This is a genomic window from Vibrio sp. 1402, assembly GCF_033340275.1.
Genome location: NZ_JAWOWE010000005.1, coordinates 1 through 87,331, shown reverse-complemented (window position 1 = coordinate 87,331; position 87,331 = coordinate 1). Strand labels below are relative to the sequence as shown.

General features: G+C 44.3%; 75 protein-coding genes and 1 pseudogene. 32 read left to right on the top strand and 44 right to left on the bottom strand.

Features of this window, described 5'->3' with window-relative positions; all coding sequences use genetic code 11:
- The 5 genes from R7044_RS11440 to R7044_RS11420 form a co-directional block, all read right to left on the bottom strand.
- Positions 1 to 1,338 (bottom strand): VWA domain-containing protein (locus R7044_RS11440; protein WP_225455586.1); only part of this gene is annotated, 1,338 nt, incomplete at its 3' end.
- Positions 1,331 to 2,335, bottom strand: coding sequence for a vWA domain-containing protein (locus tag R7044_RS11435; RefSeq protein ID WP_050550100.1), 1,005 nt, complete (start codon positions 2,333 to 2,335; stop codon positions 1,331 to 1,333). The genes R7044_RS11440 and R7044_RS11435, both read right to left, overlap by 8 nt.
- Positions 2,328 to 2,804 carry a DUF4381 domain-containing protein gene (locus R7044_RS11430; RefSeq protein WP_047103940.1) on the bottom strand — a complete coding sequence of 159 codons (477 nt, stop codon included), beginning with the start codon at positions 2,802 to 2,804 and terminating at the stop codon, positions 2,328 to 2,330. The genes R7044_RS11435 and R7044_RS11430 overlap by 8 nt, the downstream gene beginning before the upstream one ends.
- 37 nt (positions 2,805 to 2,841) lie before the next feature.
- Positions 2,842 to 3,768 (bottom strand): DUF58 domain-containing protein, encoded by a 927-nt coding sequence (locus R7044_RS11425; RefSeq protein ID WP_025768548.1) that lies wholly within the window; start codon positions 3,766 to 3,768, stop codon positions 2,842 to 2,844.
- Positions 3,769 to 3,781: 13 nt separating this feature from the next.
- On the bottom strand, positions 3,782 to 4,738 hold the full coding sequence (locus R7044_RS11420) for an AAA family ATPase (protein WP_064376401.1): 957 nt from the start codon (positions 4,736 to 4,738) through the stop codon (positions 3,782 to 3,784).
- 310 nt (positions 4,739 to 5,048) lie between these two features.
- On the opposite strand from R7044_RS11420, the gene R7044_RS11415 reads away from it, so the two are divergent.
- The 8 genes from R7044_RS11415 (at position 5,049) to R7044_RS11380 (ending at position 13,949) form a co-directional block, all read left to right on the top strand.
- Entirely contained in the window at positions 5,049 to 6,965 is a 1,917-nt protein-coding gene (locus R7044_RS11415) for a methyl-accepting chemotaxis protein (RefSeq protein ID WP_053303850.1), read from the top strand.
- A 56-nt stretch (positions 6,966 to 7,021) separates the two neighbouring features.
- On the top strand, positions 7,022 to 7,222 hold the full coding sequence (locus R7044_RS11410) for a restriction endonuclease subunit S (RefSeq protein WP_005375165.1): 201 nt from the start codon (positions 7,022 to 7,024) through the stop codon (positions 7,220 to 7,222).
- Between the two features lie 246 nt (positions 7,223 to 7,468).
- Complete coding sequence (locus tag R7044_RS11405) at positions 7,469 to 8,137, top strand: LuxR C-terminal-related transcriptional regulator (RefSeq protein WP_021707603.1); 669 nt, start codon at positions 7,469 to 7,471, stop codon at positions 8,135 to 8,137.
- Positions 8,138 to 8,365: 228 nt separating this feature from the next.
- Entirely contained in the window at positions 8,366 to 9,022 is a 657-nt protein-coding gene (locus R7044_RS11400) for a LuxR C-terminal-related transcriptional regulator (RefSeq protein WP_031777174.1), read from the top strand.
- Positions 9,023 to 9,228: 206 nt separating this feature from the next.
- Positions 9,229 to 9,819 (top strand): calcium-binding protein, encoded by a 591-nt coding sequence (locus tag R7044_RS11395; protein ID WP_005375168.1) that lies wholly within the window; start codon positions 9,229 to 9,231, stop codon positions 9,817 to 9,819.
- Positions 9,820 to 9,971: 152 nt separating this feature from the next.
- On the top strand, positions 9,972 to 11,690 hold the full coding sequence (locus R7044_RS11390) for a type I secretion system permease/ATPase (protein WP_025768544.1): 1,719 nt from the start codon (positions 9,972 to 9,974) through the stop codon (positions 11,688 to 11,690).
- Entirely contained in the window at positions 11,665 to 13,005 is a 1,341-nt protein-coding gene (locus R7044_RS11385; protein ID WP_005383906.1) for an HlyD family type I secretion periplasmic adaptor subunit, read from the top strand. Before R7044_RS11390 ends, R7044_RS11385 begins: the two co-directional genes overlap by 26 nt.
- Before the next feature lie 95 nt (positions 13,006 to 13,100).
- Complete coding sequence (locus tag R7044_RS11380) at positions 13,101 to 13,949, top strand: mechanosensitive ion channel family protein (protein ID WP_005375171.1); 849 nt, start codon at positions 13,101 to 13,103, stop codon at positions 13,947 to 13,949.
- A 95-nt stretch (positions 13,950 to 14,044) separates the two neighbouring features.
- On the opposite strand, the gene fhuB is transcribed toward R7044_RS11380, so the two are convergent.
- From fhuB to R7044_RS11360, 4 genes are read right to left on the bottom strand one after another with little or no spacing between them, the layout of a single operon-like run.
- Positions 14,045 to 16,012: a Fe(3+)-hydroxamate ABC transporter permease FhuB gene (fhuB, locus tag R7044_RS11375; RefSeq protein WP_053307903.1), complete on the bottom strand. Its 1,968-nt coding sequence runs from the start codon at positions 16,010 to 16,012 to the stop codon at positions 14,045 to 14,047.
- Positions 16,009 to 16,938 carry an iron-siderophore ABC transporter substrate-binding protein gene (locus R7044_RS11370; RefSeq protein ID WP_065275453.1) on the bottom strand — a complete coding sequence of 310 codons (930 nt, stop codon included), beginning with the start codon at positions 16,936 to 16,938 and terminating at the stop codon, positions 16,009 to 16,011. The genes fhuB and R7044_RS11370 overlap by 4 nt, the downstream gene beginning before the upstream one ends.
- Positions 16,929 to 17,714, bottom strand: a complete 786-nt coding sequence (locus tag R7044_RS11365) for an ABC transporter ATP-binding protein (protein ID WP_017635311.1) — start codon at positions 17,712 to 17,714, stop codon at positions 16,929 to 16,931. Before R7044_RS11365 ends, R7044_RS11370 begins: the two co-directional genes overlap by 10 nt.
- A gap of 51 nt (positions 17,715 to 17,765) precedes the next feature.
- Positions 17,766 to 19,868 carry a TonB-dependent siderophore receptor gene (locus R7044_RS11360; protein ID WP_132936302.1) on the bottom strand — a complete coding sequence of 701 codons (2,103 nt, stop codon included), beginning with the start codon at positions 19,866 to 19,868 and terminating at the stop codon, positions 17,766 to 17,768.
- A 145-nt stretch (positions 19,869 to 20,013) separates the two neighbouring features.
- Here R7044_RS11360 and R7044_RS11355 point away from each other — a divergent pair, with 145 nt between their 5' ends.
- The 6 genes from R7044_RS11355 to R7044_RS11330 all read left to right on the top strand — a co-directional run bounded on the left by R7044_RS11355 (position 20,014) and on the right by R7044_RS11330 (position 27,179).
- Positions 20,014 to 21,867: an ABC transporter ATP-binding protein gene (locus R7044_RS11355; RefSeq protein ID WP_021035856.1), complete on the top strand. Its 1,854-nt coding sequence runs from the start codon at positions 20,014 to 20,016 to the stop codon at positions 21,865 to 21,867.
- Between the two features lie 237 nt (positions 21,868 to 22,104).
- A complete protein-coding gene (locus R7044_RS11350; RefSeq protein WP_033906863.1) occupies positions 22,105 to 23,139 on the top strand; it encodes a DUF4118 domain-containing protein in 1,035 nt (344 codons plus the stop codon).
- Positions 23,136 to 23,834 (top strand): response regulator transcription factor, encoded by a 699-nt coding sequence (locus R7044_RS11345; protein WP_205391378.1) that lies wholly within the window; start codon positions 23,136 to 23,138, stop codon positions 23,832 to 23,834. Before R7044_RS11350 ends, R7044_RS11345 begins: the two co-directional genes overlap by 4 nt.
- 151 nt (positions 23,835 to 23,985) lie before the next feature.
- Positions 23,986 to 24,639: a potassium channel family protein gene (locus R7044_RS11340; RefSeq protein WP_005375180.1), complete on the top strand. Its 654-nt coding sequence runs from the start codon at positions 23,986 to 23,988 to the stop codon at positions 24,637 to 24,639.
- A 1-nt stretch (position 24,640) separates the two neighbouring features.
- Positions 24,641 to 26,005 (top strand): TrkH family potassium uptake protein, encoded by a 1,365-nt coding sequence (locus R7044_RS11335; RefSeq protein ID WP_225455585.1) that lies wholly within the window; start codon positions 24,641 to 24,643, stop codon positions 26,003 to 26,005.
- Between the two features lie 247 nt (positions 26,006 to 26,252).
- On the top strand, positions 26,253 to 27,179 hold the full coding sequence (locus R7044_RS11330; RefSeq protein WP_053303843.1) for a LysR substrate-binding domain-containing protein: 927 nt from the start codon (positions 26,253 to 26,255) through the stop codon (positions 27,177 to 27,179).
- A gap of 94 nt (positions 27,180 to 27,273) precedes the next feature.
- Here R7044_RS11330 and R7044_RS11325 read toward each other — a convergent pair whose 3' ends face one another.
- On the bottom strand, positions 27,274 to 29,010 hold the full coding sequence (locus R7044_RS11325; protein WP_053303842.1) for a BCCT family transporter: 1,737 nt from the start codon (positions 29,008 to 29,010) through the stop codon (positions 27,274 to 27,276).
- Positions 29,011 to 29,329: 319 nt separating this feature from the next.
- Between R7044_RS11325 and R7044_RS11320 the strand changes: the two genes are divergently transcribed.
- The 6 genes and pseudogenes from R7044_RS11320 (at position 29,330) to R7044_RS11295 (ending at position 35,207) form a co-directional block, all read left to right on the top strand.
- On the top strand, positions 29,330 to 30,517 hold the full coding sequence (locus R7044_RS11320; protein WP_225455584.1) for an aromatic ring-hydroxylating oxygenase subunit alpha: 1,188 nt from the start codon (positions 29,330 to 29,332) through the stop codon (positions 30,515 to 30,517).
- 1 nt (position 30,518) lies between these two features.
- Entirely contained in the window at positions 30,519 to 31,955 is a 1,437-nt protein-coding gene (locus R7044_RS11315; protein WP_170889991.1) for an aldehyde dehydrogenase family protein, read from the top strand.
- Positions 31,956 to 32,097: 142 nt separating this feature from the next.
- Positions 32,098 to 32,259 (top strand): annotated as a pseudogene (locus R7044_RS11310) (rubredoxin); the annotation flags it as partial.
- Positions 32,248 to 33,531 (top strand): NAD(P)/FAD-dependent oxidoreductase, encoded by a 1,284-nt coding sequence (locus tag R7044_RS11305; protein WP_225455618.1) that lies wholly within the window; start codon positions 32,248 to 32,250, stop codon positions 33,529 to 33,531. The pseudogene R7044_RS11310 and the gene R7044_RS11305, both read left to right, overlap by 12 nt.
- 12 nt (positions 33,532 to 33,543) lie before the next feature.
- Positions 33,544 to 34,860, top strand: coding sequence for an NAD(P)/FAD-dependent oxidoreductase (locus R7044_RS11300; RefSeq protein WP_042521596.1), 1,317 nt, complete (start codon positions 33,544 to 33,546; stop codon positions 34,858 to 34,860).
- Complete coding sequence (locus R7044_RS11295; RefSeq protein ID WP_017635301.1) at positions 34,857 to 35,207, top strand: ethanolamine utilization protein EutQ; 351 nt, start codon at positions 34,857 to 34,859, stop codon at positions 35,205 to 35,207. Before R7044_RS11300 ends, R7044_RS11295 begins: the two co-directional genes overlap by 4 nt.
- Positions 35,208 to 35,433: 226 nt before the next feature.
- On the opposite strand, the gene azu is transcribed toward R7044_RS11295, so the two are convergent.
- The 4 genes from azu to norR form a co-directional block, all read right to left on the bottom strand.
- Positions 35,434 to 35,886, bottom strand: a complete 453-nt coding sequence (azu, locus tag R7044_RS11290; protein ID WP_005375211.1) for an azurin — start codon at positions 35,884 to 35,886, stop codon at positions 35,434 to 35,436.
- Between the two features lie 335 nt (positions 35,887 to 36,221).
- Entirely contained in the window at positions 36,222 to 36,872 is a 651-nt protein-coding gene (locus tag R7044_RS11285) for an HAD family hydrolase (protein ID WP_054578640.1), read from the bottom strand.
- Positions 36,873 to 37,128: 256 nt separating this feature from the next.
- Positions 37,129 to 37,647, bottom strand: a complete 519-nt coding sequence (locus tag R7044_RS11280; RefSeq protein ID WP_054578641.1) for a hypothetical protein — start codon at positions 37,645 to 37,647, stop codon at positions 37,129 to 37,131.
- 398 nt (positions 37,648 to 38,045) lie between these two features.
- On the bottom strand, positions 38,046 to 39,578 hold the full coding sequence (gene norR, locus R7044_RS11275; protein ID WP_225455583.1) for a nitric oxide reductase transcriptional regulator NorR: 1,533 nt from the start codon (positions 39,576 to 39,578) through the stop codon (positions 38,046 to 38,048).
- Between the two features lie 190 nt (positions 39,579 to 39,768).
- Here norR and norV point away from each other — a divergent pair, with 190 nt between their 5' ends.
- The 4 genes from norV (at position 39,769) to R7044_RS11255 (ending at position 43,872) form a co-directional block, all read left to right on the top strand.
- On the top strand, positions 39,769 to 41,271 hold the full coding sequence (gene norV, locus R7044_RS11270; protein ID WP_225455582.1) for an anaerobic nitric oxide reductase flavorubredoxin: 1,503 nt from the start codon (positions 39,769 to 39,771) through the stop codon (positions 41,269 to 41,271).
- Between the two features lie 8 nt (positions 41,272 to 41,279).
- Positions 41,280 to 42,428 (top strand): NADH:flavorubredoxin reductase NorW, encoded by a 1,149-nt coding sequence (norW, locus tag R7044_RS11265; protein ID WP_225455581.1) that lies wholly within the window; start codon positions 41,280 to 41,282, stop codon positions 42,426 to 42,428.
- Positions 42,429 to 42,470: 42 nt separating this feature from the next.
- On the top strand, positions 42,471 to 42,809 hold the full coding sequence (locus tag R7044_RS11260) for a DUF1971 domain-containing protein (protein ID WP_213971291.1): 339 nt from the start codon (positions 42,471 to 42,473) through the stop codon (positions 42,807 to 42,809).
- A 184-nt stretch (positions 42,810 to 42,993) separates the two neighbouring features.
- Positions 42,994 to 43,872: an NAD(P)-dependent oxidoreductase gene (locus tag R7044_RS11255; RefSeq protein WP_005375233.1), complete on the top strand. Its 879-nt coding sequence runs from the start codon at positions 42,994 to 42,996 to the stop codon at positions 43,870 to 43,872.
- Between the two features lie 195 nt (positions 43,873 to 44,067).
- Here the strand turns inward: R7044_RS11255 and R7044_RS11250 are convergent, their stop codons facing one another.
- From R7044_RS11250 to malK, 17 genes are all read right to left on the bottom strand, one after another.
- Positions 44,068 to 45,507 carry a catalase gene (locus R7044_RS11250; RefSeq protein WP_033906756.1) on the bottom strand — a complete coding sequence of 480 codons (1,440 nt, stop codon included), beginning with the start codon at positions 45,505 to 45,507 and terminating at the stop codon, positions 44,068 to 44,070.
- Positions 45,508 to 45,797: 290 nt separating this feature from the next.
- Positions 45,798 to 46,415 carry a glutathione S-transferase family protein gene (locus R7044_RS11245; protein WP_213971293.1) on the bottom strand — a complete coding sequence of 206 codons (618 nt, stop codon included), beginning with the start codon at positions 46,413 to 46,415 and terminating at the stop codon, positions 45,798 to 45,800.
- Between the two features lie 14 nt (positions 46,416 to 46,429).
- Positions 46,430 to 47,464 carry an NADP-dependent oxidoreductase gene (locus tag R7044_RS11240; protein ID WP_225455580.1) on the bottom strand — a complete coding sequence of 345 codons (1,035 nt, stop codon included), beginning with the start codon at positions 47,462 to 47,464 and terminating at the stop codon, positions 46,430 to 46,432.
- Between the two features lie 151 nt (positions 47,465 to 47,615).
- Positions 47,616 to 48,215 carry a TetR/AcrR family transcriptional regulator gene (locus R7044_RS11235; protein ID WP_005385858.1) on the bottom strand — a complete coding sequence of 200 codons (600 nt, stop codon included), beginning with the start codon at positions 48,213 to 48,215 and terminating at the stop codon, positions 47,616 to 47,618.
- Between the two features lie 50 nt (positions 48,216 to 48,265).
- The gene (yqfB, locus tag R7044_RS11230; RefSeq protein ID WP_005385855.1) at positions 48,266 to 48,586 is read right to left on the bottom strand and encodes a N(4)-acetylcytidine aminohydrolase; all 321 of its coding nucleotides are present in this window, start codon (positions 48,584 to 48,586) and stop codon (positions 48,266 to 48,268) included.
- A gap of 67 nt (positions 48,587 to 48,653) precedes the next feature.
- A complete protein-coding gene (locus R7044_RS11225) occupies positions 48,654 to 49,049 on the bottom strand; it encodes a VanZ family protein (protein WP_047102581.1) in 396 nt (131 codons plus the stop codon).
- Positions 49,050 to 49,051: 2 nt separating this feature from the next.
- On the bottom strand, positions 49,052 to 50,359 hold the full coding sequence (locus R7044_RS11220; protein WP_021707644.1) for an oligosaccharide flippase family protein: 1,308 nt from the start codon (positions 50,357 to 50,359) through the stop codon (positions 49,052 to 49,054).
- An 8-nt stretch (positions 50,360 to 50,367) separates the two neighbouring features.
- Entirely contained in the window at positions 50,368 to 51,399 is a 1,032-nt protein-coding gene (locus R7044_RS11215; RefSeq protein ID WP_213870336.1) for a glycosyltransferase, read from the bottom strand.
- The gene (locus R7044_RS11210; RefSeq protein WP_017821256.1) at positions 51,396 to 52,229 is read right to left on the bottom strand and encodes a putative capsular polysaccharide synthesis family protein; all 834 of its coding nucleotides are present in this window, start codon (positions 52,227 to 52,229) and stop codon (positions 51,396 to 51,398) included. The genes R7044_RS11215 and R7044_RS11210 overlap by 4 nt, the downstream gene beginning before the upstream one ends.
- Before the next feature lie 15 nt (positions 52,230 to 52,244).
- Positions 52,245 to 53,492, bottom strand: coding sequence for an O-antigen ligase family protein (locus R7044_RS11205; RefSeq protein ID WP_225455579.1), 1,248 nt, complete (start codon positions 53,490 to 53,492; stop codon positions 52,245 to 52,247).
- Positions 53,458 to 54,510, bottom strand: coding sequence for a glycosyltransferase (locus tag R7044_RS11200; RefSeq protein WP_225455578.1), 1,053 nt, complete (start codon positions 54,508 to 54,510; stop codon positions 53,458 to 53,460). The genes R7044_RS11205 and R7044_RS11200 overlap by 35 nt, the downstream gene beginning before the upstream one ends.
- A 2-nt stretch (positions 54,511 to 54,512) precedes the next feature.
- Positions 54,513 to 55,322 carry a putative capsular polysaccharide synthesis family protein gene (locus R7044_RS11195; RefSeq protein WP_005385848.1) on the bottom strand — a complete coding sequence of 270 codons (810 nt, stop codon included), beginning with the start codon at positions 55,320 to 55,322 and terminating at the stop codon, positions 54,513 to 54,515.
- Positions 55,300 to 57,480 (bottom strand): GumC family protein, encoded by a 2,181-nt coding sequence (locus R7044_RS11190; protein WP_225455577.1) that lies wholly within the window; start codon positions 57,478 to 57,480, stop codon positions 55,300 to 55,302. Before R7044_RS11190 ends, R7044_RS11195 begins: the two co-directional genes overlap by 23 nt.
- Before the next feature lie 15 nt (positions 57,481 to 57,495).
- The gene (locus R7044_RS11185; protein WP_005375265.1) at positions 57,496 to 58,029 is read right to left on the bottom strand and encodes a polysaccharide biosynthesis/export family protein; all 534 of its coding nucleotides are present in this window, start codon (positions 58,027 to 58,029) and stop codon (positions 57,496 to 57,498) included.
- 12 nt (positions 58,030 to 58,041) lie between these two features.
- Positions 58,042 to 59,247, bottom strand: a complete 1,206-nt coding sequence (locus R7044_RS11180) for an outer membrane beta-barrel protein (RefSeq protein WP_053307882.1) — start codon at positions 59,245 to 59,247, stop codon at positions 58,042 to 58,044.
- A 10-nt stretch (positions 59,248 to 59,257) separates the two neighbouring features.
- Entirely contained in the window at positions 59,258 to 60,658 is a 1,401-nt protein-coding gene (locus R7044_RS11175) for an undecaprenyl-phosphate glucose phosphotransferase (RefSeq protein WP_033906767.1), read from the bottom strand.
- Between the two features lie 422 nt (positions 60,659 to 61,080).
- Positions 61,081 to 62,199 (bottom strand): maltose/maltodextrin ABC transporter ATP-binding protein MalK, encoded by a 1,119-nt coding sequence (gene malK / locus R7044_RS11170; protein ID WP_005375271.1) that lies wholly within the window; start codon positions 62,197 to 62,199, stop codon positions 61,081 to 61,083.
- Positions 62,200 to 62,871: 672 nt separating this feature from the next.
- Here malK and malE point away from each other — a divergent pair.
- From malE to malG, 3 genes are all read left to right on the top strand, one after another.
- A complete protein-coding gene (gene malE / locus R7044_RS11165; protein ID WP_005375272.1) occupies positions 62,872 to 64,050 on the top strand; it encodes a maltose/maltodextrin ABC transporter substrate-binding protein MalE in 1,179 nt (392 codons plus the stop codon).
- Positions 64,051 to 64,129: 79 nt separating this feature from the next.
- Positions 64,130 to 65,704, top strand: a complete 1,575-nt coding sequence (gene malF, locus R7044_RS11160) for a maltose ABC transporter permease MalF (RefSeq protein ID WP_005375273.1) — start codon at positions 64,130 to 64,132, stop codon at positions 65,702 to 65,704.
- A 12-nt stretch (positions 65,705 to 65,716) separates the two neighbouring features.
- On the top strand, positions 65,717 to 66,607 hold the full coding sequence (gene malG, locus R7044_RS11155) for a maltose ABC transporter permease MalG (protein WP_005375275.1): 891 nt from the start codon (positions 65,717 to 65,719) through the stop codon (positions 66,605 to 66,607).
- A gap of 367 nt (positions 66,608 to 66,974) precedes the next feature.
- On the opposite strand, the gene R7044_RS11150 is transcribed toward malG, so the two are convergent.
- The 3 genes from R7044_RS11150 to R7044_RS11140 all read right to left on the bottom strand — a co-directional run bounded on the left by R7044_RS11150 (position 66,975) and on the right by R7044_RS11140 (position 68,928).
- Complete coding sequence (locus R7044_RS11150) at positions 66,975 to 67,220, bottom strand: hypothetical protein (protein ID WP_005375277.1); 246 nt, start codon at positions 67,218 to 67,220, stop codon at positions 66,975 to 66,977.
- Positions 67,221 to 67,391: 171 nt separating this feature from the next.
- Positions 67,392 to 67,877, bottom strand: a complete 486-nt coding sequence (locus R7044_RS11145) for an acyl-CoA thioesterase (protein WP_005375279.1) — start codon at positions 67,875 to 67,877, stop codon at positions 67,392 to 67,394.
- 145 nt (positions 67,878 to 68,022) lie between these two features.
- On the bottom strand, positions 68,023 to 68,928 hold the full coding sequence (locus R7044_RS11140; protein ID WP_017821248.1) for a DMT family transporter: 906 nt from the start codon (positions 68,926 to 68,928) through the stop codon (positions 68,023 to 68,025).
- 98 nt (positions 68,929 to 69,026) lie between these two features.
- On the opposite strand from R7044_RS11140, the gene R7044_RS11135 reads away from it, so the two are divergent.
- Positions 69,027 to 69,815, top strand: coding sequence for an AraC family transcriptional regulator (locus R7044_RS11135; protein ID WP_005385013.1), 789 nt, complete (start codon positions 69,027 to 69,029; stop codon positions 69,813 to 69,815).
- A gap of 203 nt (positions 69,816 to 70,018) precedes the next feature.
- Here R7044_RS11135 and R7044_RS11130 read toward each other — a convergent pair whose 3' ends face one another.
- The 7 genes from R7044_RS11130 to R7044_RS11100 all read right to left on the bottom strand — a co-directional run bounded on the left by R7044_RS11130 (position 70,019) and on the right by R7044_RS11100 (position 80,449).
- Entirely contained in the window at positions 70,019 to 71,710 is a 1,692-nt protein-coding gene (locus R7044_RS11130) for an ABC transporter ATP-binding protein (protein ID WP_033906768.1), read from the bottom strand.
- On the bottom strand, positions 71,707 to 73,317 hold the full coding sequence (locus tag R7044_RS11125) for an ATP-binding cassette domain-containing protein (RefSeq protein ID WP_005375287.1): 1,611 nt from the start codon (positions 73,315 to 73,317) through the stop codon (positions 71,707 to 71,709). The genes R7044_RS11130 and R7044_RS11125 overlap by 4 nt, the downstream gene beginning before the upstream one ends.
- A gap of 264 nt (positions 73,318 to 73,581) precedes the next feature.
- A complete protein-coding gene (locus R7044_RS11120) occupies positions 73,582 to 75,762 on the bottom strand; it encodes a TonB-dependent receptor (protein WP_225455576.1) in 2,181 nt (726 codons plus the stop codon).
- A gap of 94 nt (positions 75,763 to 75,856) precedes the next feature.
- Positions 75,857 to 76,825, bottom strand: a complete 969-nt coding sequence (locus tag R7044_RS11115) for a siderophore ABC transporter substrate-binding protein (protein WP_033906770.1) — start codon at positions 76,823 to 76,825, stop codon at positions 75,857 to 75,859.
- A gap of 53 nt (positions 76,826 to 76,878) precedes the next feature.
- Positions 76,879 to 77,832, bottom strand: a complete 954-nt coding sequence (locus R7044_RS11110; protein ID WP_033906771.1) for an iron chelate uptake ABC transporter family permease subunit — start codon at positions 77,830 to 77,832, stop codon at positions 76,879 to 76,881.
- Entirely contained in the window at positions 77,829 to 78,773 is a 945-nt protein-coding gene (locus R7044_RS11105) for an ABC transporter permease (RefSeq protein WP_033906772.1), read from the bottom strand. The genes R7044_RS11110 and R7044_RS11105 overlap by 4 nt, the downstream gene beginning before the upstream one ends.
- 755 nt (positions 78,774 to 79,528) lie before the next feature.
- A complete protein-coding gene (locus tag R7044_RS11100) occupies positions 79,529 to 80,449 on the bottom strand; it encodes a M14 family metallocarboxypeptidase (protein ID WP_017821243.1) in 921 nt (306 codons plus the stop codon).
- Positions 80,450 to 80,621: 172 nt separating this feature from the next.
- On the opposite strand from R7044_RS11100, the gene R7044_RS11095 reads away from it, so the two are divergent.
- Complete coding sequence (locus tag R7044_RS11095; RefSeq protein ID WP_017821242.1) at positions 80,622 to 81,527, top strand: DUF808 domain-containing protein; 906 nt, start codon at positions 80,622 to 80,624, stop codon at positions 81,525 to 81,527.
- A gap of 95 nt (positions 81,528 to 81,622) precedes the next feature.
- Here the strand turns inward: R7044_RS11095 and pyrC are convergent, their stop codons facing one another.
- Together pyrC and R7044_RS11085 are read right to left on the bottom strand one after the other, a co-directional pair.
- On the bottom strand, positions 81,623 to 82,651 hold the full coding sequence (gene pyrC, locus R7044_RS11090) for a dihydroorotase (protein WP_017821241.1): 1,029 nt from the start codon (positions 82,649 to 82,651) through the stop codon (positions 81,623 to 81,625).
- 155 nt (positions 82,652 to 82,806) lie between these two features.
- Positions 82,807 to 82,971 (bottom strand): YqaE/Pmp3 family membrane protein, encoded by a 165-nt coding sequence (locus tag R7044_RS11085; protein WP_005375297.1) that lies wholly within the window; start codon positions 82,969 to 82,971, stop codon positions 82,807 to 82,809.
- 267 nt (positions 82,972 to 83,238) lie between these two features.
- On the opposite strand from R7044_RS11085, the gene R7044_RS11080 reads away from it, so the two are divergent.
- Positions 83,239 to 85,056, top strand: a complete 1,818-nt coding sequence (locus tag R7044_RS11080; protein WP_033906774.1) for a hybrid-cluster NAD(P)-dependent oxidoreductase — start codon at positions 83,239 to 83,241, stop codon at positions 85,054 to 85,056.
- A gap of 100 nt (positions 85,057 to 85,156) precedes the next feature.
- Here R7044_RS11080 and nadE read toward each other — a convergent pair whose 3' ends face one another.
- Positions 85,157 to 85,987, bottom strand: coding sequence for an ammonia-dependent NAD(+) synthetase (gene nadE, locus R7044_RS11075; protein WP_005375299.1), 831 nt, complete (start codon positions 85,985 to 85,987; stop codon positions 85,157 to 85,159).
- A gap of 178 nt (positions 85,988 to 86,165) precedes the next feature.
- Between nadE and R7044_RS11070 the strand changes: the two genes are divergently transcribed.
- Positions 86,166 to 86,699: a nicotinate-nicotinamide nucleotide adenylyltransferase gene (locus R7044_RS11070; protein ID WP_005375300.1), complete on the top strand. Its 534-nt coding sequence runs from the start codon at positions 86,166 to 86,168 to the stop codon at positions 86,697 to 86,699.
- A gap of 14 nt (positions 86,700 to 86,713) precedes the next feature.
- Positions 86,714 to 87,196 carry a hypothetical protein gene (locus tag R7044_RS11065; RefSeq protein ID WP_017635276.1) on the top strand — a complete coding sequence of 161 codons (483 nt, stop codon included), beginning with the start codon at positions 86,714 to 86,716 and terminating at the stop codon, positions 87,194 to 87,196.
- Positions 87,197 to 87,331: the final 135 nt, after the last annotated feature.

The window sequence follows — 87,331 nt, the reverse complement described above, 5'->3', positions numbered from 1 at the left end:
CTGTTTTAGCTTTTCTTCTACAACCGATAGGTTTTTCTTCGCGGCTTCAAAGTTAGGCTTTTCCTCTAGCAGCTTTTTATACAAATCAGCCGCATCTTCTAATTGACCATTTTGAGCGAGCGAGTTGGCGAGGTTATAGCGGCCGTTAAGGGAGGCATCATGAGAAAATGCTTCGATAGCGGCTTCGTAGTCACCTTTTTGATAACTGGCGGCTCCTTTCCAGCTTGGGTTTGTAAATAGGTTTTGCGCCTGTTCATACTCACCTTGCTTGTAGAGTTCCGCTCCTTGTTGGTCGGCATTTAAGAACGGATTAGCTTCTGCATGCGGTGTCCACGTTACTGGGACTACAGTCGCAACTACCATCCAAATCAGGCCGCGTCGAAACAGTAAAGCCGCAGGAAGAAGTAACAACGGCAGTAACCAAAAGCCACTGTTGAGACGAGAATCAGTTTTAACTTCTTCGCTTTGGGTCGCAGAAAGCTGGCTACCAATGTTATTGGTAAAGGCCGCGATGTTTTCAACGTCACGGTTGGTGTGTTGAATAGGAACAAATAGGCCACCAGTCTTATTCGCTAGCGTTTGTAGATTTTTCAGATTTGTTTTCGCTACGACGGTTGTGCCTTGTGCCGTTTTTAGCAGAGAGCCGTCGGGCAGCGCGATAGGTGCACCGTTAGGAGTCCCGACGGCAAGAACAGAAATGCGAAACTTTGTACCTTGGACTAAATCTAACGCGCGAGACAGCTCTGACGTATCAAGATCATCCGCTAACACGATGATATCGCCTTGTTGCGTGCCGGCTTGAGAAAACTGGTTGATCGCAAGTTCAATCGCGGCAGGCAGGTTTGCTCCTTGAAAAGGCATCAGCTCTGGTGACAAATTTTCGATAATGCCCGCAAGCGTACTGGAATCAGTTGTCAGTGGACTTAAGTTATAGGCATCGCCAGCGTAAGCAATAAGTCCAGTGGCTCCCTCTTTCCATTTTGGCAGCAAATCGAGCGCCTTATAACGTGTTTGTGCTAGCCGATTGGGTTTGATGTCTGTAGCAAACATAGAGCGAGACATATCAAGCACCAAGATACGGTTTTGGTTTAACTCAAAGCTTGGTCGAGCATTGGACCGCCAGCTTGGCCCCGCTAATGAAATGCAAGTTATTGCCCAAGCTAAACCCCATAGAGTGAAGTAATGCTTAGACTGCGTGTTTTGTCCGAGCATCCGCGATAGGTGAGGGGCAATCAGTGTGGACTTTTGGGCTCTAAATTTGTGATTAAGCAAGAGTGCAATAGGGATCACGATGAGCCCCAAAAGCCAATAAGGATTGAGGAAAATAAACTCAGCCATGTTTTCTCCTTAATAGGAATAACAATACCGATAATACAAATGCAGCGCTTAATGGATATGGAAACCATTCAGACTGTGGGCGCCAAGTTTGTGTGTCGCTAGATACGGGTTCTAGCTGGTTGATGGTGTCATAAATCTTTTCGAGCTCTTCCGTATCTCGCGCTCGAAAATATTGTCCACCTGTCACCTCTGCCACTTTAGTCAGTGTTTGTTCATCTAAGTCGGCTGCGGTGTTGACTTTGCGAGTCATGAAAAACTCTTTCACCATCATTTCACCAGCGCCCACGCCCACGGTGTAAATAGTGGCGTTGTATTTTTTCGCAATTTCCGCTGCTTCTAGCGGCTCGAGCACCCCTGCAGTATTGCTGCCGTCACTAAGCAAAATCATGACTCGTTGGGGAGCATCACTGTCTACAAAGGTTTTTGTGCCTAAACCAATACCATCACCAATGGCGGTTCGTTGACCAACCAAACCGATGACGGTTTGATTAATCTGTTGCATGACGCTTTTTCGGTCTGCAGTGAGTGGTGTTTGCAAATAAGCATGGTCGCCAAACAAAACAACTCCGAGACGGTCACCTTTTCTCTTTGCTACGAAATCAGACAGAACTTTTTTGACTGCTGTGAGGCGATCGATATATTCGCCGTTGAGTTCCATGTCTTCCTGCTGCATCGAACCGGACAGATCGACGACTAACATCAAGTCCCGATATTTGGGTTGGAATTCAACGGGATCACCAAACCAAACTGGACGCGCACAAGCGACGACAAGAAGGCCCCAGATCGCGATTGAAAGTGCTTTTTGCAGCGCTTGCTTAGGCTTGCTGCGATTCTCATTGGTTGGTAAGTACGCCAATTTGATCTCGGCTTGTTGAGATTCTTGTGGCAGGAACTTGTATACCAGCCATGGGATGGGCAACAAAAACAGTGCCCACCACCAGACAAATTCAATGTTTAGCCATTGGGCAAGATCGGTTATGAGTGTTTGCTCAGTCACGGTTATTTGCCTTTTTCTTTGGTGGCAAAGCGTAGGTTATCCAAAAGACACAATCGTCTACCAAGCTTTGATGCTGCCCTTGGGAAGAATTCTGATACAACGCTTCTTGCCACTGATGTTGTTTGTCTACGAATCGACTTTCTTTGGTATGGCTATCGAGAAATTTATACCAAGCGATTCCGGTTAATGGTGCGATCTCTTCACGCGGAAAGTAACTCAATGCTGCCTGGCGCAATATTTCCAGAGCAGAAGAGGGGGTATGAGGCGTGGTAGGTTGAGTTAAAAGTGTTAATGCTGTCTTTTTTGCGCGTAAGTGTTTTTTACGCCATCTCACATAAAGACAAATGCCGAAAACGAAGAGCAAGGTGGCTGCAAGCACCACCCACCATCCCCAAGCGAGCGGAAACCAATCCGGAGCGTTTGGCAAAATCAAAGGTTCAAGGTCTAGGCTTTGGTTGTTTGTTGTCATTATTATTACTGCTTAATAAATACTGCTTGTCAGTTTGTTAGCTTAATTGTGAAATTAAGGGCCAGCCACTTGATAGCGTGTTAAATGGAATTGCTATCGAATGGCACTGCTGCTTAATGGTTTCTTGATGTTGGGTAAAGTGGCTTTCGAGTTCTCTTCGTTGTCCTTTAGAGCCAAAGTTAAACCATTGACTATGCAGCCCATCCGAAGCTTTCACTTGACCTCTAAAGTCTGTTTCGCCTCTTTCTAACGGATCATAAAACTGAACGGCCCTTACGCTATTGTGTTGTTTGAGTCGACGTAGTTGTGCCAGTTCCGTTGGTGTTACGTGGGCAAAGTCACTGAGCATAATCAATTCGCTGCCTTTTGGGGTGAGCGTATGAAGTGTCTCCAATACTTGTGTATAAGGCAGTGTACGAGTGTCGTTGCTTGCAGTACGAGTTACTTGCGCATTATGTATGTCGACTATGGCGTTAAGAATCCGCAGCCCTTGTCTTTGTAAAGAAGAGGGGCGAAATTCAAGACATTGATGTCCGTCATCAATCACTGCGCCGATGCGATCTTTTTTAGCTAGAGTTAGCCAAATTAGAACACTGGCAAAGTGGGCCAATTGAACGGATTTGAGTACATACTTAGATCCAAAATGTAGACTAGAACTTAGATCAAGATAAAGAATGACCGCTTGCTCTTTATCTTCTGCAAACAATTTTGTATGTGCTTTACCGGTCCTAGCGGTGACTCGCCAATCAATGCTGCGAATATCGTCGCCAGGTTGATATTGGCGCACCTCCATAAAATCCATACCTCGCCCTTTTTGGCGACTGGTATGGTTACCACTCATCTGCGACCAGAGACTCTGTGCTGGTGGTAACCAACGTACAGATTGAGTGCGATATTGGAGCAGCTCTTCAAGGGTTAATGTCACCCCATTCGCATGAGGTGGTAATGAATGTGTAGCGGACATATCACTCACCTGTTTATGCACTGCCAACAAGGTTTAGCAGTTTATCGATGACCTGGTTTGCCGTAATGCCTTCCGCTTGAGCGTGGTAACTCAACAATAAACGGTGGCGCAGTACCGGATAAGCCATGGTTTGAACATCTTCCGGAGAGACAAAATCACGACCAGCAAGCCAAGCGTGCGCACGTGCACAGCGATCAAGAGCGATGGTGGCACGCGGACTCACACCCATTGACAACCACTTGTCCAACTCAGTGTCATATTCGTTGGCTTGACGTGTCGCCATAACTAAACGGACGATGTACTGCTCTATCGTTTCCGCCATATGAATATCCAACACTTCTTTACGTGCGGTGAATATATTTTGTTGGCTTAACATTGGGCGTTCAACCTTTGCTTCGCCTTTTGCTTCTCCGCGGTTAATACGCAAGATAGATAGCTCATGCTCCGCATCTGGGTATTCCACTTCTAAATGCAATAAAAAGCGGTCTAGCTGCGCTTCAGGAAGGGGGTAGGTCCCTTCTTGCTCTATCGGGTTTTGAGTTGCCATAACCAAAAACAACTCTGGCAGCGGGTAGGTATGACGACCTGCTGTGACTTGTTTCTCTGCCATTGCTTCAAGCATTGCCGCTTGTACTTTGGCTGGCGCACGGTTTATCTCATCCGCAAGAATAAGCGAGTTGAAGATAGGACCTGATTGGAAAGTGAATTCTCCGGTTTCGGGACGGAAGATATCGGTGCCGGTTAAATCGGCTGGCAGCAAATCAGGGGTGAACTGAATGCGGTGGAAGTCGCCTTCAACACAGTCTGAGAGTGATTTTACTGCACGGGTTTTTGCTAACCCAGGAGGGCCTTCAACTAAAATATGCCCATCCGCAAGAAGCGCAACAAGCAGTTGCTTTACCAGATCTTGCTGTCCGATGATCTGCGACTCTAAGTATTGCTGAAGAGTTTCGAAGTTAGATTTATGCATGCTTTGGACTCTCGGTATCCATGTGATTTTCGTGTTGAGTATTGGTCATTTTCCATGTGAAAAAAGTTCCAACGCTCTATTGCAATTTATCTTTTCAATATTGGGACGCTACAGAGAATTGCAAGTACGTGCTATCTCTGAAAGTGCTTATTTGACAGTGTGTTACATTTATTTTTCATAATATAATGAGAAATGCCTCTAGTTTTGTACATATGAGCCGATAAAGATTCCGTGGTGTGCGTGTCATGAGATATGCACCTGATTCCCCTTGTGGGGCCAATAACAAGTGATTCTTTTAAAAGGTCCGAATATGTTGAAACTTCATTCCTTGAGCATCAAACAGAAGGTTGTACTTGGCATTACGTTTGCTGTTCTAGCATCAACAATCATTGTTGGTGTTATGGCTCAGCGTCATGCGAGAGATGTATTGAGCCATCGTCTTATTGACATCGAGCTACCTGCGATGTTGCAGCAAATCAATACCGAAATTGACCGCGAAGTTGTCGAAATGCAACAAGCGGCAAAACAGCTGGCTACAAACGAATTTATTGTTGAAGCCCTATCTAATACAGACCGTGATCCGTCAGTAGAAGTTCAGTTGGTTCAGCAGCTCAATAACGTTAAATCACAGTATGGTCTTAATGATGCGTCGGTAGCGAATCGTCAAACGGCATATTACTGGAATCAAAACGGATTCTTACGTCAACTTAACCGAACGCAAGATGCTTGGTTCTTTGGATTTACGTCGTCTGGTCAAGAAACGTCCGTGAGTGTGTTCCAAGAGGCAAATGGCGAAGTGAAAATGTTTGCCAATTTCCAAGATCTTAATGGTACATCAATGTCAGGTCTCTCTAAATCTATGGGAGACATGGTTGCTTTGCTCAATGGGTTTAAAATTGAAGATACGGGTTACGTGTTCCTCACTAATGAACAAGGCCAGATTCAAATACACCGCCAACAAGGTAAGAACCAAACTTCTATCACTAAACTATTTGGTAGTGACGCAAGTGCGCTGTTGAACAAAAATAGCTTCAACCTAATTAATGTGGAGTTTGAAGGGCAGGATACTTTTGTTTCTAGTTTGTATGTTCCTTCAATGAACTGGTTTGTTATTGGCGTGGTTCCCGTTGATGAAGTATTCGCAGACCTTAATGCGACAGCTAAAAAAATGCTGTTTACGACCATCATTGTTGCCGTTGTATTCATCCTCATGGGCGTATGGTTGGCAAACAGCATTACGAAACCAATCCGACTGATTGCCGATCGTTTTACCGACCTTGGGCAAGGTGAAGGCGATTTGGCGCAGCGTATTGAAATTAAGGGTAATGATGAAATTGCTCAGCTTTCAAAAGGCTTTAATGGATTTATTGAGAAGATTCATGCCACGATGAAAGAAGTTGCTTTAACCAGTGGCTCATTAAGTCAAGCGGCAGAAAGTGTGTCAACGAAAGCAACATCCACACACGACAACAGCCAAGAGCAGCGTGATCAAACCATTCAAGTAGTTGCAGCTATCAACCAAATGGGTGCGACCATCAGTGAAATTGCATCGAACGCTGCTACCGCTGCTGATACGGCAAATCAGGCTTCAGATAACACTCAAACTGGTCGAGAAGTTGTGATGAAAGCAAAAGAGGTGATCAGCCGCCTAGCCGATGATGTTGAAACAACCAATATTGTTGTTACGCAGTTGGCATCGACAACCAAAGATATTGGCTCGATTCTGGGTGTAATTCGTGACATCTCTGAGCAAACGAATTTACTTGCGCTAAACGCTGCAATTGAAGCTGCTCGTGCTGGTGAGCAGGGACGTGGTTTTGCGGTTGTTGCTGATGAGGTAAGAAACCTAGCTTCACGCACGGCTGATTCTACAGAAGAGATTCAGCGCATGATCAATCAGCTTCAAAGTGACGCACAAGACGCGGTAAATGCTATGGAAGCGGGCAAAGCGGTCACCATAGAAGGGGTTACTTCTACCGATGAAGCAGTCGAGGTATTAATCAGTATTTCTGAACGAATCACCGACATCTCTGATCGTAATACACAAGTTGCAACGGCGACGGAAGAGCAATCCACGGTGGTGCATACCATTAATCAAAATATCGAAGAAATCAACGCGATAAATGAAATGACAACCGCGACAGCAGAAGAGTTGGCGGATGCAAGTCGCGATCTTCAAGCGCTCTCTTCTCGTTTAGACAAGATGGTTGGTAGCTTCAAGTTATAGAGTTGGATAGAATAGGCGAAGTTTAAAAGTTCAATCATTAATTTTAGGTAAGTACTATGAATGACTTCGAAAAAGAACTAGAGCAAATTTCTCAAGAAACCGCTCAGGAGCCAGAAGTAAAACTGCCGTCGCTAGAAGAGCAAAAAGCGATCGTCGCTGAGCTGAAAAAGCTGGAAGCGGAAGGTAAGCTGACGCCAGAAGTGTTAGAACAACACTTTGGTAAGTTTAACCAAAAAAACGCTGTTCCAATCCACTAAGTTAGGTGGTGTTTTGCCTCTAACGTGCGTGATTAAATCACCTGCTCAAACACAAAAAGGGAGTTTATACTCCCTTTTTTAATGTCTGAAAAATGCTAATACCTCTCACATACTTGCCACTTAAAAATTATTGACACTTCAATGAGTTATTAATTAGTACTAGTGATTTTCATACTTGACAATACTACCGCTCTATCTAAATCTATTGCGTATTTCAATAAAAACGACCAAGGGAATGCGATCAGGATGGAGCAGCAAAAAAAAAGAAACGTTATTTTAATCACGGAGGGAAGTCTACAGTCATCTCTGTTGAAAGATGTATTGGAGACCAAACTCGGTATTAGTGTTGCTCTAATCACGCCAGATAATCTGATTCACGGAGTGTTACATGAATCTCTTGCATCAGCCATTATTGTTGATTGCAGCGTGATCACGGATGAAATTTTTCGCCGTTATGCGGAGTTTAAAGCCGCCAAGCAGAAAGACACGCTTGAAATCTTAATTAATTGTGAGCAATCCATATCGACAGAAGATCTCTTTGCTTGGCGTACTTTGGCCGGTATTTTCTATACCTCTGATGATATAAAAACGTTGCAAGTTGGTATTGGTAAGGTGCTTCAAGGAGATATGTGGTTCAGCCGTAAGTTTTCTCAGCAGTACATTACTTACCTTCGTCGACATTGCAAACCTATAAATAAGAATGTTTCCGCTATTCTGACCAAACGAGAGCAACAAATAATTACCTTTCTTTCCATGGGGGCGTCCAATCAACAAATCGCCGAACAATTATTTGTCAGCGAGAATACGGTAAAAACGCATTTACATAATATTTTCAAGAAGATTGATGTGAAAAATAGGGTTCAAGCACTTATTTGGGCAAAGGAAAATATTTCAGACAACTCGTTAACGGTGTAATGCTATTGCAATATTAGGTTGCCTAATTTAGTAAACTCTTAATAATTTCTGTGACCTGAATGTGTTAAAAGTGTTTCTTTTATGAGAAACACTTTTTTTGATTCTCTTTTTAATAACTTTAGAATTTAAAAAAGTAGCAAATAACTTTACTCTGTGAACTAGCACTTACATATCAAACTAAGTGCTGACGATTAACTACTAATTTAAGAATGTTAAGTCACTGAAAGTATGAGAAACATTATGGAACAGTATATGGAAAAGCCTGAAATCCTAATGCTCACTCAACAAAGTTTACAGAGTGAAAACTTTAAGGAAATGCTTTCTAAAAATACAGAAACTAAAATAACGATCATTGATACTAAAAACCCTAGCTATCATGAACTCATTCCGGAACGCTACTTTTTGCTTGTTGATTTTTCAGTTGAGATTCCTTCCGAAACTTTAGTTTATTTAAAAGATAGTAATAAAGTGCTAGGAACCATAATGCTTAATCTAGGTTATGACTTAGACACAGAAGAACTCGCTTCTTGGCCTCATGTAAAAGGTATATTTGGTCCAGGAGATTCAATGGACAAGGTTTGTCAGGGATTAAAAGCAATAATAAAAGGGGATAATTGGCTGTCTCGAAGATTACTTGATCAGCTAGTAAATTATTATCGAGGCAGAGAAGTAAATAGCATTATCGAACCTGCTATTGAGGTTGAGCTTACTCGGCGTGAAGTTCAGGTTTTAAAAATGTTGAAAGAAGGTGGTTCAAATATGGAAATCGCTGATTCTTTATTTATCAGCGAGCATACTATTAAATCACATCTATACAATATTTTTAGAAAGTTAGAAGTAAAGAACCGTACGCAAGCTACAAGTTGGGCTAAGAGAAACCTGTAGTACTAGTATTAACTTGCTGTAATAAAAAGAAAATACTCTATAAAGTACTAAATTTTATATTTATTATTAAAATGTCAGTCTGAAATATCATCCCATATTCAAACTTATTCCTATTCAGTTGACTATTAGACTTCTCATGTCGTGACGAATCTAGTCAGACGTGGAACAGAAGGTCTATTCAATTAATAAGCTAAGAGGGAATAAAAATGAGCGCAAGTGACAATGACACGTATTTAGGCGATGCAGGTGTAAATAACCAATTTGCTGATTTCGATGGCGGCGATGATTTGTTTATCGGTTTTGGTGGTAATGACTCGTTTGTTGGCGGTGGCGGTAATGATTATGTGATCGGCGGTGACGGCGATGATCGCCTAACTGGTGGTGCTGGAGATGACATCCTTAGGGCTGGTACAGGAAACGACTACCTCGGCGGTGGTACCGGTAATGACTTGCTGTTGGGTTTGCTGGGCGACAATAAATTAAATGGTGGTGTCGGTGAAGATATTCTTGTTGCTGGTTCTGGTGACAACGTTTTAGTTGGCGGCAGCAATGGCGATAAGTTTGTGTTCACGGATAAGTTTGGTGGCCATGGCGAAGCCAAAGTTGTTGATTTCACCATTGGTGAAGACTCTTTGCACATCATTAGCGACTCTGTCACTGACTTTGGTGATTTAAGCTTTAGCTACGATGCAGTTGGGAATGCAGTGTTTACCGATGGGGCTGATCTAACAGTGAAACTTATTGGCGTGACTGAAACTGACATCAACACCTATGGTGCAGATCTGTTCGTAATCTAAACGACTGAAAATAACTCTGGATGGGAATTAGTTTGCGTGGCTCTGCCATGCTGAGGTGCACTAATCGGACACTCTAGAGCGATTTGAGGTTACCTTAAGCTAGGCGCTAGTATTTCTGGCGCCTACAATTTTCACGTTAAACGGAAGTAGTCGTGCAAAAAACGGTTTTCAAAGAAGTGAAACAAAAACTATGCACGCTTGCGGGCTTGCTGATCGTTTTTAGCCTTTTTATCAACTTATTGGTTCTCTCGATTCCGTTGTACATGCTTCAAGTGTACAACCGAGTGATATCTTCCTACTCAACCGATACTTTATTCTTGCTCACTGTCATCGTAATTGTCGCGTTGTTAACCATGTCCATCATCGACATTGCACGAGCACAAATGAGTAAATCTTTTGGTTATTGGATGGACACAAAACTCTCCGCTTTCATGCTCAAGCGCACGATTCAATATCAATCACATACCGGGAAGAGTTATACCTCGCAAACTCTGAGAGACATTCAGAACATCAAAAGCTTTTTGAGCAGTCAAGCACCTTACCCACTGTTGGATGCGCCCTGGACACCGCTGTTTATTTTATTTGTGTATTTATTGCACCCGATATTAGGTCACATCGCGTTACTTGGATCTATCGTATTGTTTAGCCTAGGTCTACTTAATGAGCTAATGACGCGTAAAACAATGCAAGAGAGCGAAGTCAGAGCGATTTCTCATATCAACAACGCTGAATTAGCCACGCAAAACTCCAATTCAATTCTCGCAATGGGGATGATGAATGCATTTTTAGAGAAGTGGCAGTCGCGCGTGAGTGAAGTGAATGTGCTTGAAGAGCGAGTTGCAGGTAAGTCTATCTACATGGCTAACTTTTCTAAGTTTGTGCGTGGCTCATTACAGATATTTTTACTGGGAGGTGGTGCATGGTTAGTTATCCAACATGAGATAACGGCAGGGGCGATGATCGCGAGCTCCATATTAATGAGTCGGGCATTATCGCCGATGGAGCAGGCGATAGGCACGTGGCGAAGCGCGATGTCTGCTAAAGGCGCCTATAAAAGGTTGAAAGAAATCGATGCGATCGTGCGCCAAGATGAATCAGATATGCCACTGCCTAAACCAAAAGGACACTATGAGCTTTCCGGACTGGCCTATCGCCATCCTGGAGCAACTGAACCAGTGCTCTCATCGCTCAGCTTATCGATTCCTCCGGGTGTTGCTGTTGGGGTGATTGGCCCTTCTGGTACGGGTAAATCGACGTTTGCTCGGCTGCTATTAGGTACGGTTAAGCCGTTAGCGGGTAAAGTGACTCTTGATGGAATGGAAGTCTCCGTATGGGCATCTGAAGATCGCGGCGTGCATTTTGGGTATCTCGCTCAAGAGGTGGAGTTATTTCCTGGCACAATTCGAGAGAACATCGCGCGCTTTAAAGAAGAAGACCCGGCTAAAGTCATCAAGGCGGCGCAACTAGCAGGATGTCATGAATTAATACTCAAGAAAAACAAAGGCTATGATTGCATTATTGGTGAAAATGGCCGTGGTTTATCTGGGGGGGAAAGGCAGAGAATCGCTCTTGCAAGAGCCGTTTATGGCGACCCATCTATTGTGATTTTCGATGAAGCGAATGCCAACCTCGATGGTGAGGGAGAGGCTGCGTATCAACGTTTGATTGCCCATTTAAAAGCACAGAGTACAACGATTATCGTCATTGCCCACAATCCGAGTACGTTACGACAAATGGATAGGCTGTTGTATTTGGCTGACGGCCGAGTCAAGTTATACGGCGCTAAAGATGAAGTATTAAAACGTTTGATGGGCGAAGAAAGAACAGATATCCCAAGGGTAAGAAATGAGCAATCAACTGCCAACCGTTAATCAGAGTTCTACCGAGATCGTATACCGTTTTAGCCCCAAAGCGAGACTAAGCTTTCGAAAACCAATTTTACTTGGTGTGGTGACCTTAAGTGTTTTTCTTGGAGGCCTTGGCTACTGGGCTGCAACAGCCAAATTAGAAAGTGCAGCGATTGCTTATGGTGATTTGTCTGTTCTCACTAAGCGACAAGAAATTCAGCATTTAGAAGGCGGTATTATTGAAAAGCTATATGTACAGGAAGGGGATTTAGTCGAAAAAGGTCAGTTATTAATTCAACTTTCTAAGCGTCAAGCTATGGCTAAGTTGGATTCGTTAAGTGGTCGTTTTATCCATACTCTAGCAAAGGAAAACCGTTTAAGTGCGGAGCTTGATGAGCTTCCAACGATTGTATGGTCTGATGATCTTGAAAGCATTCCCCGTGTCGATATCGTACAAGAAGCACAACTGGTTCAAAACAAGATCTTTGAAGCGAGAAAGCGATTCTTTGATAGTAAACTGAGTATCATTGAGCAGAGTATTTCTGGAGCAAACTTAGAGCTTGAAAACCTTCAGCAAACCAAAGTGATTGAGACGGAACGGCTCAACTTTATTGCTGAAGAAATAGACAGCAACCAAGCCTTGGTGCAAAAAGGTTTCTCGGGAAAATCTACTTTACTTCAACTCAAGCGCTTAGCAGCGGAGGTGAGAAGTACCTTAAGCCAGTTAGATAGGCAGTCGCTCACCGTTAGAAAAAGGTTAGATGAGAACCTAGCGCAAATTGAAGAGTTGAAGCTTGAAAGGCTGAATGAGATTGTCGAGGAACTACGAAATACCAAAACGGAAATTGTCGCAATTCGGGAAGAATATCGCTCCGCTCAAGATATTGTCGCAAGAACAACGATCAACGCACCTATTTCTGGTCGCGTAGTCAACATGCAAGTGTTTACCGAAAAAGGTGTGATTGGCTCGGGTGAAACGTTACTAGAACTGGTCCCGCAAGACGATAAGTTGTTAGTCGAGGCTCGTGTTAATCCTCAGGATATTGATTTAGTGAATCCAGGCCAGCAAGCGCATGTTCGTCTGACCGCTCTGAATGCACGGACGTTGGCACCTTTAGACGGTACAGTGCTGACGATTTCTGCCGATAAGCTCTCGCAAGAAAACCAAGAAGATTTTTATCTCGCTAGAATTGCAATTTCACCGGAAGATGTGACAAAACATCGTTTAACCTCAGGTATGAATGCCGAAGTGCTTATTTTATCTGAGCCACGAACGCCATTGAGCTACCTAATAAAGCCAATTACAGAAAGCATGAATCGCGCCTTCAGAGAGGAGTAATTTCAAAAAGACTTGAGTGAGCACGGACAACAGACAAAATAATTTGTTATCGTTAGCTGTTACTGGGCCGTATTTTTATTCGAGGGAGCCGTGGAATGGAGAAAGTGCAGTTAGTTGTCGATTTTCTTCTCACTCATAAATTGATTTTTACCGCACTGATCTTTGCGATTATGTGGTTAATTCGTCGTGCAATTTTATCGATGATTCGTGGTGATCACGCTTTTCTCTCAGAAGATCAGCGTAGTTGGATGTCCAGAACTAAAAATGGCACCTTTGCTGTTACATTACTGATTTTATTTATTTTATGGCAATCAGAAATTAACGAGTTTGCTCTGAGTGTAACGGCGATTGCCGTTGCCATTGTAGTGGCATCCAAAGAAATCATTTTGTGTTTTACGGGTTCGATTCAAAGAGCAAGTTCACGTTCTTTTCGCGTTGGGGACTGGATTGAGGTCGGGAAGTTATGCGGTGAAGTGATTGAGCACAATATGATGGCGACGGTGATTCAAGAGATCGACCTGCATCATGGGCAATATCATTACACCGGCAAAACAGCGACATTGCCTAATAGTATGTTCTTTACCTATCCAGTAAAGAACCTCAACTTCATGAAGCGGTACGTTTACCACAACTTTTCTGTAGTGGTGAAAGACTTCGTCAATTTGTATCCACTGCTACCGATTTTAACTGATAAAATTGAAGAACATTGCAGTTACTTTGCTGATGTTGCACATCGTTACAATGCGATGATTGAAAAACATGCCGGTGTTGACCTTCCTGGTTCTGAGCCACATATGCATATTTCTAGTAACATTAATGGTGAACAAATTCTGCACGTGATGATTTTCTGCCCAACCGATAAAGCGAACCACTTAGAGCACTTAATTCGTAAGGACTTTATGGAACTTTATGAGCAACGTTTTCCTGTAGTGCGAGAAGAATAGAGCATCGTACTTCGCCTTTAATTTCAAACCCCGCTATCAAAATAGCGGGGTTTGTTTTTCTTAGCGTATTTTTAGGCTGTAACAATATTCCCAACTTAGCTGAATTTACTCTTCAGCATTAAAAATAGGAAGTAAGTGCTGCCTATAATAGCGACCAACGTGCCAGCTGCGACCTGACTTGGATAAATAGCGATTTGTCCTAGCCAATCTGCCCACAACATTAGGGTTGCGCCAATTAAGGCACCGACACACAGTTGCTCTTTCACTTTTCTTGCTCCTAACATCATCGCCATATGGGGAGCGACCAAGCCAACAAAAGATATTGGACCAACTGTAGCGGTAGAAAAGGCGCATAACAAAGCAACGATGGTGAGCATAAGCGTATTGGCTACGGTAGGGTTAAGCCCTCGTGCATTTGAGAATTGTCGCCCGATGGAAATTAGTGTTAGCCAACGAGAAATCGAGAATACAGCGGCAAGCAGAACTATTATGGCCAAACATAGCATCAGTGCGGTGTCGGCTGTGACTCGATAAATAGAACCAGTTAGCCACAATAAAATTTTGTAACTGTCACCTGAGCCTTGAGCTAGCGAAAATTGAACGAGGGCTTCTAATAGTGCCGTTAGTGCGATGCCGGACAACACGAAGTTAGATGGATTAAAATGGCTTCGTTTACCGATAATCAGCAATAACATCAATACGGACATACTTCCGAAAAAAGCGATACCCCAGCTAAATGCGGAGAGAAGCGACCCAGCGATGACTCCTGTCGTTATAATGGCAAACGTGGCTCCGGAAGACACACCGAGAATATCGGGACTTGCCAGAGGGTTATAAACAATGCGTTGCAAAATGATTCCGGCAACGGATAGCGCAATACCGACAGAAAGTGCGGTTAACATTCGCGGCCAACGCAATTGCCATTGGAACTCACCTGGCACAGACCATTGAATTCCGTTTATACCATGGGTAACGAATGAGTAAGCTAGAATCCCAACCAGACTGAATAGCGCAATGCTGCATACCGCGCGTTTAGAAAGCGCCGTTTTTCCTTGGCTCATTGAAAGGTTAAGTTGATCGGTTGCCGTCAGCTTTTTACGAGTAAACCAAATTAAAGCGGGAGCGCCAATAGCTGCAGCCGCTACACCGCTAGGAATGGTTTCCTCTAACCATAAGCTCAGCGAAATAGCGGCAGAGTCTGTGATGATTAGTAGCATTGCGCCCAAAAGCATGCTGCTGATCAATTCGTCGCGCGGTGTTCTTGCCCCCATCGCTCTGGCAATATTGGGTGTCAGTAATCCGATGAAGCTGATAATACCAACTGCGGTGATGGAGGCAGATACCAGCCAAATACCCATCACCATTAACGCACCAAACGCGGGTAATACCGCTAAGCCTCGGGCTGCAGCGCCTTCTTGTCCTAGTTTCATTAAGGTCAGAATACGTGGTGCGACGATCAAAATTACGATTGCGATAGCGCAGCGAGGCAATAACCACTCAAACCAATCCCAGCTGTATTGAGAGAGGTCTCCTGCTCCCCACATAAAAATATTCTGTGCGAACTGGGCGTTTAAAATAATAATGGCTGTGGCGATAGAACCGAGCAAGATATTGATCACCATCCCCGAAACGACCAACGGCAAACCTGTCATATTACGCACACCGGCAATTGATACGATCAGGCCAAACGCCACTAAAGCCCCAAACATTGCGGCTAATGCAGAGTAATCGGCGACCCAATCGACGAACCAAATGTTTACCACGACTAATGCAAGCCAAGCACCAGAAGAGGTGCCAAGAGTCAACGGCGAGGTGAGGTTATTCTGCGTTAATTGCTGCATTAAGCTGCCGGTGAGACCAAGCATGGCACCAACAAGCAGGGTCATACTTAACCTAGGAAGTTGCGCTTGCGTAAAGAATACATCACGAAACTCGGTTGCTACCTCTGGTTTTGTTAATAATTGCCATTGTTCGAAAAGTGATAAATTAGTATCAATTTGTAGGCTAAAGACGCTAAGTAACGTAATCAGCGCCAGATAACCAATATAATGTTTCGTTCTCATTGTTCTGGTGCCAACTCTATTAGACTGTCGGTAATCGCTTCAGCGGTGTATTGCAAAGACATGGCACCGCCATACGCCCACACTGCTCTGACTGAATTTACCCGCTGCTTTTTCACAAACGGCATCGCTTGCCAAAGTGGCGACTCTTTCAGTTTTCGTTCTTCTGGGAAAGGTTGTACGTAGAGAACGTAGCTGTTTTGAAGGCCCTGAAGCCGATTGATTCGATCTTGCTTTACTCCCCACGCACGTGGGTCCTCTTTAATTGGAGCCTGTAATCCCAGTTTTCTAACCACGTAGTCAGTGGTAGAGTTTTCGGTTGCAAGTAATACAGTATTCGGGGTTGAAAATCGCATCACAAGAACGCTGAGTGGAGCAGAGTAATAGTGGCGAATTCGCTGGCGCATCTGCGCAAATGAAGCATCTAATTCTGCCAATTTCTGTTCAGCAAGTGCCTCTTTATTGAATAGCTTGCCGAGCGTACGAAAGTGACGAATGGCCGTTTCAGCTGCGGCCTCATTTTCAGAAAAATTAGGTAAATAGATTACCGGAGCAATTTGTTTGAGTAACGGAATCAAGTCTTGCTGTGGAGACGCAGCAAGGATGACATCTGGTTTCAAACTGGCTATTTTTTCTAAGTTGGGCTCTGCTCGGGTTCCAATATCTTCAATTGACTCTGGTGCAGTTGGATTGACGACCCATTGGCGGTAGCCTGGTAAATTTGGGGCTGCGATTGGTTCTACGTTTAGCGCCAAGACTTGTTCTAAGATGTCCCAGTTTAAGGCTACAACGCGTTGAGGCGCTTGCTCAAAACTATGCTCACCATATTCATCGGTAACGGTGATGACTGCATGTGCATTGGTCATAAAAAATACGAGGAGAAAAGCAGATTGTGTAACCACAGTAAGTAAACGAGCCATTATGCGCATACAACAGCCACCTTTTGGCTCGCTAATGTGTTAGCCGGGCTTGGGTGCTCAATCAGCTTAATTGGTGACTCATATAGTTTAGAAAGGCGTGCCTCGTCTAACAACATGTCGGCGTTGCCTTCAAAGGCAATTTTACCTTTTTTGAGCGCAACAATGTGGGTGGCGTAGCGCAGGGCTAAGTTCAGATCGTGCAGGATCACGATAATGCCTACGTTCTCGGTTCGATTCAGTTCTGCCAGCAGCGCCATTAGTTGAAACTGATGGTGAACATCGAGCGCCGAGGTTGGCTCATCGAGAATTAAAATTGGCGATTGTTGAGCCAGTAGCATAGACACCCAAGCGCGTTGGCGCTCGCCGCCCGATAAGTCATCCGCCAAAGCTTGAGCAAAAGGTGTAACCCCTGTTCGTTCCATAGCCTGCGTGATGATCTGTTTGTCTTCAGCTTTCCAACGACCAAGTGCCCCACGCCACGGAAAGCGACCTAAGCGCACTAGCTCTTCTACCGTTAAACCAGCCGAAGAGGGCAGCTTTTGTGGCAAATAGGCGATCTGTTTTGCCAACTCTTTGGTTTTGAGTGATGAAAGGGAAGTATCGTTTAGTGTTACCGTGCCTTTATCTGGTGGCATTTGACCAGAAAGCAGGTTCACCAGTGTCGACTTACCTGAACCGTTATGGCCTAAAACGACCGTTAGCTCATTTGTTGGGATGTTAAGTTGTTCGATGCCGAGGATCTGACGTCCACCTCGCACGATCTCAATATTAGACAGTTGAAACATGGATGGCTCTTAGGAGAAAACTCCCCTCAATAGAGGGGAGTAGAAGTACAATTACCAGCGGTAGTTTGCGTTTAGCATAACAGAGCGAGACTGGCCGTAGTAACACCAGTAATCGCAACCTGAAACAAACTCTTTATCTAGGATGTTGTTCACGTTTAGCTGTGCTTGCCACTGTGAAGTGATGTCGTAAGTGACTGACGCATCCCAAAGAGTGACTGAAGGAACCGTTAGGTTCGAGCTCTTAGGGTTATCTTTTGACTCACCTACGTAGCGCACACCAGTACCGATATTGAGGCCTGGAATCAGGCTGTAGGCGCTGTAGTCTACCCATGCAGAAGCTTGGTGCTCAGGAATAAGTGCGGCTTGTTTTTTACCTTGGCCAAAGCTCTCATCTGTTTTCGCTTTAGTGTAGGTGTAGCTTGCCATCAGTTTTAGATCGTCGGTTAGCTGCGCCGTGCTTTCTAGCTCAACACCTTGAGATGTCACTTCACCTGTTTGTGTCGCAATCCATGTTGATGGGTTTGTGACCAATGCATTCTTTTGCGTGATGTCGAACCATGCAAGGTTGATAAAGCCATCCATAAAGCTTGGCTCATACTTCACACCCACTTCTACTTGCTCGCCTTCCAGCGGTTTGTAAAGTTCATTGGTTGCCGCATCAATAGTGCTGATCACTTCAAACGACTGAGAGTAGTTTGCGTAAGGTGACAGGCCATTGTTTGCAAGGTACATCACACCCGCACTTAGAGAGAGCTGACCATCATCACGAGATTCACTTTGATCAACGGTAGCGCCTTTGCCAGAGTTTTCTGTTTTCACCCAGTCGTAACGAGCACCGATGTTACCAATCCACTGTTCATGCAGTTTCAATTGGTATTGTGAATAGAGACTTGCTTGAGATTTCTCAATCTCACGTTTCACGTTGTTGGCAGGATCAAGAGGGGTGAAGTTACCGTAAACAGGGTTCCACGGATTGATGGTGCCAAATGCGTAGTTGTCCTGCTCGTCGCCATCGGTTTTGTGGAATTGCAGATCCATACCGATAAGCACTGTGTGCTCTGCGTTGTCTGTCATCCAGTTACCGACAGCATTGTTATCGAACGTGATGCTCTGGTTTTTTCCGTCACGGAATACGATGCCTTGCGTTAACTCTTCTTTCGCTGGATCGTTGTTTGAGAACGCGTAAGAGCTGCGCAAGTACAACTCATTCGAACCGTAGTTGAGGTTTTGCGAGAGTGACCACGTGTCATTGATGTCGTGCTCTAGTAAGTAACCTAGAGAAAACTGCGTGCGTTCGTATTTATCGTAGTTTGGCTGACCAAGGTTAGTCGAAGGATCGATTTTGCCAAAGTTAGAACCAATCAGAGTACCTGCTGCCGGGAAGAATGGGTTAGTTGGTACACCGTCATCATGAAGGTAAGTTGCCAAAACGGTCAGCATTGTACGGTCAGAAATGTCGAACTCGACACTTGGCGCTAGGTAGAAACGCTCGTTATTTGTGCCGTCCAGTTCACCATCTTGGCTTGTCATCAAGCCAACCAAACGATAGCGCACAGTGCCTGCGTCGTTTGCTTCGTCAGCAATGTCAAAACCTACGGATTGGTGTTGGTTGTTGCCAACTTCGACTTTTACTTCGCCTTGAGGCGTAAACGTTGGTTTTTTCTGAACAGCATTCACGATACCGCCTGGTGCCGATTCACCAAACAGAATAGCCGATGGACCTTTAACGACTTCTACACTTTCTAGGCCGTAAGGTTCGACCAACCATGTGTAGTAACCATCGCGGAATAGGCGGTTGCCGTTTAGGTAAGTCGCTGCATCAAATCCACGAACTTTGAACCAATCAGTGTCGTTGTCTGCGCCATAAGGCTGAGCGGTTACACCAGACGTGTAGCGTAATGCTTCATCTAGCTTTTTCGGTGCACGAACACGAAGTTCATCTTCAGAAATGATAGATACGCTGCGCGGCGTTTCTGCTGCCGGGGTTTCTACTTTAAGTGCTTGCGCGGTGACCGTTATGGTCTCCATGGCAATCACGTCATCTTGTACGACGTCTTCTTGAGCTTGTGCTGTGAATGCAACCACTGCTGTAGGTGCTAAAGCACAAACCAACGCGTTGCGGATCGCGATGGTCAGTGAGTTATTCTTTTGCATAAATCTATTCCCGATAATTATGATTAACGCTAAGCTTAATTGTAATTATTATCATTTGAGCTTTTGTTTCGGTATTTTACTGACTTTTGTATCAAAAGATAGTAAAACGTTCGCAAATTCATTCGCGGTACCTAAAGTCATTGTTATGTTCAATTGGTTTGAAAAACTGACCCAACCCTTTCCCCAGATGGAAACCGAAAAGCCACCGAAGACGCTATTTGGCTTTTGTCGTTTTTACACTCGTGGCTTTGAAGCCCCTTTACTCGTTATGGCTGTGTTCAGTGCGCTTATTGCCATTACTGAGGTGACGCTGTTGCGTTATATGGGCGAGCTCGTCGATATTCTCTCTAATCAAGAACGCGCAACATTCTGGCAAGACCAGGGTGATCGCATGCTAATGATGCTGTTCTTAGTGGCGGTTGTGATGCCAGCTCTCGGTTTTGTCCACTCAATGGTGATGCACCAAACGTTATTGGGTAACTACCCGATGTCTATCCGTTGGTTGATTCACCGTTACTTGCTAAAACAAGCGGTTGGATTTTTCCAGCGTGACTTTGCAGGCCGAGTTGCGACCAAAGTGATGCAAAGTGCGTTAGCGGTACGAGAAACGGTCATGAAGCTGGTGGATGTACTGGTTTATATCAGCGTTTATTTTCTTTCGATGCTCTGGATGATGGGCGAAGCCGATGGTTTGCTAATGTTGCCTATTGTGATTTGGATAGGAATGTACGCGGTTATCCAGTTCTACTTTATCCCTAAAATGAAACAAGTAGCGACAGAGCAAGCGGATGCTCGTTCTGTAATGACTGGGCGCATTGTCGATTCTTACACCAACATATCTACCGTAAAGCTATTCGCGCACTCGCAACGAGAGTTGGAATACGCAGAAAGTAGCATGAAGCAATTTTTGGTGACGGTTTACCGCCAAATGCGCATGGTGACTTGTTTACTGTTTAGTGTGGATGCCATCAACTATTTGCTGCTGATGTCTATTAGTGCCATTTCGGTTTATCTATGGCTAGATCACGCTGTAACAATTGGTGCTATTGCGATTGCCATCAGTATTGCATTGCGCGTACAAGGTATGTCGAAGTGGATCATGTGGGAAGTTAGCGCGCTGTTTGAAAACATTGGCACGGTAGTGGACGGCATCAATACGATTTCAAACGATGTTGAAGTGAAAGACGTACCAAATGCTAAGCCTTTGCAAATCTCCCAAGGTGAGATCTGCTTTGATCACGTAGGTTTTAACTACAGTGACGAGAAGGCGGTATTTGAGAACTTGAACCTGACTATCAAACCGGGCGAAAAAGTCGGCATTGTCGGTCGTTCTGGGGCAGGTAAATCCACGTTGGTCAACTTGTTGCTGCGTTTTTACGACGTAAATAGCGGTAAGATTTGTATTGATGGACAGGACATTTCTCAAGTTGAACAAGAGTCGCTTCGCCAACACATCGGTATGATCACGCAAGACACCTCTTTGCTGCATCGTTCAATTAAAGAGAACATTCTTTACGGTGATCCAGATGCTTCAATGGATGCCGTTATCGCAGCTGCTGAGAAAGCACATGCTCATGATTTCATTCAATCTCTACGAGACGAGCAAGGTAACGTTGGCTATGACGTTGAAGTGGGTGAACGCGGTGTGAAGCTGTCTGGTGGTCAGCGTCAACGTGTGGCGATTGCTCGCGTTCTGCTGAAAAACGCGCCAATTTTGATCATGGATGAAGCAACGTCTGCACTTGATTCAGAAGTAGAATCGGCAATTCAAGAAAACCTTGAAGTTCTGATGGAAGGAAAAACAGTGATTGCGATTGCTCACCGTTTATCAACGATTGCCGCGATGGATCGTTTGATTGTAATGGATGACGGCAAAATCATTGAGCAAGGCTCGCATTACGAGCTGCTGCAATTGGGTGGTGTTTACGCTCAGTTGTGGAAGCATCAAACCGGCGGATTTTTGTCTGAGCAAGGTGATGCTCAACTGCAAGTCATCTAATATGACGCTACACGAAAGAGGAGCAAATGCTCCTCTTTTTTGTGTCTGTCGTTTATACCGAGTAAGTAGGCGTTAATGGGCAACGTTAACTTGTGATTATTCATTAAGTTAGGCTAACTTAATGATGATTATGTTTATAACTCACTGTCGTTATTGAATTTTTTACGCTTTTTTTACGCGAACTCCGAATGGGCTTTTGCTAAAGTTTTCTACATCGAATTTTGGTTGATGTATTTTATGTTTGTTCAATGGCGAGATAACACCTTTCTCTTTTCTACTACCGTGATTGTTGGCGCGGTTGTCGTCTCATGGTTGTTAGACCAACTGTTTGGCTCTACAGCCGCAGTCCTGCTGATTTTACAGTTAGCGGTCGTGGTAGTGGCGTTTCAATGCAACTCGCGATTCGCTTATGCGGCGGCGGTGATCGAAGCGTTGAGCTTCAACTTCTTTTTCACGACGCCTCGTTACTCTTTGCAGATGTTTCGTCCGGAAGACATTTTTAATTTAGTCGTGTTTATGGTGGTGGCATTTATCACCAGCACCTTTGCGGATCTTTATCGTCGCCAGCAGGGCGAGTTAAAACAAACCAAGCTGCAAAACAGCATCCTGCTATCGGTGTCCCATGACTTACGCACGCCGCTGGCAACCATTATTGGAACATTGACCACACTCAACGAGTACATGCCCAAGCTCAATGGCTTAGAGCGTAAAGAATTGCTCGACAGTGCGACTTCAGAAAGCCATCGCTTGCATCAATATATCGAGAACCTCTTACAGGCGACTAAGCTCCAGCACGGCACATTAAAAATTACCAAAAAAGATGAGTTGATTGCAGATATTGTTCGGGATGCGGTTTCTCGTTTGCCAAATTACACCGAGAAAGTGTCCATGAATATGGATGATTCCGTTGATTATTTGTCAGTAAGTCGTTCGCTCATCGAACAAGCGATTTTTAATGTGCTGGATAATGCCATGCGATTTTCACCAGAGAATGAATCTGTTGAGGTTTCTCTTTCTAAGCAGGGTTCGTCGTGCGTGATTGATGTTCGGGACATGGGGATTGGCATCAAAGCTGAAGATGCGGAAAAAATATTCAACCTTTTCTATTCCGGCGCGAACAACAAATCGGCCGATTCAGGCACCGGAATGGGACTCGCGGTTGCCAAAGGCATCATCATCGCACACCAAGGAGAGATTCAATCTATGCCAGTATCAGAAGGGACGCTGATCCGCATTCTACTTCCACTCAATCAAGGAGCAGAGCAGGCGTGAGTTACAAAGTTTTAGTCGTGGACGATGAGCCTCGCATTCATACCTTTATTCGAATTTCGCTGTATGCTGAAGGGTTTGATTACATTGGCGCGAGTACCATTGCAGAAGCCAAAGCGTGTTTCGAAGCACATTCGCCACACGTCATTCTGCTAGATTTAGGCTTGCCCGACGGCGATGGGAAGGAGTTTCTCACTACGCTTCGTCAGACGTATAAAACGCCAGTGCTAGTGCTGACGGCTCGCGATCAAGAAGAGGAAAAAATCCGCCTTTTAGAAGCGGGCGCGAATGATTACTTGAGCAAGCCTTTTGGCGTAAAAGAGCTCATCGCGCGCATCAAAGTGCTGGTTCGAGATTTGGTGGATGAGCAATCCATCGCTGATGAGCTGGTGGCTGGCCGAGTCAAAATCATCAAAAGCACTCACCAATTTTGGTTGGATCAGAGGGAAATTCCACTCACCAAGAAAGAGTTTTCTTTCATTGAACAATTGATTCTCAAGCCGGGAAAGCTCATTGAGCAAACTCATTTGCTAGCGGTGATTTGGGGAAAAAGTCATGTCGAAGATACTCACTACTTACGCGTGCTAGTGAGTCAACTACGCAAAAAACTGAACGATAGTGCTGACGAACAGCGGCTATTAAAAACCGAGCCGGGGCTGGGTTATCGTTTAGTGCTTGAGACGTCCAAGCACCACTAAATTCCAAATTTAATCAACGTTAATGCCAAGGTTTAGTGCTGGTTATCAGCACTCGAACAGGATTCGTGTTGCCTATTTTCCGCGACGGAAAATCAGTCTAGCCCTTAACGCATTAGCATTTTCTATACATAAAACACAGTTAGGTATTGATATGGCTCACTTTACAGTAATTGGTTTAGGGCGATTTGGCGTTGCCGCCAGCTTAGAACTTATTCATCTTGGACACACCGTAACGGGGGTGGATAGCGACCCGAAAATCGTCGAAAAATACGTCGAAGAGTTAACGCAAGCGGTCATATGTGACGCAACAGACGAAGGTGCACTCAGAGAGTTAGCGCTAGCGAACAGTGATGTGGTGTTGGTGGCGATTGGTGAAGACATGCAAGCCAGTTTGTTGTGTACGCTGGCGCTGAAAAATCTGGGTGTGAAATCCATTTGGGTCAAAGCGAGCACCAAAGCGCACCATACCATCGTGTCTAAGCTTGGTGTACAACGTATTATTCATCCTGAAGAGGAGATGGGCGTAAGAGTCGCGCAGGCACTCAACTATCCGATGGTGAACAACTATTTAGAAATGGGGCATGGCTTGTATGTGGTGGAAATCCACGTTAAATCCAATCTGCACGATACGCCGCTTTCTAAGTTGATCAGCCGAGGCAGTTACAACATTCAGCCTATCTTGGTGAAGCGCGAAGAAGCCGTCTACACCAATATCAATGATGAGTTTGTGCTTAATGAGTTCGACACGCTGTTGCTTTGTGGTAGTCGCGCTGAGCTGAAATACGTCGCTCCAAGGTTGGTGTAACATGGTTTTGTGGCATCCCTCTATTATCCCAATGGAACGAAAGCCCAAAGCGGGCAAAAAACTGTTGGGCGCACCGCCATTGATACTTAGCCTCAGCTTTGCGTGCTTGATCATGCTCGGCACGGTCTTACTCAAACTGCCGATTGCCACCACAGAGCCCATCACTTGGATTCAAAGCCTGTTTACTGCGACATCGGCCATTACGGTGACGGGATTAGTTGTGGTAGACACGGGCACGGCGTTTACGCTTTTTGGGCAAGTGGTTATTGCTTTCCTGATTCAATGTGGTGGCCTAGGTTTAATGACGTTTGCCATCGTGACCTTGCTGGCTCTGGGCGGAAAAATTGGCTTTTTGGAGCGAGCAGTCGCGAGAGAGGCGTTCAACCAGACTGATTCATCGACACTCATTGCCACTGCTAAATCTGTATTGATGTTCGCTCTGCTCGTTGAACTTATTGGTTTCACTATTTTGAGCGTTTATTGGAGTGAAGAGCTGGGCTGGGAAACCAGTTTGTTCCATGGTTTCTTCTACACCATCAGTGCGTTTAACAATGCAGGTTTTGCGTTGAGTGCCGATAGCTTAATGCCTTACGTGGACGACCCGGTCGTTAACTTCACCATTACCAGTTTGTTCATTATTGGTGGTTTAGGCTTCTCGGTTTGGATTGACTTAAAACGCAATCGCCGTTGGCATCGACTCACCGTTTACAGTCGAATGATGATCTTAGGCACGATGATCATTAACGTGGTGGCACTTATCGCGATTTATCTGATTGAATATGACAACCCCAACACGCTTGCCCCGTTGAGCGAAGCAGGGAAATGGTGGGCATCGTGGTTTCAAGCGGTGACGCCAAGAACGGCAGGGTTCAACACTTTAGCTATCGATCAGTTGGAAGATGCCACAACGGCGATCATTCTGGTGTTGATGTTTATCGGCGGTGGATCATTGAGTACGGCAAGTGGCATTAAAGTTGTGACATTTATAGTGTTAGTCTTGGCGACTTACAGCTATTTGCGTCGCGATGAAGCAACCTATGCCTTTCAACGCGAGATTCCCAAAGAGACCATCAGCAAGGCATTGGCGCTGACTCTGATCTCGGTGGGGGTGACTTGGTTTGCCATATTCACGCTGTTACTGACAGAGAAAGCGTCTGTGTTAGATATTATGTTCGAAGCGGTCTCGGCACTGGGTACGGTTGGGTTATCGCGAGGCTTAACGGGCAGTTTGTGCGAACCAGGTGAGTTAGTGATCATCTTCATGATGTTTATGGGACGATTAGGGCCTCTTACATTAGCGTACTTCTTAGCCAGTCCAAGAAAGAAAAAAGCGCGTTACGCGAGTACTAAACTGGCAATAGGGTAAATGGGCTAACTCGTACAAAGTGAGCAAAAGGCTAGACAAAAGAGGAGTAACTGCTCCTCTTTTTGTGCTCGTTGTAGCCACGAAACTGTATACGGCAGTCTCTCTCACAACAATTTATGATTCATCTCTATTTTTTATCATTTATAAATTGTCGTTTTTGAGGTGTTGTCCAGAATGGAATTATCCACGTGCAACATAAGATTGCCGGGAATAAAAATAATTACAATACTGCCTTACTGGAAGATACATGAAAATCAAACCCCTCCCACCTTTAAATAGCCTCGTTGCGTTTGAAGCGTCGGCGCGGCACTTGAGTTTTACGTTAGCCGCTGACGAGCTAAACGTGACCCAAGGTGCTATCAGTCGCCAAATTAGACAATTAGAAGAATACTTAGGCAAGGCTATGTTCACGCGAGCCAATCGAAGCATTAATTTAACGCCTACAGGTCTTCAATATTATCAAGCTGTCAGCCAATCTTTGCTCGATATTGCTCAAATCACGGGTGAAGTGAAGAAGTGGCAGGGCGAACAAAAGATCACGGTTGCGACGACAAATGCAATGGCAGCCTTGTGGTTGTTGCCTAAGGTTGCTCAATTTCAAAATGAACATGATGACATCGATATAAGGATATTGGCCTCAGATAATGTGTTGGACTTACGCCGATTAGATTGCGATATCGCCTTGTTTTATTGTCGCACTCCACCTGCGGAAATGGACGTGACAACGCTATTTTCAGAAGAAGTATTCCCTGTGTGTAGCCCGCTTTATCTAGAGAAAATCGGCCAGCCTAGTGAGCCAGAAGAAATCTTCAATAAAACGTTACTCTATCTGGAAGAGTCTCAAAGAGATTGGGTGAATTGGGAGCAGTGGTTTGCGAGTGTAGGATTGCCAAATATTTCGCCTCGTAATCGCATGAACATCAATAACTATCCAATGCTGTTACAAGCGGCAATTAATGGTCAGGGAATCGCGTTAGCCTGGGGGTCATTAGTGGACGACTATTTACAAAGCGGTGCTCTAGTTAGGCCAGTCGAACACGTGCTTTCAACACCTTCCAATTTCTCTATGCTTGAACCTAAAAATAGAGGTTTAATCCCAGCAAGCGTCAAGCGTTTTAGAGCGTGGCTTTTGCAACAGTTGCCAGATGAGGTGGGTGATCGAGGTTTAGCCTAAATCAATAAGCAGAGAAAATAACAGAGTTTGGTCATGTTAAAAAGCGGGAGTACCAGTTCCCGCTTTGTTTTAATTGATTGGATGAAACGACGCACTAACTTAGTACTGGTCCCTGATTGAGTGTGGAATCATCTTTTAGTGAGGATGTTGAAGCGATAGGCTCGGAAGCCACAGTTTTGCTTTCAACAAGCGGTTCAACAGGACCATCAAGTTTCTCTTGCTCTGGGTGAACATGCTCTGGAAGCATTGCCCATGGCTTAGGTTCGCGTCGAATACTATGAAACAGCGTTAAGCTCATCACCGCGATAAAAATGGCGATAGGGAAACCGGCAATAATGGAGGCCGTTTGCATTGCTTTTAACCCTCCTGCGTATAGAAGTACTCCCGCAATGGCTGCGATCATGATCCCCCACAATACGCGTATAGAGGTAGGAGGCTCACTGTGCCCAGCGGCATCGAGGGTACATAGAACCAAGGTACCCGAGTCTGCGGAGGTAATGAAATAAGTACCGAGTAATAAACACGCAAGTACGCTAAGTAGTTTACCAAACATACCTGTATCTAGATTGTCGAATAGCGTAAACAAAGCGCGTGTAGTATCGGCTTTAGTCGCTTCAAGAATCGGGCCGCCAGAAAAATCCGCAGGTGGTGTTTGTTTGGCTTCTTGTGCCGCAGTGACTTGCTCTTGATGAGCAACACGAGCGTCTTGCTCTACCTTCAACGCTGCACCACCAAATACTGAAATCCATAAGAATGTGATCAGCGTGGGTACGATGAGAGCACCGCCGATAAGCTCACGTATTGTGCGTCCTTTAGAGATACGAGCTACAAACATGCCAACGAAAGGCGCCCAAGTCATCCACCAAGGCCAGTAATAAGCCGTCCACCAGTTTTGCCAGCCAGAGTCATTCTGTGCATCGCTCCATAAGCTCATACCGACAATGTTTTGTGCATAAAGCCCCGTGCTTTCAAGTAGCGTATTTAAGATATAGCGAGTTGGGCCAATATAAAGTACGACCAGCACGAGTGCGAGTGAAAGCAGCATGTTCCATTCTGATAAACGGCGAATACCTTTCCCTACACCAGATAGCACCGACGCAACCGCACAAGTACAAAGGGAAACGATAATAAAGAGTTGAATCCCCAAACTAATGTCTAGACCAAAGGCTTGATTCAAACCAGAGTTTATTTGGATAACTCCCATCCCCAAGGTTTGAGAGATACCGAAAGCAGTCACCGCGACTGTTAGGATATCAACCGTGTGTCCGATAGGCCCATAAATACGATCGCCAATCAAAGGGTACAAGATAGAGCGTAGGGTAAAAGGCAGATCTTTACGGTAGGAAAAGTAAGCTAATGCGAGCGCCACAATGATAAAGACAGACCAAGGATGTAGACCCCAGTGAAAGAATGTCAGTTTCATTGATGTTGTTGCGGCTTCATTGGTCAGGCCTTGAGTAAATGGGTTGTCAGCGTAATGCCACATCGGTTCGGCGACCGACCAGAAAATCAAGCCTATCCCCATGCCTCCGGAAAAAAGCATGGATACCCAAGACAAATAACTAAACTCTGGTTTTTCGTCATCTTTACTCAAACGAATATGCCCATATCGACTAACCATAAGGTAAAGAAGAAAACCGACAACGAGTGAAACAAGTCCGATGTAAAACCACTTCATATTCTGTAGCAAAATGCCGGAAATCGTTTCGAAGTATTGGCCCGCTTGATTGGCGAGAATGGCGCAGAAAAGTACAAAACCGATAACGACGATCTTTGATGCGATTGTCACAGTCGGATTGAGTCCTTTCAATATCCCAGATGTTGCTCTCATAGGCATCCCTCACAGTGCGTTTGTTTTAGTATTATTGTTTGTTGCGTTATTGTTAATTTTTGAAAGAGAGTAGAGAGAGGGCTTTTGTGTTTCAACTGATTAATACTCATCGGTTAATGAGTATTAATCATGACAAGAAGATCATTGTTAATTAAAAGGTTACTTTTTTGTTCGAGATCAATGCATGAATGACAAAAACTCATCCAAGTCCGGCGAAAAAGTCGTTTGTTTGTTGCCGGGTTGTTAATCAAAATCATCTCCACTAACACAACACGATGTTGTACGCACTGGATGCAACTCGACTCTCGGAGATAAGAATATGAGCAATGTCAACCAAACCATTATTCCTGTTGAACTTGTTGATAATGTACTGAACCCAATCAGTGAAGCAACAGGAATGCCGAATCAGGCCTACACCAGCGAAGAGTATTTTACTTTTGAGCGTGATCAGGTGTTTGGTAACACTTGGGTATGTATTGGTTTTGCATCAGACCTGCTTAAAAATGGTTATGTGATGCCACTTGATTTCATGAATCTTCCACTACTCATGATGAGAAATCGCCAAGGTGAAGTCCAAGTTTTCCACAACGTATGTAGTCATCGTGGTATGAAGCTGGTTCATGAGGCAGGCGAAGTTCAAGGCATGATTCGCTGTCCTTATCATTCATGGACGTACGATCTTGACGGCAATCTAAAAGGCACACCACACATTGGTGGTATCGCAAAACACAAAGATGATCGATTTAAGTGTGAAAAACATGGCCTTAAGCCACTTCGTTCAGCCGTTTGGATGGACATGGTATTCGTCAACTTATCGGGCAATGCAGAAAGCTTTGAAGAGCATATCGCGCCGCTAGAGCAACGTTGGCAGCAGTTCTTAGGTGAAGATGGGTTAGGTCTTCTTCGCCGCGTGAACATGGGTGGCAACTTAGAGATCGAAGTAAAAAGTAACTGGAAGCTTGCCGTAGAAAACTACTGTGAAGCTTACCACTTACCTTGGGTGCATCCGAGTTTGAACAGTTATTCTCGCCTAGAGGATCACTACAACATCATGTTTGCAGAGCGTTTCGCTGGCCAAGGTAGTCTCGCATACAACCTCTCTGATACTGCAGGTACACACTTACCTAAATTTCCAAGCTGGCCAGAAGATAAACTGCGTCATGCAGAATATGTTGCACTCTTTCCAAACGTGTTGCTTGGTATTCAAGCCGATCATGCCTTTGCAATGATGATTGAACCAATCACTGCGAATAAGAGTGTTGAGCACCTACGTGTTTTCTATGTGGGTGATGAAGCAACGAATGATGAGTTCGCTGCGTGCCGTACTGCTACCGTTGAGTCATGGCGAGTCGTATTCGGCGAAGATATTGGAGCGGTCGAGGGCATGCAGGAAGGTCGTTATTCACCTGGCTTTGGTGGTGGTGTGTTCTCACCAGAAATGGATGTTCCGACGCATTTCTTCCAAACCTGGTTGGCAAAGCAAGTGAAAGCGGCACTGGAGCAGTAATATGATGCATTACCTTAATTATATTGATGGTGAGTGGTGCGATTCAGAGCAAGCGCTGACCGTCATTAACCCTGGCACAGCCGAAGCGTATGCGACGATTGCAGAAGCCACTATCACCGATGCAGATCGCGCAATGGCAGCGGCACGTCGAGTGGTCAAGCAAGGTCTTCTTTCGGACGTTCGTCCAGCCGTCAGAACCGAGTGGATGTTAAAAGCCTCCGCGGCTATTCGTGAAATGGTTGATGAAGGTGGGTTAGTTGCCTGCCGTGAAAATGGGAAATCTTTGCAAGATGCCAAAGATGAGTTTTTAGAATCGGCACGTTACTTCGAATACTACGCTGGCATGGCCGACAAGCTGGAAGGCACGTCAATTCCGTTGGGTAAAGATTATGTCGATTTCACCCAATATGTGCCGTTTGGTGTGTCAGTGCAGATTGTGCCGTGGAATTTCCCAGTTTCTATTTGTGCACGCTCATTAGCTCCTGCATTAGCTGCTGGTAACGCAGTGGTGATCAAATCGCCAGAGATTTCCCCACTCGCTATGACGTTGTTGATTAAAGCGATTGAAAAAGCGGGCTTCCCAAAAGGCACGATTAACTTGCTATGTGGCAAAGGCTCCGTAGTTGGCAGCCACTTGGTGCAGCATCAAGACGTTGATCAAATTGTCTTTACAGGTTCTGTGCCGACCGGCCAACGCATCCTGCAAGATTCAGCGCAACGCGCCACACCATCTGTGATGGAGCTGGGTGGTAAATCGGCTGCTATCGCACTGAAAGATGTGAGTCTCGAAACACTTTTGAAAAGTGTCCAGGTCGGTATTTTCTTTAACGCTGGTCAAGTGTGCTCGGCAATGTCTCGTTTGCTGATTCAAAAAGAGCGTTATGAAGAAGTAAAAGCGGCGGTAGTGGAAATGGCAAAAAGCCTAACTATTGGCCAAGGCGAGAGCCAACCAGATATCACGCCACTGGTTTCCGCTGATCAGCAAGCACGCGTGCTTGAAATGATAGAACAAGCAAAAGCCGACGGCGCGAACATCCTAACGGGTGGATACGCCCCTGATTTGTCGGGTTACTTTGTGGCACCGACGGTGATTGAAGCCTCACCAGATATGCGTATTGCTCAAGAAGAAGTGTTTGGCCCTGTACTGGTAATTACACCGTTTGAAACCGAGCAAGAGGCCGTTGAAATCGCGAATGGCACCGATTTTGGCCTGGTCGCTGGTGTCTTTGGTGAAAGCCTAAACCAAACATTGCGTGTGGCACAGCAACTGCGTGGTGGACAAGTGTTCATCAATGAATGGTTTGCTGGTGGCATCGAAACACCATTTGGTGGCGTGGGCTTGTCCGGGTTTGGGCGAGAAAAAGGACAAGAAGCGATTTATAGCTACGTCCAGACACGCAATATTGCCATTCGTTTGCAGCAAGACAGCAACGTATAGCTACCGTGTAACTGTATTTTCATCACCTCGTACCGGCTTGGATTTCAGACCACAAGCTAGGGCGAGGTTGATGGAATCACAACAAATCTGACAGCGGTTTGTAAACACGGAAATTCTGAACAAGGTAGTTGGAGTATAAGTGATGAGAAAGTGGCTCTGTATTATTTGCGGCTTAATCTATGATGAAGCACAAGGTTGGCCATCCGATGGTATTGCACCAGGAACAGCATGGGAAGATGTACCGGATGACTGGTTATGTCCTGACTGTTTAGTGGGTAAGGCCGATTTTGAAATGATCGAAATCACCGACGATGCGCCACTAGAAGAGGTTGCAGCGGTGTCTTCGGCGTCGGTAGAAGCGTCTGTTCAGCCAAATACTGCTCAGCCTCTTCCATCTGAAGTTACTCAACCTGTATTCTCAAATGACCCTATCGTTATCATCGGTAGTGGCCACAGTGGTTACCAGTTGGCGGCGGCACTTAGAGCACAATCCGAGACGGTTGCTATCACCGTCTTTACCGCTGATGATGGCGCTTTGTACAGCAAACCAGCATTGTCTAATGCACTGGTCATGAATAAAGACGGCGACGCGCTACAAAGTGAGAGCGCGTTGGAGTGGGAAAGCCGTCTCAATATCCGAGTTTACCCGCATACCCGTGTTGAACAGATCAATCGTGCCAATTCAACGTTACATACCTCCATCGGTAAATACGCCTACAGCCGCTTGGTACTGGCAACAGGTGCATCACCGATTGAAATCCCAATTGAGGGCGATCGCTCTTGGGTTATGAGTGTGAACGACTTAGTTGATTACCGCCGTTTCAGAGCGGAGCTGCAAGACAAAAAGCGCATCGCGATCCTAGGTGATGGCTTAATTGGCTGTGAGTTCGCAAATGATCTGATCGAAAGCGGTTATGAAGTAACAGTTATCGGGTTGGGTCAATGGCCAATGGAGCGTTTGATCCCGCAACAGTTGGGTGAATCATTACAAAGCGCACTTGCCGATCGAGGCGTGCAATGGGCTCTACAAGACAGTATCACCAGAATCGAACCAAGGTCGGAATCTAGTGCGGTTTTACATCTAAACAGTGGCAAGCAGATTGAAGCAGATCTAGTGCTGAGCGCGGTTGGACTCAAGCCAAATGTTTCTCTGGCTGAGCGCGCGGGGCTTGAAGTTGGCCGGGGCATTAAAGTGAATCAATTCGGCCAGACGAGTGATGAGAATATTTACTCGCTAGGTGACTGTGTTGAAACTGAGCAAGGTTGGCAGCCCTATATTGCACCGATTAATCAAATGATCCCTTCTGTAGCGAAAAGCTTGCTAGGCGATGTCGCCCCTATCTCGTTAACACCAACTCCAGTGATTGTAAAAACGCCGATTCTTCCACTCACGATTTTCCCGGTAGCCGCTGAAGAACAGGGACAATGGTACATCGAGACCCAAGCAGATGAATTGACCGCTGCGTTTTATTCACCAGAAGGAGCAATGCTCGGTTTTGCGTTGCTAGGAAGAAAAGTACAGTCATTACGCGGCCCTTGGCTAGATCAATTGTCATTGAAACTGTCAGTAGCGTAGCGGAGAAAAAAGATGATTCATTTACCCAATGATGACGTGACGTGTGGTTGGTACCATGCGTTGCCAAGTATTCCAGAAAAATCGGCGTTAAAAGGTAAACAAAGTGCTGACTATGCCGTGTTAGGTGCCGGTTTCGCAGGCCTAGCTATGGCAAGACGTTTAGCTGAACTTATGCCTAATGCACGAATTATACTGATTGATGCGCAACGTATCGGCCAAGGGGCTTCAGGAAGAAATTCGGGCTTTGTTATCGATTTGCCTCATAAGTTTTCACTTGAGCATCCCGACCCTGAGCACAAACAAAAGTTATTGTCGCTCAACCGTTCTGCGATTGCTCAGCTAAACACTTTAGTGTCGAAGCACAGTATTTCTTGTCAGTGGTCAGCAAAGGGCAAATATCAAGGAGCCGTAGGCGCGCGCGGTGAAGCGTATCTCGATCACTTTGAGCACCTAATGAAAGACCTTGGCGAACCATACTTCCATGTTAATGGCAGTGAGCTGGCGAAAGTCTTGGGAACAAACTACTACAGCCGCGCAATTTATACGCCAGGTGGTTATTTAATGCAACCTGCTGCTTTGGTGCGTGGGCTAGGGGAAAGCCTTCCAGAGAACGTCGAGGTGTTAGAGAACTCGCCAATCCGCAAGCTCAGTAAAGAAAACGGTTGCTGGGTATTACATGGAGATAGTGGCTCTGTTGAAGCCCCTGAACTGCTGCTTGGGACCAGCATTTTTACTCGGGAGTTTGGTTATCTTAAAAACAGACTACTTCCAGTGATGACGTTTGCAAGCTGGACGCGTCCATTGACCGACGCAGAAATGCAACGATACGGAGGTGAGCTGAATTGGGGGTTAACTCCAGCTGATCATGCGGGAACGACGTTACGTATGACCGCCGATCGACGTATTTTGATCCGCAATACTTACAAACACGTGCCGAAATATGGCTCAAGCATGAACGATAAAGTCAGAGAACAAATTCGCGACGATCATCGTCAAGTCTTTCTGGCGCGTTATCCCGAGCTGGCCGACGTACCATTTACTCACACATGGGGTGGGGTGTATGCAATCTCTCGTAACTTTACTAACTTTTTCGGTCAATTAGATGAAGGTGTTTATGCCAGCGCTTGTGACAATGGTGTTGGTGCTGCGTGGGGAACCATTTCTGGAACACTGTTAGCTGACTATGTCGTTGGTGCGACATCTAAATCATTGGATGACATACAGCAAGTGACAGGAATGCCTTGTTTGAATCCGCCAGAGCCTTTTTTAGGTTTGGGAGTAAAAACGCGTATCCAATTAGCAAAATGGCAAAGCCGGAGTGAATTATGAAGCCAGTCAAACTTGTTGATAGTAAAAGTCTAGATTTCAATGTTCGTGGTGATACGCCGGGAATGGCGTATGTTGCCAGGGCGTTAAGCCCAGAAATTTCACCAAACATAGGCGTAGGCTTTGCTAAATGGGAAGGCGCTAAAGTGGCTTGGACAGTGCTTTATGATGAGGTTATTTTCGTGATTGAAGGCTGTTTCGAGCTGACCGCAAATGGTGAAACACATTTTGTGCACCCAGGTCAGATGCTGTGGATACCGGAAGGGACTGAATTGGTTTATGGTGGGCATGCTCTGTTCGGCTATGTGGTTCATCCAGGAAACTGGAAAGAGTTACATGGTATTGAATGACTTTTATCATTTAGTAGTGTTTCGGAAAGGCAAAACAAAAATCCGATTTTTACCCATGAGTTTTCGTAAAAGAACTTAATCTCAGTGGAGCAAGGGTTTCTTACTTGCTATGTTTCTTGGTCACGTTTCCAGACGTGTTAGACCTTTCTCAATTGCTATTTTATCTATCAAAAAGGGAAGCCTTGGCTTCCCTATAATGAGTCTTCTTTTGGCTTGGCTGAATCTTTTATTTTAGCTCAAATTTACCCTGCATGATTGCCCAGTGACCCGGGAACGAACAGAAGAATGAATAGTCACCGCCGGCTTTCATTTTCTCAGTACTGAACGTAATGCTGGTGCTTTCACCGCCACCAATTACTTTTGTGTGAGCGTAGACGCGATCATCATTTGGTTTTACGTAGTTATTTTCTGCTCCAGCTGCCATGCCATCAGTACCGACTGCTTGTAGGTTGGCTGTGTCAGAGATGACCACGTTGTGACCCATCGATTGCGCTGGCATCTTACCTGTGTGATTCAGCGTTAGTTTTACCTCTTTACAAGTGGCTGGTACGCTCAATGTTTTAGTAGAAAACTGCATCATATCGTTAGCATCTAATGACACTTCACACTCGGCACTGGCTTGGGCACCAAAGCTCATTCCTACTAATGCGAAGGTTGTTGCTAATAAACGTAAAGACATATAACACTCTCCATTTTGTATTTTAGGCTGACTTGGATTGATCTTATCCAATAGTTCTCATTATCAGCCAATTTTCACTCCAAAAACGTGCTTCAATCGGTATATTGACGTTTTGTTGCAAGCTTGTACTGGTCAGTTCCGCTATTTGATCACTCAAATGCCTTATTTCATGCGATTGCGTGAGTTAAATCAAAAGTCGTGATTAGCCAGAGTTAAGGTGAAAATAATCTCTCTAAACGGGTGGCAGAATTGTTTGGTTTTACGGTATTGGAGAGGTTTCAAGAAAGAAGCTCAGCTAAATTGCTGAGCTTCTAGAGAACAGACGACAAGTAGACCTAGCGAGTTTGCTTTAACGTGTGCAACACATCATGCAGTGAAGGTGCGACGGTATGGCCTAATTGTTTTATTTCGTTGCAAGGCTCAACCAAATCAGGAATTTGATAAGTGATCATGTTCGCTGCTACAGCAGCACGCACGCCATTATTTGAATCTTCAAAGGCGAGACATTTGGTTGGATCTACGCTTAGACGACTTGCTGCAAGCAGGTAGATCTCTGGCTCAGGTTTGCCGTGTGACACTTCACAGCCTGTCGTTAAGTTGTCGAAATACTTGCTTAGGCCCGCTAATTCCAACTTCTTCTGTGCCACTTCTTTTGCTGTAGAAGTGGCGACTGCAATTGGCAACCCTTGGCTTTTCAACCACTCAAGCAGCTCAATCACCCCTTCTTTTACTGGTATCGCTTGGTGCTTAACCACAGCGTCGTAACGGTCGCGCCACTCTTGGTGTAAGCGGTCAAGATCATCCCCATAAGCTTTACGAAAAATCACTTCAATGCCCGCTGCATTGCGACCAATGATTGAAAGATAAACATCTTTATAGAAGGGTAGGTTCTGGGCTTCACATGCTTCTTGGAAAATATGCATACAGACGCGCTCAGTATCAAGGAGCAAACCATCCATATCAAAAATAGCAGCTTGGTAGTTCATTACATTAAGACTTTTTGGTTGGGATGGCGCATTTTGACACAAGCAGATCGGTTTTTCTTCTAAAAATTAGAACTTGATTTTGATCCTATGAGTTCACATTGCCTTTGAACACACTATACACAGAGTCTATAAACTAGGTGTGAAATATAATGTTTTTAAAATTAGAAAAATTTCAGTTAAATAGATAAAACTCTATCTTAATATAAGCTAGAGTTTTATTAATATCCTATTGTTATTTTAACTATTGAATGATTTATTAATAATAAAATAATACCAAGTCACGATTGTTTACGACTGCATGAGTGTACCAGCTCTTGACTTCAGATATTTGTTGCTCTGATAAGCCTCCGAAGTCAACGTTATCTTGGTGAATATCTTGATTTTTTATCATAAAAACAACAGGGAAATCGTCAGGGAATGGGAATTTTATAGGATAATCGGTATTAGTGAATGGAATATCGCAGAAATCGTTTACATCGCAAGGATACCAAGAGTTATTGGATAAGTAATAACCAGTTATCTTACATATAGCTTCAAGCAAGTAAGCATAGGCGTAACCCAAGTGACTGTATTTTATCTCTTCAGACAACATTTGCATAAGAAGCTCTTCAGCTCGGATGCTTTCGCCACTACTTTCCAGCATTTCATTAATCGCCTTAAAGGAGTCTTGACACCTTTCCATGATGGCTTTTTCTAGCTCTGGATTACGCTCATTCTTTAGTACGTTAAAAACCTTTTCAGTATCTAATGAATATACTGTCGCCCCATATCCCATATTTTATTCTCCTCACTTTTATACAGTTAAATTCATTTAAGTGTTTTTTATCGAAGGGATTATATTTTGATGTTTTTTGAAGGTAAAGTGTATATATAGAGGTTGTATTTATTATGATGAACTTTGAAAGTTTAAATTCTTAAAATAAATACTATATATTTAATTTTATTAGATCTAGCTCATAAAAATACCTTAACTATTATTGTGTTTATTGTTAAGGGTTATTAAATCTGTGAGGTGGTTCAAGACAATAAAATTTAGAAGAAAATACCGTCAAACTTAGGTGGCTATTCTATCTGAGCACTCAGCTCACTACTTATAGTGGGCTGAGTGAGCGGTTGGGCATCGGCTCTTTATTTGGCGATGAATATGCCATATTAGGTGATATTCGTTAGTGTCTATTTTATCCCTAGCCGTTTTGCTAATCGGTGCAAATTGCCGTTATCTAATTCAAGCTGACGTGCCGTTGCTGCCCAGTTACCTTGGTTCTCTTCCAGAACTCGAACAATCATCGCTTTTTGGAAGGCGTCTGTGGCAGGCTTTAATCCGCCTTCTGGTAGCTCAAGCCGAGATTTTTGTTCCGTTTCTTCAACGTTCTTGATGTTCTGATTCGGCGTTCGGATGTCAAAATCTTGCTCAACTAACTCAATATCCATGGCGTGGGTACGCGCTTTTGCCAAAACACCAGCACGTTTAATGACATGTTCAAGCTCTCGCACGTTGCCTGGCCATGAATAGTCTTTGAGTGCCTGCACCAAAGTGGGGGACAAACGAATGCTGTTCAATCCCAATTTGCTTCTTAAACGTTCGGCAAAAAAGCCTGCGAGTAACACCACATCGTCTTCACGTTCACGAAGAGGTGGAACATGAAGCGGGAAGACGCTTAGGCGGTGATATAAGTCGGCTCGGAAGCGACCAGCAGTCACTTCTTCATGCAATATACGGTTGGTGGCGGCGACAATGCGTGTATTGACTCGAATATGGCGGTCATCACCCACACGTTGAATGTCGCCGTATTGTAGGGCTCGAAGTAACTTGGCTTGCAGCTCTAACGACAGTTCGCCGACTTCATCTAAAAACAGTGTGCCGCCATCGGCTTGTTCGAACTTACCCTTGCGATTGCTGATTGCGCCTGTAAATGCGCCTTTGATATGGCCGAACAACTCGCTTTCCGCGACTGATTCTGGCAGCGCCGCACAGTTGAGGTAAACCAAAGTATTGCTAGAGCGGCTAGAACGATGGTGAATAGCGCTCGCAACCAACTCTTTACCTACGCCCGTTTCTCCCATCACCAACACAGACAATTCCGTATCGGCGACGGCATCAATCTGCTCTTGAAGATTCCTCATGCCCTGAGAGTTGCCAATGATTTCGTTACTCAACGTGCGTTTCTCAGCGTAAGAGTCGCGTGGCAGGCTCGTTTGTGTCTCTAGCTGTTCTAGTAGGAGTGCAGTGTGCAAGCCACCTGCTGCCAATGCGCTGACAAAACGTAATTCTTGGTTGCGTAGCCTATCAAATTGGTTGGGGTCGAAGGCGTCAATCGTAATAGCACCGATCAGTTGATCGTCGATCAGCAAAGGTAAACCAATGCAGGAATGGACATGCAGTTTGTCATCGTGGTTTGGAATCAAGCCATCGTATGGATCCGGTAAATCACTGTCAGAGGGAAAACGCACGATATCGCCTGCTCGGGCAATAGCTTCTAACCTTGGGTGTTGCTCAATGGAGAAACGGCGTCCAAGCACTTCTTTCGCCAATCCATTGATCGCTAAAGGCTTAAAGTGCTGCTCTTCATACAAAAGAAGGGCAGAAGAGTCACACTTCAATACATCTCGAATCGTGGTTAATAACGTATCAAAGCGAGCCTGTTGAGTGAGCGCTGAGTTAAGGTCTTGCGTGATGTGTAGCCATTGCGCGATTAAAGAAGTCATAGCCAATACCGATTGTGTCAATATGACTATTGTAGTGTCTTAATGACAATTTTCAACTGTGTCTAAATGACAGCTGTCAAAGTTGAGTTTTAGTTAAGCTGTTGAAATGTAATGGAATTAAAAGTTGGCACACCCAGTGCAATACAAGAAGAAATTATTTTTGTTTATCCCGTCATTCAAGGTAGTAATTATGACAATTCACGTAAAAAACAACATCCACTGGGTAGGTCAACGCGATTGGGAAGTTCAAGACTTCCACGGTACAGAATACAAAATGACAAAAGGTACCAGCTACAACAGTTATCTAATTCGTGAAGAGAAAACCGTATTGATTGATACGGTCGATCATCGATTCAGTCAACAATTCATCCAAAATTTAGAGATGGAAATCGACCTTAAGTCTATCGACTTTATCGTGGTAAACCATGCAGAGGAAGATCACTCAGGCGCATTGTCGGCATTGATGGAGAAGATTCCGAACACGCCAATTTACTGTACAGAAGCGGCAATTGATTCGATTGTGGGTCATCACCACCATCCTGAATGGAACTTCAAAACCGTAAAAACGGGCGACAGCATCGATATTGGTAACGGTAAGCAATTGGTGTTCGTGGAAGCGCCGATGCTGCATTGGCCAGACAGCATGATGACTTACTTAACTGGCGATGCAGTGTTATTCAGCAATGACGCATTTGGTCAGCACTACTGCGATGAACGTCTGTTCAATGATGAAGTGGATCAAAATGAGTTGATGGAACAGTGTTTGCGTTACTACTCAAACATCCTAACGCCGTTCAGCAGTTTGGTAACCGCCAAAATCAAAGAAGTGCTGAGCTTCAATTTGCCTGTTGACATGATCGCAACGTCACACGGCATTGTATGGCGCGATAATCCAGTTCGAATCATCGAGCAATACTTAGCATGGGCAGACAATTATCAAGAAGATCGCATTACGATTTTCTACGATTCTATGTCAAACAACACCCGAATGATGGCCGATGCAATCGCGCAAGGCATTCACGATGTCGACCCTAGCGTGGCGGTCAAAGTCTTTAATGTCTCTAAGCATGATAAGAATGAAATTCTCGCCAACGTATTCCGCTCAAAAGGCATCTTGGTTGGTTCGTCTACCATGAATAACGTCATGATGCCGAAGATCGCAGGCATGCTAGAAGAAATTACTGGTTTGCGCTTTAAAGCGAAGAAGGCCGCAGCATTCGGTAGTTACGGTTGGAATGGTGGAGCGGTGGATCGTATCCATGCTCGATTGACTGACGCAGGTTTTGAAACCGCAGTGAGCTTGAAAACCAAATGGCGACCAGATGGTAAAGCGATGCGTGAATGTCGCGAACATGGTCAGAACATCGCAAAATTGTGGGCAAAGCATGACCTGACAAGTCCTGTTATTTCTCCTGCGATTACTGCATCTGTACCACAAGTTCAATCACAACCCGTTGCGCCAGTGACAACACAAGCGGTAGTAGATGCTGCTCCTAGCAACCCTAGTACTGAGGCGCATCCCGCAGATTGTCAATGCATGGTTTGTACGGTTTGTAATTGGGTATACGACCCAGCTAAAGGCGAGCCTAACCAAGGTGTTGAACCGGGTACAGCTTGGTCGGAAGTGCCAGATTACTTCTTGTGCCCAGAATGCCATTTAGGTAAAGACGTTTTCGTTGAATACAACGGTTAGGAGGGAATATGCAAGCACCTATTGTGATTATTGGTAGCGGCTTTGCGGCTTACCAATTGGTGAAAACAGTGCGTCGAATGGACGCACATATTCCGCTGCAAGTGTTTACTGCTGATGATGGCGCGGAATACAACAAGCCCGATTTGAGTCATGTATTCAGTAACAAGCAAACTGCCCGAGACTTGGTAGTTAAAAGTGGTGAGGCGTTTGCACAGGAACACAACATCGAACTGTTCGCCCATACCAAGGTTGAGCATGTCGACGTGCAAGCTCAGCAAGTGGTCGCCAACGGCCAAACCTATCCTTATTCCAAACTGGTGTTTGCGACAGGCGCGAAAGCCTTTGTGCCGCCAATATCTGGTGGTGCAGCACCAGAGGTGATAACGCTGAACTCGCTACAAGAATATCAATTAGCGGAAGAGCAAATTAGCCGCGCGGAACGAATTCTAGTAATGGGTGGTGGTTTGATCGGCGTCGAGATCGCCATGGATCTCGCAACCAGTGGTAAAGCCGTTACGGTGGTTGAGCCAAATCCCCGTTTGCTCGCTAACTTGATTCCTGAATTTGTTGCATTGCCGCTGGAGAATCAACTTAAGCAGCAAGGTATTCAACTTGCCTTAGAGACTGGAGTTGTCGCGATCAATCACTCGGATGATTCGCTGGTGGCAAGCTTGAGCAAAGGTAAGGAAATCGAAGCCGATGTAGTGATTTCAGCTGCGGGTTTACGTGCTAACACTTGGTTAGCGAAGGCTTGTGGGTTGAGTGTCAATAAAGGCATCGAGGTGGATGCCCGATTACAGACATCAGCAGCCAATGTGTTCGCTTTAGGCGATTGTGCTGAAATCCAAGGTCGAATGATGCCTTATCTCCAACCGATCGTGCTAAGTGCCAATGCTTTGGGCAAACAGCTACTAGGGCAAGAAGCTGAGTTGAAACTACCGCCTATGATGGTAAAGGTCAAAACACCGAGTTATCCAATTCAATTGGCAGGCGATTTTAGTTCGGTGACGAATTGGAGCGTGCAGATTTCTCAAACTGGCATTGCCGCGAAAGCAGAAGATGAAAATAGCCGACTCATGGGCTTCGTCGTGACGGGAGAACAAGTTACGCAAGCATTTCCATTGCTTCGAGAGTTGTCTCAAGCCGCTCAGGCTTAACCGATTTAAACGAAAAGAATTGTAATTAGAGAGGGTATTATTATGTCGCATCTACGAATTCCTAAAGACTGGACTGTTCAACGTTCAACGCCTTTCTTCACTAAAGACAATGTGCCACCAGCGCTACTGACTCATCACAATACTGCTGAGGGTGTGTTTGGGCAGTTGTGCGTCATGGAAGGGCAAGTGACTTACTACGGCTTTGCTGATGAAAATGCCACAGAAGCAGAAGTAGTGGTGGTGATTAATGCAGGCCAGTTTGCTACCAGCCCACCGCAGTACTGGCACCGTATTGAGATGAGCGATGATGCTCAGTTCAACATCAATTTCTGGTCGAACAAGGACAAGAGTGGGCAAGTGATGTTCCATGCTAAGCAGTAGTAAACCTTTGTAAGTGCTTTGACTGTTACGCTAATCGTCAAGTAAAGGGGTGTAGAAGGCGCAATAAACGGACTGAAATACTGGATCATCGAGACCGTGGAAAGAGAAATCACGAGTAATGATTTCAATTCTTTAGTAGCATGTTACGAAACATTTCAGTCAGGTGAACTAAGGGAAGCGTGCAATGGAAAAACAACGAGTAGCATTTATTGGTCTGGGTGTGATGGGATACCCAATGGCTGGTTACCTAAGTAAAGCGGGCTTTGAAACCAAAGTATACAACCGCACAAAAGCGAAAGCCGACAAATGGGCTGAAGAATACCAAGGCGTAGCTTGTGAAACACCGCGTGAAGCGGCAGAAGGCTGTGACATCGTTTTTACCTGTGTGGGTAATGATGATGACGTTCGTAGCGTTGTTTACGGTGAAGAGGGCATTCTGGTCGGCTTGAAAGCGGATGCAGTGCTAGTGGACCACACGACCACTTCTGCAGACCTAGCGGTTGAGCTGGCTGAAGCGTGTGCTAAGTATGGTAATCACTTCATTGATGCGCCAGTTTCTGGTGGTCAAGCAGGCGCAGAAAATGGTGTTCTAACCATCATGTGTGGTGGTGAACAAAGCATTTTTGACCGTGTGTCTCCGGCGATGGATGTGTACGCGAAGCAGATGACGCTACTGGGTGAAAACGGTCAGGGTCAACGCTGTAAGATGGTAAACCAAATCTGTATTGGTGGCGTTTTACAAGGGCTGAGTGAAGCTTTGTTGCTGGCACAAAAATCAGGCTTGGACATCGCTCAAGTTGTAGAAACGCTTAAGCATGGCGCTGCAGGTTCTTGGCAGATGGAAAACCGCGCAAATACGATGGCTGAAGACAAGTTCGATTTTGGCTTCGCTATTGATTGGATGCGCAAAGACTTAGGTTTCTGTCTGCAAGAAGCTGAGCGAGTGGGTCTAGAACTTCCACTGACTAAGAAAGTGGATGAGCAATACGCAGACCTTCAACGTGATGGTTTAGGTCGCATGGATACATCAGTACTGATCAAAGCGGTCGCTAAAAATCAGTAGTTGATGAATCAGTAATAGATAAACAGTTCTTTGGTATCAAAGAGCTTAAAGAAATCTAAGTTAATCATAATGAACCTCCTTGAGCATGGTTTATGACTTTTGATTAAGGATTAGTGATTTGAAATCAGGAGGTGCTGTAGAGCACCTCCTTTTTTTCGTCTTTAAATCACACAGTGTAATGATTGCAGCGTTCGCTTACTTGTTTAAGCCTAGTGCAATTTCAAGACCTTTGCCGTACGCTTCGTCCGCTTGGTATGCGTGTTGAACGTGGCGCTGTTGGATGAACTCTGGTACACCGTCCATTGCGCGAGCTGTGTTATCGAGCAGAGTTTGACGTTGCTCTTCGCTCATCAGACGGAATAGGTCACCCGCTTGGCTGAAGTAGTCTTCGTCTACACGATGATCGTAGTGATCAGCGTTGCCATTGATGCGTAGAGGTGGCTCAGAGTAATCTGGTTGCTCTGCCCATTCTTGTTTGTAGTTTGGCTCGTAACCCAGTGTTGAACCAAAGTTGCCATCAACGCGCATTGCGCCATCGCGGTGGTAGCTGTGAACAGGGCAACGAGGTGCGTTCACTGGGATTTGATGGTGGTTCACACCTAGACGGTAACGCTGAGCATCGCCGTAAGCGAACAGACGACCTTGTAGCATTTTATCTGGAGAGAAGCCGATACCAGGTACTACTGCAGCTGGGTTGAACGCTGATTGCTCAACTTCTGCGTAGAAGTTTTCTGGGTTACGGTTCAGTTCGAACTCACCAACTGGGATCAGTGGGTAATCTTTTTGAGACCATACACGTGTTAGGTCGAATGGGTTGAAGTTGACTTCATCCGCTTCTAGCTCAGGCATGATCTGTACGTACATCTTCCATTTAGGGAAGTCTTGGCGCTCAATCGCTTCGTAAAGGTCACGGTGATGGCTTTCGCGGTCTTTACCTACGATCGCTTCTGCTTCTTGGTCAGTCAGGTTCTTGATGCCTTGCTGAGTTTTGAAGTGGAATTTCACCCAGTAACGCTCGTTTTCTGCGTTGATGAAGCTGAATGTGTGGCTACCAAAACCATGCATATGACGGTAAGAAGCTGGGATACCACGGTCACTCATTACGATAGTCACTTGGTGGAATGCTTCTGGTAGTGATGTCCAGAAATCCCAGTTGTTGGTAGAGCTACGCATGTTAGTGCGAGGGTCGCGTTTTACTGCGTGGTTTAGGTCTGGGAATTTTAGTGGGTCACGTAGGAAGAATACTGGTGTGTTGTTACCAACCAAGTCCCAGTTACCTTCTTCAGTATAGAATTTTAGTGCGAAACCACGGATGTCACGTTCTGCGTCTGCTGCACCGCGCTCACCAGCTACAGTAGTGAAGCGAGCGAATAGTTCTGTTTTTTTGCCGATGTCAGAGAAGATCTTAGCGCGAGTGTATTTTGTGATGTCGTGCGTTACTGTGAACGTACCGTAAGCACCAGAACCTTTTGCGTGCATACGACGCTCAGGGATCACTTCGCGGTCAAAGTGTGCCAATTTTTCAAGGAACCAAACGTCTTGTAATAGTTGAGGGCCACGAGGACCTGCAGTCATAACGTTTTGGTTATGTGCGACAGGGCAGCCTGCTGCTGTAGTCAATTTCTTGTTTGTCATTTTTCTTCCCCCTCCAGGGTTCAATACCTTAGAAACTGTAGAGGAGGTTATTACGGAAAAGCTGGGGGAGAAAACTGATATTGCTTATCAATTCAATAGATGGTGACTATGGTCGAAACTATATTAGAATCAGAAATTTACTACATTAGCTTGATTGACATAACAATCGGCGTTCTCGAAAGCGATTGACTGGGGGGAGCGCTATCCAGTTAGCGTGTCTGCGATGCTAGTAATATCGCCCCTTAAATGAAGTTTTACGTGTCATCAAAGGGGCGAAAGGGGGGAAGTAATTAAGAGTACTTCACTTCAAGTTGTTCAGCTTTTGCAAATGCTGGGTGTGTCGCGAGCTGTTTCCCATAACGTTCAATATTAGGGAAGTGATTAACTAAACCAAACTTTTGAACCAATTCGACAATGAAAGACATCATGATGTCAGCGCCAGTCAGACGCTCTTCTACTAGGTAAGTTTTGCCTTCTAAGGATTGCTCGAAGTAGCCTAGTACATTCATTGCTTCCTTGTCGGCATAGCCTGATAAAAACTGAGTTTCATTTGGCTCTTTGCTTACGAAGATTTTTAGCAGCATAGGTAAAATTGCAGAGCTTTCTGCAAAGTGCATCCATTGCAAATATTCTGTGTGTGCTTTTGTACCACGCTCAGGAGCAAAGGCTCCGTCACTGTATTTCTCAATCAAATATTCGGTCATTGCACCTGACTCAATGATAATCTCGCCGTTATCTTCAAGAACAGGTGACTTTCCTAATGGGTGAACACTTTTTAGTTCTGGCGGTGCCATGAAGGTCACGGAATCACGGACATAGGGTACAATCTCGTAATTTACATCTAGCTCTTCAAGTAACCAAATGATGCGCTTTGAACGAGACTGATCGAGGTGGTGAAGTTTAATCATTTACATATCCCTTTTTATAATGGGTCGTTAATCTGTACTACAAGCTTGCCGAAATTCTTACCTTCCAACAGACCGATGAATGCTTCTGGCGCATTATCCAGTCCTTGTACTAGATGTTCGCGGTATTGGATCTTTCCTTCTGCCAACCATTGATTAATATCTTGCGCAAATTCACCGTAACGATGTCCGTAATCATCAAAAATGATGAAGCCTTGCACCTTGATTCGTTTGGTCAGGAGCTTACCCATTAGTAATGGAAGATGGTCGGTACCTTCAGGCAGCTCTGTCGCGTTGTACTGAGAAATCAAACCACAAAGTGGGATACGCGCATTTGTATTCAGAAGTGGCAATACAGCCTCGAATACTTTGCCACCTACGTTTTCGAAGTAAACATCGATACCTTTGTCACAGGCATTTTTCAGTTGTTCTGCAAAGTCTTCAGCTTTGTGATCAATACACTCATCGAAACCAAGCACCTCTTTAGCGTAACGGCATTTTTCTTCTCCGCCTGCTATACCAACAACTCGGCAACCTTTGATTTTACCAATTTGACCAACTGTTGCGCCTACAGGCCCCGTAGCAGCTGCTACCACGATGGTTTCCCCTGGTTTTGGCTGACCAATGTCGAGTAAACCCATGTACGCGGTAAATCCTGGCATACCTGCAACGCCTAGCGCGTAAGAAGGATTTTTCGGTTCTTTACCAAGTTTAATGACCATCTCACCAGTTGAGATAGCGTAGTCTTGCCAGCCAACAGTGTAGGCAAGAACCCATTCACCTGCTTCGTAATCTGGGTGGTTTGATGCTTCTACCTGACAAACTGTACCACCGACCATTACGTCATCAATTGCAACAGGGTCAGCGTATGATTCGGCATCACTCATGCGACCACGCATGTATGGATCTAGAGATAAATAAACCGTTCTCAATAGCATTTCACCCTCTTTCGGAGTCGGTTTCGTTACCTCTTCTAAACGAAAGTTTTCTTGTGTCGGTGCACCATGGGGACGTGACGCGAGTACTATTCTGCGATTTGTTGCGTTAGTCATATCTATCTCACTTGTTGATTAGACCGGTCGTCTAGCATTTGTTTCAAAATATCCCGCTTATGTAAAGCGGGAAGGTTTACTGTGTTAACACTGACGCTTTTTCTGACAGTGAAACGTGTGTAGGGTGTTCATTCTGCTTCCACGCCGCCCGTTATGGGCAAGTGCGCGTATTCTGCAGTAAGTGTTGAGTATAGGTCAGACTTTGCGTCAATGCTGCCTGATCTTGATAAAGTTTGTTCAGCAAGCTAGCGCCATTCCAAAGGTAGTATATCTGCCTTGCTAATAACGCACTGTCACCATTGGGGATTGAGCCATCTTGAATGCCGATGTCAATGCAATCCGCTATCGCTTGAATGGTTTTGTCTGCTCCTTGGCGTAATGCCAAGCGCATTGACTCAGAGAGATCGGAGACTTCTGCACTTAACTTAACCAATAAACATTTGTTCGCATTACACACGTCGTCTTCTACTTTGACCATTTCTTCGAAATAGCTCATTAGGCGTTGGTAGCCACTCAGTTCAGTATTGGTAAAGCGTGCGTTTAAACGCTCAAAATACTTAGTAAAGTAGTCTTGAATCATCGCTTCACCAAATTGTTCTTTGGATTTGAAGTAATGATAAAACGACCCTTTTGGCACTGCGGCCTTTTTTAATAGCTCTGAAAGACCAACACTCGTGAACCCTCGGTTTACGATCAACTCGTATCCGACGTCGAGAATATGTTGGCGTGTGTCATTCGTCTTTGCGTTCATGAAGTGTACTATAGGATGAATTAGACCAGTCGTCTAGTATTTGTTGTGGGTTATTTAATCAGCTCATACTCAATAACAAAGAGCGTGTCGGTATTTGGGTAGATTTCTCGAATTAACTGCTTGAGTTTTGGTAGTTCGATGGCTTCTTGTTCTGCATGAAACTCATTAATATCTTCAAAGTGAAGTGGTTCTACAGAACGTATCTTGATATCGCAGACTTTACGATCCGTTTCTAAGGTAAAAACTTCGACTTCTGTATTGGGAACGTAATGGCTTTCTGATTCATCTCGAATCGTTATCGTCTTTTTGCCTGACGTGATCAACGGGGTTAAGAATTCAAAAAAAGTAATCTTGGTTGGATGAGATGGCATGATGTACTCGTTAGTCTGGTTGTTTGGCGTAATTATATACCCAAATCCCCCAGAGATTCCTGTATTACTAGAACGACCGAGTGCGGATGAAGCGAATTAACTTGGCACTAAAGTAACCTGAGATAACGCCTATCCAGTTGGTGCTGAGATCATCAAAACTAAATGATCGATTTGGAATAAAAAGTTGGCTCATTTCTTCCATTGAAACGATAGCCAACAGCAGTAGCAAAAGACGAATCCCAAAAACGTCGGTTTTATTCGGGCTCACCAGAGAAGGGAACGTGAAAACCGATAAAAAGCCGATCAATAAACTGAAAGTAAAGTGAAGCGTACTCGATCCGCCTAAGTAGGTTTCCATTTGCAGGTAAGCAGTATGGTGTAGGTCAGAGCTTTTCCACAAAGAGAGTGAAGCGGTTAGCATCAGGACTAAAACAAAACTCGTGCGCGCCAGTATTAAAGCCATAATTAACCTATTGGAAAGAAGCCTAAGTAACGTTTTACAAAGTACAGTGCAGCTAAATTCTGGATAGCCATGCCAATTGCCATTGCCCACGCTGCACCAATCACCCCAAACATTTGGCAAAGCGTAACAAGTAGGCAGATGGACACCGTACCGGAGGAAATTGTAATGTATTTCATGGTTCTCTCATGACCACTCATTAATAATAAAAAACCTACTGAACCAGTCGCAACATTGACTAACTGCCCCAGAGAAAGGACGACTAATAGTGGCGCCGCGGCGAGAAACTCCTCACCAAAAAACTGCATTACAAACTCGGGGAAGAGGGTGCAAATAATTACGGGTACAATCGCTAAACCAACATTAGCTCGGCACGCCAAGCGGCTCAGGTTCTGCAGTTTGCGCATTTGACGCTCTTTGTAGAGAGAGGCAAACATCGGGGCGACCACAAAGTTAATGGTAATCAGCACGAAGCCAATCAGTAGTGATGTACGTTGGGCTGCGGCTAACAAACCGAGTTCCGCTGTTGAGATAAAAAAGCCCGTAATAACAAGGCTTCCCCATTGAAGAACATTCGTGAAGATACTGCCAACCCAGACTTGCTTGGCAGAAGAGACCATTTTTTTGTTTGGTACGAAAGCCGATGTTTGATATTGATCTGAGCCAAGCCAATTGGCACTAGATATGACCGCGACACCTATGCTCGCTAAAAGCAGTGCGGTCATTAGATTGTTGATATTTTGCTGACCGATATAGTCTAGGGCAAAGACAAAAATGACCATCAACATGCTTACCCCAAGCTGCAACGCAAACAGAGATGATACAACTTTTCTACATGCTTGAAGCACCCGACTGTTGGTTTGCGCAAGCACCAAGAAAGGTATGCAAAGCAAGCATAAAGTAATCGCATACATTGGTGATTGAGTCTGGTTTAGCTGTTCTGGAAACAGATTAAACCCTGCCAACAAAACGCCTATGGCGAGCAAGCAAAATGCCATACTTCGATAAAGTGCGGTTTTATAGTTTTGGCTTTGTTCAAGCTTCTCTTTGTTATTAAAAGCGATCGCATTGTAACGAACTAACGAGACATCAAAACCTAGCTGAGAAACGATAGCGAGTAGCGAGACTAGGTTGAATAAAAAGAAGAATTGACCGGCCGTCGAAGCGTCACTGGTCTTCGATACAATCAGAGTCAGTAAAAAAGCAAATAGCGCACTCAACACACGCGTGATTGCGGTTTTTAATCCGGTAGATAACAAGCTTTTTTTACCGCTGGGCATCAACAGTAATTTTTGTTGAACAGTGTGAAACATAGGGGCATTTAACCGTAAAGTTTATTGAGTGCGAGGCGCTGTTTTTCTTCACTGAAGGCATCGTTTAATTCTGCTGTATATTGGCGAAAATCGATGTCTTCATAATGATTGACACTATGCGCGATCTGCTTGGCCATTTCTTCAGGTGTGAGCGCTAAAAACGGGTAGTTGAGATCTTTGGTTGCGCCGATGCTCCGAATAACCATAGGAAGATGTAACTTGGATGCTTCTAGAATGGTTAACGGCATCCCTTCCCATGCTGCAGTGTGTAGATAAAGGTCTGAACCCTTGAGCTTTTCAACTACCTCATCGCGAGGCAGCATACCCGTTACATCCACATTTTCAGTACGTAATTTCTGTTCGAGTACGTGGTCACCGCCACCTATCCATGTGATCTCTATCGGGCGGTTAAGTGCATACCGATTAAGGAACTGCAATGTGCTGATAAGAAACTGAGGATCTTTTTGGGGCGCGACACGGCCAAGTACAACGAGCTTCAGCGCTTCTTGCTTGTTTCGCTCTATACGATCTTCACTTTGATAAGACACGTAGTTGTTGAGCAGTTCGGCACGTTTCGCACCAATGCTAATGGCTAGGTCACACTCTCGTTGGCTACAGCCTGCAACCACATCAATTTTGCTCAGTTTTACTTTCTCTAGTGCTTTATAGATCTGGCGTGCAAGCTCTGAGATATCTTCACGTTCGAAGGCATAACAGTGCGGTGTGTAAACCAAGCGTGCCTTGCCAAGCTTTAGAAATCGGCCGAGAAATCCCGCTTTACTCGAGTGCAAATGCACGACGTCGGGAGCAAGTGATGCAATCATGTGGTTTGCATCGCGAATAAATTGAAGCAAGCCGCCTTCTACCCACTTTGTCTGTACGAAAATGTGGTGGTTGTTCTCATTGGTCAAGTCGTTTTCTCGGGCTCTGGCTAGCAAGAAATGTTGATATGGCTCGTCTCTGGATGAGTGAACATAACTATAGAGGGCGGTTTGAACGCCACCTCCAAACGCTTCTGTAACATGGAGTACTTTCTTCATGATGATTTTGTCCCTGGTGTTTGCATCCATTTGTGTTTAAAAGCATCACGCTCTTGCTCTGAATAAACGTGGCGATACAAGGGAAGATCGTACATATAGAACAGTTTTGAGAAGTCGTAGTGATTCTTAAAGTGTTGGTGGATATTGGAGTACCACTTGTTTTTCGCTTCGTTGCTGTTTTTTAGCACGAAGTCTTGCAACTCAAGAAACTCACCGATTTCTTTATCAAGAGAACTGAGCTGTTCGCATTTGATTAGCATGACGTTGGCCTGAGCGTTCTGGAATGTGAAGAAAGGTTGAGTGTTGTCCAGCTCTTGGCGCATCACATCGATATTGAAATTACGCTTTAACTCGTTGTCGAACCAGTCCGCAAAATAGTTGAGATTGATATAGTTATCAAAGCAATGCTCGAGGTGCTGATACGTGACTTCCATATCTCGGTGAATTGCATCGTTCTTTTTGCCTTCGATAAATTGCAAATGGAGATCTTGAAAGAAGCGAGAAAAGACAGTTGCGATTGGATCGCGGACCAGCGTAACGATTTTAATCTGTTCGCGTTTTTGTAAGATACGTTTTCGCTGCTTGAGCACTAAGCGATAGAGTGCGCGGTTTCGGAAGTCGAAGAATTTACTCACGTCTTTTTTATTGTGATACATGTGAAATTCTTCGTGATCATCAAAGGTGTGGATGTGATAGCTCGGGATATTTTTCTCCCCTAGCGTGTGCTCAATTGATGAGGAGCCAACTTTGCCCATTTGGTAAACTAAAACAAAATTATCAGCTTGGAGTTCTCGGTTCTTTTCAAATTGTCGAGAGATTGAATACTTCATCTATCCTATCCTTGATTATTCATATTCGTGGTGATGGTTTACCGGAAAAGTATGAGCAATGGCCCTTGAGTCGTTGCTCATGCTGATCATGACGGGTAATAAGAGTATTAAAATTATGGTGGTGTTTACCGCAACGAAAAACACCATGATGAGGGCGTATATCGCAAGTAATAGGCTTTTTCTGTTTTCATTAAGACTACGGAAGCAAAAGCGAATAAAAAGAAAATAACCACCAAACAGCAGACCGATACCAAGCAATCCGTATTCAATTGCGGTATCTAACACAAAGTTGTGGGTGTAGATCGCCAGCTCATCATAGTTAAAGTAACTGATCATAAAGTTGGGTAACATTTTCGCGCCGACACCTAACACCGGGTGTTGAAGTAAAATATCTAGCCCATTGGCAAGTAAAAGTTTTCTATGAAGATTCGATACCCAGCGCGCTTCACTTTGGTTGGCAAATAAGACGTCTTCTTGGGTTATTTCCAATGTGTCTGCTAGCGTTTCAAACCCAACGTAGAGTGTGGTTGTGACGGCAGTAAACACAGTGAAGCTTAAGGCTAATAAAATCGTCCACGTGTACGTTTCGCTGAGCGATTTTCTCATTAAGTTTTTTACGAGCAGTTGGTCAAAGAAGAAAAGCAGACAAAAACCAAGTAGCGCTTTTCTTTCTTGTGACAACACCAGTAATACTAAAGCTACGAGCATCAAAAGGTGGAAAGCGCGAACTTTATCTCGATAAAGGTACAGCAGTGAGCACAGTACACCGAACCCGTATTTACTTACTCCGAGTAACTTAAACCCGCTTTGATAGCCCTGAGCAAAGTGCCATAAGGCAACGAGCGTACAGATGAAAAACAACAGATACGTGAAATAAACCATTACCCGTTCGTCATCAAACACGCCATAGGCGTACATTAGGCTCAGTAGGCACAAAATCGCTAACCATTGCACAGTCTCTATAACTAGCGGCATTAAAGGGACGCGATTTAGCAGACCATTTATGAACACATACCCAGTGAACAATACGAGGAACCCCATACAGGGATGCATGAGTTTTTCAGCTTTTCCTTCCAATACCACTAACGCTGTAAAACCAATGGACAAAAGGCTTACGATGTCTGATGGGGCTAGCGCTATTCCTCCAGCACGAAACTTCATAGGAATAAAGAACAATGCTAATAGGCATGCAGCAAGCAATGAGGCTCGATGGCTCGATGGCGCGGAACTATTTGTTGGCGTAAAGCTGCTGGTAGATTCCATAGTAACCTTCACGAAATTTATCGATGGTGTAGAGAGAGGCCCTATTGACTGAGTATTGACTTGCAGCGTCGTACCGCTCAACACTTTCACACAGCTGGAGGACTTTTTGGCTCAGTTCAGTGGCGTTACCAACTTGAAATAAATATTCGGCACGTCCGGTGACGTCATCCAAACCAGGTACGTCCGACGATAGTACGGGTAAGCCTGCTGCCATCGCCTCAACCGCCGCCAAACCAAAGCCTTCGACGTGCGACGATTGCACGTAAATATCCATGTCGTTCAAAAAGGCTGGAACGTCTGAAACTACGCCATGAAAGTGAACACGTTGCGCGACGTTGATTTTTGTTGCCAATGCTTGCAGTGACGATTTTTTTTCTCCATCTCCCGCAAGGTGGAGTTCGTATCGTCTTGGTAAATGGATAAGTGCTTGGATAAGCGTTTCATGATCTTTATGTTGGTGAAGTCGGCCCACCATTCCAATCTTGATAACTGGTTTGTCGATTAGGTGGCTGGCGCATCTTGGCGTCATAGAAAACCTTTTTAAATCAACGCCATTGTGCACCACGTGATATTTGTGTTGGTAGCGAGGCATGAACTTCACCAGTTCATCTTGTACTTTTTCACTAATACTGACTGTCAAGTCGTGGCCCCAATACAAGACGTATTCCATGAACTTAAACAGCGGATAGTCACGTCGACGGTTATAAGAACAGTGCTCAGTCTGGATTCGTTTTTTACCTACCGCCAATAGCGCTAGGTAAATGGAAGGGTAGAGGTGCCCGTGAACGACATCCGGCCAACGCAGCAAAGAGAATTTCTCACTCAATGACAATGTGCGCCAGTTAAAACACTCTATCCCTTGGGCGGATAGCATTAGTAAGTAATCATTTTCATCACACAAGACCAAAATTTTGATTTCGTATTCAGGCTTATGTTCTAAAACAAGGTCGACTAAGAACTTCTGAGCACCGCCGTTCTGAGAAAGATCATTAATAATATGTAGAATCTTGGTTTTCATGATTAATTGGTCAGATATTGCTGTTTAAGGTCGGTGATTTCTGCATTTGAGAAAAAGTGCTTCGTCAATTTAGAATTCAGCATTTCTTCAACGTACTCGGGTGTAGGTTGAAATTGCGTTTTGAATTCTTTCATTAGTGGCGAGTACCATTTGTTGTCTGATTGATTTTCATAAACAACATCTACGGGGTAACCTAAAAAGTCTTCAACTGCGGAGTTAGCCTTCGTTAGCTTGTCACTTCGAATGACCAACAGTGAGAAGTTATTGTTATGGTATGTTTGATAGCCTACTTCGTGATTAAAAGACTCGTTAAACACGTCAATCCCTGTTAGTTGTTTGATCTCGTTGTCAAACCACTGCAGCGCATATTGATGATTCATGTGCTTATCAAATGCTTCTTGGAGTAATTGCGGTCGTTCGGTACGTATTGCGCTGTCATCCTTTAGATATTTGTCCGCCATCCAAAAAGGAAGTGCTTGAAAGAACATTGAGACATTTCGTCCGATCGGTTCACGCACCAGCGAGATGATTCGAACTTTTTTCTTGCGCTTTAACATGTGGCTCATCGTTATACGCTTTAGTCGTCGCTTTAACGCATTGATCTGAGGCTTATGCAATTGCGCTCTAACGGGGGATATTTGTTTTTGCGCATCGACGGTCATAAGGTCGTGCAAGTGAATCGAGTCAGGAATGGAATGCTCTAATGCACTCGAACCTACTTTGCCCATTTGATAGATCAATACCGGCTGTTCTTGGCTTTTCAACGTTTGGTACCAAGATAGGTTTACGTTAGTAGGCGTATTTCTGGACATAGAGCGTCTCTCCTTCCTTGGCCTTGGCTTGTGTGATTAAGACGCCAAGAGATGGAACTGAGTGTTGTATTTGTTTAGATAACGCAAGGTTAACCAGTGATGATTTTGTTGATTCTGAGCGAATGACGGTGATCAGACCATTGGCATACTGACCAAGAATAAGTGCGTCACTCACTGACAGTAGGGGCGGTGTATCGATAATGATCCGGTCATACTTATTTTGAAAATGTTCGAGCAACTTTTTAAAGCGATCAGAAGCCAATAATTCCTGTGGGTTTGGCGGAATTAGGCCGGCCGGTAATACATCTAAGTTGGCTTCTTTTATATGTGTAACACAATCTTTGATTGGCGTATCCATCGTCAGGATATGCGTTAAGCCAGGGCTTGATTCAGCAATACCGAATCGCTTTGCGATGGAAGGTCGACGTAAATCGCAGTCGATGATCAATACCTTTTCCATTTTTGAAAACGACACCGCCATATTGATACTGGTTGATGTTTTTCCTTCTTCTGGAATAGCAGAGGTAAAGGGCAATATCTTTTGCTTCGTGTTGGTTAATCTGAGCAGAAGCGAGGTTCTGACTGAGCGGCAAGCTTCACTAAATAGCTTTTCTTCATCATCTAAATACGCGGTATAACTGACGCCGTTTTTACGCAAATTGCGTTTTTTGACCATAGGAATCACACCTAAACACGTAACACCAAGTTTTTCCTGCACGTCGGCTGTGCTTCGGATAACTTCTCGCATCGTTTCTAAGATGATGACTAGAGCGCAAGCAATGGCAAAGCCAAAAAAGGTGGCAATCAGTACCAGTTTGATTCGTTGTGGTGCCACCGGGAATAGAGGAATGATGGCTTTATCAGTAAAGCGAGCAGTGACATTCTTGTAGTCGCTGGTGGCGTTGGTCTCTTTCTCACGATTTAAGAACGCTTCATAGAGTGCCTTATTAGATTCAACCTCGCGTTTTAACTGTTCGTAACGCGCTTTTTGTGACCCTAACGATTGGAAGTCTGACTTTTTGTTATCGAGCTCTGCTCGAAGCATGTCCTCTTGCGCTTTTGCAGCAAGAAGGTCTTGTTGCTTACTGAAGGAAATGCCACGGATGAGTTGCTGGGTTCTTGATTGAATTTCAGCAAGCTGTGCTTTCGCCTGAATCATTCGATCATGTTTAGGTCCGTAGCGCTGTGCCAGTTCAGAGAGATTTTTGGCTGCCTGTGCTTCCGACAATTTTAGATCGCGGATTTGCGCTTGATTAGCGAATTCATCAATTGACAACAAGCTGTCTAAACTTTGCGAAGATTTACGTCGTAACAGTTGGATTAACGTCTGCGCTTCAATACGCTTATTAACAGCGATATTCAGCTTGCGAGTGAGTTCTTCTAGCTCATTTGCGTAAATTTCATCAATACCGTTTATATCGATCAACCCTTCTTTTAACAAGAATTCTTGCAGCGCTTGCTCCGAGTTACGTAATCGCTCCTCCAATTTTTGAGAGTTATTTGTCAACCAAGTAGCCGCATTTTGTGTAACGACCAATTTGGCTTCAAAATTTGCGTCAATGTAGGCTTGGCCGACCGCGTTGGTGATTGTCGTCGCAAGCTTAGGATCGGTAGAACGAAAGCGAATTCTGACTAATTGGGTGTTACGTACTGGCTCAATATCGAGTTTACTTCTGAAAGCTTGAAGTGCCTGATAATAGGACTCTGAAAACTGGGCGGTTTCTTTTGGGCTTGGTGCCACATTCAGTAGGTCTTGAACAAAAGGAATCGACTTTATTTGGTCGATTTTTTTATTTAACCCCCCTGAGCTTGTGAATTCAGGTAATTGGGTGAGGTTCAGCTCTCTAATGACCTTATCTGCAATATGATTCGATTTTAAAATGGCGATTTGCGTTTGAAAGTACTCTTTTTTTGTCGTGTCGACGCCATATACTTCCTCGATTGAAAGGGCGCTTTTTTGCTCCTCTTGGATGAGTAGCGTAGCTGTAGCTTGGTATATCGATGCTTTGGAGTAGATATACCAAGTACAAGTTAATGAGAACAGAAGCGTGAATGCTGCGATGCTTAGCCAATTCTTTTTAATCGCTTTGAAGTGATGGCCAAAACGAATCAGTTCTACTTTGTTCATCTGGAGATTATTTGGATGAGTCCCGTTCATTTGATTCCCTGTCACTTAAAAGAAGCTCTGGTCAATAAATACAATGTCACCAGGTTCAACGTTGCGGTGCATACTGACTCCTTCCATCGTTTGACCTGTTTTATGCTTGGTGAGGTTAATGCCTTTGCGTGAGGCTCTGTCGGTCAAGCCACCTGCTAGAGCGATGGCCTTCTCTATGGTTAACCCTGGACGGTACTCAAATCCACCAGGTTTCCTGACTTCGCCATTAACGTAAAATAGACGAAAGTTATTGATGGTGACCATCACTTTTGGATTGATGAGATAATCGCCTTTTAAGCCCGTTTCTATTTCGTACTTGAGTTGTTTTGGTGTTTTTTTGATTGCTTTAATTCGGCCAAGGTAGGGGTAATCAAAGTAGCCATCTGACGTTATTAGAATATTTTTAATCGTAAGATCTTCTTCACCATAGACCTGCACGGAAATGGTATCGCCAGTATCGAGTAAGTAATCTTCCTCGTTTGAGTCAGCGTTGACCAAAGTGCTAAATAGCAACAACGCTACACTCATGAATTTGATGAATGCCTTCATTAATAATCCTTTTTACAGAGAAAACTGTGCGCTTAAAGTCCAAATATTTTGTTCGAAGCTATAATCCGATCGGCTAGAGTTTTTATCTTGGTATTGCCAATCGGCTTGCAGCTGTATCCAACGTTTGATCTGATAATCGATACCAAAAGATAGAGTGTACCGATCGTCGTTTCTGGAGATTCCCGTGTAATCATCTTGTTGATAAACAGCACCTAAGCGAGTTGCAAGGTAACTATTCCAATCGTGCTTCAGGTTCAGTCGGTAACGAGTTTGTAGGTTGTAATCGCCATCTTGATCGGGGTTAACCGCCGCTTGAGTGGTTTTCACGCTGACTAGAGTTTGTTCTTGAGGCAACCATTCAAAGCCGATATCCCAACTAAAGCCTTTAAATGTCTCTCGTTGAGCGCTGTCAAAATCTTTGATTTGATAACCGAGTCGAGCGATGCCTTTGGTTTTTCCTGTGACTTCCCATTCGGCACCGGTGTAATAGAAACTGGTGTTGTTATCTTTCGATGGCTGCGCAGAATTTCGGTGCTGATAATCGGTTACGATTTGGTTTGTTCCGACTAACCAATAGGTTCTTGGCGTCGCTCTTAAATAGAACTCCAAATGTGCATTGGGAGCTCGAAAATCGTTGTATTTAGTTTTAGCGTTTGGGCGCCCAGGCAAGCCTTCACGATAGTTTTGATAGGTTTTATCACTATAGCCTAAACCGAATTCGAGTCTGCCTTTGGCACCGTTAGATCCAAAGACATAATTGGTTTTTACATCGTTACGGTTGAACTCTATTGGTGAGTCGATTGCGCTACCATTACCTTCGGTAATATCTTCTCCTCGAACTTCATGCTGGGCGCGAAAACGGTAATCAACCACTAAACGATGACGATGATTAAATTCGAAAAAGTTGGAAAACTGAAAAGTGTGGTCGTCGAAGTCGTTGCGATCGTCAGATGAAAAGCCAGCTTTTAACTTATATAAAATATCTGCGCGATAGCGATTCCGTTCTATACGTGCTAATAAGCTTGGTTCTATACCCCAAATATTGACCGATTCTACATTGCCGGATTTTTCCGCTTTATTGATGTTGTCATCTCCCTCGTAGAAAGTTTTTACGAGGGGAATCAACTCTATACCAGACTCGGTTTGGTAAGCCATCGGTTCTGCGAGCAAGTCAGTAGAAAACAGACTCAATGCTATTGCCATTGTCAGTTTCTTCATAATCTCAACCTTAGTAAGCGTTAGCACCAGTGAAGCCTTTGAAAACGGTCATAAAGATGATTTTGATGTCCATCCAAACCGACCAGTGGTGGATGTAATCCAAATCAAATTCGACTCTCTTTTCCATTTTTTCTAAGGTGTCGGTTTCGCCGCGATAACCATTAATTTGCGCCCAGCCAGTAATGCCTGGTTTTACTTTGTGACGTAGCATGTATCGGTCAACAATCTGGCGATACTCTTCATTGTGCGCCACGGCATGAGGGCGTGGACCAACAATAGACATGGTCCCTTGCAGTACATTGATAAATTGAGGCAGTTCGTCCAAAGAGGTGCGACGTAGAAATCCGCCAAAAGGCGTAATACGAGGATCGTTCTTTGTCGCCTGTTTCACGTTGGAACCTTGATCCATGGTTGTCATTGAACGGAACTTCCAGACTTCAATCTTGCGTCCATCAAGACCGTAACGATGTTGTTTAAAGATGACAGGGCCTTTAGAAGTTGCCTTAATGCCAATCGCAATGACGAATAGAATAGGGGCGATTAAGACCAAAATAATGCTCGAAAACAAGATGTCTTCAAACCGTTTTACCCAAGAAGAAATTCCAGCAAAAGGTGTATCAAAGACACTTAGTGTTTGAACTTGGCCGATCTGCGCCCAACGAGAATGTAAAAGGTTATAAGTGAAGAAGTCGGGAATCAGATACGTATTTGCGGTGGTATCTGAGAATTGGTTAAGAAGTGACGCAATGCGCTCTTTTGCGTGCATTGGCATCGCGATATAGACGTAATCTACTTCCCCTTTTTTAGCTCGCTCAAGGGCGTGGTCAACAGCTCCTTTAATAGGATAATCAGAATTTGGCAGTCTGTCGGAAGATCGTTCGTCGTAAAAGCCATCAAAAAGCACGCCGTGTTCTGTGTGGTTTTGAATTTCGTTAGCTAGGGTAATGCCGTGAGGAGTTTGGCCGATGATGATCGCAGTGCGAGTGTTGAATCCTTTTTTTCTCAAATAGGCTAATCCGGTACGGAATGTTACTCGCCATGCTAAAAGCAGAGCGGGCGTAATCGCAAACCACAGCGCTAAAATTGTGTTATCAAATAAGGTATGGACTTCAGAAAAATACAGCACAATAAAGATAAGTGCAGAAGTCACCGCCCAAGCAACACAGACAATAAACATCTGCTCTTTAAACGAACTGGTTCGCCAAGAGCGATAAAGATTGCCGCTTTCTGCCATAAATAGAAAGGAGATGCCTCCAACGAAAGCCAATATGACGTAATCTTTCCCCATCGCAGTATTCATGTCTTTGAACACTAAAAGCAGCATAAAAGAGACGATGACAGCAAGATCTGAGATGCGATATAAAAAAGCGAACTCCATCTCATGAGAGCGGATAAGTCCTTTTTGTTTCATGACTCAGTTTCCCTTCTGACACGCTACCGCCCTTGGGTGTCTTCCCCAATTGCCGTGTCGTGAACGTTATTAGTAGTTAGTGCACAGAGCATTCTGTGGAATGCTGCTGAGTTTTTTGTCACGTGTAATTTCGTTGATAAGTGTAAAAATTTGCTTTGTTGAGGTAAGTGGAAATAAGAATGATATTTAGCCCTTTGGCTAAGTTTGGCGGGTTAGGAAAAAGCTGGTACTTACTTATGAGGAATGAGGAAAAGTATTAAAAATGAAGTATCAGTACAAAGACAATGGTTTATGTGAGGGTAGAAGAAACGGGTGATTTGATTCGTTCACGATTAATGATTTAGTATCGAATTGCTGATATTTATTAAGATAAAAAAATCCCTCTCACTTGAGAGGGATTTTTTTGAGTAAGGACGAATGAACTATTCGACTTCTACGCCGTTTTCTTTGTATAGGCGGCGGCATGCGCGACCATCACTGTGGAACAGGTGACAACGATGAGCTGGAATACCGATCTCGATTTTATCGCCAGTGTCGACTGCAAGCGTGTCCGGCTGACGGAAAATAACGTCGGCGTCCGCGCCTTCTAGATTTAGGTATACTTGAGTTTCGTTACCTAGCTTCTCAACAATCATCACTTCACCGTGAATACTTGCATCAGCTTCAGAAGCGGATAATAGGTGCTCAGGGCGAATGCCTAAAGACATTCGGTCGCCGCGGTTAACGGTTGTACCATCCACCGGAATCCAGAAAGATACGCCGTTAGATAGTTGAACTTTGACGCGCTCTGCTTCTACTTCATCAATGAATACGCTCATGAAGTTCATTTTCGGAGAACCGATAAAGCCAGCTACAAAGCGGTTTTGTGGGTAATGGTAAAGCTCAAGCGGCTTACCAACTTGCGATACATAACCGCCGTCTAGTACAACGATTTTATCTGCCATTGTCATCGCTTCTACCTGATCGTGCGTTACGTAGATCATGGTACAACCAAGTTGGCGCTGAAGTTTCGTGATTTGTGCACGCATGTTTACACGCAGTGCCGCATCCAAGTTTGATAGTGGCTCGTCTAGAAGGAATACATTTGGCTGCGATACCAATGTTCGGCCAATCGCCACACGTTGACGCTGTCCACCAGAAAGTGCTTTTGGTTGGCGCTCAAGCAAGTGGCCTAGTTGTAGGATTTCTGCTGCTTGTTCAACACGCTTGTCGATTTCTGCTTTGTCTGCTTTTGCTAGTTTCAAGCCAAATGACATGTTGTCATATAAGTTAAGGTGCGGGTAAAGAGCGTAAGACTGGAATACCATACCAACACCACGTTTGGATGGTTCGACGTCATTCATGCGCTGGTCACCAATATACAAATCACCTGAAGTAATGTCTTCAAGACCGGCAATACAACGTAAAAGGGTAGATTTACCACAACCTGATGGACCTACGAAAACAACAAATTCACCTTCGTTGATTGTTAGGTCTACGTTCTTAGAAATCAGTACGTCGCCATACGCTTTACAAACATTTTTTAACGTGACACTCGCCATGTAGCTCGTCCTCGATCAATTTTTTATTATTCACCGCTCATCATTATATGAATTATCTAGCGAGCAGTAACAGTAGGAATCGGTAAGTTCTTGCGGTTGGTAAGAAAAGTAGGGTAGCACTTCAATAAAATGTCCTGAATAGAAGTGCTACCCATCATAGCCAAGTACGAGTTTCTCTCCCCCACATTATTCGTATTGTCTCCCCCGTGAAATAATTACCACAAACAACACTAATAATGACATTCCACTCGTCTGGCAATGCAAAACCAGCAAATCTTTTTCCTAATACGTAGGCACTGCTGGGAAAGGGTTCTTACCATCCACTCTTGGATGACTGCAGTTTCTAAGATTGTGCGTAGTGCGACATCCTCCTAATAGAAATAATTGTAGGGGGAGTAGAAAGGGAGGAGTAAAAAAGGAGGAGGAAGAAAGCAGTTGGTCGGAAATCACATTATTGCACCACCTAAAGTTGAAACCGATCACAGGAACTATCCATTTTGTGATTTGAGTCTCTTACCCTTGGCGATTTAGATCACGAAAATACGTCATAATTGTAAGGGCGTAGGGATTAGGAGGATGAGACATATTGGATTATTTCAGATGATATATGTCGAAATACGGCTGAACCTCAATGGACTAGCCCTACATCAAAAATATAAAAAGGATACGAACATGAAAAAGTTAAGCGCTGTAGCACTAGGTACTCTTGTTGCTTTGGGTTCTTTTGGTGCTAATGCTGCCATCGAAGAAGGACAACTTACTATCTGGATCAACGGTGATAAAGGCTACAACGGCCTTGCTGAAGTTGGTAAGAAATTTGAAGAAGACACAGGCATTAAAGTGACTGTGGCTCACCCAGATGGCCTTCAAGACAAATTCCCTCAAACTGCAGCGACTGGCGACGGTCCTGATATCGTATTCTGGGCTCACGACCGTTTCGGTGGTTACGCAGAAGCTGGCCTGCTAGCAGAAATTAAACCTTCTAAGAATATTCAAGAAGGTATCGTTGATTTCGCTTGGGATGCAGTACGTTACGACGGCAAATTGATCGGCTATCCAGTTGCGGTTGAGTCTCTATCTCTAATCTACAACAAAGACCTAGTTCCAAACCCACCAAAGTCTTGGGAAGAGGTTGCAGCATTAGATGCAAAACTTAAAAAAGACGGCAAGTCTGCAATCATGTGGAACCTAAAAGAACCGTACTTCACTTGGCCACTAATGGCGGCTGATGGCGGCTACGCGTTCAAATACACTTCTGAAGGTTACGATGTTAAAGACGCTGGTATCGCGAAAGAAGGCGTTAAAGACGCAATGAGCTTCGTAAAAGGCTTAGTTGATAAAGGCGTAATCTCTGCGGATATGGATTACTCAGTGTCTGAGTCTGCGTTCAACCAAGGCAAAACAGCGATGACGATCAACGGTCCATGGTCTTGGGGCAACATTGAGAAGTCAGGCGTTAACTACGGCGTGACTACGCTACCTAAGTTCCAAGGTCAATCTTCTAAGCCATTCGTTGGTGTTCTAACAGCTGGTATCAGCACTGCGTCTCCAAACAAAGACCTAGCGGTTGAGTTCATTGAGAACTACCTACTAACAAACGATGGCCTACGTATGGTTAACAACGATAAGCCTCTAGGTGCGGTAGCGCTTAACTCGTTCCAACGTGAACTAGATTCAGATACTCGTATCGCTGCGACTATGGATAACGCGATGAACGGCGAAATCATGCCAAATATCCCTCAAATGAACGCATTCTGGGGTGCGGCTAAGAACGCAATCATCAACGTAGTTGACGGTCGTCAAACTGTCGATGCAGCTCTTGCAGATGCAGAAAAACAAATGACTAAATAATTAAGTAAGACCTTTTTAAGGAGGAGGCAACTCCTCCTTACTTTTCTATATTTATTCTATATTCGCTAGCAGGTTCCCTATGCAGTCAGTTCAAGGTACAAATGCTATGACAGCACCAGAAGCCAGCCTTCCGAGCAGCAAAAAAGTGTTCATGAAATGGTCACTTTTAGGCACAGTCGGCATCATCAATGGCTACGCAACAATCCTTATGTATTCTCGCGGTGAGATTGCGTTTGCACTACTTACGCTCATTCTTACCGCTTTAGCGTTGTTCATCTTTGGTAGTAAAAAGACGTACGCACACCGTTACATCTACCCTGGTATAGCAGGGATGATCCTTTTCATTCTTTTCCCTTTGGCGTACACCATAGGTTTGGCGTTTACCAACTATAGCGCGAAGAACCAACTCTCTTTTGATCGCGCTCAGAACGTACTTTTGGACCGAACTTACCAAAGTGGTGATAGCTACCCGTTCACTTTGTATAAAACGGAGCAAGGCCATCAACTTGTGGTTGAAAAAGATGGTGAGCTACTTGCAAGCCCGACTTTTCAGCTTGATAACCTTTCAGCATCGGAGTTTGATCTTTCACCAATTGAAGAAGTAACGGGTGAAAAAGAATCAATCAAGGCGATTGTTAAGAACCGCAGTGCGTTGAGCAGTGTCGATTTACATTTGCCAAGTGGTGATGATATCCGCATGAGTGGGCTGCGCAAATTTGCTGCAGTTGTACCTTTGTACACATTACAAGAAGATGGTGAAACGCTTTACAACAACCGGACTGAAGAAACGCTACGTCCAAATATGGAAGTAGGTTACTACCAGCCTGTCGATGAAAACGGTCAATTTGTTGGTAGCACAGTGTCACCAGGTTTCGTGGTGAACATTGGTACCCACAACTTTGAGCGTGTTTGGAAAGATGATGGTATCAAAGAGCCGTTTATCAGTATCTTTATCTGGACCATTGTTTTCTCTGCGCTAACCGTATTATTTACGCTTGTTATTGGTCTTGTCCTTGCCAGTGTGGTTCAGTGGGAAGCACTTAAAGGTCGCTCAGTTTACCGTTTGTTGCTAATCCTGCCTTATGCAGTTCCGGCGTTTATTTCTATCTTGATCTTTAAAGGTTTGTTTAACCAAAGCTTTGGTGAGATCAACATGTTGTTGGAAGGCTTATTCGGCATTAGCCCGGCTTGGTTCTCTGATCCGTTCATGGCGAAAACCATGATCTTAATTGTTAACACTTGGCTTGGTTTCCCTTACATGATGATTTTGTGTATGGGCTTACTAAAAGCGATTCCAGACGATTTATATGAAGCATCAGCAATTGATGGTGCGAACTTTGTCACGAACTTCACACGTATCACACTACCAATGATGTTGAAGCCGTTAACACCATTGTTGATCGCGAGTTTTGCATTTAACTTCAACAACTTCGTACTTATCCAGTTGTTGACTGGCGGTGGTCCAAACATGATTGGTACATCAGAGCCTGCGGGTTACACCGACCTGCTAGTAAGTTACACCTACCGAATCGCATTCGAAGGTGCTGGTGGTCAAGACTTCGGTCTAGCAAGTGCAGTAGCAACGCTTATCTTCCTATTGGTTGGCGCATTGGCACTTATCAACCTACGCGTAACTAAAGTAGCTCAGGACTAAGGAGAAATTACAATGGCAATGGTACAAGGTAAGTCATTAAAGTATCGTGTTTGGGCTACTCATATTGCAATGTGGGCATTCTTGGCACTGATTATTTTCCCTTTACTGATGATCATCGCGATTTCATTCCGTGAAGGTAACTTTGCAACGGGTAGCCTGATCCCAGACAACCCAACACTTGATCACTGGAAATTGGCATTAGGTTTCTCGGTGACTAATCCAGACGGTACAGTTACACCGCCACCATTCCCAGTAATGACATGGTTGTGGAACTCGGTAAAAGTGGGTGGTATTTCTGCAATCCTAATCGTGGCGCTATCAACCACATCGGCTTACGCGTTTGCTCGTATGAAGTTCAAAGGTAAGAACACCATTCTTAAAGCGATGATGATCTTCCAGATGTTCCCTGCGGTGTTGGCACTGGTTGCTCTGTACGCGTTGTTCGACAAACTGGGTCAGTACATTCCTTTCCTTGGTCTGAACACGCATGGCGGTCTGATCTTCGCTTACTTAGGCGGTATCGCACTGCACGTTTGGACCATTAAAGGCTACTTCGAAAGTATTGACTCGTCTCTAGAAGAAGCAGCGGCTCTTGATGGTGCTACACCATGGCAAGCATTCCGTTTGGTATTGCTGCCACTGTCTGTGCCAATCCTAGCGGTAGTCTTCATCTTGTCGTTCATCATGGTAATTGGTGAAGTTCCTGTAGCGTCACTACTGCTTTCTGATGTAGACTCGTACACACTTGCAGTGGGTATGCAGCAATACCTATATCCACAAAACTACTTGTGGGGTGACTTTGCCGCAGCTGCTGTACTTTCAGCAGTGCCAATCACTGCCGTATTCTTACTTGCGCAGCGCTGGTTGGTTGGTGGTCTAACCGCTGGTGGTGTGAAAGGATAATCTCTTGTGGTCTGAGATTGATAAGAATAACTAGAAAAGGGCGACCACATGGTCGCCCTTATACTTAGCACGGATATTACAATTTTGGTTTGGCCGCCGATCAGTAATATCTTGGCTTTTATTGGCGTTACGCATAGCTGGCTGTTAGCTTAGTTCCTTACGATTCAATCACTAACAGTTTTTGTAACCATAACCTGAGTTTAGACTCAGGTTTTTTTATGCCTGTTAAAGGCAATTGTGCAATAAGTAGATAGAGATTAGCGGCTTTGCAATGGATTACACAGGGCTTGAATAATGCCCTGCGTAGCACTTCACATAAATAACTAGAGCTTAGTAAAAAGCTAAATTGAGGTAGGGAAGGAAGAGATTAAAACTCTCGGCTGGAAGGTGCGCATCCAACGTATTGAAGCAGCGTGTACAAACTTTCTTGCTGCAGTGCGACGCGACGAAATAGATTAGCAAAGGTAACGTCACCGCCAAAGCAAGTTTGAATGTAATGATTAATTTCTGTTTCGTTATACCCCTCGACGTACATGGTTCTCACCCACTGGTACTCGACCGCTTTTAAATTGGTCAACGTCTCTTCACTTAAGGTCGTTTCTTTTAGTCTCAAGATCCAAACTCTATCCAACTCTAAAATAATGGATGGATTTAAGCAAAGCTAGGTGAAGGATTTATGACAGAGAAGGGCGAGCGTGAAACAAATGGCAAAACCATGATGTTGCTCCACACTCTGGGTCTAGGTAACGTTGAGGTACTTAATAGCGTTCTTAACGGATGCCAGTTACTTGAGATATTTAACGTGTGCTTCCATTTCTTCCCCAATCTCTTTACGCATGTTCATAAGACGGATAGCGGATTGCTCTAAGGCTTTGTCTTCATCTGACTCTGGAATCCATTTCGGTACATCGGTTGGTTTTCCGTTTTCATCTACAGCAACCATGATAACGATACAGTGAGTGGTGAGTCTGTTTTTCATTTGCTTTGGATCACTAGCTTGCACGTCAATCGCAATGTGCATTGAGCTTCGTCCGGTATAAATGACTTTCGCGCTAACTTCGACTAAGTTGCCGACATGAATCGGCGCAACAAACCGAATGCCGCCAGCATATGCGGTAATGCAATATTTACCACTCCACGCTGCAGAACAGGCGTACGCTGCCAAGTCGATCCATTTCATTACGGCGCCGCCGTGCACTTTTCCGCCAAAATTTACGTCGCTGGGTTCTGCTAAAAAGCGAAGGGTAATGTCTCTTTGACCACTGCTCATCTGTCTTTCCTTGATGGGTTATTGTTTTCCCAATTTAGCAGCAAGATGAATTTTCGGGAATAGCGAATGAAACAAAACATTAACTTTTATTCGAACGCTGGAAGTGACAAGCCACAGCGTAGTTCTATGGCTTGAGGTGTAGATGTTAATTGGCGGTAGAGGCAATCTCAGAATTGGACAATGGTTTTCTCTGTCTTACTTTTATTTGCGACAGGATAACGCCAGAGATGACTAACAACCCACCAATAATGTGGTAAGCGTAAATTTTCTCACCAATTAGTGTTGAAGCAAGTATGACGGAAACCACAGGCATTAGGTTCATGAACATAGCACTTGAATCAGCACCAATTGAATCAATCGCTTTGACCCACATCAGCGGCGCGAAAATGGAAGCAGCAATACCAGCATAAGCGATTAATGGTAGCGCGTCTTGGCTTGGTAACAGTTGCTCACTAGAGAGCCAAAGTGGTGTGAGCATCAAAACAGAAAAGAAGCCCTGCATGTAAACCAGAGTCAAACTACTGAATGGCATTTTCCAGCGTTTTAGCAGAACACAATAAGCCGCGTATACCATGGCAGCAACGAGCATTAAGCTGTCACCTTGCGTTAAGTCTTGATGTAAAAAGTAAGTGATATCACCGTGACCAAGCATAAATGCCAAGCCGCCGAGCGAAATGACACCACCGACGATACTTAACATTGATATAGATTTACCGAGCAATGGGACACTTAAAAACACACTGATCAAAGGAACTAAAGAGGTGATCAGGGCCATATTAGAGGCCGTTGTTGTTAAACCGGCATAGTATCCAAGTGACTGGTTGAGAACCATACCAAGTAACGCAAGAAACGCCAACTTAGCTAAGTAAGGTCGAATAATGTGTCGTTGTTTGATGATTGCAGGCAGGCAAAATGGCGTTAGGAGTACCATTGCGACAAACCAACGGTAGAAACTCATCGCACTTGGTTCAATGGCGCTCGCAGCCATCTTGTTCACAATTGAGTTACCACCCCAAATCATAACGGTGAAAAACGGAAGTAAATAAATCATGAGAACCCTATAGCACAATTATTGATGGCGCTAGTCTGGCAGGTCTTTATAATAAAAAGTATCTCTTAAAAGACATCGTAAGCGATAGGAAGACAATTTTGAAAAAGAGCGCCAGAAATCTTCACCCCTCCTTATCAATCGATCGTGCGCCATCAGATGTATTTATGAATTTCGAAGCGTTTCTCTCTAATACAGAAACACGAATTCATAGCCACCCTTGGGGGCAAGTGCAACTGATCAGCGGTGGGATTCTGGAGATGGATGCAGAAGACACAAGATTTCTAGCACCTCCACATCTTGCTATTTGGGTTCCCGCCGGAATTCGTCACACTAGCTACAACCGTAAGCCAATCGAATATTGTTCTTTGAATATTGCCCCTGAATTGACGGCGCATTTTCCAACTAAAACGAGCTTGATCAAAGTGACTCCAATCGTGTCATCTATTATTGAGGACTTTCGTCAGCGAGACATTAACGTGGCGCAAACTGATGAAGACAAGCGCTTGGTACAAGTGTTATTGGACCAGCTTGCAAAGCAAGAAGTCGAACATCACTTTTTACCGACTACCGACAATAAGTATCTTGAACCGATTTTAAAAGCAGTAGAAGAATCGCCGACGGATGAGATCAGTTTGGCGGAGTGGGCGGCAAAAGTGCATACCACAGAACGCACGTTAGCGAGACATTGCCAGAGTGAGTTGGGCATGAGCTTTACTGAGTGGCGCTTACGTGTGCGATATTTACATTCTATGGAGTTGCTGCGTAAAGGGCAGACCGTAAAAGAAGTCGCTCTGACGTTAGGTTATAACCAAGCCAGCCCTTTTATCGCGATGTTCAAGAAATACTCCGGCATGACACCGGAGCAATACAAGAATCGATTGTTGTAAAAGTGTAGAGTCTATTTTAAAAAAATTGACAATGCGCTGTATGATGACCGACTCGAAAAGCTGATGGTATTGGAAAGACCTACGTCTATCTTGTGTCAGATTGAGTCAGAATTATAACCTTGAGAATTCGCTTTATTATCATTGCTTTACAACATGCCTGTAAGATTCTTTAGATGATACAATGTGCTAAAGTGACAAAAAACTCAATTGACACCGCTTAGATTTAAGTATTGATTGTTATTAGTTTCTTCAGCCGCCAATTTGTCCCTACTTTTCAAGGAAGTAGAGTTGTACTGTGCAACTATAACTCTTCTACCCTCAATCGTGAGTTCCAATGTGGGTGACCATATATTCTGATCGCGATGCGTCACAATAATCACGGTCGAGTTCAATGTTTGAATATGTTGAGCAATACTTTTTTCGGTTGCTTCGTCTAATGCTGCCGTCGCTTCGTCGAAAATGAGGATTGGCGCCTTTTTAATGAGAGCTCGCGCAATTGCGACTCTCTGTCTTTCACCTCCTGACAACCCTGAGCCTCTTTGTCCTACTGTTTGATGTATTCCTTTAGGAGATGAGTCAATAAGTTTGTCCAATTGTGCGTGTCTTGCAAAGCTCTCAACTTCATAATCACTTGCATTGGGATTACCTAACCGAATGTTATCCGCCAATGTGCCAGTAAAAATGACCGGTTCTTGAGCAACATAGGCTATATGCTGGGTGAGCACGTCATAAGGGATATTCTTTAGATCTATCCCTCCGAGCGAAATAAGACCTTGGTCAGGATCATCAAACCTTAGAAACAGGCCCAGTAAAGTGCTTTTGCCACTGCCACTGACTCCATTGATGACGACGGTATCACCTTGTTTGATCTCCGTGCTAGCATCTTCAAAGAGATCTAAATGGCCCACAAGGTTCAGTTCGAACTTATGGTTTTTGGGGGAGGTTGCAAATTGAGGATTAGGCTCAGGCAGAACAGGGACATTCGTTAACTGAGCGTAATTTTTAATTGAGGATTTTACGTCGTTAATCGCAAAGCCTGCCAACGCGAGTTCACCCAAAGGTGCAGCTGCACGGGTAATCAATATCAATAAAGCCAAGACTAATAAGGGTTGAGTAATCGGCTCTAAGACGAGATAGATGGCGATACCTGCAAGGGGTAAAATCGTTGCCAATCCTGATACTAAGGTTGCGATAGAAGCGTTACGATTAATAGTTGAATGAGCTTCTTCTTGTGCGTGCCAACTCTGTTCAATACGCTCGATTGAGCGCTCAGGCCCCGCTGTTGAGCGAAGTAACTCAAGGTGATCTATGAGCTCAAGTGTTGATTTAGTCGCTTGAAGCTCTGCGTCATGTCGGTCGCTATCTGAGCGACTTAGGTATCTTTGCGCCTTGTACTGAACGAGCAGTGCAACTAGTAACAGTACGGCACTGAGTAGTGCAATTTCACCTCCTCCAACGACCCCAATACCGATAATTAAAAATATGGGTAACATTGGAGCGTGTAAAAATGTTTGTAGCTGATGAGCAGGAATGGCCATAAAGCCAGGTATTCCTCGTTCTGCTAGTTGAGTGAGCTGAGTTCTATGCTGATCATTAAACCAAGCTAACTTTGCTTTACTGAGCGAATGACCTACTGATGAATAAAGATCCCCAGCCAGTTTCGCACCAGAGAGAAATCCAGAACGAGTTACAATAACGGTAACTATCACAGTTAGAACAGCAGCTATTATGACGTTCAATGGTGAAGCTTGTTCGACAATAGATATTGCAAGAAATGTGTAAGCCGTTGCCTCAAATAATGCAACTAGTCCCCAACCTATAGCGACTCGATATAGACGGTGCTTTGCACTTTGTGGAATTGTCGAATTGGAATAGAGGGTATTGTGAGCCGTCATACTTCTTCATCCTGTCGTTGAGCCTTTCTGTTGAGCATCAATGTAGTGTCTGCAAGTTTCGCGAGTTCTGAGTCGTGAGTAATTATGATCAATATCTTGTCTTGTGTTTTCGCAAACTTCGCGAGATTTCTGATCACAGTGAAGGCCGTATTTTTATCGAGAGCACTGGTTGGTTCATCCAGTAATAGAACGTTGGCTTGAGTTAGAAATGTGTTAGCTATTGCGACACGTTGTTGCTCGCCTCCTGAAAGCACGCTTGCATCAGAATTGAGGTCAATCTTTAATTGAGCTTGTTGCAAAGCTTGGTTCAGCTCGTCGTCACTTGAACTTGGCGTTGATAGTTTCAAATTCTGCCTAATGGTAGTTTTGAGTACACCGATATCTTGGGGTACATAGCGTATGGCGGAGTATCGGGATATCTCAGAGAGTTTAGACAGTTGATTGCCTCCTAAGGTAACGAAGCCTGAAAGAGGTGTTTCTTGACCTGCTAATAGACGTAGTAACGTACTTTTGCCTGCTCCGCTAGGCCCCATGATGGCTGTAAATGAACCCCGTGGGAAGTAGTGGGAGAAGTTATCAATAATATTAACAGTTCCATTAGCCACTACGATATTTGATGCTTGTAGTGATAGCGGTTTTTCTCCCGCGCTCAAACTGCCACTTTCTATTTGTGGTTGCTGTAAAAAGTCGCTGATGTTCTTTGCAGCATTCTTTCCTGCGTTAACGTAGTCCAATCCATGGCCAAGCTTCAGTGCGGGTGATACGACGGCCAAACCAAAAAAGAATAGCGACGCCATTGCCACGGGACTTAATTCATAGCCAATGGTATAGGCCATTGCGAAAGTCGAAACCGCTTGAAGTAATGCGGTAGCAATTGCTGCTGGAAGGGCAACGCTACCAACCCATTTCACTATGCCGTGAGTAAAGCGTCTTGTGGCATCATTATAGCTGTCGAGTGCTCCTGCTTGCGTGCCGTAAATTCGATTTACTCGGATACCTCTTGTGTAGTCGTTTACTGCGGTAACGATATCACCCATTATTGTCATGCGCTCTTTGCCATGTTTAGCGGCAAACCTAGGTAAAAAGAGTAGGTAGTACAATGATGCAATTAGACCAGGGAGCAGAGTAAGCATCGCTACCGGACCTGTGAGATTCAACATGATAAAAATAGAAGTTGCGGGTACGACAATGAATGTCACGAGTTCTGAAGGCAAATGCGCAACCATGTGGTGAAGCGTGCTGATGTCTTCGGAAACTATGCGACGCAGTTGATTATCACCATATTGAGAGATGGTCTTGCTTGGCAAGCGCGTCAAGTGCTGAGCAACTTGGCGACGTAATCGAGTGGAAAACTGCGACTCGGCATCATGAACTAACCACGAGCCCACTGATGAGGCAAGTGCGCTAGCCGCCCAAAGTCCTATGGCACCGTAAATCCATTGGTTTGCAAATTTATCGATAAGGTTTATCAAGCATAGCAGTGCACCAACTTTTGCCACAGCGGCAAGTGCTTCACAAAACGTTCCCAAAGCAAGCTTCTTAATCGATGGCTTTAAGGCTGGCATTAAGCTAGGCGTAACGTAATGTTGGCTGATTTTACTTATCATATTGTCACCTTATCTAGCCTATCAAGCGAAAATAAGGAGAACGTGGTAGAGCATATTGAGCTCTTATCGTTTTTCATATAAAGCCTATGGAAGTGGACGTTGATGGATTATGTTTTGAATTAACTTTGGCCGTAGGTGTTGCGAGCTCTTTGTCTGCTTGAATGTTGAAGATGAGTACTTCCTTTGATTTGTTGTGAATTTTCATGAACAGCCAAATGGGAGTAAGTCCCCCTTAGAAGGCAGGCTAAAGGGGAGGTGGAGGGATTAGAAATCCGCAGTAGCTGACAGCATCACTGTACGTGATGCGCCAAGAGCTAGGTCCGCATAGTGGGTGGTTGTCCAGTAATCTTCATCCAGTACATTGTTTACGCTAAGGCGCCAAACCACGCTTGTTTCAGCAATTTTTGAGTTGTAGCGTGCGCCAAGATCAAGAATAGTCTGTGCAGGTAATGCCTGAGTGTTTTGTGCATCAATGTATTGTTCAGACATATAGTTCGCTTGGCCGATAAGCGTGAGATCACGCATCGCAGGGAGGTTCCATTCTAATGCGAGTTTAGCTTGTAAATCGGGTAGCTTAGTTGCTTGTTTCCCCTCCTCTGTCACATCTGTTGCTTTTGTAATCTCTGCATCTGTATAGGCGATACCACCGATGAGTGTATAGTCCTTTGATAGTGTGCCGTAGAACCCCCATTCAATACCGCGATTGCGCTGTTCACCACCGAAAGAAAAAATGTTGGTATCCGGATCTTGGTACCCATTTGGCTTTTTAATCTCAAATAAACTGAACGTATGAGCAAAGCCGTCCAGGTCAAGCTTCACGCCTGCTTCAGTCTGTTTGGTTTTTTGGGGTTCAAAAGCCTCTCCTGCGTTTGCAGCGCTAGAGCCTGCTGTTTTCCCATTCGTTAAGCCTTCGGTGTAGTTACCATAAAGCGAAACTGAGCTCGAAACTTTGTATAATGCTGCAAGTGCGGGAGTGTAAGTACTTTCCTTAAACTTGGTGGTAGGAAGCGACATTCCGTTCATTATTATTCCAGATTCATAATCAATGCTCTGGTAACGCAAGCCGAGCGTGATTTGGTATTTCCCATCAACAAAAGATAACGTATCGGCAATGCCATAGCTGACCTGAGTTGAATCGATAGGTAAACCATAGTAGTTGTCGTAAACTGAATTTTCTGGTCCCCAAACAGGATCATAAATATTCGAGTTCCAAGGGGCTGGATTATTATTACCTGTTGGAGAATCATTTTTATCTTCTCTAAAGTAAGTACTATTCAGTACAAGGTGGTGTTCTACTGGGCCAGTGTCAAAGTTGCTACGAACACCTATCTCACCTGAAGTCCGTTTGTTCTCAAGCTTAACTGATCCGAGAGATACCTCTAGGTTACCCTCGTTATCGATGATTTTGATTCGTTGCGGTACATTTGAATGAAAATCTGTACGGCTACCACCCAATGCGCTGTATACAGTTACAGAGTCACTAACGCTTAGCTCCCCGCGAATCATCATCCCTTTATCTTCGCTATCATTGTAGGCCCAACTTGGCGTCAATAATGTGTCAGATGGAGGAGGTGATGGGATTTTGAGACCAGAAGCGATGCTTAACCCACGGTTTGCACCTTCAACTCGCTCTGTACTGTAGTAAAAATCTGCTTCAAGGAAAGCAATGTCATTACGCCAATCAAGGCTTAATGATGCAAGTTGAGTTTTGTTGCTTTGGTTGTTTATCGCGGTGTCTCCATCTTTAAATGCACCGTTGAAACGAATACCAAATTCTTCATTTGTACCAAAGCGACGTCCAATATCGATATGTCCTCCGAATTGAGTGTCCGATAAGTAGCTGCTGGTGAAAGATGTGATTGGTGTTTCTTGTGCTCTTTTTGTCACTAAGTTGATGGTGCCACCAACAGATCCATTCGGTGGCATACCGTTGAGCAAAGAAGCAGGACCTTTAAGTACATCAATACGTTGATACATTTCAGGAGAGGTTCGGTAATAAGGAGCGATACCATACAATCCATTAAACATAACGTCGCTAATGTCTGAGTTGAAACCTCTTATTTTGAAACTTTCTTTGTTTAAGCCGGTTTCACCGCTGGTGAAAACAGAGGGATCAGAAGCTGAGATTACATCTGAGATATCGCGTGCTTGTTGGTCTTGAATGTGTTTTTCTGTGTATCCAATCGTATTGAAAGGCGTTTCCATGAAGTTTTTGTCGCCAAGCATTCCTATATTACTCGCGTGAGAAACTTTGCCAGCGGCATAAACTCTGTTTGCTTCACCATAAACTGTCATTGATTCATCTACGACTTCTTCAGCTTGAGCGATACTAATTGGTACGACAAAAGTACTAAATTGAAGTGAAATAAAGAGGGCGATATGACATGGGCTTGGTTTGTTTTTCTGTGAAGAGTCCATCGCTATCTGATGATAGTCATGAGTCATTATAGATTCCTTTTCTTTGTTTGGGCTAGCTCACATCCGTTCTGACGTCGATTGAGTGTTGAATTACTTAAGATCCAACTCATTGTTATTAGATTTAGCTTTGGTAACCTTTTAGGATGTCTTTAATTATGATTTTCAGAGATGTGATGCTTGCTGAAGTGATGTACCAAGCATCGGCATCAACAAAAACGACGTTGTCGTTTTTCCATGCTTTGGTTTGACGGAGTAGTGGGTTTGCTAAGTGTTCCGCATCAATGACAGGCTTTCCTTCCATTACTGCTGTTCGATCAATGATGTAAAGAATGTCTGGATCAGCTTGGCTAATGAACTCGCTAGAAATTGGCTGACCATGCAAACCTGTCTCCACTTTTTCACTCGCTGGTTTTACCCCCAGAACATCGAAAACGAAGCCATAACGAGACTCAACGCCAAATGAGCTGAAAGCACCATTGTTATGCATGACAACCAAAGCTTTTTCAGAACGCTCTTTCGTAACAGCGCGCACTTCTGCGACTTTTGCATCGATTTCGGCAACTTTCTGTTGGGCTAGCTCCTGCTTTTCAAAGATCTCACCAAGCTCTACAAGGTGTTTCTTAATGGTATCGACGTGATGGTCACGACTATTACGGTAGTTGATGTCAAAATGTAAAGTCGGAGCGAGTTGAGAGAGTTCTTCATACTGATTAGCATGTAGCGGAGTCATCAATACGAGATCTGGTTTTAGGGCATAGATCTTTTCCATATTAGGCTGAACTATCGCACCAAGATCCGCTATCTCAGGTGTGTCTTTGTATTTCGCTAGAAAGTGAGGAACAAAGTCTTTCACCATTCCTGAGATTGGAACATTTAGCTGATCTAAAAAGTCCACTTCGTTCATATCTAATGCTGCCACTCGTTGAGGGCGATGAGAAATAGTAGTTGCTCCGAGATTGTGTTCAATCACGATGAGCTTTTCTAATGGCTGAGTATCTTCAATTTTAATTATTTCCGGCTCGCAACCTGATAAGGTTCCTAGAGCGCAGCAAGCAAGCGCGATACTCAAACGTAGGGGGCTCTTAAACATGGGGTATTTCCTTTTTGTCAGTGAGTTGTCTTTAAACAGGCGAGTAACAGTTTTCATATGTGGCTTCTTGTTCTTATCGTGATGGCTAGGAAATATCCCCCACAAAGGACATTCACCAAAATAGAGACGGTGGTTTTAAAGTTAAATAAGTGCTCTACCAGAAGTTGACCAGACAAGAACATGACAATTGCAATAGCACAAGCAACGAGCAATATGTGTCTGTAGTTCGGTGCGCTAGTAACGGAATAAGCAATATTGGCAATAAAAATTCCCATAAAAGCCGTTGGGCCAATCAAGCTCGTCGAAATTGCTACTAAAATGGCGATTACAGCAAAGAACTTTGGTACATATTGCTTATCATTTAGTCCTAATGACATCGCTTGGTCTCGACCTAGACCTATCACATCTAGCTCGCGTGACCATCTGTTAGCAAAGAGTGCCAAAACGCTTAACGCAATACTGGAAAAAAGTAACGTAGAAGGTTTCGCTCGCTCAAACGAGGTATAGCTGAGCCCTTGAAGGATAGAGAATTCTCCAGGGCTTATTCTGAGCTGGATAAATTGAGCAAGAGTTGTCAGCACCATTGTCAAAACAAAGCCAATCAGCAGAACTTGGTGCATGTCATGTTTAAATCTATTGAGTACCCAAGATTGAATCGCTAAGGAATACAACAGAATGAGTATTGCAGAGACAGCGAAATTACCGACAACACCTAATGTAGCAATGCCAGAAGTGCCCCCTAGTAATAAGAGTAGGGTTTGCCAAACCAGATAAACCGACTCATATCCCATAATGGATGGCGTAAGAATACGATTACCAGCTAAAGCTTGGAAAATAACAGCAGAGATGGCCACGCAGCTGCTCCCAATAACTATGGCACCAAGTTTAATCAGCCTCTTAGGGATGACGTAATCAAAATCCCACCCAGAGCTTGTAAAGATAAAGGCGATAGACAGTATGCAAACGAGTATAATGCTCACTCGCATGTTTGAGTAATGTGATCTCATACTCGTGCTCCTTTCAAAAGAAACACAAGAAACATGACTCCCCCGATGGCACTGGCTGTTAATCCAATTGGGACTTCAAAAGGAAAGGCAACAACTCTGCCTATGACATCGCAAAAAATAAGTAACGAAGCGCCGCCTAGTGCAACGATTGGTAGGGTGTTTTTAAGGTGATCGCCATATTTTAGTGCGACTAGGTTAGGTATGACTAAACCGATAAAATGAATGGCACCTACGGTCACCACTGTTATAGCAACTGTCACGGAAACTAGCATTAGACCCAAGGCGGCAGTGAACGCAATATTAATTCCTAAGTTGGACGCAACATCTTCGCCCATTCCCATCACAGTAAACTTATGTGCATATAAGTAAGTCAGTAGGGTGATGGGTAAAATCAAGAAAATTATTTCATAGTGTTCTTGGACCACTTTGGAGAAATCTCCCATTAACCAACCGGACATACTCTGTAAGATGTTGTTTTGATAAGCATAAAACTCCGCTATAGCACTTAGTACACTACCAAACATAAGCCCAATCACAGGTATTAACGCAGAGTTACTGAATTTAATTTTCCGTACGATGGCAATGTAGATAAGGCCAGCGGCGAAGCAAAATAGTACGGCGAAGAGCATACGTTCAAGCTTGTCTGAGGATGGAAGCATGACGATAGATACCAAAATACCGAGCTTTGCCGCATCGATACCGCCTGTGGTGCCCGGCTCAACAAAACGATTTCTAACAATATGTTGAAGAATAACACCACATATTGCGAGACCAGATCCGGTAAGAATTAGTGCGATTAGCCTTGGTAATCTGCTAGCAGTAATCGGTAGCCAAGCTTTGTCATCCATGGTCAGCAATAACGACCAATCTAGTTGGTTTGCGCCGACGAAAATTGAAGTTAAGCACAGTATAAAAAACAGGCTTACTACGTGAATACTCATACAGAATCTGCCCCAAAATAAAATGAGTTTCTCTTAACTTATGACTTGGGGATGGAATACGAATAATGAATATCTATTCGCATATAGGTTCTAAATTCCAACAAAACATAACCAAGTTATTTTTTATAAACATTAAGGTCACAATCCAGCCCTCAAAGTATCACTAGGCCATACCTAAAAATTCAACGTGCTGATTTGGCTTTAAAACTGGATTAACTAGCAAAAGAAAAGTGCCGCTTTCAATGCAAAGAGAAAGAGGTTCTCGATTTAAAATACAAATGATAATTATTTTCATTATATCTTTGTTTTTTCGGTTAAGCAATGAGGTTCATATATGTTTCTCTAAAAAGATCAATCGCGTATAAAAAACAAGGCAATGGCTAATGCATGTGCTTTTGGGTAAGTGATTAAAAAATAAAGCCAAAGAGCATTAAGCTTTCTTATTGTTTAAGGATGTTTTTCGCTTCAGAAGCTCGTTGGTTGAGGTTTGATTTAAATGGTATGACGATAGTTTGTTCAGGAAGAGGAGTTAGTAGTGACGATGATGTCTAGATGTCGTTTGTATTTTAGGATTTATTAGATACCGCATTAAAATAGCGTCATAAAGTCGTGATGCTTCGCATCTTCAGTGTTAGCGATGTTAATGCGGTAATTTCTAATAAACTAGCGGATTAATGTCTCAACTTGCTTTTGGAGCAAAGTAAAGCTGATTCACAATTCAAAGACATCGTCAGTTGCTTTATTGTTAACCTGTGTTATTCGAGCTTACTTAGTACGTAATTCAAACCACCCACCACGGCTGCAACCTGTGCATCGTTACATTCTTCGTCGGTCACCGTTGGGCTGTCTGGGTACACTTCCGTTGTCGTGCCGTAAACGCAATTTGTTACGCCGCCACACAGGCCCAGTTTTACCATTGGGTAGTTGATAACGCCAAACTGTACGACGGGTGAACCGATGATTTCGCCGTTTTCATCTGCTGGTGCAATGTGAGTCACTTTTGCAACTGACTCAATGACCGCTTTTTGGAAGTCAGGCTGAGGGTTTTCACTATCTCCCACCGTGTAAAAGCCATCTGGGATCATACCTTCAATGTACTCAATACCATCACGAGCAGCTAAGGCTGGACGGAACTCAGTTTCGTCAGAGTCTGTCGTTTCATGTAGATCAATGTGCATTAACACATCGCCTAAAGTTGCAACGAGCTTCATGAGGTTAGCGGACTCTTCGGCAGGGCTATCCTTATAGAAAGAGCGGTTTGGATCAATCGCGTTTGGATTCCAGCGGTTGATCACCTCGTAACCCCAAGGGCTTACGCAGGGTGCAACGACAATATTGAAATGCTCTGCATAGCGCTCTGCTTCTGTTTCTACAAACTTTAATGCGCCATGTACACCGCTGGTTTCGTAACCGTGCACGCCGCCTGTGACCAACACAGCAGGTTTAGTTGAATCCCAATTGCGTGTTTTGATACAAAACAGAGGGAAGCGTGCCTCGTTGTATGAGAGCGCACCATATTGTTCAACATCAAAACGCTCGCGTAGGGCATCGATTTTACTGACGACTTCATCTTGGTAGCTACGTTTTACTTCTTGCGTTGCTAACCAAGCTTTACGTTCTTCTTCGTTCCAAGGTTGGCCAGGAGTACCGATCGGGTAAATGTATCCACTTTTCATCTATACTTTTTCTTTTGACTGCTGAAAGGTATCACAAGACTAGACCTGTCTTATCTTTACGGCAATATAAAACACCATTTGGGGTGGTATTCTTTGCAAAATCATCACTTTGATGAGTGATTCATTGGTGTTACATTTTGTTACTTACTCAATTTCATATAAGAGACAAAAAATGGCTGGAGCAAGTTTACTCACACTGTTGGACGATATTGCCACGGTGCTTGATGATGTCGCCTTAATGTCAAAAATGGCTGCAAAGAAAACCGCAGGTGTGTTGGGAGATGATCTAGCGTTAAACGCTCAACAAGTGTCTGGTGTTGCATCTGAGCGAGAGATTCCAGTGGTTTGGGCGGTTGCAAAAGGCTCATTCAAAAATAAATTGATTTTGGTTCCTTCTGCTTTACTTATTAGCGCCATTATTCCATGGCTTATCATGCCATTATTGCTAATTGGCGGCTTATTTCTCTGCTTTGAAGGGGCAGAGAAAGTACTTGAGAAAGTGTTTCCTCACTCGCATCCGCACGAAGAAAAAGAGGAGCTAGTTAATACTGGCGAGTCGATAGAAGAGTATGAAAAGCGTAAAGTTTCTGGTGCGATTCGAACAGACTTTATCCTTTCAGCAGAGATCATCGTGATTGCGTTAGGTACCGTGACAGGAGCCAGTCTTGTTACGCAAATTTTAGTTGTCAGTTTAATTGCAGTGATTATGACGGTTGGAGTTTATGGACTAGTCGCTGGGATTGTGAAGCTAGATGATTTAGGCCTTTACCTTGAAAGTCGCTCAAACGGTAAAGGTTGGGTGGCGAAAGTCGGAGGGGCCTTGGTCGCTTTTGCACCAAAGTTGATGAAGTTGTTAACCATTGTAGGAACTGCTGCGATGTTTTTGGTGGGTGGGGGAATTGTGGTGCACAACGTGCCAGCCATTCATCACTTTGTAGAGCCGATTATTATGAACTTTAGTGGTCATTCGGTTGCTACAGCCATTTTGCCTATTTTATTGAACGGTATTATCGGCTTTGTGGCGGGGTTGGTTGTGGTTGCGGTATGGACGATGGTTGAAAAGCTTCGTGGTCAATAATCACATCTAAAACATGAGACGATAATAACAAGGGTCATGACTTCTTTTTACAAAAAGCATGACCCTGTTTTATAGGTGAAATGTCAGTAAAGTACTTACTTCACTTTCCACTCGATCTGTTCATTTGCTCGAATAGGCACAACGATATCATTGCCAAATGGCATCGTTTCTGGCACATCCCAAGCGGATTTTTCTAACGTTACCGTATCTGTGTTACGTGCAATGCAGTAAAAATCAGGACCGTTGAAGCTTGCGAAAGCTTCCAAGTTTTCCAACTTGCCTTCTTTTTCGAAGACTTCTGCATAAAGCTCTAGCGCAGCGTGTGCAGTGTAAGAACCAGCACAACCGCAAGCCGATTCTTTTGCCCCTTTCGCATGTGGCGCTGAGTCTGTACCTAGGAAAAACTTCTTGCTACCACTAGTTGCTGCTTCGATCAGCGCTTGCTGGTGGGTTCCGCGCTTAAGAATTGGCAAACAGTAGAAATGAGGTTTAATACCACCCACAAGCATGTGGTTACGGTTGAAAAGAAGGTGGTGGGCAGTGATGGTAGCCGCTACGTTGTCTGAGGCATTGTTAACGAAGTTTGCTGCGTCGGCGGTGGTGATATGTTCTAGTACGATTTTAAGATTAGGGAAATCATTGACGATAGGAGCGAGGACGGTATCAAGGAATTCTTTCTCTCGGTCGAATATATCAACATCGTGATGTGTTACCTCCCCATGAACCAAAAGTAACATTCCTACTTCTTCCATTGCTTCTAAAACGTGATAAATGTTCTTCGCATTGGTCACACCGGAATCTGAGTTTGTGGTAGCGCCTGCAGGATAGAGCTTGGCAGCAACAATGTGTCCGGTTGCTTTAGCCTTACGTATTTCGTCTGGTGTCGTGTTATCTGTAAGGTAAAGCGCCATTAAAGGCTCAAACTGTTCGCCATGTTGCTCTTTGAGAATTCGGTCACGGTAGGCTAGGGCGAGCTCAGTTGTAGTAACAGGTGGGACGGTATTTGGCATAATCAGCGCACGGCCATTGTAGCGGCTGATGTCGCGAACGGTGTCTTTAAGAACTTCCCCATCGCGTAAGTGAACGTGCCAGTCGTCAGGACGAGTGATAGTCAGTGTTGTCATTAATTGCTCCCACCATTGAAAAGTTGTCTGATTGGAGCCTAAGCGCCGTATTTGCTTTTGAGCAAACGCTTGCGCTTAGGCGACAGGATGATAGAGGAATTGCCCTCATATTTCATCCCATTTTTCAATTTTATAAAGAGTGAGAGTGTAAGTGGTTACTTCATTGTTAACCAAAGCGCGTGGATCGTACCTGGTAGAAAGAAGAAACACGTCAATATTAGATTAATCAAAAAGTCTTTATTTAGACCTTTCTCCATAAACACCGCGACAGGCGGAAGAAAGATACATAACAAAATCAGAACCAGTTTTCTTGTATCCATAATTAAGCTCCAAATCGATAAATGGGAGTAGTGATAACTTGGGTGAATTATGTGTGTCGTATCACACTTTATCAAACGGTATTTGGTCAGAACGGTGTTAAAAAACGCGAATGTTGAGTGTAGTAAATACTTGTCACTAAAACCAAATTTATAAGAATATGGTTTCGAGAAAGTTGCGATGGATGAAGAGGCAGTAGACTCTGCAACTTAATGTGATTTGAGTATACAATACCGCAACAAATAAAAAACACCCGTAGGAAGAAGGCAATGTCGCAACCCGTTTTATCCCAAATTAATGTTTTTCCGGTTAAGTCAGTTGGCGGATTATCGCTGTCGTCCGTATGGGTTGAGAAGCAAGGATTGAGCTTCGATCGTCGCTTTATGATTGCGAAAGCTGATGGCTCGATGATCACTGCGCGAAAGTATCCGCAAATGGTAACCATTAAGTCTGCCTTATTGTCCGATGGAGTGGTGTTTAGTAGTTTGGGTATGGAGCCACTTAAAATCCGTTACCAAGATTTCAAAATGCAGGAGACACCTGCAACGGTTTGGAAAGATACATTTACTGCCTATACCACGACAGATGATGCAGATGACTGGTTTAGTCTTGTTTTGGGGCAGCGCGTTGAGTTGTTATTTAGTGGTGAGCAATCGAATCGTGTCCGTGAAAAGCTAGGTCAAAACGTCAGTTTTGCTGATGGTTATCCGGTTTTAGTGATCAGCCAAGCTTCACTTGATGAGCTGAATCGAAGAAGTTCAGAGCTGCACTCAATGGATCAGTTTCGTACTAACTTAGTTGTCTCTGATACTAAGCCATTTGAAGAAGATTCATGGAAGCGCATACGAATCGGTGAGGTAGAGTTTGAGTCTCTCAAACCTTGCGAGCGCTGTATCCTGACTACGGTGAATACCCAAAGAGGCACATTCCGTGAGAGCAAAGAGCCGCTCAAAACCTTGCAACAGTTCCGTGCAAACGATGTCGGTGGTGTGTTCTTTGGCCAGAATCTTGTCGCGCGAAATGAAGGCATTATTCGTCAAGGCGATAAAGTTGAAGTATTGGAGTACAAAGAGCCGGAGTTTTACGCAGATAACTCGCCAGTGCGCATGAAGCTTACATGTGTTGAGCGTGAAGAAATTGCCCAAGACTTTGTGACCTTATGGTTAGAGCCAAACAAAGGTTCGTTGCCTAATTACTTGCCAGGACAACACCTGCCAATAGAGGTGAATATTGATAGTAAGAAAGTGGGTCGACGCTATACCTTATCATCCAGTCCTTCTCGTCCGGGTCGTTATGCTATTTCTGTAAAGCGTATCGCGGGCGGAAGAGTCTCTAACTCACTCTTAGACAACTTACAAGTCGGTGATGTTTTAGAGGCAGAACAACCTGACGGTCAGTTCCACCTTAAAACGCATGAAGCGCAGCCTCTGCTGTTACTCTCTGCGGGTAGCGGAGTAACACCAATGTTATCAATGGTGCGTTACTTAGCGGATCATAATCAGTTGGAGAACGTGGTTTTCTACCATCAATGTCGGACCGAAAATGATATTCCTTGTCGCTCAGAGTTGGAGCAGTTAAAGCGTGAGCACCCAGGGCTAGAAGTAAAAGTCTGTTTAACGCAGCCTGCCGTTGATTGGTTTGGGTTAAAAGGGCGTTTAAGTTTGTCACACATTAAGCAAATCAAAGATGTTGAACAGCGCCAAGTGTTTGTGTGTGGCCCGGATGGCTTTATGGATAAAGCAAAAAGTCTTCTACTAAGAAAAGGGCTGCCAGAGGAAAACTACCATCAAGAAGCGTTTGGAGTTTCTTCTCTTACGTCAAAGCCAGAGAAGAGTCTCGCTATTGACTTTAATGGAACTAAATTCGTAGGCAACAACCAAAAAACGTTGTTAGATCAGCTCGAAGATGCTGGGAAGGTCATCAGCAATAGCTGTCGTGCAGGCTTATGTGGTGCCTGTAAAGTTCAGCTTACGTCGGGTCAAGTACATCATCCGGACGTGCCCGCGTTGACTGATGAGGAACGTGCAATGGGAACCGTATTGGCGTGTTGTGCTGTGCCAGAGACGGACGTAACAGTAACCAACTAGGCGAGAGCAACTTTGTCCTTCGACAAAAACTGTTCCTAGACAAAAAAACGCTGCTATTTTTAGCAGCGTTTTGAGTTTTAAAGAGAGCTGAAAATATCGCTTAGTCGTAAATCGTCGGGATTGGCTGGCGTTTGTGCTGCGTTGCTTTGTAAATCGCTACCAGACGGTCACTAACTTGCTGTGGAACAGGTTTGCCCTCTAAGAAGTCGTCGATTTGCTCGTAAGTTAGGCTTAGGGCATCTTCATCTGCTTTCTGTGGAGCAAGCTCTTCTAAGTCTGCTGTTGGCACTTTCTTCACTAGTTGCTCAGGTGCACCCAATGTAGCAGCCACTTCACGAACTTGGCGTTTACTTAATCCGAACAATGGTGCCATGTCACAAGCGCCATCACCAAATTTAGTGTAGAAACCAGTGATGTTTTCTGCTGAGTGATCAGTACCAAGAACAAGGCCGCCTACGTAGCCCGCGATCTCGTATTGAGCAACCATGCGAGCACGCGCTTTTACATTGCCTTTTACGAAGTCGACTTTTGCTGCATCAGTTGGTAGAAGATCTGTGCCTTCTAATGCAACGTGAGAAGCCGAATGAAGCCCGTCAACACCTGCTTTGATGTTCACCGATACAGAATGGGTTGGCTGGATAAAAGACAGAGCGAGCTGAGCCTCATCTTCATCTTTTTGCTCCCCGTAAGGCAGGCGAACTGCGATAAATTGGTAGCTGTTGTTGCCCGCTTCTTCGTTCAGTTGGTCTACAGCCAACTGAGCTAAACGACCACATGTCGTTGAGTCAACGCCACCGCTGATGCCAAGAACAAGAGACTTACAGCCCGCTTCTTGCAATTTACGCTTAATAAAAGCGACACGGCGTTCAATTTCAAAATGCGGATCAATTGAAGGGAGTACGCGCATTTCGTCACGGATGGATTGTTCCATTTAGGGTTCCTTTTCCTGCAAATATTTCAGACTCTAAAGCACATTTGCTCAAATGGTGATAAACCATACAGTTGAGGCTCATTAAATGCGACTTTAGGGTCAAAAGCTGTAAAGATTAGTAGTATCATACCGAAATCATCAGATTAGAAAACTCTCTTCAACCAGGTAATCACCGGATATGAAAAAAATCGCCATTTTTGGTAGTGCATTTAACCCACCTAGTTTAGGGCATAAAAGTGTTATTGAGTCTTTGAGCCACTTTGATCTTGTGCTACTTGAGCCAAGCATTGCACACGCTTGGGGCAAGAACATGCTTGATTACCCAACTCGGTGCAAAATGGTTGACGCGTTCATCAAGGATATGGGGCTTTCTAATGTTCAGCGTTCTGATGCGGAGCAAGCTTTATACCAACCTGGACAAAGTGTGACGACCTATGCGTTGTTAGAAAAAATTCAAGAAATCTACCCAACTGCCGATATAACTTTTGTCATTGGTCCTGATAATTTCTTCAAATTTGCTAAATTTAGTAGAGCTGAAGAGATTACGGAACGTTGGACTGTTATGGCATGTCCTGAAAAAGTAAAAGTCAGAAGCACAGATATTCGCAAAGCATTGGCCGAGGGTGAAGAGATCGGTGCCTATACAACACCTTCCGTACGTGATTTATTACTTAGTAAAGGCTTATACAGAGAAACATTGTCTGGGAACTGAGAGGTCAGATTTTCATGGTCAGAGTCGTTTTATTTAGTGCATGTGCGCTGCTTGTGGTGACACAAGCTCATTCCGCGTGTAACTATTTTTCTGATCGTTCCGTGGTGTTTGAAGATAACACTCTTCCAATCTGTGAAGAAATTTTAGATTCCATCGGCGTGTTAAGTACTGAAGCATTGATTTGGTATGCAGCGGAAGCGAAGCTTGAAGGACCAACAGAAAACTATTGGGAGGAGTGGGCGATTAAGCCGGAAGACACCCCACTTCTAACTCAAAACTTAGAAAAGAATTACTTTGGTCTTGGTTTTTGGATGCCGGAAGAGCTTCGAGACGAAGAGAGTAAAATGGATACAGAAGAGTGGCTTCGTAGTCACGGGTTGATGTTCAGCGTTGGTTTTGGTGATAAATCCGACGGGCAGCCAAGAATGCGGTTTGATTATCGTTGGCACGAATATTATGACGCTGACTGGATGATGCAGATAGAGGTACCTTTCTAGACACCTCAAGCAAATGAAAAAAGGGCGTACATTATCAATGTACGCCCTTTTTGTTTTAATTGTGCCGTCCTAAATAAGGTTGACACTTTCTACCCCCAAAATTGGAGAGTGTTATGAAATCAACAACTAAAAGAA

Coding starts and splice junctions, on each gene's coding strand:
- R7044_RS11430 (WP_047103940.1), bottom strand. CDS start 2,804: ATGACAACAAACAACCAAAGCCTAGACCTTGAACCTTTGATTTTGCCA.
- R7044_RS11425 (WP_025768548.1), bottom strand. CDS start 3,768: ATGTCCGCTACACATTCATTACCACCTCATGCGAATGGGGTGACATTA.
- R7044_RS11420 (WP_064376401.1), bottom strand. CDS start 4,738: ATGCATAAATCTAACTTCGAAACTCTTCAGCAATACTTAGAGTCGCAG.
- R7044_RS11415 (WP_053303850.1), top strand. CDS start 5,049: ATGTTGAAACTTCATTCCTTGAGCATCAAACAGAAGGTTGTACTTGGC.
- R7044_RS11410 (WP_005375165.1), top strand. CDS start 7,022: ATGAATGACTTCGAAAAAGAACTAGAGCAAATTTCTCAAGAAACCGCT.
- R7044_RS11405 (WP_021707603.1), top strand. CDS start 7,469: ATGGAGCAGCAAAAAAAAAGAAACGTTATTTTAATCACGGAGGGAAGT.
- R7044_RS11400 (WP_031777174.1), top strand. CDS start 8,366: ATGAGAAACATTATGGAACAGTATATGGAAAAGCCTGAAATCCTAATG.
- R7044_RS11395 (WP_005375168.1), top strand. CDS start 9,229: ATGAGCGCAAGTGACAATGACACGTATTTAGGCGATGCAGGTGTAAAT.
- R7044_RS11385 (WP_005383906.1), top strand. CDS start 11,665: ATGAGCAATCAACTGCCAACCGTTAATCAGAGTTCTACCGAGATCGTA.
- R7044_RS11380 (WP_005375171.1), top strand. CDS start 13,101: ATGGAGAAAGTGCAGTTAGTTGTCGATTTTCTTCTCACTCATAAATTG.
- fhuB (WP_053307903.1), bottom strand. CDS start 16,012: ATGAGAACGAAACATTATATTGGTTATCTGGCGCTGATTACGTTACTT.
- R7044_RS11370 (WP_065275453.1), bottom strand. CDS start 16,938: ATGCGCATAATGGCTCGTTTACTTACTGTGGTTACACAATCTGCTTTT.
- R7044_RS11365 (WP_017635311.1), bottom strand. CDS start 17,714: ATGTTTCAACTGTCTAATATTGAGATCGTGCGAGGTGGACGTCAGATC.
- R7044_RS11360 (WP_132936302.1), bottom strand. CDS start 19,868: ATGCAAAAGAATAACTCACTGACCATCGCGATCCGCAACGCGTTGGTT.
- R7044_RS11355 (WP_021035856.1), top strand. CDS start 20,014: ATGTTCAATTGGTTTGAAAAACTGACCCAACCCTTTCCCCAGATGGAA.
- R7044_RS11350 (WP_033906863.1), top strand. CDS start 22,105: ATGTTTGTTCAATGGCGAGATAACACCTTTCTCTTTTCTACTACCGTG.
- R7044_RS11340 (WP_005375180.1), top strand. CDS start 23,986: ATGGCTCACTTTACAGTAATTGGTTTAGGGCGATTTGGCGTTGCCGCC.
- R7044_RS11335 (WP_225455585.1), top strand. CDS start 24,641: ATGGTTTTGTGGCATCCCTCTATTATCCCAATGGAACGAAAGCCCAAA.
- R7044_RS11330 (WP_053303843.1), top strand. CDS start 26,253: ATGAAAATCAAACCCCTCCCACCTTTAAATAGCCTCGTTGCGTTTGAA.
- R7044_RS11325 (WP_053303842.1), bottom strand. CDS start 29,010: ATGAGAGCAACATCTGGGATATTGAAAGGACTCAATCCGACTGTGACA.
- R7044_RS11320 (WP_225455584.1), top strand. CDS start 29,330: ATGAGCAATGTCAACCAAACCATTATTCCTGTTGAACTTGTTGATAAT.
- R7044_RS11315 (WP_170889991.1), top strand. CDS start 30,519: ATGATGCATTACCTTAATTATATTGATGGTGAGTGGTGCGATTCAGAG.
- R7044_RS11305 (WP_225455618.1), top strand. CDS start 32,248: ATGATCGAAATCACCGACGATGCGCCACTAGAAGAGGTTGCAGCGGTG.
- R7044_RS11300 (WP_042521596.1), top strand. CDS start 33,544: ATGATTCATTTACCCAATGATGACGTGACGTGTGGTTGGTACCATGCG.
- R7044_RS11295 (WP_017635301.1), top strand. CDS start 34,857: ATGAAGCCAGTCAAACTTGTTGATAGTAAAAGTCTAGATTTCAATGTT.
- azu (WP_005375211.1), bottom strand. CDS start 35,886: ATGTCTTTACGTTTATTAGCAACAACCTTCGCATTAGTAGGAATGAGC.
- R7044_RS11285 (WP_054578640.1), bottom strand. CDS start 36,872: ATGAACTACCAAGCTGCTATTTTTGATATGGATGGTTTGCTCCTTGAT.
- R7044_RS11280 (WP_054578641.1), bottom strand. CDS start 37,647: ATGGGATATGGGGCGACAGTATATTCATTAGATACTGAAAAGGTTTTT.
- norR (WP_225455583.1), bottom strand. CDS start 39,578: ATGACTTCTTTAATCGCGCAATGGCTACACATCACGCAAGACCTTAAC.
- norV (WP_225455582.1), top strand. CDS start 39,769: ATGACAATTCACGTAAAAAACAACATCCACTGGGTAGGTCAACGCGAT.
- norW (WP_225455581.1), top strand. CDS start 41,280: ATGCAAGCACCTATTGTGATTATTGGTAGCGGCTTTGCGGCTTACCAA.
- R7044_RS11260 (WP_213971291.1), top strand. CDS start 42,471: ATGTCGCATCTACGAATTCCTAAAGACTGGACTGTTCAACGTTCAACG.
- R7044_RS11255 (WP_005375233.1), top strand. CDS start 42,994: ATGGAAAAACAACGAGTAGCATTTATTGGTCTGGGTGTGATGGGATAC.
- R7044_RS11250 (WP_033906756.1), bottom strand. CDS start 45,507: ATGACAAACAAGAAATTGACTACAGCAGCAGGCTGCCCTGTCGCACAT.
- R7044_RS11245 (WP_213971293.1), bottom strand. CDS start 46,415: ATGATTAAACTTCACCACCTCGATCAGTCTCGTTCAAAGCGCATCATT.
- R7044_RS11240 (WP_225455580.1), bottom strand. CDS start 47,464: ATGACTAACGCAACAAATCGCAGAATAGTACTCGCGTCACGTCCCCAT.
- R7044_RS11235 (WP_005385858.1), bottom strand. CDS start 48,215: ATGAACGCAAAGACGAATGACACACGCCAACATATTCTCGACGTCGGA.
- yqfB (WP_005385855.1), bottom strand. CDS start 48,586: ATGCCATCTCATCCAACCAAGATTACTTTTTTTGAATTCTTAACCCCG.
- R7044_RS11225 (WP_047102581.1), bottom strand. CDS start 49,049: ATGGCTTTAATACTGGCGCGCACGAGTTTTGTTTTAGTCCTGATGCTA.
- R7044_RS11220 (WP_021707644.1), bottom strand. CDS start 50,359: ATGTTTCACACTGTTCAACAAAAATTACTGTTGATGCCCAGCGGTAAA.
- R7044_RS11215 (WP_213870336.1), bottom strand. CDS start 51,399: ATGAAGAAAGTACTCCATGTTACAGAAGCGTTTGGAGGTGGCGTTCAA.
- R7044_RS11210 (WP_017821256.1), bottom strand. CDS start 52,229: ATGAAGTATTCAATCTCTCGACAATTTGAAAAGAACCGAGAACTCCAA.
- R7044_RS11205 (WP_225455579.1), bottom strand. CDS start 53,492: ATGGAATCTACCAGCAGCTTTACGCCAACAAATAGTTCCGCGCCATCG.
- R7044_RS11200 (WP_225455578.1), bottom strand. CDS start 54,510: ATGAAAACCAAGATTCTACATATTATTAATGATCTTTCTCAGAACGGC.
- R7044_RS11195 (WP_005385848.1), bottom strand. CDS start 55,322: ATGTCCAGAAATACGCCTACTAACGTAAACCTATCTTGGTACCAAACG.
- R7044_RS11190 (WP_225455577.1), bottom strand. CDS start 57,480: ATGAACGGGACTCATCCAAATAATCTCCAGATGAACAAAGTAGAACTG.
- R7044_RS11185 (WP_005375265.1), bottom strand. CDS start 58,029: ATGAAGGCATTCATCAAATTCATGAGTGTAGCGTTGTTGCTATTTAGC.
- R7044_RS11180 (WP_053307882.1), bottom strand. CDS start 59,247: ATGAAGAAACTGACAATGGCAATAGCATTGAGTCTGTTTTCTACTGAC.
- R7044_RS11175 (WP_033906767.1), bottom strand. CDS start 60,658: ATGAAACAAAAAGGACTTATCCGCTCTCATGAGATGGAGTTCGCTTTT.
- malK (WP_005375271.1), bottom strand. CDS start 62,199: ATGGCGAGTGTCACGTTAAAAAATGTTTGTAAAGCGTATGGCGACGTA.
- malE (WP_005375272.1), top strand. CDS start 62,872: ATGAAAAAGTTAAGCGCTGTAGCACTAGGTACTCTTGTTGCTTTGGGT.
- malF (WP_005375273.1), top strand. CDS start 64,130: ATGCAGTCAGTTCAAGGTACAAATGCTATGACAGCACCAGAAGCCAGC.
- malG (WP_005375275.1), top strand. CDS start 65,717: ATGGCAATGGTACAAGGTAAGTCATTAAAGTATCGTGTTTGGGCTACT.
- R7044_RS11145 (WP_005375279.1), bottom strand. CDS start 67,877: ATGAGCAGTGGTCAAAGAGACATTACCCTTCGCTTTTTAGCAGAACCC.
- R7044_RS11140 (WP_017821248.1), bottom strand. CDS start 68,928: ATGATTTATTTACTTCCGTTTTTCACCGTTATGATTTGGGGTGGTAAC.
- R7044_RS11130 (WP_033906768.1), bottom strand. CDS start 71,710: ATGACGGCTCACAATACCCTCTATTCCAATTCGACAATTCCACAAAGT.
- R7044_RS11125 (WP_005375287.1), bottom strand. CDS start 73,317: ATGATAAGTAAAATCAGCCAACATTACGTTACGCCTAGCTTAATGCCA.
- R7044_RS11120 (WP_225455576.1), bottom strand. CDS start 75,762: ATGACTCATGACTATCATCAGATAGCGATGGACTCTTCACAGAAAAAC.
- R7044_RS11115 (WP_033906770.1), bottom strand. CDS start 76,825: ATGTTTAAGAGCCCCCTACGTTTGAGTATCGCGCTTGCTTGCTGCGCT.
- R7044_RS11110 (WP_033906771.1), bottom strand. CDS start 77,832: ATGAGATCACATTACTCAAACATGCGAGTGAGCATTATACTCGTTTGC.
- R7044_RS11105 (WP_033906772.1), bottom strand. CDS start 78,773: ATGAGTATTCACGTAGTAAGCCTGTTTTTTATACTGTGCTTAACTTCA.
- R7044_RS11100 (WP_017821243.1), bottom strand. CDS start 80,449: ATGAAAAGTGGATACATTTACCCGATCGGTACTCCTGGCCAACCTTGG.
- R7044_RS11095 (WP_017821242.1), top strand. CDS start 80,622: ATGGCTGGAGCAAGTTTACTCACACTGTTGGACGATATTGCCACGGTG.
- pyrC (WP_017821241.1), bottom strand. CDS start 82,651: ATGACAACACTGACTATCACTCGTCCTGACGACTGGCACGTTCACTTA.
- R7044_RS11085 (WP_005375297.1), bottom strand. CDS start 82,971: ATGGATACAAGAAAACTGGTTCTGATTTTGTTATGTATCTTTCTTCCG.
- R7044_RS11080 (WP_033906774.1), top strand. CDS start 83,239: ATGTCGCAACCCGTTTTATCCCAAATTAATGTTTTTCCGGTTAAGTCA.
- nadE (WP_005375299.1), bottom strand. CDS start 85,987: ATGGAACAATCCATCCGTGACGAAATGCGCGTACTCCCTTCAATTGAT.
- R7044_RS11070 (WP_005375300.1), top strand. CDS start 86,166: ATGAAAAAAATCGCCATTTTTGGTAGTGCATTTAACCCACCTAGTTTA.
- R7044_RS11065 (WP_017635276.1), top strand. CDS start 86,714: ATGGTCAGAGTCGTTTTATTTAGTGCATGTGCGCTGCTTGTGGTGACA.